Source organism: Clostridia bacterium (assembly GCA_026414765.1).
GTDB lineage: Bacteria > Bacillota > Clostridia > Acetivibrionales > DSM-27016 > SKW86.
The window spans coordinates 1-106,048 of sequence record JAOAIJ010000028.1 but is presented as its reverse complement, the minus strand read 5'-3'; the positions used below and the strand labels follow the sequence as shown (position 1 = coordinate 106,048).

103 protein-coding genes and 1 riboswitch are annotated in these 106,048 nt (G+C 39.0%); of the genes, 8 read left to right on the top strand and 95 right to left on the bottom strand.

The window, feature by feature from the left end:
• From N3I35_11965 to metG, 19 genes are all read right to left on the bottom strand, one after another.
• A partial coding sequence (locus N3I35_11965; protein ID MCX8130803.1) for a hypothetical protein occupies positions 1–1,417 on the bottom strand: 1,417 nt, incomplete at its 3' end.
• A 300-nt stretch (positions 1,418–1,717) separates the two neighbouring features.
• A complete protein-coding gene (dut, locus tag N3I35_11960; protein MCX8130802.1) occupies positions 1,718–2,221 on the bottom strand; it encodes a dUTP diphosphatase in 504 nt (167 codons plus the stop codon).
• Between the two features lie 62 nt (positions 2,222–2,283).
• On the bottom strand, positions 2,284–4,776 hold the full coding sequence (locus tag N3I35_11955; GenBank protein MCX8130801.1) for a U32 family peptidase: 2,493 nt from the start codon (positions 4,774–4,776) through the stop codon (positions 2,284–2,286).
• Positions 4,760–5,653, bottom strand: a complete 894-nt coding sequence (locus tag N3I35_11950) for an alkaline phosphatase family protein (GenBank protein MCX8130800.1) — start codon at positions 5,651–5,653, stop codon at positions 4,760–4,762. The genes N3I35_11955 and N3I35_11950 overlap by 17 nt, the downstream gene beginning before the upstream one ends.
• Positions 5,654–5,758: 105 nt before the next feature.
• Entirely contained in the window at positions 5,759–6,157 is a 399-nt protein-coding gene (locus N3I35_11945; GenBank protein MCX8130799.1) for a hypothetical protein, read from the bottom strand.
• Between the two features lie 114 nt (positions 6,158–6,271).
• Positions 6,272–6,691 carry a cell division protein ZapA gene (gene zapA, locus N3I35_11940; protein MCX8130798.1) on the bottom strand — a complete coding sequence of 140 codons (420 nt, stop codon included), beginning with the start codon at positions 6,689–6,691 and terminating at the stop codon, positions 6,272–6,274.
• A gap of 225 nt (positions 6,692–6,916) precedes the next feature.
• Positions 6,917–8,350: an SPFH domain-containing protein gene (locus N3I35_11935; protein ID MCX8130797.1), complete on the bottom strand. Its 1,434-nt coding sequence runs from the start codon at positions 8,348–8,350 to the stop codon at positions 6,917–6,919.
• A gap of 128 nt (positions 8,351–8,478) precedes the next feature.
• A complete protein-coding gene (locus N3I35_11930; GenBank protein MCX8130796.1) occupies positions 8,479–9,081 on the bottom strand; it encodes an NfeD family protein in 603 nt (200 codons plus the stop codon).
• 555 nt (positions 9,082–9,636) lie between these two features.
• Positions 9,637–10,215 (bottom strand): DUF1836 domain-containing protein, encoded by a 579-nt coding sequence (locus tag N3I35_11925; protein ID MCX8130795.1) that lies wholly within the window; start codon positions 10,213–10,215, stop codon positions 9,637–9,639.
• A gap of 130 nt (positions 10,216–10,345) precedes the next feature.
• The gene (locus tag N3I35_11920; protein ID MCX8130794.1) at positions 10,346–10,684 is read right to left on the bottom strand and encodes a DUF2007 domain-containing protein; all 339 of its coding nucleotides are present in this window, start codon (positions 10,682–10,684) and stop codon (positions 10,346–10,348) included.
• 122 nt (positions 10,685–10,806) lie between these two features.
• Entirely contained in the window at positions 10,807–12,174 is a 1,368-nt protein-coding gene (locus N3I35_11915; protein MCX8130793.1) for an ammonium transporter, read from the bottom strand.
• Positions 12,175–12,438: 264 nt separating this feature from the next.
• Positions 12,439–14,316, bottom strand: a complete 1,878-nt coding sequence (locus tag N3I35_11910) for a DUF5050 domain-containing protein (GenBank protein MCX8130792.1) — start codon at positions 14,314–14,316, stop codon at positions 12,439–12,441.
• 159 nt (positions 14,317–14,475) lie between these two features.
• Positions 14,476–15,849, bottom strand: coding sequence for a hypothetical protein (locus tag N3I35_11905; protein ID MCX8130791.1), 1,374 nt, complete (start codon positions 15,847–15,849; stop codon positions 14,476–14,478).
• A gap of 164 nt (positions 15,850–16,013) precedes the next feature.
• Complete coding sequence (gene rsmA / locus N3I35_11900; GenBank protein MCX8130790.1) at positions 16,014–16,880, bottom strand: 16S rRNA (adenine(1518)-N(6)/adenine(1519)-N(6))-dimethyltransferase RsmA; 867 nt, start codon at positions 16,878–16,880, stop codon at positions 16,014–16,016.
• Between the two features lie 299 nt (positions 16,881–17,179).
• Positions 17,180–18,238 (bottom strand): 3D domain-containing protein, encoded by a 1,059-nt coding sequence (locus N3I35_11895; protein ID MCX8130789.1) that lies wholly within the window; start codon positions 18,236–18,238, stop codon positions 17,180–17,182.
• Between the two features lie 298 nt (positions 18,239–18,536).
• A complete protein-coding gene (locus N3I35_11890; protein MCX8130788.1) occupies positions 18,537–18,932 on the bottom strand; it encodes a hypothetical protein in 396 nt (131 codons plus the stop codon).
• A 145-nt stretch (positions 18,933–19,077) separates the two neighbouring features.
• Complete coding sequence (locus N3I35_11885) at positions 19,078–19,782, bottom strand: hypothetical protein (protein ID MCX8130787.1); 705 nt, start codon at positions 19,780–19,782, stop codon at positions 19,078–19,080.
• Positions 19,783–19,867: 85 nt separating this feature from the next.
• Positions 19,868–20,635 (bottom strand): TatD family hydrolase, encoded by a 768-nt coding sequence (locus N3I35_11880; GenBank protein MCX8130786.1) that lies wholly within the window; start codon positions 20,633–20,635, stop codon positions 19,868–19,870.
• Positions 20,636–20,710: 75 nt separating this feature from the next.
• Positions 20,711–22,699 carry a methionine--tRNA ligase gene (gene metG / locus N3I35_11875; GenBank protein ID MCX8130785.1) on the bottom strand — a complete coding sequence of 663 codons (1,989 nt, stop codon included), beginning with the start codon at positions 22,697–22,699 and terminating at the stop codon, positions 20,711–20,713.
• Positions 22,700–23,025: 326 nt separating this feature from the next.
• Here metG and N3I35_11870 point away from each other — a divergent pair, with 326 nt between their 5' ends.
• Positions 23,026–24,096: a tetraprenyl-beta-curcumene synthase family protein gene (locus tag N3I35_11870; protein ID MCX8130784.1), complete on the top strand. Its 1,071-nt coding sequence runs from the start codon at positions 23,026–23,028 to the stop codon at positions 24,094–24,096.
• A 160-nt stretch (positions 24,097–24,256) separates the two neighbouring features.
• Here the strand turns inward: N3I35_11870 and N3I35_11865 are convergent, their stop codons facing one another.
• Genes N3I35_11865 through N3I35_11850 form a run of 4 tightly spaced genes read right to left on the bottom strand, consistent with a single transcriptional unit; the run spans position 24,257 to position 26,530 of the window.
• Positions 24,257–25,252 (bottom strand): polyprenyl synthetase family protein, encoded by a 996-nt coding sequence (locus N3I35_11865; GenBank protein ID MCX8130783.1) that lies wholly within the window; start codon positions 25,250–25,252, stop codon positions 24,257–24,259.
• Positions 25,228–25,413 (bottom strand): hypothetical protein, encoded by a 186-nt coding sequence (locus tag N3I35_11860; GenBank protein ID MCX8130782.1) that lies wholly within the window; start codon positions 25,411–25,413, stop codon positions 25,228–25,230. Before N3I35_11860 ends, N3I35_11865 begins: the two co-directional genes overlap by 25 nt.
• Positions 25,410–25,943, bottom strand: a complete 534-nt coding sequence (locus N3I35_11855; protein ID MCX8130781.1) for a spore maturation protein — start codon at positions 25,941–25,943, stop codon at positions 25,410–25,412. The genes N3I35_11860 and N3I35_11855 overlap by 4 nt, the downstream gene beginning before the upstream one ends.
• Entirely contained in the window at positions 25,934–26,530 is a 597-nt protein-coding gene (locus tag N3I35_11850; protein ID MCX8130780.1) for a nucleoside recognition protein, read from the bottom strand. Before N3I35_11850 ends, N3I35_11855 begins: the two co-directional genes overlap by 10 nt.
• A 536-nt stretch (positions 26,531–27,066) precedes the next feature.
• Between N3I35_11850 and N3I35_11845 the strand changes: the two genes are divergently transcribed.
• On the top strand, positions 27,067–27,306 hold the full coding sequence (locus tag N3I35_11845; protein MCX8130779.1) for an AbrB/MazE/SpoVT family DNA-binding domain-containing protein: 240 nt from the start codon (positions 27,067–27,069) through the stop codon (positions 27,304–27,306).
• 91 nt (positions 27,307–27,397) lie between these two features.
• Here the strand turns inward: N3I35_11845 and rsmI are convergent, their stop codons facing one another.
• The 10 genes from rsmI to N3I35_11795 all read right to left on the bottom strand — a co-directional run bounded on the left by rsmI (position 27,398) and on the right by N3I35_11795 (position 36,418).
• Positions 27,398–28,267, bottom strand: coding sequence for a 16S rRNA (cytidine(1402)-2'-O)-methyltransferase (rsmI, locus tag N3I35_11840; GenBank protein ID MCX8130778.1), 870 nt, complete (start codon positions 28,265–28,267; stop codon positions 27,398–27,400).
• 51 nt (positions 28,268–28,318) lie between these two features.
• Positions 28,319–29,071, bottom strand: a complete 753-nt coding sequence (locus N3I35_11835) for a tRNA1(Val) (adenine(37)-N6)-methyltransferase (protein MCX8130777.1) — start codon at positions 29,069–29,071, stop codon at positions 28,319–28,321.
• An 87-nt stretch (positions 29,072–29,158) separates the two neighbouring features.
• Entirely contained in the window at positions 29,159–29,329 is a 171-nt protein-coding gene (locus N3I35_11830; GenBank protein MCX8130776.1) for a 4Fe-4S binding protein, read from the bottom strand.
• Positions 29,330–29,499: 170 nt separating this feature from the next.
• On the bottom strand, positions 29,500–30,369 hold the full coding sequence (locus N3I35_11825) for a stage 0 sporulation family protein (GenBank protein ID MCX8130775.1): 870 nt from the start codon (positions 30,367–30,369) through the stop codon (positions 29,500–29,502).
• Between the two features lie 210 nt (positions 30,370–30,579).
• Positions 30,580–31,557, bottom strand: coding sequence for a DNA polymerase III subunit delta' (locus N3I35_11820; protein ID MCX8130774.1), 978 nt, complete (start codon positions 31,555–31,557; stop codon positions 30,580–30,582).
• Between the two features lie 119 nt (positions 31,558–31,676).
• Positions 31,677–32,129 carry a YaaR family protein gene (locus N3I35_11815; protein ID MCX8130773.1) on the bottom strand — a complete coding sequence of 151 codons (453 nt, stop codon included), beginning with the start codon at positions 32,127–32,129 and terminating at the stop codon, positions 31,677–31,679.
• Between the two features lie 16 nt (positions 32,130–32,145).
• Positions 32,146–32,475, bottom strand: a complete 330-nt coding sequence (locus tag N3I35_11810) for a cyclic-di-AMP receptor (GenBank protein MCX8130772.1) — start codon at positions 32,473–32,475, stop codon at positions 32,146–32,148.
• 28 nt (positions 32,476–32,503) lie between these two features.
• Positions 32,504–33,130 (bottom strand): dTMP kinase, encoded by a 627-nt coding sequence (tmk, locus tag N3I35_11805; GenBank protein MCX8130771.1) that lies wholly within the window; start codon positions 33,128–33,130, stop codon positions 32,504–32,506.
• Between the two features lie 22 nt (positions 33,131–33,152).
• The gene (locus N3I35_11800) at positions 33,153–34,571 is read right to left on the bottom strand and encodes an aminotransferase class I/II-fold pyridoxal phosphate-dependent enzyme (protein ID MCX8130770.1); all 1,419 of its coding nucleotides are present in this window, start codon (positions 34,569–34,571) and stop codon (positions 33,153–33,155) included.
• A 158-nt stretch (positions 34,572–34,729) separates the two neighbouring features.
• Complete coding sequence (locus N3I35_11795; protein MCX8130769.1) at positions 34,730–36,418, bottom strand: methyl-accepting chemotaxis protein; 1,689 nt, start codon at positions 36,416–36,418, stop codon at positions 34,730–34,732.
• Between the two features lie 251 nt (positions 36,419–36,669).
• Between N3I35_11795 and N3I35_11790 the strand changes: the two genes are divergently transcribed.
• The gene (locus N3I35_11790) at positions 36,670–37,350 is read left to right on the top strand and encodes an HAD hydrolase-like protein (protein MCX8130768.1); all 681 of its coding nucleotides are present in this window, start codon (positions 36,670–36,672) and stop codon (positions 37,348–37,350) included.
• 68 nt (positions 37,351–37,418) lie between these two features.
• Here the strand turns inward: N3I35_11790 and N3I35_11785 are convergent, their stop codons facing one another.
• The 11 genes from N3I35_11785 to N3I35_11735 all read right to left on the bottom strand — a co-directional run bounded on the left by N3I35_11785 (position 37,419) and on the right by N3I35_11735 (position 47,014).
• Positions 37,419–38,591: an NAD-dependent malic enzyme gene (locus N3I35_11785; GenBank protein MCX8130767.1), complete on the bottom strand. Its 1,173-nt coding sequence runs from the start codon at positions 38,589–38,591 to the stop codon at positions 37,419–37,421.
• A 214-nt stretch (positions 38,592–38,805) separates the two neighbouring features.
• The gene (locus N3I35_11780) at positions 38,806–39,573 is read right to left on the bottom strand and encodes a type III pantothenate kinase (protein ID MCX8130766.1); all 768 of its coding nucleotides are present in this window, start codon (positions 39,571–39,573) and stop codon (positions 38,806–38,808) included.
• A gap of 229 nt (positions 39,574–39,802) precedes the next feature.
• The gene (locus N3I35_11775) at positions 39,803–40,177 is read right to left on the bottom strand and encodes a hypothetical protein (GenBank protein ID MCX8130765.1); all 375 of its coding nucleotides are present in this window, start codon (positions 40,175–40,177) and stop codon (positions 39,803–39,805) included.
• A gap of 183 nt (positions 40,178–40,360) precedes the next feature.
• Entirely contained in the window at positions 40,361–41,149 is a 789-nt protein-coding gene (locus tag N3I35_11770) for an amidohydrolase family protein (protein ID MCX8130764.1), read from the bottom strand.
• Positions 41,150–41,192: 43 nt separating this feature from the next.
• On the bottom strand, positions 41,193–42,218 hold the full coding sequence (locus N3I35_11765; GenBank protein MCX8130763.1) for a biotin--[acetyl-CoA-carboxylase] ligase: 1,026 nt from the start codon (positions 42,216–42,218) through the stop codon (positions 41,193–41,195).
• Between the two features lie 21 nt (positions 42,219–42,239).
• The gene (locus N3I35_11760) at positions 42,240–42,866 is read right to left on the bottom strand and encodes a hypothetical protein (GenBank protein MCX8130762.1); all 627 of its coding nucleotides are present in this window, start codon (positions 42,864–42,866) and stop codon (positions 42,240–42,242) included.
• A 367-nt stretch (positions 42,867–43,233) separates the two neighbouring features.
• Positions 43,234–43,734: a 2-amino-4-hydroxy-6-hydroxymethyldihydropteridine diphosphokinase gene (gene folK / locus N3I35_11755; GenBank protein ID MCX8130761.1), complete on the bottom strand. Its 501-nt coding sequence runs from the start codon at positions 43,732–43,734 to the stop codon at positions 43,234–43,236.
• Positions 43,724–44,092: a dihydroneopterin aldolase gene (gene folB, locus N3I35_11750; protein MCX8130760.1), complete on the bottom strand. Its 369-nt coding sequence runs from the start codon at positions 44,090–44,092 to the stop codon at positions 43,724–43,726. Before folB ends, folK begins: the two co-directional genes overlap by 11 nt.
• An 83-nt stretch (positions 44,093–44,175) precedes the next feature.
• A complete protein-coding gene (folP, locus tag N3I35_11745; protein MCX8130759.1) occupies positions 44,176–45,357 on the bottom strand; it encodes a dihydropteroate synthase in 1,182 nt (393 codons plus the stop codon).
• Between the two features lie 52 nt (positions 45,358–45,409).
• A complete protein-coding gene (locus tag N3I35_11740) occupies positions 45,410–45,886 on the bottom strand; it encodes a YfcE family phosphodiesterase (protein ID MCX8130758.1) in 477 nt (158 codons plus the stop codon).
• 27 nt (positions 45,887–45,913) lie between these two features.
• Positions 45,914–47,014, bottom strand: a complete 1,101-nt coding sequence (locus tag N3I35_11735; GenBank protein ID MCX8130757.1) for an iron-containing alcohol dehydrogenase family protein — start codon at positions 47,012–47,014, stop codon at positions 45,914–45,916.
• A 186-nt stretch (positions 47,015–47,200) separates the two neighbouring features.
• Here N3I35_11735 and N3I35_11730 point away from each other — a divergent pair, with 186 nt between their 5' ends.
• Positions 47,201–48,721, top strand: coding sequence for a Ppx/GppA family phosphatase (locus N3I35_11730; GenBank protein ID MCX8130756.1), 1,521 nt, complete (start codon positions 47,201–47,203; stop codon positions 48,719–48,721).
• A 47-nt stretch (positions 48,722–48,768) separates the two neighbouring features.
• Complete coding sequence (gene lepB / locus N3I35_11725; GenBank protein ID MCX8130755.1) at positions 48,769–49,335, top strand: signal peptidase I; 567 nt, start codon at positions 48,769–48,771, stop codon at positions 49,333–49,335.
• Between the two features lie 43 nt (positions 49,336–49,378).
• On the opposite strand, the gene N3I35_11720 is transcribed toward lepB, so the two are convergent.
• Entirely contained in the window at positions 49,379–49,645 is a 267-nt protein-coding gene (locus N3I35_11720) for a hypothetical protein (protein ID MCX8130754.1), read from the bottom strand.
• A gap of 200 nt (positions 49,646–49,845) precedes the next feature.
• Between N3I35_11720 and N3I35_11715 the strand changes: the two genes are divergently transcribed.
• A complete protein-coding gene (locus tag N3I35_11715) occupies positions 49,846–50,211 on the top strand; it encodes a hypothetical protein (GenBank protein ID MCX8130753.1) in 366 nt (121 codons plus the stop codon).
• Between the two features lie 23 nt (positions 50,212–50,234).
• Here N3I35_11715 and folE read toward each other — a convergent pair whose 3' ends face one another.
• The 6 genes from folE to iadA all read right to left on the bottom strand — a co-directional run bounded on the left by folE (position 50,235) and on the right by iadA (position 56,560).
• Complete coding sequence (folE, locus tag N3I35_11710) at positions 50,235–50,798, bottom strand: GTP cyclohydrolase I FolE (GenBank protein ID MCX8130752.1); 564 nt, start codon at positions 50,796–50,798, stop codon at positions 50,235–50,237.
• A gap of 170 nt (positions 50,799–50,968) precedes the next feature.
• Positions 50,969–53,632, bottom strand: a complete 2,664-nt coding sequence (gene cphA / locus N3I35_11705; protein MCX8130751.1) for a cyanophycin synthetase — start codon at positions 53,630–53,632, stop codon at positions 50,969–50,971.
• A gap of 98 nt (positions 53,633–53,730) precedes the next feature.
• Complete coding sequence (locus tag N3I35_11700; GenBank protein ID MCX8130750.1) at positions 53,731–54,546, bottom strand: cyanophycinase; 816 nt, start codon at positions 54,544–54,546, stop codon at positions 53,731–53,733.
• A 248-nt stretch (positions 54,547–54,794) separates the two neighbouring features.
• Positions 54,795–55,067, bottom strand: a complete 273-nt coding sequence (locus tag N3I35_11695) for a hypothetical protein (GenBank protein ID MCX8130749.1) — start codon at positions 55,065–55,067, stop codon at positions 54,795–54,797.
• Positions 55,068–55,200: 133 nt separating this feature from the next.
• Positions 55,201–55,377, bottom strand: a complete 177-nt coding sequence (locus N3I35_11690; protein ID MCX8130748.1) for a hypothetical protein — start codon at positions 55,375–55,377, stop codon at positions 55,201–55,203.
• A 25-nt stretch (positions 55,378–55,402) separates the two neighbouring features.
• Complete coding sequence (iadA, locus tag N3I35_11685; protein MCX8130747.1) at positions 55,403–56,560, bottom strand: beta-aspartyl-peptidase; 1,158 nt, start codon at positions 56,558–56,560, stop codon at positions 55,403–55,405.
• A gap of 522 nt (positions 56,561–57,082) precedes the next feature.
• Between iadA and N3I35_11680 the strand changes: the two genes are divergently transcribed.
• The gene (locus N3I35_11680; protein ID MCX8130746.1) at positions 57,083–57,721 is read left to right on the top strand and encodes a LexA family transcriptional regulator; all 639 of its coding nucleotides are present in this window, start codon (positions 57,083–57,085) and stop codon (positions 57,719–57,721) included.
• Positions 57,722–57,747: 26 nt separating this feature from the next.
• Here the strand turns inward: N3I35_11680 and N3I35_11675 are convergent, their stop codons facing one another.
• From N3I35_11675 to N3I35_11565, 23 genes are all read right to left on the bottom strand, one after another.
• Positions 57,748–58,614, bottom strand: a complete 867-nt coding sequence (locus N3I35_11675) for a response regulator (GenBank protein ID MCX8130745.1) — start codon at positions 58,612–58,614, stop codon at positions 57,748–57,750.
• Positions 58,615–59,381: 767 nt separating this feature from the next.
• Complete coding sequence (locus N3I35_11670) at positions 59,382–60,371, bottom strand: hypothetical protein (GenBank protein MCX8130744.1); 990 nt, start codon at positions 60,369–60,371, stop codon at positions 59,382–59,384.
• A 253-nt stretch (positions 60,372–60,624) separates the two neighbouring features.
• Positions 60,625–61,152, bottom strand: a complete 528-nt coding sequence (locus N3I35_11665) for a hypothetical protein (GenBank protein MCX8130743.1) — start codon at positions 61,150–61,152, stop codon at positions 60,625–60,627.
• A gap of 395 nt (positions 61,153–61,547) precedes the next feature.
• Complete coding sequence (locus N3I35_11660; GenBank protein ID MCX8130742.1) at positions 61,548–63,146, bottom strand: peptide ABC transporter substrate-binding protein; 1,599 nt, start codon at positions 63,144–63,146, stop codon at positions 61,548–61,550.
• Positions 63,147–63,234: 88 nt separating this feature from the next.
• Complete coding sequence (locus N3I35_11655; protein MCX8130741.1) at positions 63,235–64,215, bottom strand: ABC transporter ATP-binding protein; 981 nt, start codon at positions 64,213–64,215, stop codon at positions 63,235–63,237.
• Positions 64,202–65,194, bottom strand: coding sequence for an ABC transporter ATP-binding protein (locus tag N3I35_11650; protein MCX8130740.1), 993 nt, complete (start codon positions 65,192–65,194; stop codon positions 64,202–64,204). Before N3I35_11650 ends, N3I35_11655 begins: the two co-directional genes overlap by 14 nt.
• Before the next feature lie 15 nt (positions 65,195–65,209).
• On the bottom strand, positions 65,210–66,184 hold the full coding sequence (locus N3I35_11645; GenBank protein MCX8130739.1) for an ABC transporter permease: 975 nt from the start codon (positions 66,182–66,184) through the stop codon (positions 65,210–65,212).
• Between the two features lie 66 nt (positions 66,185–66,250).
• Positions 66,251–67,171: an ABC transporter permease gene (locus tag N3I35_11640; protein ID MCX8130738.1), complete on the bottom strand. Its 921-nt coding sequence runs from the start codon at positions 67,169–67,171 to the stop codon at positions 66,251–66,253.
• Between the two features lie 364 nt (positions 67,172–67,535).
• Complete coding sequence (gene leuB, locus N3I35_11635) at positions 67,536–68,618, bottom strand: 3-isopropylmalate dehydrogenase (GenBank protein ID MCX8130737.1); 1,083 nt, start codon at positions 68,616–68,618, stop codon at positions 67,536–67,538.
• 22 nt (positions 68,619–68,640) lie between these two features.
• Positions 68,641–69,135: a 3-isopropylmalate dehydratase small subunit gene (gene leuD, locus N3I35_11630; GenBank protein ID MCX8130736.1), complete on the bottom strand. Its 495-nt coding sequence runs from the start codon at positions 69,133–69,135 to the stop codon at positions 68,641–68,643.
• A gap of 15 nt (positions 69,136–69,150) precedes the next feature.
• Positions 69,151–70,410 carry a 3-isopropylmalate dehydratase large subunit gene (gene leuC / locus N3I35_11625; GenBank protein ID MCX8130735.1) on the bottom strand — a complete coding sequence of 420 codons (1,260 nt, stop codon included), beginning with the start codon at positions 70,408–70,410 and terminating at the stop codon, positions 69,151–69,153.
• Between the two features lie 350 nt (positions 70,411–70,760).
• On the bottom strand, positions 70,761–71,657 hold the full coding sequence (locus tag N3I35_11620) for an AraC family transcriptional regulator (protein MCX8130734.1): 897 nt from the start codon (positions 71,655–71,657) through the stop codon (positions 70,761–70,763).
• A gap of 135 nt (positions 71,658–71,792) precedes the next feature.
• Positions 71,793–72,575: an alpha/beta hydrolase gene (locus tag N3I35_11615; GenBank protein MCX8130733.1), complete on the bottom strand. Its 783-nt coding sequence runs from the start codon at positions 72,573–72,575 to the stop codon at positions 71,793–71,795.
• Positions 72,576–72,629: 54 nt separating this feature from the next.
• Positions 72,630–73,424, bottom strand: a complete 795-nt coding sequence (locus tag N3I35_11610) for a hypothetical protein (protein ID MCX8130732.1) — start codon at positions 73,422–73,424, stop codon at positions 72,630–72,632.
• Positions 73,425–73,436: 12 nt separating this feature from the next.
• Positions 73,437–73,901, bottom strand: coding sequence for a hypothetical protein (locus tag N3I35_11605; GenBank protein MCX8130731.1), 465 nt, complete (start codon positions 73,899–73,901; stop codon positions 73,437–73,439).
• 40 nt (positions 73,902–73,941) lie between these two features.
• Positions 73,942–74,325, bottom strand: coding sequence for a hypothetical protein (locus N3I35_11600; protein MCX8130730.1), 384 nt, complete (start codon positions 74,323–74,325; stop codon positions 73,942–73,944).
• A 16-nt stretch (positions 74,326–74,341) separates the two neighbouring features.
• Positions 74,342–74,824, bottom strand: a complete 483-nt coding sequence (locus N3I35_11595) for a hypothetical protein (protein ID MCX8130729.1) — start codon at positions 74,822–74,824, stop codon at positions 74,342–74,344.
• 11 nt (positions 74,825–74,835) lie between these two features.
• Positions 74,836–75,960, bottom strand: coding sequence for a hypothetical protein (locus N3I35_11590; GenBank protein MCX8130728.1), 1,125 nt, complete (start codon positions 75,958–75,960; stop codon positions 74,836–74,838).
• A 12-nt stretch (positions 75,961–75,972) separates the two neighbouring features.
• Positions 75,973–76,992: a hypothetical protein gene (locus N3I35_11585; GenBank protein MCX8130727.1), complete on the bottom strand. Its 1,020-nt coding sequence runs from the start codon at positions 76,990–76,992 to the stop codon at positions 75,973–75,975.
• Complete coding sequence (locus N3I35_11580; protein MCX8130726.1) at positions 76,979–78,637, bottom strand: CpaF/VirB11 family protein; 1,659 nt, start codon at positions 78,635–78,637, stop codon at positions 76,979–76,981. The genes N3I35_11585 and N3I35_11580 overlap by 14 nt, the downstream gene beginning before the upstream one ends.
• A gap of 11 nt (positions 78,638–78,648) precedes the next feature.
• A complete protein-coding gene (locus N3I35_11575; protein ID MCX8130725.1) occupies positions 78,649–79,467 on the bottom strand; it encodes a hypothetical protein in 819 nt (272 codons plus the stop codon).
• Complete coding sequence (locus tag N3I35_11570) at positions 79,464–80,282, bottom strand: hypothetical protein (GenBank protein MCX8130724.1); 819 nt, start codon at positions 80,280–80,282, stop codon at positions 79,464–79,466. Before N3I35_11570 ends, N3I35_11575 begins: the two co-directional genes overlap by 4 nt.
• Positions 80,272–81,939, bottom strand: coding sequence for a serine/threonine-protein kinase (locus tag N3I35_11565; GenBank protein ID MCX8130723.1), 1,668 nt, complete (start codon positions 81,937–81,939; stop codon positions 80,272–80,274). Before N3I35_11565 ends, N3I35_11570 begins: the two co-directional genes overlap by 11 nt.
• Before the next feature lie 1,558 nt (positions 81,940–83,497).
• Between N3I35_11565 and N3I35_11560 the strand changes: the two genes are divergently transcribed.
• Entirely contained in the window at positions 83,498–84,175 is a 678-nt protein-coding gene (locus tag N3I35_11560; GenBank protein MCX8130722.1) for a hypothetical protein, read from the top strand.
• A gap of 97 nt (positions 84,176–84,272) precedes the next feature.
• Here N3I35_11560 and N3I35_11555 read toward each other — a convergent pair whose 3' ends face one another.
• The 21 genes from N3I35_11555 to N3I35_11455 all read right to left on the bottom strand — a co-directional run.
• Positions 84,273–85,160 (bottom strand): radical SAM protein, encoded by an 888-nt coding sequence (locus N3I35_11555; protein ID MCX8130721.1) that lies wholly within the window; start codon positions 85,158–85,160, stop codon positions 84,273–84,275.
• 320 nt (positions 85,161–85,480) lie between these two features.
• Positions 85,481–86,419: a magnesium transporter CorA family protein gene (locus N3I35_11550; GenBank protein ID MCX8130720.1), complete on the bottom strand. Its 939-nt coding sequence runs from the start codon at positions 86,417–86,419 to the stop codon at positions 85,481–85,483.
• Positions 86,420–86,554: 135 nt separating this feature from the next.
• Positions 86,555–86,721: riboswitch (M-box (ykoK) riboswitch) on the bottom strand.
• Between the two features lie 344 nt (positions 86,722–87,065).
• Positions 87,066–87,548, bottom strand: coding sequence for a flagellar protein FlgN (locus tag N3I35_11545; GenBank protein ID MCX8130719.1), 483 nt, complete (start codon positions 87,546–87,548; stop codon positions 87,066–87,068).
• Between the two features lie 199 nt (positions 87,549–87,747).
• On the bottom strand, positions 87,748–88,152 hold the full coding sequence (fliS, locus tag N3I35_11540; GenBank protein MCX8130718.1) for a flagellar export chaperone FliS: 405 nt from the start codon (positions 88,150–88,152) through the stop codon (positions 87,748–87,750).
• Between the two features lie 34 nt (positions 88,153–88,186).
• On the bottom strand, positions 88,187–90,877 hold the full coding sequence (fliD, locus tag N3I35_11535) for a flagellar filament capping protein FliD (GenBank protein ID MCX8130717.1): 2,691 nt from the start codon (positions 90,875–90,877) through the stop codon (positions 88,187–88,189).
• A gap of 4 nt (positions 90,878–90,881) precedes the next feature.
• A complete protein-coding gene (locus N3I35_11530; GenBank protein ID MCX8130716.1) occupies positions 90,882–91,259 on the bottom strand; it encodes a flagellar protein FlaG in 378 nt (125 codons plus the stop codon).
• Positions 91,260–91,406: 147 nt separating this feature from the next.
• The gene (locus N3I35_11525; protein MCX8130715.1) at positions 91,407–92,525 is read right to left on the bottom strand and encodes a LegC family aminotransferase; all 1,119 of its coding nucleotides are present in this window, start codon (positions 92,523–92,525) and stop codon (positions 91,407–91,409) included.
• A gap of 19 nt (positions 92,526–92,544) precedes the next feature.
• Positions 92,545–93,537, bottom strand: coding sequence for an NAD-dependent 4,6-dehydratase LegB (locus N3I35_11520; protein MCX8130714.1), 993 nt, complete (start codon positions 93,535–93,537; stop codon positions 92,545–92,547).
• Positions 93,521–94,600 (bottom strand): nucleotidyltransferase family protein, encoded by a 1,080-nt coding sequence (locus tag N3I35_11515; GenBank protein ID MCX8130713.1) that lies wholly within the window; start codon positions 94,598–94,600, stop codon positions 93,521–93,523. The genes N3I35_11520 and N3I35_11515 overlap by 17 nt, the downstream gene beginning before the upstream one ends.
• A gap of 32 nt (positions 94,601–94,632) precedes the next feature.
• The gene (locus tag N3I35_11510) at positions 94,633–95,286 is read right to left on the bottom strand and encodes an acetyltransferase (GenBank protein MCX8130712.1); all 654 of its coding nucleotides are present in this window, start codon (positions 95,284–95,286) and stop codon (positions 94,633–94,635) included.
• A gap of 19 nt (positions 95,287–95,305) precedes the next feature.
• Entirely contained in the window at positions 95,306–96,475 is a 1,170-nt protein-coding gene (gene neuC, locus N3I35_11505) for a UDP-N-acetylglucosamine 2-epimerase (protein MCX8130711.1), read from the bottom strand.
• 32 nt (positions 96,476–96,507) lie between these two features.
• Positions 96,508–96,888 (bottom strand): hypothetical protein, encoded by a 381-nt coding sequence (locus N3I35_11500; protein ID MCX8130710.1) that lies wholly within the window; start codon positions 96,886–96,888, stop codon positions 96,508–96,510.
• Positions 96,889–96,907: 19 nt separating this feature from the next.
• Positions 96,908–97,945 carry an N-acetylneuraminate synthase gene (gene neuB / locus N3I35_11495; protein MCX8130709.1) on the bottom strand — a complete coding sequence of 346 codons (1,038 nt, stop codon included), beginning with the start codon at positions 97,943–97,945 and terminating at the stop codon, positions 96,908–96,910.
• A 29-nt stretch (positions 97,946–97,974) separates the two neighbouring features.
• Positions 97,975–99,435, bottom strand: coding sequence for a B12-binding domain-containing radical SAM protein (locus tag N3I35_11490; protein ID MCX8130708.1), 1,461 nt, complete (start codon positions 99,433–99,435; stop codon positions 97,975–97,977).
• A gap of 28 nt (positions 99,436–99,463) precedes the next feature.
• Positions 99,464–100,258, bottom strand: coding sequence for an oxidoreductase (locus tag N3I35_11485; protein MCX8130707.1), 795 nt, complete (start codon positions 100,256–100,258; stop codon positions 99,464–99,466).
• A gap of 11 nt (positions 100,259–100,269) precedes the next feature.
• Positions 100,270–101,571, bottom strand: a complete 1,302-nt coding sequence (locus N3I35_11480; protein ID MCX8130706.1) for a glutamate-1-semialdehyde 2,1-aminomutase — start codon at positions 101,569–101,571, stop codon at positions 100,270–100,272.
• 3 nt (positions 101,572–101,574) lie between these two features.
• Complete coding sequence (locus N3I35_11475) at positions 101,575–102,333, bottom strand: hypothetical protein (protein MCX8130705.1); 759 nt, start codon at positions 102,331–102,333, stop codon at positions 101,575–101,577.
• Positions 102,334–102,412: 79 nt separating this feature from the next.
• Entirely contained in the window at positions 102,413–103,423 is a 1,011-nt protein-coding gene (locus tag N3I35_11470) for a Gfo/Idh/MocA family oxidoreductase (protein MCX8130704.1), read from the bottom strand.
• A gap of 14 nt (positions 103,424–103,437) precedes the next feature.
• Complete coding sequence (locus N3I35_11465) at positions 103,438–103,791, bottom strand: hypothetical protein (GenBank protein ID MCX8130703.1); 354 nt, start codon at positions 103,789–103,791, stop codon at positions 103,438–103,440.
• Positions 103,775–105,673, bottom strand: coding sequence for a DUF115 domain-containing protein (locus N3I35_11460; GenBank protein ID MCX8130702.1), 1,899 nt, complete (start codon positions 105,671–105,673; stop codon positions 103,775–103,777). Before N3I35_11460 ends, N3I35_11465 begins: the two co-directional genes overlap by 17 nt.
• A gap of 188 nt (positions 105,674–105,861) precedes the next feature.
• The coding region (locus tag N3I35_11455; GenBank protein MCX8130701.1) for a flagellin at positions 105,862–106,048 on the bottom strand (187 nt) is incomplete at its 5' end.

Genomic DNA, 106,048 nt, shown 5'->3' with positions numbered 1-106,048 from the left:
CCGCAGTATCCATATCAGAGTTTTTTGCATGTTTAACATATACGAAGTAAGTCTGATTTGCTGTAAGCACAGCACTCATCCGGAAGTTAGTGTTTGCAGCCGAAGCATTATCGCCTGTGCACAGCCAGGTATTGCTGCCTGTCCCTGTTACATAACTATAGGTATCCGTAGTCCCGGTACTCTCAAAGGTATAGGTTCCGGACGCTGCAGGTATGAACCTGAATACATCGGTGTCACAGGCATAGTCTATTATGCCGGATATCTCATTATTCAGGGAGATTTCAGAAGCATTATTGGCATCATTCCTGAAATCATCGGGTACTTGGCTAATCTTAATGCCGTAAGCACCTGTCATAGTATTCTGCGCATGATTTGATTTTATGTAATATGTCTCGCCCGCGTATAAATAACTGTTCAGATAGAAGTTTTGTCCCAGCCCAGCGTTATCATTGCTGCAAAGAACGCTTTTTGCGTAATTAAACAGAGCGCCAATCATATCTGATGTTCCTGTACTCTGTATCGTATAAGTTCCGCTGGCTGAAGGTATAAATTTTATGTAGTCTGTATCCCCTGCACTTTCGATACTGCACGCAATTTCAGTTCCTATCTCTACCTGTTTTGCAGTAGTGTAATCATTTCCGTGATCATCCGGAATAGCATATACCTTTAACCCATACGGCCCCGTACCTGCAGTATCCATATCCATGCTGTTTTTATGATTTACATATACATAGTAGGCCTGGTTTGCAGTAAGTGTAGCACTCATCAGGAAGTTGGTGTTTGCAGCCGAAATATTGTCGCCTGTACACAGCCGGGTATTGCTGCCCGCCCTGGCTACATAGCCGTAAGTATCTGTAGTTCCGGTACTTTCAAAGCTATACGCTCCCGACACTGGAGGTATGAACCTGAATACGTCGGTATCACAGGCATATTCGATAGCTCCCTGCAGCTCACAGTTAACTTCAATAGGGCTGGCATATGAATCATTATTACCGTAATCATCTGACACCCTTGATACTATTACACTATAGCTGCCTGTTCCAGTTCCCGAATAATGATTAACTTTTATATAGTATGTTACATTGGCAGCTAACGGACAGGCAATATAAAAGTTGTTTCCCGTACCGGAGTTGTCATCTAAAGCAAGTGTCTTTTCAAGATTGTCATACAAAAAACCTCTGACATTTGTCGTCCCCTTACTCTGTATGATGTACATACCGGCAGCTGCCGGAGTAACCTTGATAAAATCCGTATCCCCCGCAATCTCTATATTACCTTGAACTTCGTTGTCAACCTGAATTTCAACTGCAGATGCAAAGCTGTTTCCATAATCGTCTGTTTCCGCAAAAGAAATATTCGACGGAAATAGCGAAAATGCAAGTATAAATGATAGCGCAGCCGATAAATACCTCCTCATTTCACCCTCCCAAATAGTCTTATTTTCCCCAAATTATTGTAATTAATGGTATACTATGACATTGTAACACCTGTATGCATTTGTTACAACTTCCATTTATGTAGAATTTTGTATTATTTGTAACTTAATAAAAATAAACGTACAAAACCTGCATTACCACCTCTTCCGGGTATACTCTTGTGCTAAATCTTTTCGCACAAAAAAAGCTTTCATCCTTATTACAGGATGAAAGCTTTACTTTCACAAAGCCTCCTATACCGGCATGCCAGCATAGGCGTTCCTTCTTTCCACCTTCCTACACTATCTTGTCCCCGTAGATCCAAACCCACCACCACGGTCATTTCCTATATCCCGCACCGAGTCTACCACCGTAAACTTCATCTTAGGAACTACCTGCAGTACTATTTGTGCAACCCTGTCACCTTTCTTTATTTTATACGTACCCCGTTTATTCCCCTTCTCATCTATGGATATCATTTCCTCAGAGCTGCTGTTCAGAACCTCTGAAGTATTCGACATTATGATTCCCAGTTCATCCCTGTACCCACTGTCTATTGTTCCGGGAGAATTTGTAATCCTTAAAGGTGTCTTGAGGGATATTCCACTCCTGGGGCGGACCTGAATCTCATATCCATCAGGTATTGCCAGCTTTATTCCTGTAGGTATGATAACAGTCTCTCCTGGTTTTATGTAAACATCTTCTGCTGCACAGACATCCATTCCTGCATCCCCCGGCTTAGCATAAGAGGGTAGTACAGCACCTTCCCTGCATATTTCTATAAACACCTCGACATTATTATCCATTCGAATCCCTCCATTATTTTACGATACAAAGTGAAATAAACCTTATGTCAAATACCGTATTTTTATACCCCCCTGAAAAAGTGCCCTTTTGTAAAACCTTTTTCTTTTATTGTGCGAATCAGGGAACTGTATCTTTCAGCAGCAGATATTCCATGGGATAACACATCCCTGTGCATCCGTATAATCTCGTATATGTCATCAGGTTGCTCATCCGTAAAATTCAGCCTTATGGAATCCACCCCTGATTTACTGATTTTGTCAAGACTATCCGGTACAAACAATACATTCGAATTAAGTATTACGCTTCTGCAGTCTATTCTATCACATAGTACGGGAAATTCCATACCCATCCTGTCCCTCAATCTGTAAACACCATTTCTGCAAGCAGCACTGCACCCGGCGTTTTTACCAAAGCCTCCGGCTATACTGCCTACAGGGCAGTACTCACTTGTCATAAGAGGGATTCTTCCGTATACAATAGCCTCCTTCCGGAAATTGTCTTTTGCTTCCAAATCCTTTATTTGCCCAAGATTCAGCTCAGGAGACAACACTGCGCCCTCCAGGCCCAGCTTATTCAGCTCGTCTATTGAAACAGAGTTAAATATATTTAGCGAGTAGTCACCCATGACCTTTATATCAAGGTTATTTCTCATATATTCAATAATACCGGGATTTCCTGCCAGTATTCCGTCAACTCCATGCTTTATTATCTCCGGTAAATTGTTTTCAATCAGTTTGTCATAGTTTCCTCTTGTTATGGAAGGAAGCCATAAATATACTTCACAGCCGCTGCTTTTTATCGCTCCAGTTATTTCCTTTACTTTTTTGTCGAGCATCCATGCAAAAGGTATATAAAGCCTGTCTGCTCCCAAATTGCCTATATCCAGCCGTTCGTTCATATTGCTGAAGTGTAGGGAAATTTTAACACCTTCTGTTTTTTTTCGACCATTTCCCGGGAAATGTGATATTTTCTTTTGGCTATTATTCGCATATGAACCAATATTTCTTAAGTATCGGTTTGCTCTCCTTGCTTCCATCTCCTCCAGAGCCTTCCGCCTTATATCATTGATTTCGCTGATTGGAAGAGATAAATTCTTCTCAAGGTTCACTTCAATCTTTGTAAACCTGAAAGGTGATGCTCCCGTTTTTCCGAGTTGCTCTATGACTCTTTCCTCTGTGAGCGGTTTACTTATTGCATCTTCAGCAATTCTCTCCCCTTTGACTGTAACCGTATTTCCTCTCTCATCACTCACTATGAGTGCAGCAGGCTGTCCTTTAACGACTGAAAGATATGCTTCCAAATTGGTTTTAATAAAATACTTCCCAGAAAAGCTCTCTCTTGCCATAGTGTTAAGATTTTTATCCGATGTCTTATAAACCTTGTTTCCCTTTGTGATCCTGCCTTTCAAATCACCTATTACCGCTATTTCACCCTTTGCTGCAGCTGTTTTGTTTATGTTGTTTATTTTTATCTCACTAACCACTGTCCCGGGACTTTCATTTTCCCCATTCCATACCTCTATCCCGTCTCCCAGGGATATTTCTTCATTTAGTCTGACTTTTACAGTCTTCTTTTCCTTATCGTAGAAAAGCACCTCTCCCAGGTATATCCCCCAGTTCTTCGGCTTTTCAAAACACATCATATCAATCCCGGTCTTTCCTCCAAGGTACCCACCTGAAAGCCCTCCCCTGTTAAAGACCTGTGCCAGAGTTTTTTCATCCTCCTGACTGACCTTCATATTCCCACCGTTATTGATTGCTCCATCTATGTATTTCCTATAAATTCTGACAACTGTGGCAACATATTCGGGGTTTTTCATTCTGCCCTCTATTTTTAATGATTTTACTCCCGCATCTATAATTCTTTTCAGTTCATGTACGGAGCATATATCCTTAGGGCTTAGCAAGTATTTCCCCTTAACTTCAAGGTAATTTCCATCCTTATTCAGTTCATACGGCAGCCTGCAAGGCTGTGCACACTTGCCTCTGTTGCCGCTCCTCCCTCCTATGATGCTGCTCATTAAGCATTGTCCCGAGTAGCTTATGCATAAAGCCCCATGAATAAATGTCTCAATTTCGAGATTTGTGTTGGCCGATATATAGGAAATTTCATCCAGAGAAAGCTCCCTTGCAAGAACTATTCTGCTGAACCCCATTTTTTCGAGCAGCCTGACCCCTTGCAGATTATAAATTGTCATCTGTGTACTGGCATGTAGAGGAAGGTCAGGAATAGCCTCTCTTAATAAAGCTGCTGCTCCGATATCCTGAACAATAACCCCATCAATTCCCATAAGGTATGCCATGGTAATGAATTCCAACGCCTGTGGAAGTTCGCTGTCGGACATAAGCGTATTTAAAGCCAGGTATACGTTTACATCTCTTATATGTGCATATTCTACTGCTTTCTTTAGTTGTTCGTTATCAAAATTTCCCGCAAACTGTCTTGCATTAAACAGCTTGCCTCCGAGATAAACCGCATCCGCACCATTTTCTACCGCCGCTACAAATGCATCCCATTCCCCGGCCGGTGCAAGCAGCTCAACTTTTTTGTCCATTATTACTCTCCTTGAATATCTCAATTACTGCAGGCATTATATCCGTCAGTGATTCAATTTTCAACATAGCTTTATCAGGTATATTGCCCATGATAATTGTTGGTACTCTGTTATATGTATGTGTTTTTACACTTATATCCTCAATATTCCCGTGATCGCTCGTAATAATTATTATATCCTCTTTGAGATCAACGAGCTTAAGAAGTCCCCCTAAAAAATTATCCAGAAGCTCTATTTCAGCAACAGCAAGCGGCATATCCATCAAGTGTCCTATAATATCCGTCATAAAATGCTCGTACAGTGTAAAATCATAACCCCTGCTAATACCAAACAGGCGCTCAGCAGCTTCTACAGGTGTAATCAGATCGACATCATACCCGCTCTCCTTAATAATTTTCCCTGTTATATCATGATATACTCCCTTGCCCTCTTTATAATCATTTACCGTTCTGAAGCCCAGTGTGCTTGACAGCGTCATAACCGAAGTGACAGAGGGACGGTATCTGCGTTCCCTGTCATCAATCATTTTCTTCAGATATTCTTCACGGTACACGTTGGAATTAGTAACCTTTACACCCATTTTCAGAAGCTCCTTAAACAGGTTGTTTTCATATATGATTTTTTTAAGAGTTTCCGTGGGCTGTCCATGCAAATGCCTTCCAAGTATCCTCGAGGCATTTACACCGGTAAAAATAGCAGTCTGCCCAGTAGCACTCTGCGGCAGCCCCTCCACACCCAAAGTAGCATCTGTTGGTATAACCAGATGATTCCTGAAAATATAGTCAAGATTTGGAGTGCTGGCTGCAAAGACAGGATTTTTGCTGCTGTCTCTGTCTCCAATCCCAAAACCGTCAATAAATAAAAATATCATCCTCATGGCTGAATACTCCTTTAGGCAGACGAAATACAGAAACGGTTCTGCTGTGTGGCTTTAAGCCCAGACAACAAAACCGTCCCCCTGTATTGAACGTACTTTTTAGCCCTACTTAATACTTTCTCTTTTTTTATCATTAATCAGTACCTTCCCGGCCATACTGACAAAGTCCACCGTTTTTTTCAGTTTCCCGAAGAATCCTGACTTTATACTGTTTGCCGCTGCCGCGGTCATTTCTACAGTCTCACTAATACTGTTTATTGCGTTACCCACAGTTTCCAGTTCATTCTTAGCAGTAGAGGTCGCGTCTACAAGGTTTTTCGAAATTACCGGCATATCCTTTAAGGTTGCATCAATATTGTCTTTATTGTCCTTCAACAGCTTTTTTATTATCTTCACACTGTCATTAAGATTTTTTATAAGTACTACCAGATATGTACATACAACTACCATACACACGATTGCCAGTATAGTAAGAAAATCTCCTATAGTCATCATATCTTTCATATCCTTCATCCCCTGTTCACATTATATTAGGTTAATTAATAAGTTGCTACATCTGTATACAGCTCATAATATATGCCTGACTTTTTCAATCTGTGTATACTATGCCTTAAGTAATCAGAATTCTTCCTCTTCCTGCTGTGCTCTATATTTCCCTGCCTTTCTTACCTCATTCAGTTCAGCCTCTCTCTTTGCCAGTTCAAGCTGCAAACTGGTAACCTTGCTGTTAATTGAGGAATTTTCACTGACAAGGCTTCTGTTATCCTCCCGCAGCCTTTCAAGCTCCTCACTTGCTTTTTTCAGCTCTTTCTTAAGGTATCCCTCGTTTTCATGCGCTTTGAAGTAATCATCCGCAACATTTATTGCAGTGAGTACAGCTGCCATTGAGGTACTGAGTTTGCTGTTTATTCTCATTATTTCATTCATCTTTTTGTCTATGTATAAACCAACTTTCTGAATATACTCATCAGACTCTGAACCGACAAGTGTATATTCCTTTCCGGCAATCCTTATATCCACTTTGTTCTTTTCAGCCAAACAAACCAGCTCCTTCACCGCACATAAATGCGCACATACATCGTTCATAGCCTCTACTACTCTGCATTGCATTTCACTTCAATAACTGCATTTTATACATTTCTATTATAGACAATACTATTACAATATAATGATACCATATTATACTATATTTCGGCAAAAAAAACATATATTTTCCTATATACAAAAAAAGGCCACATGTGAGAGTGGCCCGATTTTTTGGTATTATTCAACATCTACCTTTGTAGTCTTTTCTTTATTTACTCCGGCGTAATTCTTGATTATGTCTGTCAGGTCTATCCCGGTTAGGCTTTTTACTGTCTCCGGCAACTGTGCCACTACACTTGTAATATCTTTTGTAAGCTTTGATGCGCCGGAATCCCCTATCATAACTATCTTTTCGGTTTTTGCAAGAGGCTGTGCAACAGCTGCCGCTATATCAGGAAGCTTCTCGATAACCATCTGAACCATAGCTGCATCATTAAACTGTTTGTATGCTTCAGCCTTCTTTGCCATAGCCGCTGCCTCAGCTTCACCCTTTGCCTTTATGATTTCGGCCTCTGCAAGACCCGCTGCTCTTATTGCTTCAGCTTTTGCAAGTCCTTCTGCCTTAATCGCATAAGATTGACCTTCTGCTTCTTTTGATCTTCTTACTCTATCGGCTTCAGCCTGCACCTCCGTCTTAAATCTCTCTGCTTCAGCAGGCTTCCTTACTATAGCTTCCAGTTCCTTTTCCTTCCTGAGAGCTTCTTGTTCTTGAAGTTCAATTTCCTTCTGTTTCTTTACTATTTCGACCTGCATAGCCTCTTTTTGAACTTCCTGCTCTATAACATACTTCTTCTTGTCATAGGATAAATCAGACTCAGCTTTTCTTTCATTAATGGCTGCCTGATAATCAGCAACCTTCATTTCCTTATCCCTGTTAGCTTCAGCTACTTTTGTCTCAGCCAGGAATTTGGCTGTCTGACCTGCCTGCATTGCTTCAGCGCTTTTTATATCTGCATCTCTTTTAGCTTCAGCCTGGCCTATAACCGCATCTCTCTGAACTCTTGCAATCTGCGCCTTACCAAGACTTTCAAGGTAACCGTTCTTATCTGCAATTTCCCTGATCGTAAAGGATATGATCTTCAGTCCCATGTTTGCCAGATCACCGGCTGCCAGTTCCTGTACCTTCTGTGCAAAAGCATCCCTGTTCTGGTTGATTTCTTCCACTGTAAGATTACCTACTATTGAGCGGAGATGACCTTCCAAAGTCTGTGTAGCTATCCTTTTTATTTCTTCCTCTTTAAGGCTCAGGAACTGTTCTGCTGCCGTAGCTATAGACTCCTGACTGGAATCTATCTTAACCTGTGCAATACCGTCAACAGTTACCTGTACTCCCTGTGAAGTATAGGCGCTTGAATTCACATCCAAAGGCATAATTCTCAGGGATATGGTTTTCGCAACTTCCAGAACCGGCCATACAAAAGTAGCTCCTCCTCTGACTATCCTGAAGCCTACAACCTGGCCGTTAGCCATTTTCTTCTTTCTACCGGAGACGATCAACGCCTCATCGGGTCCAACCTTTACATACCTGCTTACAAATACCGATATCATTATAAACAGGATTGCTACTGCACCTCCAGCAATTAAAAAAGTTGCTATTAATGGTGTGTTCATTCAACTTCCCCCTCCATATTGTTGTTTTTTATTTTTCTGCACAACATCAGATGAAATTATTTATTCCTTTACGTTACCGGATGAATCTTGCTCACAGGATATTCAAACAGCAATAAAATTCTTATGTCTTAACTACTTTCACTATTACGCTCACTATCTTTAATGCCTGTATTCTTATTGTACTGCAAATCCAGATCATCTATTGCCATTTTACGTGTTACCATTGCCACGTTTTCATCTACCCTGATTACTATTACCTTCTCTCCTCTGTTTATCTCTTCTCCATATGGATTTCTTGCAGGCAAACTGTATCTTTCTCCATTAATAAAGCATACAACCTCCCCAAGCCCCTTTTGCGGAACAGGAGTAAGCACTTCTGCCTCAACCCCTGACAGATCGTTTTTTGAAAATGTAGAATCAGACTGAGAACCATACATAAACCTTACTACGCAGAAAAACAATATTGCACCTACTACTCCTGCCAAACCCAATGCCAGCAGAGAGCTGACCAGATTCCCCATCTGAAAACCGATTTTAGCAATAAGCCCGGCTGCCCCAAATGTAGTAATGGCACTCGCAATTACCAACGGATTAAAGGGCGACGGCATATCTCCATGGTTTATATTCCCATGATCTATATTCCCATGGTCATATCCATGACTTCCCAACACCAGGGATAAAATGGAGTAAATCGCTCCAAAAGTGAGGCAGCCAATATATACATAAAGCAAACTATCCACCTCCGATACATAATCACACCAGGCAGCCTATGGAAATATATGCAACAGGATACCTTCGATATAAGTATAATATATCATATAATACTTACTGCTTGTAGCTTCTGATTCAAAACATAAAATATGTAGCCTGGTATTATAACTTTCAAGTACTTGTCAAATAGAAAAACTGACATTTCCTAACCTCTTTCCTTTTACGGTATACCGCTGTCCTTATTATGCATAGTCTACTGATTTACATATCCATAACCACCTTTCTCAAAAATAATTGAATTGCATCGTAGCATGATAGTGTGTGACTCCATTGTATGTATTTCGCTGCTCTGTTATATACTATATACCTCAACTGAGGTTTATGCAATACTAAAAGGCATCCCCAAACATTGCTCCTTCACAGCCATTAGTATTTTATTCATGTTATCGCCTTTTTCCTTTAATTATCTCCAAATATCTCCTCAACTCGCTGCCAAAAAACACAAAAGGCCTGTATCTTGAAGCGATAGCCCTTGACACAGCCAGCTTGCTAATTTACAGGCCCTTTACTGATATTTATTTTTTTATATGTTCAACAATTATTTCATTTATGAGATCCCTCATCGCAATGGTCTCTGCCATAACAGTCAGCGCTATCATAAATGCTGTGGCAGTATTCTTCTCCCCATCTTTAACACCATCTTCACTGACAAGATCCTCAATCTTGTCAAAAAGCTGAGGCAGGGATTCCTTCCACTTACCCAAGGATTCCTTTCTCATGGTCAGGTAGTTTTTATAAACATCAGTTGTCTTAATAATATCGTCTTCAAAGATTTCAGGGTTGTTTCTTATAGGCTCGAGTACCATCCTTATCTCTTCAAGTGAATAAATAGCCTTAAGATTGTCGATAAGTGTCAGAAGAATCAAATGGTTTTTTGTGTAATACCTTTTATCAATTGGAGGAGGGAGAACTCCAACCCTCACATAGTTCTGTATCATGGTTTTTGTAAAATTCCTTCCCTGTCTGTCAAAAAACTTAACTACTTGTGAAATTGTAAGTTCATCGCTCAGAGTCACTATTTTTACCTGATCATCCTTATTTATTATGTCATCAGCCAGTTTAAGCAGAGAATCCTTATTAATATCTTTAGCCATGCAAACCACCTCTATATTTAGTGTATTTTTTGTCTATATAACAACGTGCATCACTCTATTATATATTAATAGTATATTTATTGAATAAACGTGTCAATAGCAAAAAAGCAGGAACATATCGTGCATAGCTTTAATCCACATCCCCTGTGAGCTCGTCCGCAGACTTTGCATCCAGCAGTTGGACTGCTTCTTCAAACCTGTCTTCGGGGACAAAAACCTCTATCCCTGCGAGAGGGACTCCCATTATGATCTGAAGATATCCATCCATTCCTTTTACCTTTTGAACTACTGGAATATTCCCCATTTCCAGTACATCTTTGATAATCTCAAACTCAATATTGTTTTTTACAGTGGTTAGATATTTCCACTCTTCCGCAGGCTTATCTTTTGTTCTATTTTCAGGCTTGCATACCGGGCAGCTTTTTTTATTACCGTCATATTCAGTTTTACAGTCTGGACATACTACCATTGTTTTTTCCTCCTGACAAAAAATGCACACTATATATATATTATACCATAAATGTGCACAATATACCAAAAGCAGGAAAATCAGATTCTGATTCTCCTGCTTCAAAAATAACAACTGCCTGTTTATACTGTTTCTTCGAGCTTCATACCCATCTGTGACCTTGATCCGCCCTCAAAAATATCTTCATTTATATCTTCCAATACAATACTGTCATCAATGGCAGTTTGTGCGTACGCCCTGAGCCCATGCTCACTTATATCCATACCCTCTGTTTCATCCTCAGCACTTACCCTTATACCGGATATGGCTTTCAACAGCTTAAACAACCCAAATGTAGCAGCGAAAGCCCATAAAGAAACTACTACAAGCCCTGCTGCCTGAACTCCCAACAGGTGAAAACCGCCTCCAAAGAACAACCCACTCTCTTTTATAGCCGGATTAACGGATTGCGATGCGAAAAGTCCTACTGCAATAACACCAAATGATCCGCATACTCCATGGACAGCAATTGCTCCCACCGGGTCGTCAGCATGCTTTTTATCAATAAGCTCTATAGCCATTACTACCAGCACACCTGCTACTGCACCTATTATAGCCGCACTGTAAAGGTTTACATAGGCGCAACCCGCTGTAATTGCCACCAAACCAGCCAAAGCGCCGTTTATAGTCATACTCGCATCTACCTTGCCATACCTCACCTGGGTAAATAATGCACTTATCAAGCCCCCAGCCGCAGCCGCAAGGTTTGTAGCAACCACCACATGAGATATGCTCGCGCCCTCTCCAAATGCATTCAGCGCGCTTCCGGGGTTAAAGCCAAACCAGCCGAACCAGAGTATAAAGGCACCAAGTGCGGCTAAAGGAATGCTGTGTCCCTGTATTACATTAGCGCTTCCGTCTTTTTTATATTTTCCTATCCTCGGTCCGAGAACCAGAACTGCAGCGAGTGATGCCCATCCGCCTACTGAATGTACTGCTGCGGAACCTGCAAAATCAAGCATCCCCATCTTGGCAAACAAACCGTCAGGATTCCATACCATATGTCCCGCAACTGGATAGATAACCGCTGTAGCCAGAAAGCTGAACACCATATAAGGCAAAAATTTCATCCTTTCAGCGACTGCTCCGGATACTATCGTAGCTACTGCCACAGCAAAAGCCGCCTGGAACATCCAATATACCTCAACAGATAATCCGAATTGTTTCAAAAACGGCAGGTTACTCATATCTCCACTCATAAAAAAGCCTGTAGTCCCGATTATGCCGAACTTATCCAGACCGTACATTACACCAAAACCAAGAATCCAGTATCCCAGCAGTCCCGAACAACAATCAATAAATACCTTCATAATAATGTTCAAAGAATTTTTAGCTCTTATAAAGCCTGCCTCCAGCATCGCAAAACCGGCTTCCATGAAAAAAACAAGTGCTGCACATAATAGCACCCAAACTGTATTTATTCCTTGTGCAAGTGTTACATTATCCAACATGATCCTATCACCTTTCTGAAAATGTAGTTTACTGTTCTTTCAACGCCATTGTTTCAAGAAAAATGAAAAAAGACATAAAAAGCCTTGTACACAAATTTTTGCGTACAAGGCATCATTACCAGGTTATACAACTATGTAAAAAATACTCCGTCGGAATTACTACACTGCCGGCAAAAAGCAATCTCTGGTTTTTGCACATATACATTATAAGGCAAAACCAGAAAAAATGCAACCTGCTTAAAGGTAAACTGCAAATCATAATACTTAAGGATGTATTCCAGACTCTTCAGCACCAGAACCATCAGTATTCATTTTATAAATATTATCTTCTATACTGTAGAAAATCCAGTCTTTATTTACAAACAGAATTTCTTCTATGCTGTCATTAGAAACCACCTGTTGACCTGAGCCGTCCTTTTTAGCTCTGTACAATATCCCTCTGCTGCTGCCGTCATAAGAGGAATAGTAAAAATTCATACGATAATATATCCATTCTCCTTCCACATACAAATCGCCACACCTGTTCTTGATCACTTGTGTTTTTGAAGAGCCATCTGTTTTAACCTTGTATATTTTACCATCTGAGCAGCTATTAAAATATATCCAGCTCCCATCTACATCCAAATAGCGGAACAAGCCTTTTGCCAATGACTGTACCTTCGATTTCCCGTCCGCCTTCACCTTATATAACTCATCGCTGCCTCCAAGCTGCTTAGTTCCGCTGATATAGATCCATCCTCCATATGTGATTACCTCATCCAAATATTTGAATCCGGCAATATCCTGTAAGCCGGTTTTCGACATATCCTGCTTTTTTGTACCATCAGTCTTCAGTTTATATACCTTACCCTGCTCAATGAAGTATACCCATCCTCCATCTATACAAAATATTCTGAATTCATTGCTGGTTTCATATATGGCCTTTTTATTCCTGCCGTCAACAGTAATGCTGAAAATCTTATGCCCTTTAGGATCATTGGGCCTACTGGAATCAAAGCTTCCGGAAAGAGTACCCGTTTCCTCATTATATATAAGCGGCCTTAAGTTAACATTATCACTGTAGTAAACATACCCGTTTTCATACCAGACAGGGTCGTACAGGTTCCGCTCCAGGGTACATGTCTCGTTTACTCCCGTACCATCAGGGTTCATATTTAATATTTCACCCGGTTGTACTATGTAAACCTTCCCATTGTATGAATACATCCTGCTTACAGAATTGCCGTCCAACAGTTTTTCACGTCTCGTTCCATCCTTCTTAACCTTATATATATTATTGGAATAGTTTAAAAAATATAGTTGGTTATCGGCAAAATTGATAAACATAACATTTTTACTGTATTTATTGTCTATCTTCTGCTTCTCTGTTCCATCAGTCCTGATTTTATGTATTTGTCCGTTACGCGTATAAAATATGGTGTCTCCGACTACATTTATATATCTCGCATCATCTTTAGAAAGCTGCTTGGCTTGGGTTCCGTCAGTCTTGATTTTGTACAATGCATCGCTGCTGTAGTAGATCCATCCGTCTTCAACGTTTAAATTCATTATGAAATCTCTTGATTCGCGAATCCTCTGTATTTTCGAGTTGCTCAAGGATGTCTTGCCTACATAGCATTCCGAGTCCACATAATACATAAACCCATCCTTAACACATAAATTATTAAAACGTCCGTCCAGGTATTTCTGCCTTTTACCTCCATCAGTTTTCATTTTGTATATATTCGCTGTATCAGAATCATTGACATAGAAAATCCAGTCATTCACTACATTTACATCTGAACTTTTATCACTATTGAGCTTCTGCCTGCCGGTTCCGTTGGTTTTTATCCTGTAAATATTCCTTTCCGGCAGCTTGCAATAATATACCCATTCCCCCAAAACACTAATACTGCAGCTTGGATCTGAATTTACTTTTACTGCATTCTTGCTTCCCTTCCTATACTTATAAATAGTCTCTTTATCAAGCATGTTTACGAAGTATACCCATCCGCCGCTTTCTGCAGCAAGTCCTTTATTGGATATGTTCCCTGTGGTATTTCCATACTTTGTGCTATCCGCCTTATCAACTGCATAAGATTCAGGAGCCGCTGAAACAGCTATCAATACAATTGAAATCAGGATAGGAATCAATCTTTTCATTCGTTTATCTCCTCACCTGTAGATAAGTAATTTTGTCCATCTAAGAACCCTAATATAGATTTCTATTATATCAGCAATATCAGTCTGCAATCAATAAAATCTCAATAAACAGCTGACCTCGCAATCATTGTCAGACAGGAGGTCAGCTATAATAATGTTTCAGTTAAACCCCAGAAAATTTCCTGTTTCCGGGTCTATATACACAAGCCAATACCCAAAAGCTCCATATCTTGGGCGGTTTCCCTCAACCTGTACCCACCTGCACATATCTCCAAAAGGCTTGTCGTCTATTCCATGGGCCCCCGGAATGCCGCATACTATATACTCTCTTTTTCTCATTCTATCAGAATATATACCAACTATCAGATATCTGTACTTATAATGTGACATCATGACAGAAGGATTGAAAAACAGGGGGGTTTTTATATTACACTGAAAAAAGATATTATTTAGTTGAACAGGGCTGTTTACTTTCCACCACTTGTAGTCCTTTCTATTACTTCCAAACGGATCATTTACCTCAAAATTCATGTCCAGGCTTTTTTTAAACTTTTCCATACCCGGTACATCTGTTTTGTTACCTATTGTCCTATCCTTCAGCATAACCCCTTCAGTTATGTTCTTTATATTGCAGTTAATACACGCCTCCGGTATATTTCCGTTTATTTGTGGATTGCAATATGAATTGTTTCTATAAGCACATAGTTCAGGACTGCCGGCAGATCTCTCCTGCATCATATCACTATTGCCGGATATGGGACTATACGGTACATCAGCCTTCCCCTCATCTGTTTTGCTGTCAAGATTTTGGTTATCTTCTTCATCAGGTATACTCTCCCCGGTAGGATTATCATCTGTAATCTCATTTTCGCTTTCTGCCGGACGCTCTTCATATATTTCTGATACACTTTCGTGTTTTACAGAAAGAATACTTTCCTCAGTATTGACCTCTTCTCCCAAACCCTCCTCATAATTGCTTTCAGGAATAGGGTTAATGTCAATATCCTTACACTCTATCTCTGTACTATATTCGTTGGCCACTTCTTGCCTCTTTGCAATAATTGCACCTTTTTCCATGGTATTATCCTGTTTGTTTAAAAGGACTTCCTTCAACTTATTCCTCCATGGTATTTTTTTATCTTTATAAGCAGCAAGAGGACATATTATATTCCAACCTGTTCTGTTTTTATTTTCAACTACCACGGCTGCAATATTGAATTCTTCGATATCTATTCCCGAATCCGCTACATTCCGGGGGTTAAAATCCCACTGAACCTCACTCCTGTTTTTATGCAAGGTAAGTACGTCGATACATACAGGGAAAAACGTTTTTTCATCACATTTTAAGATATACATTTTATAGCATGACCCTTCATCATTTTCCTTTAGGTTCTGGATTGAAACATTCAGCTTTCCTTTTCCATCCCGGGATTCAATCTTTACATAGCCAGAAGGAGTACTGTTATTCCCATACCCGATATCCTCCTGAGCAAATATAAGGAAACTTCTGTAATACTTGTTCTTCGCTTCCATAAAACACCTATTGAGTGCATATAATTCCTGTTAATATTTATATGTTGATTACATGCAAAAAAAAACCATCCGCCAAAAAGCAGGACAGTTTTTATTTCGTATAGCAGATTATACTAGCAGCATTCGGTTACGGAGGAAAATCTCCGCCACCGCACCCCATCATTTTATTTCTCCCTTTTTGGCAGCAGTTCATTTGCAAGCTGCGCAAACTGTGCTATAGATAAGGTTTCCCCGCGTTGATTTTCGCCAATACCTATATTCTCAAGTATTTTCTTTATTTCTTCTTTATCCCGGATGAAATATCCGGAATTGCTCAATGCATTTACAAGTGTTTTTCTCCTCTGTCCAAAGGAAGCTTTTATTGTCTTGAAAAAAATATCTTTATCCCGCACTTCTACGGAAGGGGTTTTCAATATATTAAGCCTTATTACTGTAGAATCCACCTCCGGCTGTGGAATAAAGCAGTGCGGCGGCACGTCAAATACCTTCTCCGGTTTTGAATAATACTGTACAGCTACCGATAAAGCGCCATAATCCTTACCCCCGGGAGAAGCTGCCATCCTCTGTGCTACCTCTTTCTGTACCATGAATACCATACAGTCTATTCCGGGATTTTCCTCCAACAATTTCATAATTATCGGTGTAGTAATATAATACGGAAGGTTAGCAACCACCCTCACAGTTAACGGTTTAAAATCTTCTTCCGATACATCCAGGATATCCTTTCCAAAATCCACTTTCAGCACATCTTCATTTATAATCCTTAGATTTGCAAATTCCTTAAGTGTCTCACTCAGAACAGGAATCAGGTACTTGTCTATCTCAACCGCGACCACTTTGCCCGCCTTTTTGCAGAGTTCCCTGGTCATACTGCCTGCACCGGGACCTATCTCTATAACAAGATCGTCTTTTCCGACTCCGGCTGCGTCCACAATATTTTCAACAATTCTGTCGTCATTCAGAAAATTCTGCCCCAATGACTTAGTCAACCTGATATTATATTTTTTTATGATTTCCTTTGTATTACTCACTTTAGTAGCCCTTCCCTCAAGTACACCTTAATATTAACCTTTATATATAGGCTTCCCCTTAACAAACCATTTAAGTATAAAACAACTCTTATTATATCATTATAATTTACCATGTCCACAAAAGGCAAATCAAGGGTTAGTATACCTATCCTAAAATAAAGGCCGGAGGTCATTAACTCCGGCCAATTTCAGTCCCTTATTTAATTTACTCCGTATTAGCCATCCAAGGCTTATAACAAAAGTATGTTGAACTTATAATAAATAAAATTAACAATTTTATTTACCAGCTCTTTTTATTATCATTCAGTAAGTATGTAGACCTTGACTTTTCTTACACCCCACCGGTCAACGGTACCTGAATCATCGAAATACAAGTCTATTTTGTTTCCTTTTATCGCGCTTCCTATGTCCGCTGCTACTGCAAAGCCATAGTCTGGTGTATTTCCGACTCCTTCAATATAAACTTTAGTACCTAAAGGTATTACTTTCGGGTCTACAGCTATAATACCCCTTTTCGCCCTTACACCGGTATAGGTTATGCCGAATCCCGGGTCACCCGGGTGCTTGCCTGTATCGGCAAACGATGCAGTATAGGCTGTTGCCCTCATATTAATCTCTTTTTTATACCTTACGACATCACCTCTGGATGTTTTGAAATTCATAATAGTGCCAAATTCCACTATCTGATTAATGGGTGCCATTATTATACTGTCTTTTAACAGTTCTTTTAAAACTTCTTTCCCATCCTCAAACACTACTCTGAATTTCTTCTCGCGTATTCCTTCCTTACCGTCTTTAACGACCACCTGTTTTCCCTTATCAAGGTGATTGTTTTCCCTGCTCAGGGTTTTATACGCAATTGCCGTCTTCTCGCTTATCAGTTCTTCTCTTACTCTTACTACCTTGACTTTCATATCTTTCGATACTAAATCGCCAAAGCTTGCCCCTACAAGCCTATCCATATCAGTCAGCTTTAAAGGGCTGTTTACCAGGGCATCCTTTACTGTATCCCTGTAAGTCATTATCTTATGCTCCTGACCATCTACAGTAACGAATATTGGTATAGCTCTTTTTATGTATATTTCATTTTTTCTTATCTTCTGTAGCTTAGCACCAAGCGGTAAACTTATGAAGTCGTCAGAACTCAGTCTGGTTCCATTCTGCTCTAAAACTTCACCTACGGTATTCTTCATTGTTTTCAATATAACGGTTTTGCCGTTGTCATTAATAACTACTTCCTTTTTTAGATTTTGAAAAACCCCAACACCAACAGTAATAGAGAATACAATTGCTACTGCTACAACTATAAACTCCTTTAATGAAAAATACCTTTTAATATTTTTCGCAAGTGGTATCACGAATTAAACCTCCTGTTTAAAATATTATAAGGGACTGTGACTATTTTATGCGAAACTGGAAACTTTGTCAAATTAATTGCCATAATACTCCCCTGTATACAATTATTAACTGGAAAACAGTATATTATACGCATAAATATAAAAAATATACATAAAATTTTGTTGATAAAAATTATAGGCAGATAGCTATAATTACTAGCTACCCGCCTGTAACAAAAACATTAAGTATATGTCACGCTTACTAATCCTTTTACCATCCTGCTTGCCGGTTTCAAAACAGCGTGCTGCTGAAAGTATGTCAGTATTGCATTCCCATCGTGTTGCTACCCATATAAGGATTCATCATATATGGGTTAGCTGCATATGGATTTGCAGTCATTGGATTCATGCCTGCCACACCCTGATTATACAACATAGGACACTGCATATTCATAAGATAAGGACAGCACATCGTAGGTCCCTGGCCTATATAAGGCATTTGCTGCATTTGCGGTATCGGTGCCATAGGCGGTATTTGACTCATAGACGGCATTTGTGTCATAGGCTGCATTTGTGTCATAGGCTGCATTTGTGGGATCTGTGGCATCTGTGGCATCTGCGGCATTTGTGCCATCTGCTCCATAGGATTCATATGGTTCATGTTCATCTCTGCCCCCATTTCCATAGTTTCCTTTGTCTTTTTCTCTTCTTTCATAAAAATACCTCCGGTACAAAATTACTGTCATAACGGATCTCATGCATGAAACCGCATAAGATTCATACCCCATTATCAGTATATGACCCGGAGATAAATGTGTGATAATACTATTATGTAACTCTATTAAGCTTTAAGCCCGATTCTATTTTGCAGCAGAAAAAATATCCGCGATAATCCATCCACCTTTTTCCTTGTCATAGATTACAGAAAAGACTTTTTCATTTATGCCATCTGTAAATATTGTTCCACTCGCATCTTCATTTTTTTTGACATCCAGTACGGCAATAAACGTAATACCTTCTCTTTCACTTTCTGCTTCTTCGTCCTCGAGCTTCACTGATTTGATTTTTATTGACTTTATTGCCTTCTTATAGTTGTCGCTGTATTCATTCAAGCCTATAACCTCGCCACTATTCTTATAATGCCGGTATTCAAGCTTGTACGCAGTTTCGTACTGTCCCCTGTCAATACTTTCTACCCACTTTTTTATCACTGCTTCCAAAGGCTTCATATCAACCTGCTCTTTGAAAACACTGATTATTGCATCTTTACTCTCAATCAACTGCCTGCTCTTCAAATAATCCTGCTGCATTTCATCATTCTTTTTCTGCAATTCATTGTAATTATTTTCCAGAACTTTAACCTTGCTGTTCAAATCCCTGTTCGCGTATTCAAGGTTCTTTATATCTCTACCTAAAGCATCTATTGTAGCATCTTTGTTATCATTTTTTACTTCCAGGGTTTTTATGCTTTTTGTGTTTTGTTCCTTATCCCATAAAAGATAATTAAAAGCAACAAAAACGGTCATAAGCATTGCACATACAAGTATAAGTACAAGTTTTTTCACAAATCTACCCCCTAAAAGAGCCATTGATAATAGTAAGCATTCTATAAACAGGTTTTTCACCTGTAGAGTATATGAAGCAATGAACCTATTTAATTATAAACAGCCTTTTTGCATTCTCAGTCGTTGTATTTGCTACCTCTTCATAACTGATGCCCTTAATCTCAGCCACTTTTTCTGCAACAAGTTTCAGATAACCTGAATCATTCCTTCTACCTCTGTAAGGTTCAGGTGTCATATAAGGACAATCCGTTTCTATAAGCAGCATCTCTAATGGGATGTATCTAACAACTTCAACAGCCTTTCTCGCATTCTTGAAAGTAACCGCTCCCCCGACAGAAATATAGAAATTATTATCCAGCAGCACCTTTGCCATTTCTACACTGCCAGAATAACAGTGAAAGACCCCTCCTACAGCTTTCGCATTTTCACTCACTACAATATCCACAGTATCTTCATGTGCATCTCTATCATGCACTATTACCGGAAGGTTAAGATTTTTTGCCATATCGATCTGCTTTGCAAACCAATGCTTTTGTATCTCTCTCGGAGCTGTATCATAGTAGTAATCAAGCCCTATCTCTCCTATAGCAACTACTTTGGGATTTGAAGAAAAATCAGCCAGAGTCACAAGAGTATTATCATTTATCTCACCTGCATTATGGGGGTGAATACCTACGGCTGCATATACATGTTCAAACTCTTGCGCTAAAGATATACTCTCTACTGCTGATGCAATATTTGAAGAGGCATTAAGTATATATGACACTCCGCTTTCAAATACTCTGTTTATAATTTCATATCTATCCTGACTGAATCTTTCATCATCATAATGAGCGTGTGAATCAAAAAGCATGTCCATCTCCTTTGTAACATAAACAAATCTGATGCTTTTTTTATTATATATCATTGTTGCTTAATCAACAATCAATTATCTTACCTGTGATCCAGTTCCTATATTTTTATCTATCGTCGCCAGCACAAGGTCCTTGTCGTCCGATGCCGCAAGGATCATCCCTTGAGATTCTATACCCCTTAATTTGACGGGTTTAAGGTTTGCAACCATTAATATACTTTTACCGATCAGCTCCTTAGGTTCATAATATCTGGCAATACCCGACACTACCTGTCTGATTTCACTCCCCATTTCCAGTTTAAGTTTCAGTAGCTTATCCGCTCCCTCTATTTTTTCTGCATCCAGTACTTTTGCTACCCGCAAATCAATTTTTGCAAAATCCTCGATTGAAATAAGTTCTTTTTCCTTCTCTGCATCATTCCGCTTTCCAGGCTTTTCCTGATTCTTAGCTTCTTTGGAAGGCTGCTGGTCTATCTTCTCTGTTTCTTTGACCCCTGCCATTTTTTCGAGCTCTTCCATCTCTTTTTTCAAATCAATTCTAGGGAAAATTACCTCACCCTTCTGTACGGTAACCCCCGAAGGGTATACCCCCCAAGTTTTTGAAGCATCCCATTCTGTCAGCTTACCGGGTTGTATTCCCAACTGCTGCCATATCTTTTCCGGGGTTTCTGGCATAAAGGGTTGTATCAGTATTGAAACTATTCTTATACTCTCCGCCAGATTATACATTACTTCAGCCAATCTGGACCTGTTTGATTCATCTTTTGCCAAAGCCCAAGGCATTGTTTCATCAATATATTTATTTGTTCTGGACACTGCTTTCCATATCTCTGCCAGAGCAGAACTGAATTGAAGCTTATCCATCAGTTCCTCAACCTTATCAGGCGCTTCCATAACAATTTTCTTCAACTCTTCATCAAAATCTCCCGCTGCTCTTTCCTCCGGTATAGCCCCTGTAAAATACTTGTCTATCATGGCTACAGTCCTGCTTACAAGGTTTCCGAGATCATTTGCTAAATCAGAGTTTATTCTGTTTATCAACGCTTCATTTGAGAATATTCCATCGGAACCAAAGGGTACTTCCCTCAGCAGATAATACCTTATTGCATCCAACCCATACTTTTCAACAAGTATTGCAGGATCAACCACGTTGCCCTTTGATTTAGACATCTTGCCACCTTCCAGCAGCAGCCAGCCATGTCCGAAGATCTGCTTCGGCAGAGGCTCTCCAAGTGCCATTAGCATAGCAGGCCATATTATGGTATGGAAACGAACAATCTCTTTCCCAACAAGATGCACATCAGCCGGCCAATACCTCTTATAATCTTCATCTTTTTCAGACATATACCCCAGAGCTGTTATATAATTTGAGAGTGCATCAATCCATACATAAACAACATGCTTATTATCAAAACTTACAGGTACGCCCCAGTTGAAGGTAGTTCTGGAAACGGCCAAATCCTCCAGTCCAGGCCTTAAGAAATTGTTCAGCATTTCGTTCTGTCTTGATACGGGCTGAATAAAATCGGGGTTTTCTTCTATATGCTTTATTAGTTTATCCTGATACTTTGAAAGTCTGAAAAAGTAGCTTTCTTCCTTCGTCAATTCAACTTCTCTGCCGCAGTCGGGACATTTACCTTCTGCAAGCTGGGTTTTAGTCCAGAAGGATTCGCATGGAGTACAATACCAGCCCTCATACTCACTTTTATAAATATCCCCCTGATCATACAGCTTTTTGAATATTTTTTGTACCGTTTCTTCATGCTGCTTATCTGTAGTTCTTATAAAACGGTCATTAGTTATTTTCATTAACTTCCATAAATCTGTTATTCCTGCAACGATTTCATCTACATATTGTTTCGGTGTCACACCCTTAGCTTCAGCCTTCCTCTGTATTTTCTGACCATGCTCGTCAGTACCAGTAAGAAACATTACGTCATAACCCTTCAGTCTCTTATACCTGGAAATTGCATCAGCGGCAACGGTTGTATACGAGTGTCCGATATGTAATTTATCACTTGGGTAGTAAATAGGTGTTGTAATATAAAATGTTTTTTTGTCCATTTAGACTGCCTCCTCAAGAATTCAATCAAAAATTGGCATTATAGCTGCCAATACTCATTTCTGTTTTCCTGTACTCATTTTTACAAGCCGGGGGTGGGAAGTCAGATATTAAAGTTATTTTATACTTTACAAAATAAACTTATGCGGGCAATTGGGTGTTATTCCCACACTCCTGCTTCCCACCTCTATCTTCTAGTAATACTATACATATTTACAGCTGCTTTTTCAAGAAAATTATAGTATAAGGTCTGAGTCAATAAATAAATGGTAAAAATAAATATCATATCCACCAGCCAATAAATAATCATTATGCTCATAGGGAGGTTTTGAAAATAGAAGTCCGGTATGAAAGTGGTATAAAACTTGTACTAAAATATATAAAAGATGTGTTTCCGGAAGTCGACAGGGAAATTGATCATTGGATTAATATGTGCGCCAGCAGCGATAATGACCTGATTCTTAGCAGTCAGGCACAAGCAAGTATACTACATAAGAAATTCCATGCACAAGGGGGCTGCATATATTCTCTATATCCTAACACTGACCTGAAAAAGGCAGTAAAATTCATAGTATCATTACAAACTATAAGCGATTATCTTGATAATCTATGTGACAGGGCCGGAGTTTACGATGAATCCGCTTTTCTTCAACTCCATCTCTCCATGCTTGATGCTGTAGATCCTGACCGTGAACCGAGTGATTATTACAAATACTACCCATACAAGCACGACAATAATTATCTTGCTTCACTGGTGAAATCCTGCAGAGCACAGCTGTCGGAGTTGCCGTCATATGGCACCGTAAGGGATTCTGTTATCAGGTATATCCGGCAATACTCTGAAATGCAGTCTTACAAACATATTTCAAAAGACAAGAGAGAAGACAGACTAAAGGAATGGGCAAGTCAGTATATTGATACATATACCGATATATCATGCTGGGAATTTTCTGCTGCTGCAGGATCAACGCTAGGTGTCTTCGTACTATATGCCGTAGCTTCCGACCCCCTTCTTACAGCAGATGCTGTTCAGATGATCAATGAAGTTTATTTCCCCTGGATTTGCGGTTTGCATATACTGCTGGATTATTATATCGATTCTCATGAAGACATTAAGACAGGAGATCTAAATTTCACGTATTATTATGAAAATCTGAAACAATGTGAAGAACGTATCAGCTTTTTTATAGACCGCTCACTTGATGGCTGCAGATACCTGCCTTACCCGGAGTTCCATATTACAGTAGTAAAAGGGCTTCTTTCCATGTATCTGTCCGATCCGAAAGCCTCAACGGGTCTTAACAAATTAACCAGCAGAAGATTACTAAAAAAGGGTGAAGAAAATACAAAATTTTATTATGCTCTATGTAAAATTCTCAGAACATTCAAAAAATTATAGGTTATTTTGTGACTATTTGTAATTTTTTGTACAAAAGCTTTTTATTTATTTATTACCTTTTTACATTGATTTATATTCAAAACATATGATATTCTTAAAGTGTTCATACGTTTTCCTCCTTGGTATATAATCGCTTTTTGCCAAGGAGTCTTTTTTTGCTTTAATTGATTCTTTCCCCCAGCACATCAGCAAGATTATTAAGGAAATCTGTATGCTCGTTTCCTGGGATACACCTGATACAGTATTTTGCCTTGTTTATGTGAGCTTCAGCAACTTTAAAGCATTCTTTTATACAGCCAGTCCTATTTAGCTCAAAACAAATTTCATTTATTTCCTTATCCGTTATTTTTTTATTCCTCATTAATTGACTGATCCACATTCTATATTTGTTATCACGCTGTAGGAATATCATGGGCATTGTAATTATGCCCTGACGCAAATCTTCTCCTTTAGGCTTCCCCATGATGTTTTCATCTCCGCAGAAATCAAGGATATCATCTATTATCTGAAAAGCAAGGCCTATGTTTAAGCCATACTCTCCTATTATTTTGCTGCCGGAACTGTCAGTTCCGGCAACTGAAGCCCCTGACCTGCAGCAACATTCCAGAAAAATCGCTGTTTTCTTGGAAATACGCTCATAGTAGGATTTCATACTCACATTACTATTAAATCTGTCACCTGCCTGGAGGATTTCTCCCTGGCACATGCTTTCTATAGCCCTTACCATATAATCCATACTCCGCATCAGCCGGTTACTGGAAAGTATTCCAAAAGCTTTAGCAAACAAATAATCACCACACAATACTGCATAGTGATTTCCCCACACCTGATTTATAGAAGGCTTATTGCGCCTTAAAGGAGACTCATCGATGATGTCGTCGTGAACGAGTGAGGCCATATGAATCAATTCAGCCGCTGCTGCTGCGTAAATAAGCTCATCACTCTGTTGTGAAAAAGCCAGTCCGCTTCTCAACACAAGAAGAGGCCTTATCCTTTTACCTCCTGCCTTCATGATGTGATGGCACATTTCCCTTATAGGTCCTTTACTATCTGACAATATACTAAAAAGTTCTCTTTCTACTATTTCAATATATTCAATACTCTCTGTATCAAACCTTGAACCTTCCAAACTTAAAGCATGGTTTTGCTGTAACATAGACAAACCTTTTCTCCTCCAATGATTATGCAGCAAAAGGGTTGGTCGTACCCTCCACCACATAGTTTCTTGATAACATTTACGCAAATAGTATGTCCATGTCCATTCCAGTTTATAACAAGCATTTTCCCAATTGCCGCAAACATATTTATATCTTTCATTTTCCGAAGACCATCGTGCATATCCATACTGATGCAAGCACACTCGCCGCATCCGCCATTAATGCCGCTGCCAATGTGTATCTTATATTCTTGATCCCTACTGAGCCAAAATACACTGCAAGTGTATAAAATATCGTTTCAGTCGATCCCATCATGGTAGAAACCAATCTTCCGATAAAGGAATCAGGCCCATTTGTCTTTATAATATCGGACACCAAGGCAAGGGATGCGCTTCCTGATATAGGCCTCAGCAAAGCAAGGGGCAATGCTTGGGATGGAATCCCCAGCATTTTGGTTATGGGGCTGACCGCATGTATTAACAAGTCCAAAGCTCCTGAGGCTCTAAATACTCCAATTGCCACCATCAAACCTACCAGCGGCGGAATAATTCTTATAACAGTTGTTATTCCTTCCTTAGCTCCGTCGACAAATACATCATATACCTTGATTTCTCTATACATACCCAGTGAAAGTATTACAAGAAATATGGTAGCGATCGCATAATCAGAAAGTATTTTTACTATCTGCATATCCCGTCTCTCCTGCTAGCCGATGAAAATATTTTTGCTGCAATAATTCCTACAGTCATTGCACATGCTGATGCAATCCACACAGTTCCTATGATTTCTGAGGCATTTGCAGAATTGTACTGGTGGCGGATAGCAATCACAGTAGCAGGCACTAGTTGGACAGCAGAGGTATTTAGGACCAGGAACATACACATGGCATTGGAAGCTGTATCTTTGTTCGGATTAATTTTCTGAAGTTCACTCATTGCTTTTAGCCCTAGAGGGGTAGCCGCATTTCCCAGACCAAGAAAATTTGCTACAAGATTCATTACTACAGAGCCTAGTGCAGGATGCTTGCAAGGAATCCCCGGAAATAGAAAAGCCATAGCAGGACGTACTATTTTTGATATGTACTGAATCAATCCGCTTTTCTCAGCTATACTCATTAACCCGGTCCATAAGCACATTATACCCAGCAATCCGACACAAAGCTCCACGGCATTTTTTGCAGACCCCATTGCAGCCTGTGTAACAGCATCAATTCTTCCGTTAAAAATACCTACTGTAAATCCAATTAAAATCATTCCGACCCATATATAGTTGAGCATAAATACCCCCAACAGCAAAATTTTCTATTTTCGTTTCATTCCGTTTTACAGCACAACTGCTGTCTAATCCCGCCTTTAGACCGGCGCTGATCATCATACGTTGTCTTTAACTCTCTATATTTATATGAGTATGACCTATTCGTTATCATAAAATTTTATATATCTTAAAAACTTGCATTATTTTTTTATTTAAATTTATCCATTTATTCCTAAACGCATGTTTATATTTTTGGAGGAAATTGTCGAATGTTGTCGAAAAACATAAGTGCTTTTTCCAGTTAATATATGGAAATTTTTCAATCTTTTCCTTTGATATCGGACCTCCCTATTCTTGCTACAGTTTATACTTGCATCCCACACATCTCTCTTTTCGGCCATTTGGGACTATTACAAATCATTATACACAGCTAAACATAATAAATATTAATAACAATTTCTTGAATTTTTAAAAAATAATTATTGACGATTATTGGAATTTATGGTACTATGAATTCAATAAAGTTTGTCGAATATTGTATTTTTTAGGAGGAAAACATATGAAATCTACCGGTATAGTAAGAAAAGTTGATGAATTGGGAAGAGTAGTTCTCCCTATAGAATTGAGAAGAACTTTGGATATTGCTGAGAAGGATGCTTTAGAAATTTATGTCGATGGAGCAACAATTATCCTTAAGAAATATGAGCCAGCTTGTATATTCTGCGGAGATGCAAAAGATGTAACAGTATATAAAGGAAAAAACATCTGCCCTAATTGCATGAAAGAATTAAAGAAATAAATGTTTCTACATAAAAAAAGGATTTGATTTATCAAATCCTTTTTTTATGCTATTAATTATTTATACCTGGGTAGCAGTAAGTACAACTTATTTACAAAAGGCTATTGTAAACATCGCGCTTACTTAGTCCCCTGTCAGCAGCTACCTTCTTTAACGCATCTTTTTTATCCATTCCCTGTGACATGTACATGTCCAAGTGCTCCTGCAAACTCATATCTTCCCATTTTGCTCTCCTGCCTTCCAAAAGGATACTTTCATCAACACCCTCAATAATTAACACAAATTCACCTTTGGGAGGTTCGTCGGTATACTTGTTAATTGCTTCAGAAAGACTGCATCTGATTATTTCCTCAAATCTTTTTGTCAACTCTCTTGCAAGTGCGATCCTCCGGTCGCCCAGCTCATCAAACAAATCCTTTAGAGTATATATCAGTTTATGAGGAGCTTCATACAATATTATTGTTCTTGTCTCTCCCTTAAGACTGCTGATCCTTTCTTTCCTTGCCCTTTTATTTACGGGAATAAATCCTTCAAAAACAAACCTGCCGGCCGGCAGTCCGGATATCACAAGTCCGGTAACAGCTGCAACAGGCCCCGGAATCATAGTAGCAATTATTCCATTTTCTATGGCCAGCTTCACAAGATCCTCTCCGGGATCAGATATTCCAGGAGTACCGGCATCTGATACCAGCGCAATTTTTTTCCCTTCCAGCAATTGCCCAATCAGAAAATTTCCTTTTTCTATTTTGTTATGCTCATAGTAGCTGACCAAAGGCTTCTTTATTTCAAAGTGATTAAGCAGTTTTATTGTCTGCCTGGTATCTTCTGCCGCTATAATATCCACTTCCTTCAAGACCCTCAAAGCTCTTAATGTAATATCTTCAAGATTCCCTATAGGAGTTGCCACCAGATAAAGAGTGCCTTTCACTCCTTTTGAATCATTATTGTCTATCATTCCCATTATATTCCTCCTGCTTTCTGCCCGCCTATACTATAACTTATAGCCTTTTCCCTATTTACTCCTGCTATATATCTCATTTATCTCTTCCGAGTATTTTCCGTTTTCGTCATATACATATAAGGGCTCCATCATCCTAAGCTGTGGCTTGCCTCCCCTTGTACCCTTTATCAGAAGTATGTTGGCTTTTTTATACGGTGACGGATGGACAAACCTGATAAATTTAGGCTCTATCCCAAACTGCCTCATCAGGCAAATAATATCGACCAGCCTGTCCGGCCTGTGTACCATGGCAAACTGCCCACCAGGAACAAGCAGCTTGCTGCTTACCCTGATCACATCTTCAAGTGTGCACATTATCTCATGTCTCGAAATTGCTTTGGAATCCGCGGGGTTTACCAGTCCGCCTCCCCGGTTCATATATGGCGGGTTAGTAACGACAACATTATATTTTGATGCCCCAAAGTATTCCAGACTGTCCCGCAAATCACCGCAAACTATTTTAACTCTATTCTGGAGCTGATTTATGTCTACGCTCCTGCCGGCCATTTCAGCCATCTCCTGTTGAATCTCCAATCCCGTAACAGATGCTGCTTCCGTCTTCCCCGCAACCAGTATGGAAATAATTCCGGTTCCAGAGCCCAGGTCTATCACATTATCACCTTTTTTGACATCAACAAAATTAGCCAGTAATACTGCGTCAACCCCAAAGCAAAACCCATCAGCTTTTTGGATTAGTTTTAAGCCTTTATATTGCAGATCATCAATTCTTTCATTCCTCTGTAATTCTATATCCAAAGTAAACACCAACCATATTTATTCTATCTTAAGCTATATCACGCAAACAAAAGGGTCAAGTAGGATTAATCCTACCTGACCCCTCAATGTATAAAATTACTTCTGTTGTGGAGCATCAACCGGACAAACATTTGCACAAGCTCCGCAGTCTATGCATGCATTTTCATCAATAACATATACGCTGTCACCCGCAGAAATACATGATACAGGGCACTCAGGTTCACAAGCGCCACAGCTGATACAAGCATCAGTTATAAAGTATGCCATTTTAAGAACACCTCCTTAATTGAATACCTATTAAAGATATATTGCTTATATTTCCAAGCTAATCGATACAGTATCTGTTTATTATGATAAATCAGTGTATACAAAATACTGTACAAGTCAACGTTTTTATTTTACCACCAAAAGTTGCGAAAGAAAACAATTTTTTAAAATTAATCTTCCAATTGTTTCAAAACTTCAATATCAATGTCAGCGTCTTCATCGTGGGAAACATCTTTAATTACCTTTATCTCATCAGATTTATACAATTTAAGGTCAGTCTCATTTCCCTTATCAAGCTTAACTTTCACTATTTCTTTCAGTAAGCTTACTGCCATTATTGTCCCCTGTCCCTCAGGCGTATCGACTATAGCCCCTACCTTCGGCACTCTCCCAAGAGCCTCTTCATATGCATCCTGTTCATATTTCAGGCAGCACATCAATCTACCGCATGTTCCGGAAATCTTGGTTGGGTTTAAAGAAAGCCCCTGTTCTTTCGCCATCTTTATTGATACAGGCTGAAACTCTCCAAGGAAGGATTTGCAACAAAGGACTCTTCCACAGACCCCTATACCACCCATCATTTTAGATTCATCTCTGACACCTATCTGCCTGAGTTCTATCCTGGTCTTGAAAACAGCAGCAAGATCCTTTACAAGCTCCCTGAAGTCAACCCTTCCATCTGCTGTAAAATAGAATAAAACCTTGTTATTATCAAATGTATACTCTACATCTATGAGCTTCATGTTAAGATTGTGGTCTTTTATTTTCTGAAGGCAAACATTAAATGCTTCCTTCTCCTTTTTATCATTTTCAGCAGCATGCTGCCTGTCTTCATTTGTTGCTACTCTGATAACTTTTTTCAAAGGAGCCACTATCTCTTCATCGGGAACTTCCCTGTTTGGTACAACAACAAGTCCGAATTCAATACCTCTGGCAGTTTCAACTATAGCGTTTGAGTTTAATTCAATTTCCAAGTCACCGGGATCAAAATAATATATTTTTCCCGCCTTCTTGAATCTTACTCCTACTACCTTAACCATTAACCATATTCCTCCCAAGACTTCATATAGACATCAACCCTAAGCATAAAGTGCCCTTGCATGTGAAGAGTTTTTAGTATGATAACCCTTTAGTATATTGGCTATCCGAATTTTGTATTTGGTTGTCTATATGAAAGCTAAATATCTATATTCCTTATATATCTGCATAACCTGTCCGGTGTTGGCTCAGCTTTAAAGGTATAAACATTCCTAAAGCAATTTCATAAGCATTACTTCGACAGAAAGCTGATAGTTTACATTCTGTTTTATTTGCTTCCTTGCAGTCTCTATTTCCTGTACATTCCGGGCAAGCTTTTGCTCGGTGAATCCGGACACATTACTTAATATCATATCCTTTTTGTCAGAATTAATCAATATGTTTTCTTTTCCGGTCTTCTTCACCACCAGAAAATCCCTGTATAGCATACCCATTATATCAAGTATGGTATCTATGCTTCCTTTATTTGTTTCAAAAAAATCATAGATTTCGAAAATATGCACCAGTTTTCCTTCTCTGGCCATTTTCAATACAATTTCTACAGTTTTTTCCCTGAGTTCCCGGAACTCATCAGATCCAGCCAATTCTAAGGCAGACCCGATAACCCCGTCAGCATAAGAAGCAATAAAATCTACTCCTTTATTATATCCATACTTTCTTATTAAGACATCTTTAACCTCTTCAAAGGAGTTCTTCCTGAAACTGAATCTTAGGGTTCTCGACCGGATTGTCTCCATCAGTGCATTATAGTTTGATGTAGTAAGGATGATAACTGCATAGTGCGGAGGCTCCTCAAGTATTTTAAGCAGGCAATTCTGGGCCTGCACCGTCATGTTCTCGGCATTCGAAATCAGGTATACCTTTTTGTTTGAATAAAGCGGCCTGATGATTACATCACTCTGCATTTTTCTTATATCATCTACACCAATATTTGAATCATCCATTCCGATAGCATAAAAATCAGGGTTTGATCTGTTTTCATACATCCTGCAGGCCATGCAGTCTCCACAGCTCCCATCCGGCCCCGGGTCCCTGCACAAAAGCATACCGGCAAAAATCCCTGCTACAGTCCTTTTGCCAATTCCCCTGGATCCACTGAATACATAAGCATGTCCAACCCTGTCATTTTTTATTAGGCTTGTCAAAGCATTTAAAACCTCTTTTTGCCCTACTATATTTTTAAAATCCACTTTACACCTCATATTTACCTTAGATATGTGATTACCCTTATAACGACTGCTATTTTTTGCCTTGCCGGAACAAATAATGTTTCTTAACTTATCATATAAAAAAACACCGGACTTGACAATCACATTGTCAAGTCCAGTATCAAACCTCTTATATCATCAAGCCTCTGCAAAATCCTTATATGATCCTTTTCCTCTTTGAGAACATCCTCGGTCAACTGCTCCAGCTCGGTGTTGATTTTCTTTACCGAGGCATAAACCTTATACCTCCCTCTTCTATCCAGAAAGCTTTCCTTTGAAAACTTAAGAGAGCTGTTCATAGCCTCGTCCAGAAACTCCGAAATAAGGTTTTTATATATTTTCAGTTCTCTTATATCTACTTTCTTTCCGAGCTTCTGACCCTGTTCCACAATCTTGGAGGCAAGCTGGCGTATCTTCTCCTCCTGGTTTTGGCTTTCAACACGCTTCAGCTGCCCGTGGAATGCAGCCTCCTTTATGTCGGAAACCCTTCTGTCATCCTTACCTGCCGTTCCAAGTACATTAGAAGATTTACCAAGATTTTCACTTACCTTCATGAATTCACATCCTATATTATACTTTTTCAAACCTTTCTACATCAGTTACAAATATCGTAGCTCCGCCGACAACTACCTCAACAGGGTACGGCATGAACATACCGTTTATACCATTTGTTGATAAAGATGAGTTAAAAACCTGTTTACGGCTTTTTGACTTCTTTTCGATTATTCCTATGACCTCATCAACCCTTTCTTTTTCAACACCCACCAGAAGAGTCATGTTGCCGGAACGTAGAAATCCGCCGCTTGAACACAGCTTGGTTACACTAAAACCGTTTTTGTTTAATTCATCCATTACCTTGTGGCCATCCTCATCATGAACTATTGCAAAAACAAGTTTCATACATACCCCCACCTTTCTTATATTCTCGTTACTTCTTCAGAAGTTTATCCAACCACTGCCTGATGTCAGAGGATATATCTTCCACACTCCTATTGCTCTCAATGGGTTTTATCCTATCAGGATATAAAGATGCCAGCTTTTTGTAACCCGAATATACCCGTACATGGAATTCCATCTTCTCCTTCTCTATCCTATCAGCTCCAGTGCTGGCAATTCTCCTCCCAAGAGCAATCTCGGGCCTGATATCCATAAAAAACGTTATATCTGGTATTACACTGTTTAGTGCAGCCCTGTTTACATCTTCAATAATCTTAAAATCTATGCCCCTGCCAAACCCCTGATAAACGTAACTTGAATCTACAAACCTGTCACAAATGACAATCTTCCCGCTTTCCAGCGAAGGCTTTATCAGTTCCGATACCAATTGAGCCCTAGCAGCAGCATAAAGAAGCATCTCTGCTACTTCACCCATCTCAACGTTGTCAGGATCCAATATTAGTGACCGTACCTTTTCACCTATTTTTGTACCGCCAGGCTCTCTCGTTAAGACAACTTCAAAACCATTCCCTTTCAGGTAGTCTTCCATAAGTTTGATCTGCGTAGATTTTCCTGAACCGTCGGTACCCTCTACAGTTATAAATAAACCCCTGCACATATAAAATTTCTCCTCATATTAATTATACCACATTTATCTCATGATTTTCCCCAAGTCCGTTTACTATTCCACCCCTGTTGATTATATTATATATATATTCAACTGTTTCCTGTAAAAGTATTTCCCCGGGACAAACAACCGGTATCCCGGGAGGATATGGGGTGACAGTTGCTGAACTGACCCTACCGACAGCATCCTCAAGCCTTAGTTTCACAACTTTTTTATTTACAGCCTCTTTTAAGCTGACTTCCTTCCGGGGAATATTTAGTATATTTATTCTTTTATCGGCCAAAGTGCCTGTATACTTAAATCTATCAGCGATGCTGCACAACGAGTCATACAGCCTGTCATAAAATTCCTGCCTGTCTGCGACAGCCGCAATACACACTATGTTATACAAGTCTGACATTTCAACCTGTATATTGTTATTAAGCCTTAGTATTTTTTCTATTTCGTATCCTGAACATCCTGTTTTTTCTACATTGATTACTATTCGGGTAATGTCCGTGCATCCATGCTCCGGTCTTTTTGCGCTGAATACACGAAAAGGAAGGTTTTCGTTTGCAGATATATCCTGAACAAAACTATTTACCATCCCAAGCAGCCGGTCCATAAGTGTTTTGCCATGATACTGCATAATAGCCCGTGTCATATCAAGAGATGCCATAATAACATAAGATGGGCTTGTCGTCTGAAGCAGCCTCAAGTAGAATCTCAGCCTTTCCGTATCTACCCTTTGTGATTTCAAGTGCAGATACGCTCCCTGGGTAAAAGCCATAAGCGTCTTGTGAGCACTTTGGACACAAATATCGGCTCCCGCATCCAAAGCAGAAACGGGAAGCCGGGAATCAAACCTTAAGTGTGAGCCGTGAGCTTCATCCACAGCCAGAACTTTCCCGTATGAATGTACAATCTCAGCTATTTCTTCCAGGTCTGAACATAGTCCGTAGTAATTTGGCCTGGTAACAAGAACGCCCACCGCGTCGGGATTGTTTTCAAGGGCTTGTTTGACTTCAGACGGCAACAAAACAGTGGGTATCCCAAAATCCATATCAAATTGGGGTTTTATGTAGACGGGCTCTGCACCCGCAAGTATAAGCCCGTTAATTACAGATTTGTGACAATCCCTCGATACGATGAGCTTGTCCCCAGGTTCGCAGATAGACATAATAATCGCATGTATTCCACATGTAGACCCATTAACCAGAAAAAAGGTATGGTCTGACCCAAAAACCTCAGCAGCAATCTCCTGAGCTTCTGCTATGACAGATTCAGGATAATGGAGATTGTCTGTCCCGGGTATTTCCGTCAAATCCATCCTTACAATATCTTTTAAGAATTCTTCCGGCAGTCCTATCCCCAGCTTATGCCCGGGCATATGAAAAGGTACAGGGTTTCCGGAAAAATATTTTTTTATAGCATCATATATCGGAACGTTCAATCTATGCCTCCAAATACTTGTTCTTCCCATTCTGAAACAAGGTGTCAATTCTAATTCCAGTATACTTCATTAAATAAACAAACGGAAGCGGGATAAAGTATTTAGGGTAATTTTCTTCTTCTACCCCAAGTATCTATCCTGCTTCCGCTCTACATAATTTATACTTTAAACTTCATAACACTCTCTTTCAATTTTTCCGCCATATCAGCCAGATCACTGACAGATTCCAATATATGTTGTATAACCGCTGTCTGCTCTTCCGTTGAAGCAGCAACTTCTTCAGTCCCAGCAGCAGTTTGCTGTGAAACGCTGGCAACAGAACTGATCTCAGATTCTACATGTTCGGCATCACCGCCCAGAGCTTCTGTAGCAATGGAAACAGCACTGACTTTGTCCATAATAGCAGTAAACACTGCAGAGATAGATTCAAACGCTGCTACAGTCGCTGACAAAGCTTCCTCCTGCCCGTTTACTGCATTACCAACCTTACCGATTTCTGAAGTTGCATGGTTTACACCTTCCTGCATATCCTTAATTAGTTCTCCGATTTTTTTCACAGATTCTTTGGATTGCTCTGCCAGCCTCCTGATCTCTTCTGCAACTACAGCAAATCCCTTACCCTGTTCACCTGCTCTTGCAGCCTCTATAGCTGCATTTAAAGCCAGCAGGTTTGTCTGCTCTGCTATTGCTCTTGTAACTCCCAGTATTTGTCCGATTTCTTCCGACTTACTTGACAGAGTGCTTACTGCATTATTTATACTAAAAGCAAGCTGCCTGCTTTCATTCATCTTGCTTTGCTGATACTGAACAGACCTGTCTCCTGAGTCAAGAGTCTCTTTCGCTCTTTCTACAAGCACTCTGGATTCATTCATCTGTACAGAAACATTTCTGAGTCCTGAAACTATATTCTGTATGTGGCTGTTTGCCTCTTCTGTAGAAGCAGCTTGCTCAGTAACCCCTCTTGCCTGATCCGATATAGCTATGGCAATCTGTTCGGACACTTTGCCTACTTCCATCAGCGACTCTTTCATTTCGCGTGAAGAGTTATTTACAGTTATGCTTGTATTTTTCGTTTTTCCTATCAAAGACCTCATTCCGTCAATCATTTTGTTTATATTTGATGCAATTTCTCCAATCTCATCTTTGGATTTCACATCAGCTTTTACAGTTAGATCACCCTGAGATACTTCATCTAATACTGTTACAATTTTTTTGACATTCTTAATAATTATTCCTGTAAACAGCATCAATATAATAACACCTAAAATCACTGCAATAATATTTGTTAATCCTATAGCAACAAGTATATCGTTAATCTGCTTATCTACATAGCTTTTATCGACACCCACAAACCACATACCGATTACCTTTTCGGTAGAATCTCTTAAGGGTATGTATTGAACAATACAGTCCTTCCCGTCGACTTTAGCCTCTCCCGTATAAGGTTGACCCTTTTTCAATACGGTGTCTATAACTTTTTCCACTGCTTTTGTTCCGGTTGCCCTGCCTTTATTATTCCCCGGTACACTGGTAGAAATCCTTGTATCTCCACAAAACAGTGTAGCATAAGCTCCTGACTGTTTTTTCACTTCGTCTACAATTGAGAAATCATCATTTAGGAGTTTTCCACCCTTATACAGCTGGCCATCCTTAGCACTCCAGTCTCCTTTGTATTTCTCGTTTAAAAGGCTGTATCCGAGATTCAAATCCGACTCAAGCTTATCAAACATACTTTTCTTTGTTGTAGAAATCACTTTCATATCCGTTATGAAGTAAACCGCAGCTCCAAAAACTAAAAGAATACCAATAAATACACATAAGAACTTAGCCCTGATTTTCATATTCATATGACTTCTCCTTCGTAAAGTAATACTTTGTATATTATTACATAATTTTGGTTGCTTGGATATAAAAACTATACAACATAAATATTATTCTATAAATTTAGACAAATTCCTCTTTTAAAATGAATTTTTATTCGTAGTTTTTTAGTCAACTGAGCTTAGTTGAAAACATATCTATGATGGAAATATGCTTCACCTTCATATATAATTATCGGTAGAAGATTGATTTCACATTACGGGTAAGGAGTATATAAATGTATAAAAATACAAAGTTATTGATATGGGATATAGACGGCACTCTTATCCAGGGACGCGGTATTGGCCGGATAGCTATGGACAAAGCTTTTTTTGAGCTTTATGGGATAGACAGCGGATTTAAAGGTATTGAAATGGCTGGGAGGCTTGATGCTGCTATAGTCGGTGATGCGTTCAAATTACATGGCATTTCAGACTCAGACCAGAATATTTTCTTTTCAACCTACTGCAGGCATCTTGAATATGAGGTAGCTAGGTTGCCAGGGACAATTGCTGCGCCAGGCATAATAAGACTTCTGGAATTACTCCTAAATGAGAAAAATTTTTTCAGTATACTGGGGACAGGCAATATTGAAAAAGGTGCAAGAATAAAGCTTGAAAAGGAAAAGATGAACAGATTTTTCCCAACAGGAGGATTTGGCGGCAGTAGGCTGGAACGTTGGCAAATAATTCAGGAAGCAATCCATAACGCCCAGGATTATTTTGACATGGAATACATTCCGGAAAACATTTATGTCATAGGTGATACACCTAAAGATATTGAGTGCGGGAAGAAGCTGGACATAAAAAGTATAGCGGTAGCCACAGGTATGTATTCTGTTCAGGAACTTCAAGCATATGAACCAAGTTATGTTTTTGAGGATTTTACCGATACGGAAAGTTTCCTGAAGATATTTTAGAAAAAATACACCCTATATATCTAGATATATAGGGTGTATTTGATATCTGTCCGTCTATTTTTTGTATACTATATTCTTGCAACACCTGTATCTCTTGCTGCCTTAGCAACTGCTTCTGCAACTGCCTTACCTACTCTAGGATCAAAAGGAGCAGGAATTACGTAATCAGGCTTTAATTCTGCTTCACTTACAAGAGATGCTATAGCTTTCGCTGCAGCTATCTTCATTTCATCATTGATATCGCTTGCTCTTACGTCAAGAGCTCCTCTGAATATACCTGGGAATGCAAGTACATTGTTAACCTGATTCGGGAAGTCCGAACGTCCAGTTCCAACAACAGCAGCTCCGGCTTCAAGTGCTTCCTCAGGCATAATCTCAGGTGTAGGATTAGCCATAGCAAATATTATCGGATCTTTTGCCATTGACTGAACCATTTCTTTTGTAACCATCTTTGCTGCTGATAAACCGATAAATACGTCAGCTCCGGCAATTACATCCTTCAGTGAACCTTTTTTCTTCTGAAGATTTGATATTTTAGCCATTTCTTCCTTCACAGGGTTAAGATTGTCTCTTCCTTCATAGATAGCGCCCTTAGTATCACAAAGAATAACTTTCTTCAAACCCATTGCCATAAGCAATTTTGTAACAGCTATTGCTGATGCACCAGCGCCATTTACTACGATCTCAACTTCACTGATATCCTTCTTAACGATCTTGAGTGCATTGAGCATACCTGCGACTGTTACTATTGCTGTACCGTGCTGGTCATCATGGAAAATAGGAATATCACATTCCTCTTTCAGTCTCTTTTCAATTTCGAAACACCTTGGAGCTGAAATATCTTCCAGGTTTACTCCACCAAAGCTTCCAGCAAGAAGCTTAACAGTTTTTACAATTTCATCTACATCCTTTGATCTTATGCAGAGAGGGAATGCATCTACATTACCGAAGGTCTTGAAAAGAACGCATTTCCCTTCCATAACAGGCATACCTGCTTCAGGTCCTATATCGCCAAGACCTAAAACCGCTGTTCCGTCAGTAACAACAGCAACGAGGTTCCATCTTCTTGTATAAGTATATGATAAGTTTACATCCTTCTGAATTTCGAGACATGGCTCTGCAACTCCTGGAGAATACGCAATTGACAAATCATACTTATTAGCTACCGGAACTGTGCTTATAACTTCGATTTTACCCTTCCACTCAGCATGTGCTTTAAGTGCTTCTTCTTGAATACCCATAAATATTGACCTCCTATATTTCTGTGAGCGCTACTGTATTTTGAGTGCCTTCTCACAAGTATTTGAATTTGTATACTATGTATTAAGTTTGTTAAAAAAAATACAATCTATATTATAACATATGGATTCTGGAATTCAAGCTAAAATTTTTGTAGAATAATCAAAAATCGGAGCACTATTATAGTATATGTCTATGTACCCCAAATTACTTGTACTATCTGTTTTTCTCATATATTATCCTTAATCCCTCAAGAGTCAGGAACCCATTGATTTCACTAATGGTAGATGATTCCGTTGCTATAAGCCTTGCCAGGCCCCCAGTTGCTATAACCTTTATATTCTCTTCCTTCATTTCCTTCTTCATTCTGTCTACTATATAATCCACTTGTCCTACATGTCCAAAAATAATACCTGACTTAAGGTTTGCTATAGTATTCTTTCCAATAACACTCTCTGGTTTCGAAAGTTCGATTTTCGGCAGCTTTGAAGCCTTTTGGAACAGTGCTTCCGCTGCTATCTTTACGCCAGGGCAAATAACCCCGCCGAGATACTCTCCTCTTGCTGATATTGCTTCAAACTTTGTTGCGGTTCCAAAGTCCACCACAATCGCTGGCCCACCATACAATTCGAGAGCTGCCACAGCGTTCACTATTCTGTCAGCCCCTACTTCTTTGGGGTTCTCATACTTTATATTGATCCCCGTTTTCAAACCTGGACCTACAACTATCGGATCAAGGTTGAAATACTTTTTTATAGCGTGCTCAAGTGAATACATAATGGGGGGAACTACTGATGCAATTATGACAGCCTCTACACCACGCACATCAAGCCTCTCATTGTTAAAAAGGCTTACAATGAACATACCGAACTCGTCTGAAGTTTTCTCCTTATCCGTACCCAGCCTCCAGTGATACAGGAGCTTTTTCCCTTCATAGACCCCCAAAACTATATTTGTATTACCCACATCCATAACTAAAATCATTTTTGTCTCCATTTCTGCTACGGCTAAATGAATTATCCCATAGAAGATCAAGGGTTTCTATGAAAACAGTTATGGGATAAAAATCATTTAGTTGCCCATGCCGCTTATTTTTATCGTCTGAAAAACAGACATAAGGGCAAGTCTTTTAAAATCTTCAGTTTCTTTCAGACTTATATCCTCCAAGTGTCACCCGTACAGCCTTTAAAGAGGATATATCCCTCCATCTGCTTTACAGCCCCAACCTCATACTTTTTATTTCCTTTATCTCGAGTTCGATTTCCTTTTCTATCCTTGCTATATCTGCTTTTATGTCGTCAATTGTTTCCATGGCCTTTACCCTGTTATTATATCTGGGCGCAGAATTCTGATATGAGTGATTCTGTCTGGATGAGCCTTCCCGCTGGTATCCTCTGGATTGCCCCCCCTCCCTGTTGTAGCCGCCTTCCCTGGCAGGAGCGTTATCTCTTGTTTGTGTATTTTCTCTCCCTGAGGAGTTTTCTCTTGAAGAATTGTTTTCCCTGTTTTGGTATTGATTGTTCTTTTGCCCATAATTCGGATTGCCATTATGGTTGTTTCTCTTTTGGAACTCATGTCCCTTTTGCATTGAACTTCCCCCTCTATTACCTGGAATATATATGTTCTGTTACTTTAATCCTATTTATCGAAATATTCATAGTTTTCTCTACGGAAAGTCACCAGTATTAATTTTGCTCTTAAAAAAGCAATTTGTCAATCTTATTTTCCTGGAAGCCAAGTCCTGTCAATACTTCTATACACTTATAACCGGTTATATTCCCAACAGTGCTTTGGCATTCCCCCCCAGGATCATGTTTTCCAGCTCTTCACCCAGCTTCAGTTCTTTAATCTTTCCTATTTCCTCGTTCTGATCGCACCATGGCGAATCAGTTGCAAAAAGTATTCTTTCCTGATTATGATTTCTTATGATGCGTTTTATTTGTTCATCATCAGTCTGCCCTATACTATAGGAAGTGTCCAGATACAGATTTTCCCCGACAAGGTATCTTTCAACATCGTCCCAGCAGGAGTATCCGCCCATATGGGCTGCTACGATTTTCCCTTCCGGAAAAGCATCTACAACTCTCAAAAGCCTGTCCGGCGTACAGTGACATGGTAAAGGAAGTCCAATATCGATTCCTGCATGAAAGACCAGAACTAAGCCAAGTCCGAGAGCATACTCGTATATGCAAAACATCCTGTCCTCATCAACATAAAACGATTGGTAATCAGGGTGAAACTTGATTCCCTTGAGTCCCAGTTCCGAAATTCTTCTTAATTCATACTTCCACTCTTTGTAGTCAGGATGTATACTCCCAAAGCTCACAATTCCCCCACCATTTACATTTGAAGCCCAGGTATTTATCTTTTCCGTCTGCTCCGGATTTGTAGCGATGGAGAGTACTACTGAACAATCTATTTTGCTCCGTTCCATGGATTTTTTTATATCTTCAAGCTTACCCGTAAGTCTTGCAGGAATACCTGCACGTTCTGCCAGTACAGGTATAGCCTTATCAGCCACATTATCAGGAAAACAATGAACATGAAAGTCAACTATCATCTTGCAATTCTCCTCTGTTCTTATCTTATCATTTCTCTGATCCCTATGCGTACCCCAGCAAGCCTCTGACTGAAACCTCCCCGGAGATAACCTCGCGCCTCATACCGTCATCACAATCAATGACCAGCTTGCCGTCATCCGTAATATCTATGGCAGTACCGGTGAATTCACTACCTCTGAATGTAACCCTTACTCTTTTCCCGAGAGTTATGGAATACTTTTTCCATAACCTTATAATGTCTGCTAATGCCTTATTATAAGTATGTATACTGTTAATCCCGAAGTATATTCTTTCAAGCTCAACCAATACCTTCTTAATAATTTCACTCCTCTTAAAAACTCTACAATCTTTTTGACCGGAATTAACCTTCAAAGAAGTTGCCAATCCACGGAGATTATCTCCAAAATCTTCAACTTCATGGTTAACATTAATACCTATGCCCAGTACTACATAATTTACCCGTTCCATCTCGGCATTTATTTCAGTAAGTATTCCACAGACCTTTTTCCCATCTATCAGTATATCGTTAGGCCACTTAATCCCGGCCTTCAGCCCGCAAACAGCACGTAAGGCTTCAACAACAGCTACCGATGCTGCAAGTGTAATAATCTGTACATCCTCAGGCAGTATCGAGGGTCTGAATACTACAGACATCCATATACCTTTCCCTCCGGCAGAATCCCATTCCCTTCCGAGCCTGCCTCTTCCGGCTGTCTGAATATCCGCTACAACTAAAGTTCCGTCAGTACATCCTTCCCCTGCCAGCCTCTTTGCATAAGTATTAGTAGAGTCAATAACATCAAAATATACTGTTTCCTTACCTAGCAGCTTTGTTTCCATACCGTACGCAATTTCGTAAGCATTCAGGACATCCGGATACTCAATAAGGCTGTACCCCTTCCTGGAGGAAGATTCTATTCCATACCCTGTATCCTTTAGCTCCTTGATATGCTTCCATATGGCAGTCCTGGATACTCCGATGGTTTCACTCAGTGCTTCTCCTGAAACATAGCCGGGTGTATTCCTTTTCAGCTCGTGGAGTATCAGCTTGTTTATATCATGATTCATCTGTATGCCCCTTCGTTATAATCAATAAGCTCTCAAATCAGGTATTTTTATCGTATACACCTTTCCTGCTTTCACATCCGTAAAAGCTGCCAGTCCTTTTTCCTTGTCCTCTACTCTGGTAAACACTCCCTCTTCAGACAGTTTGCTGTAAAAACAGTATAGCATCGTGTCATTAAAATCAATATTTTCTTCCTTATAGCCTTCAATAATATTATTAACATAAAGTTCTTCAGAGTTATTATATAAAATCGGAGAATCCAAATGCCTGTCCAACGCACTAATCTGTCCCGGTATCACTGTACAAGTCACCAGGCATTCCGGCATCCTGTAAGTACCAAATACATAATTTTCAGCAGGAATTACAGATTTTTCATATACTTTCATAATATCTGCTGAGTTCGTACCAATTTCATACAGTGAATTATCCGCAACAAAACAATAGCTTGGCGACAGTTCAAGCTTAATACACTTTAGTCCGGCAGACCTGAATTTCTCCAGATCATCTCTGGGGTTAAGCAAGGCAGAGATGCATTTTTTGATCTCCCCATTTACAACAACCTCCTTGTCAAACCATTTAGAAAGCTTCAAGCCACATTCTACAGCGTTTCCGGCTTCTTCCACAGGTATGTAATAGTAGACCTCTATCATCGGATTCCTCCTATAAAACAAACTCCAGTATTACCGTCTTCATGCAACACGAGTATCATATTCCTGCAAAAACCCGTATACATGAAACAGTTCAATTGAATCTGAAAGTAATCTAATATATTATATCACAACAAAACTGCATATTAAAAACATCTAATTACCGATGGGCGCATATTTTTCCTTCAACACAGGCATCGGAATAACCTGGGCCATACTAAAAATGCACCCAATGCAGATAGATTATTGTTAATAATGCAACTATATTTACCTGGCATGTCACATAATTTAATATATGTCCACTTATTATGTTATTTCACTTCAGTTTTATTGATTTATCTTCCATACAAATAGGTAAACAGTGTCGAATTTATATTTCAAAAGGATATGCCTTAAATAGTTTAACTCCGTCCCTGTCACTGCATTTACTCAGCAATATATCAATTTCTTCACAGCCGATGCTTTCCTTCTGATACACATCTCTGAGCGGTACAAGCACAAAGGCTCTCTGCAGCATCCTGGGATGTGGTACCACCAATTGAGGAGTGTTTATTTGCAGTCCTTCATAAATCAGAATGTCTATATCGATAGTCCTTGGCCCCCAAAGTATTTCCCTTGTCCTTTTCAACTTTTTTTCTATACACTGAATTTTCTCTAGCAAGTCTGACGGCGCAAATCCAGTTTGAATTTTTATAACCATATTCAAAAACAAGTTCTGATCTGCATACCCTACAGGCTCTGTCTCATAAATCTGTGATACGCTAACTATGCGGGTGTTTTCAAGTTCTGATATGTAATGTACCGCATTAATAATGTTTTTCTCCCTGTCTCCTACATTCGCTCCAAGGCCGAGATAAGCTTTATAAATCATTTCTGCCTCTTCTCAATTCGACTTCTGCCCAATCCAGCTCCCCGTCAATCGGAGCTTCAGGCTTTCTTACCCGGACTACGATCTCGCTTATCATCTTAAATTCTGTCGCTATTTCCCGGGAAATCCTGTCGGCCAGACACTCTATAAGTCGAAATTTATTTTTTTGAGTTATATTTTTTATAATATTATAGACGACCGAATAATCCACAGTCTTTTCCAGATCATCTTCCCTGCCGGCTTCCCTCAGATCGCAAATCATTTCCACATCTATATAAAAATACTGTCCATTTGTCTGCTCCTCGGGAAGCACACCGTGGTATGAGTAAAATTTCATATTCTTCAAAGTTATTCTATCCACTGGTTCACCTATCCTTTTATAACAAACCTGTTAATGTACTGTTCTTTACAACCGCAAATTATACTCAGCCAGCTCTCAACCGCCTATGCTCTTACCATAGCATCAGTCATACGTGCTACACGGGTCATTTCCTTGACATCATGCACCCGTATTATGTCTACTCCGTTTGATATTCCTACTGTTATTGTAGCAGCTGTCCCCTCAAGCCTTTCATTTACAGGCAAATCCAGGATATTGCCTATCATTGATTTTCTTGAAGTTCCAAGGAGTACGGGAAGCTCTAAAGAGTTTAGTTCTTTCAGTCTTCTCATTACTTCCAGGTTATGTTCCAGAGTTTTTCCGAACCCTATACCCGGATCTACCGCCATGCTTTCACGCGCAATACCCGCTTTCTCCGCTATTTCTATACTCCGTCTGAGAAACTTTACTATATCACCCATGAGATCTGAGTATTCCCTGTTATCCTTGTTATGCATCATTACTACTCCTGCCCCGTACTTGGAGACAACTTCTGCAATATCCGGATCTTTTTGCAGCCCCCATACATCATTAATAATATGAGCTCCTGCCTGCAATGCTTTTTCCGCTACCAAAGCCTTGGATGTATCTACAGATACGGGAACCTTGATTTCCCTGATCAGTCTCTCAACTACCGGTACTACACGGTTAATCTCCTCAAATGCATCAACAGGCTCATAGCCGGGTCTTGTCGATTCTCCTCCCACATCTATTATGTCAGCCCCTTCTTCCACCATTTCTCTGGCTCTTCTTACGGCTATCTCCAAATTATTGTATTTTCCACCATCAGAAAAGGAATCGGGAGTTATGTTCAAAATTCCCATTACATATGTCTTCTCACCTATCGGAAGTTTATATTTTCCACACTCAAAAAACTCAGGTTTGCCTTTATCTACTGATTTCAAAAGCCTCTGTATCTCCTGGGCAATTTCTTTAAGCACTCCCGGCTGCATTCCCAGCTTATATATCAGTTTGTTATACTGGCTGTACGTACCCATTATGAGTATGTCTGATTTCTCTACCTTACAGCTTACTACACCTTTATTTACTGCCGCATCTCCACCCTTGCCAAGCATTTCCTGCTTTATGATATTTGCAGCAAAAGGACTGATGTTCTCCAGTTTGATTGTGATATGGACAGCTTTTGATGAAAGCCATGGTATGGAGGCTGCGTCTACTCCTATTTTTCTTATCTCCTCCTTAGCCATATCCAAATCACTAATATATAAAACCCTGGCATTAATCATAAAGTCACCTCCAATTAATAAAAGTAAATTTAATGGATAGAACATATGCAAGTCAGAAATATATTATTTTACCGCTTACGCTGCCCCTGCTTACCGACAGCATACCATAGGAAAAAAACTTCTGCCGCCTTTTGTCAGTAGGTGATCCTGGATTGAAATACAGGACTCCTTCAATAACCTCATTCATAGGTATGTGACTGTGCCCAAAAACTATACAGTCCAGATCCTCCCCTTCAAAGGCTTTCCGGACTCTTCCGAGAGTAGTGCCCTTATCTCCGTACCCATGTATCACACCTATTTTGCAATCATCTACCTCTATAACCTTTTTCCTGTCAATTTTGACCCAGTCCTCTTCACTGTCGGTATTTCCCATGACATACTCCACCTTGGCTATATCCTCCAGCTCATATATAACATAATCTTTATTTATATCTCCTGCATGTATTATAAGGTCTGCCCCCTTTATGCCTTCCAGCAGAACCCTGGGCAGTGTCTTGCCTCTTCGCGGAATATGGGTATCAGAAACCACTGCTATGCTGACTATATGCTACTCCTCCTATCTCAGACTCTTTCTCATTATGCTTACCAAGTCTTCCTGCAAAACCTCTCTGGCATTGTAGGAGGTGCTTCTTTGCTTCATTGCAAGTGATGCATAAAGTTCAAGTTCTTCTTCACTTACATTGATCTTTCTGTTGATCAATGCCCTGATTACAGCCTCAAACTCATCAATATCTTTTATCCTTAGCAGCTTCAGTATATTTTCAATTTTTTCTTGCATAATTCCGTAATTATATCTTAAATATTCTGCCATAAGCATACCATTGGCTTCCCCATGGGGAATATCCCTGAAATATGTAAGTGAGTAACCCATCCCGTGAACTATTGTAGTACCGGTATGGGCGATTACCATTCCCGCCAGCATAGATGCATAGAGAAGTTTTTCCCTTGTATCGAAATCCAGACGGTTCTCTTTTATACTTGTCAGACAATCACCGAATACTTCTATGGAGGCTAATGCCAGCACATCGCTGATATGCATGCTCCTTTTGCTTAAATACCCCTCTACTGCGTGTGACAATGCATCAATAGCTGTATTTACTGCAACATTACCCGGAAGGCTTTCAGTATACCTGGCATCCAGGAAAGCTACCTTTGGAAACAGTTCTTCGTTTCCAAAACTCATTTTTGTCTGCATATCTTTTCTGGTAAGAATTGAATAAGGCGTTACCTCACTACCTGTCCCTGCAGTAGTCGGTATTGCTATAATGGGAATAGGTTTTTTCTTAAATGTACTTTTGAATAATTCAAGGGGTTTTATATCATTGACAGCCAATACTGCAATGGCTTTAGCTGCATCCAGCGGGGACCCTCCTCCTATCCCTACAACAAAATCCGCACCGAATTCATAAGCAGCTTCTCCCCCCTCTTTTACGTTTTCAAGTGTGGGGTTGTTTTGAACTCCGTCATATATCTTATGCTCTATGCCTGCTTCATCCAGCACTTTAATAACGTCATTCAGAGCCCCACTGCTCACTGCCGACGTTTTCCCGGTTACGACCAGAGCCCTGTTCCCATATTCTTCAAAAACCGATTTGTTCTCACTTACACAATTTTCCCCCTGGAAAACCTTTGTCGGAACAAAAAATTTAAAGTTCATTTTATCCTCCACATCTTTGCAAATCTATATGTAAATATTATCTTCCATTTTTTATTATAATATATAGTTAAGTAACTCTAAAGCTATAATTATTTTTGTTGCTTAAGTATTGTTCAAAGTATTAAAATTAAAATAATACTCAATAAATATTTTTTCCTCAAAATAAACTTAAAGTGTGGGATCAGTTTGAATAAGAAAATTGGGATTATAGATCTTGGATCAAATTCTGTAAGGCTTGTAATATTTGAGGTAACCCAAAACGGAGCCTTCAAACTCATAGATGATATCAGTGATACTATCCGTCTCAGTGAAAACATGATTGATGGAAAATACTTGAATGATTTTGCCATGCGCCGGGCTTTAAAAACAATAAAATTATTCAGAAAACTCTGCCTTTCGCACAATATCCCTCTTAAGTCCATAATTGCAGTGGCCACTGCAGCAATGAGAAAGGCGGAAAACAGGGAACAGTTCATAAAACAGCTGTATAACGCTACCGGCCTGAGCTTCCGAGTCCTTTCAGGGGAGGAAGAGGCCCTATACGTATATAAAGCTGTAGTGAGCTCTATTGATGTGGATAGCGGAATAATCGTAGATATTGGCGGAGGCAGTACAGAAATAATAAAATTCAACCGGGGCACCCTTAAAAACTACACAAGCATTCCTATAGGTGCTGTAGTTGCTACAGAGACTTATCTCGAAAAAGATCTTATACGGCCGGAAAGCCTGAAACTACTGGAGGAAAGACTGGAATCCATATTAGGCGGGTATGATTGGCTGACAGAAGGTGATGATCATATTCTCATAGGCCTGGGCGGTACAATCAGAAACATGTCCAAAATACACAGGAGGCGCTGCGGTTACCCTCTTGACATCGCTCATAACTATTCAATTGATATAGGGGATTTCAACGAAATATTTGACCAGTTGAAATCATTGAATTTGGAAGCAAGAAAGAGTATTGACGGTATGTCTTCAGACAGGGCTGATATAATAGTAGGTGGACTTGCTATTTTGAAATCCATTATAAGACTTGCAGGTATAAAGGAACTTCTTGTAAGCGGAAGCGGATTACGTGAAGGGATTATGTATGAGCATATCCTCACCGCCTACAGGAACAGGACTTTTGATAGCGTACTGGATTTCAGCCTAAACAATTATATGGATATATTCAATGTACAGAGGGCTCATGCCGATCATGTCTGTTATCTGTCATTAGAATTGTATGACCGCCTGAAACCTCTGCATGGGCTGGGTGCCGCTGAACGGAAGATGCTAAAAGCAGCAGCACTGCTGCACGACACAGGTATTTCCATCAGTTACTATGACCACTGTCAGCACTCTTATTACCTTATTCTGAACTCGAGGCTAAACGGTCTTACACATAGAGAAACTGTGCTTATTGCTACCATAGCCGCTTCCCACGGAAAGGATAAACTAAAGAAAAATATATATAAGAGCTATGAGAAAATTCTTCTCCCGGGAGATACAAAGTTGATCCTTAAGCTGTCTGCCATCCTGAGGCTTGCAGAGTGTCTCGACCGGAGCGAAACAGGAGTTGTAAAAGCAATTGACTGTCAAGCCAGTGGTGATATCATAAGACTGAAAACACTATGTGAAGGAGATGCTGAACTTGAAATAAACCTGGCAAATGAGAATTCGCAGGTTTTTAAAAAACTGTTCAAAAAACAACTCGTAGTGTTATAAACATAATTGTGCTAAGACCAAAATCAATGAGGAGGAGAAGAGTATTTATGCGCATACTCAGGGAAATTCTCGGGTGGATTTGTACATTAATAATCGCAGTTGCAATTGCAGTAATAATCAATCTATTTATCTTCCAGCCTCACGAAGTTATCGGAAGTTCCATGGAACCCACTCTTGAAAGCGGAAATATAGGCATAATGTCAAAAGTTCAGCACACATTGAAAGAAGTACCCTCCTACAATGATATTGTAGTCATAGACAGCAGAGTAGAACACAAACATACCCTTAAAGATGACCTGATTGATTCACTTAAATCCAATATTATTTCCAGGAAAATCTTCAAACAGGAAAATCACATATACTGGATCAAAAGAGTAATAGGCAAACCAGGCGATGTTTTGGAGTTTAGGGATGGAAAAGTCTACAGGAATAATATTGAGCTGAATGAAACTTACATTAAGGAGCCTATGGAAACAAGTGCATACCAAAAGGTCTTTATACCGGAAAAGCATGTATTTGTGATGGGTGACAACAGGAATAACAGCATGGACAGCAGAGTGATAGGGAGTATTCCTCTTGAAAACGTGATCGGAAAGTTAGTTTTCAGTTTTTAAATATTCAAGCCCCCGGACCGGAATCCAGGGGCTTTTATTTTTCTTATATCATGCCTGTATTCAATTTGTTACGAATAATCCTTTCCTTGCTTTCGATGGGTACATTACCTTTTTTTAAGGTTTGTGCAGCCAGGTCGAAAGCCTTGTTAATTACAGTTTCACTCATTTTGAATTCCCGGCCTGCCATTTCCATCACAGCCTTATCATGTTTGGGGCTATAATGCCCGTCCTTCTTTTCAAGCTTTTTATACTGTTTCTGGCAGAACTCGTATATTTCCATACATTTTTTTGCATCCAACAAACTACACACCCTCTTTCAGTAAATTATGATAACTATATTTTATCAGCTTATTCTAAAAAAAATATGTAGAATTTGTAAACAGAAGCTTAATTTTTGATTACAGATCTGTAAAAATGTAATTGGACTCATCAATATAAAAAGCTTTATTTTTAGATGGATTTATTCTAAAATACTGTAATAAAGGATGCTTAACGGAGGAGTTGCAGAATATGGGGTTCAAAAAAGTTACCAGAAAATATAGCAGCGAAATAGGTAAAAGAAGAGCAGAACTGGCATGTGAAGATTTGCTTAATACAAATGAGGATAACGAGGATTTGAAACATATTGAGATCATTCTAGGAGAAAATGAGGTAATTCTGACTTCAAGCAAAGAATCTTATGAGGCACTCGGCAAAAAGTATCCCGTATTCAATATTTGTAGAGAAAACTGTACTTTCAGTAGATCTAAGGGATGTAAAAACTTTGTTACATATAAGATCAACAATGATGAACAGATAAATAGGATGCTCAGGGTTAAGAGAAACTTTTATAAAATCAAACTCATCTGGAATTATGTATTCATTAACTATATCTGAAAGCCCTCTGAGTAATACAGTATTTACCTCCCGTTGATCAAAGACATTACTTCCGCTCTTGTCCTTGCATCAGTTTTAATAATACCTCTAAGTGCTGAAGTTACAGTTTTTGATCCGGGTTTTTTAATCCCCCGCATTGTCATGCAAAGATGTTCTGCTTCTACAACAACAGCTACTCCCAAAGGCTCCATTGTCTCCATGACAACATCAGCTATCTGGCTGCTTAATCGCTCCTGAAGCTGAGGCTTCTTTGATATGGTGTCCACTATCCTGGCAAGCTTGCTTAATCCCATGACTTTACCCCTTTTGGGCAGGTAAACTACATGGGCTACACCTACAAAAGGTAATAGATGATGTTCACAAACAGAATACAAAGGTATATCCTTTACCAATACCATCTCTTCATGGTTTTCTTCCTGAAATATCTTTACTTCATCTCTGGGATCTTTATGCAATCCAGCAAATATTTCTTCGTACATTCTTGCAACTCTGTCAGGTGTTTCCAGAAGTCCTTCCCTGTCGGGGTCATCCCCTATTGCTATAAGTATTTCGCGTACAGCAGCTTTTACCCTATCTTTATCTATCACAAGATCAACCTCTTTCTATATATCTAATAAGCTCTTAAGCTTTTTTGAAGGTATTAATTTACTATAACATAAATAATGTTACCTTAACAGCAGCTAAAAAGCCATATATAGTTAATCATATATGGCTCACTAAAATAAAATTAATCTCTTGCTACAGGTGATATATATACTCAACTATCAACTGTCAGTTCCCTAACTGTTCCCGTTTCCTCAATCAATATATCCGGCTTTATATCACTGTTCTCCAGTTCTTTTATAAACCTGGTTACTACCCCATAGGCAGGCTCATACTCTTCGTACAGCATAGTGATCAGATCGCCGGGCTGCGCATCAAGAATAGCAGTTTCCAGAGCTTTTTCCTCCGATGGTATTATTATTATGTTCTCCTTCTTAAGCCCGCTTTTTATAACCGATTCATAGAGCAATCCCGCTATTTCCCCAGGCTTTCTGCCTCTCAGATCCCTGTCCTCTTTTATATATATTTTATCAAATACTTTCCCGCACAGTTCGCCTATTTCCTTCACATTCCTGTCAATTCTGTCTCCGGGTACGCCAATAACACCAACAAGCCTGTTAGCTTCCATTTTTTTTAAAAACCTTGTGACTTGCGCGTACCCGCCGGGATTATGCCCATAATCGAGCATAACTTTGAAATCGCCTAAATTAAACATACTGAATCTTCCCGGGTTAGTTTCAAATGATGCCATCCCCTGGGCAATCACCTCAAGCGGAACACCAATACAGTACAAAGCTGCAACTGACGCAAGCACATTCTCTATATTACACTCCAATACCCCTCCAAAAGTGATAGGTATCTCTTTAGCATTCATCAGAATCTTTTTTACGCTGCCGTCGTATATACATATATCATTCCCTTCAAGGAATGCAGCTCGTCCACTTTTGCTTAAGTGTGCTTTAACAAGTGGATTATCGGGAGTTTTGGAGAACAGCATGACGTTACATGATACTCTCTTCAAAAGATATACCGTCATCTCATCCTCTGCGTTTAATACCGCATATCCATCGGGTTTTATTGACTCCACCACCAATGCTTTTACGAAAGCAAGTTCCTCCAGGGTATTTATACCATCCAGCCCCAGATGATCATCCCCAATGTTTGTAACCACTCCTGCATCTGCCAAATCGTATCCAAGGCCCCTTTTCAGTATGCCTCCCCTGGCTGTTTCAAACACAGCAGCTTCAACATCCCTATTGGTCAAGACAAACTTTGTGCTTACAGGCCCCGTATTATCCCCTTTCAAAATGCATTTACCGTCAATAAAAATGCCGCTTGTGGAAGTCATACCAACTGTCTTACCCATCAGCCCCAAGGTATGTCCGATAAGTCTTGTCGTAGTAGTTTTCCCATTTGTCCCCGTTACAGATATAATAGGCAAGCTGTATGGCTGTCCCTCAGGAAACATCATTTCTATAATATCTGCTGCCACATTTCTGGGCTTTCCCTCCGATGGATACAGATGCATTCTCAATCCAGGTGCTGCATTTAGCTCGATTATGCAACCGTTATTCTCACTTATGGGTTTGGAAATATCCTCTGTTGTAATATCTACCCCGGCTATATCCAGTCCGATGGCCTTTACTGCTCTTATTGCGATTTCCCGGTTAAGTGGGTGTATGTCATCTGTACAGTCTCTTGCAGTTCCGCCGGTGCTTAAGTTGCCGTTATCACGAAGCCTTACGATCTGTCCTGCTTCAGGAATACTGTCGTGGGACAGTCCATAGCGTTTTAGCACTTGCATAGCTACACTATCAAGCTTTATCTTTGTTAATGGCTTTTCATGGTCATCTCCCCGGAGTGGATTGGTGTTTTCCTTATCAACAAGATGTTCTATAGTGTGTATTCCATCGCCTACTATAAATGGAGGCCTTCTTTCAGATACTGCAACCACTTTGTTTCCTACGACAAGTACGCGGTAGTCCTTACCCTTGACATATTTTTCGACTATGACCATTTTACTGTGTTTTAAGGCTTCCCTATATGCTGTCCTTACCTGCATGCTGTCCCTGATATCCAGAGCAACTCCCTTACCCTGATTTGCGTTATATGGTTTTAAGACGACCGGATATCCGATCTCCTCAGCTATTGCTACTGCAGAATCTTCAGTATATGCCATATCTCCTTGTGGAACAGGTATTTTATTGTCTTCCAATATCTGCTTTGTCAGATATTTGCTACCTGCCGTATCAACGGATATGCAGCTAGGAAAGTCACTCAGCGATGCTTCTATTCTCCTTAGATATTTCCCATGTCCAAGCTGTAGTAAACTCTCACTCCCCATTCGCATTACCGGTATACCACGTTTTTTTGCTTCCGCATATATTGCTTGAGCACTCGGTCCAAGCTCAGTTTCCACTGCTATTTTCCGTAAATCTTCAAGTATATTTTGTATATTTATTTCCTGCCGCGATACCAGGCTTGACATGATTTTGACAGCAGCCCTGCAGCACTCAATTCCACATCTTTCGTTTACATACTGTACAACTATATAATATATATTAGGTTCATCCATAACCCTGGTTTTCCCATAACTTACTTCGTATCCCATTATTTTTTGCAGTTCCAGTATCAGATGTTCGGTTACATGACCAATATATGTTCCTTCTTCAAGTCTCTCAGCAAACCCTCCTTCATATCCCAGTGAGCAAAAATGCTTGTACAGACCTGGAAAAAGATTTAGCAAGCTTTCATTGAGGCCTTCTATTTCCCTGGTAGGCTTTTTATATAATTCTCCGATATCCAATACCATTTTTATAACAGGCTTGTGGCTAAAGGTATTTCTTCCTTTAAAGCTTTGTATATTATGGATTCGCACTATTCTTTCCTCCCAATTGATGAAGATACAAACTTAGTCTTCTTTTTCAAAAATCATTATTCATGTTTCCATAAAACCAATCAAAGAAACTTTTCTGATTAGCTCCTATTAAGTCTTAAAACTTCTCTGTCCTTCATATCAAAACCATATCCGTCAGGAAGGACATGCAGTGTAACATTAGTTATGGCTAATATCTCATCAGGCTTAAGTTCCGAAACATTTGAACTCTTTATTGTTTTCCCGTCAACCACAGTGACAGCATTTGTTCCGATAACTTCAAAATGAGCATCCGGATAAACTCTTATGGCTGTATCTTCATCTATCCCAATCCCTAACATATATGGGTTTTCTGCCACTCCGCACAATAATCTTCCAATCCTTCCTCTTTGATCAAAATGTTGGTCTATTATCGCCTCCTCAAGCATACCCAGGCCCGGTGCCATCTTTAAGGTGCATTTTCTTGCAGGATCATTACTGTTACCATCCACAATCATGTTGCTGCTCATCACTGAAGCCCCTGCACTTGTCCCTATTATAGCTACTCCATCTGTATAAACATCATGTAAGGCCTTATTTACTTTTGTTCCGCCTAATATACTTGTTATTCTTAACTGGTCTCCACCTGTAAAAAATATACCTGTAGCTTCCTTTATTTTCTCAACATTTTCATCCAGATTTGCATCTTCCCTTGAATTTATGTTCAATACACCAATCTGATTGACTCCCAGCCTCCCGAATACGTTCCTGTATTCATTTCCTACCTCATCGGGTTTTTCCGTAGCTGTGGTTAGTACTATAAGATTAGCAAGATTACCTCCAACAATGTCAACAACCTGCTTTAATATCTGGCTTTCACCGTATTTATCCTCAGCGCCGCCAATAATTATTAAGTTGCCCCTTACTTTATCACCCATAGCTGTCCTCCAAAAACTCTATTTTTCCATGTCGTCTTTTCTTGTCCATAATTCCATGCATCCAGTTCATCCTTCAAAATACAGTTTCTCCAACATACCTTGGATTTCGTTCTTACTTATTTTTTCAATATGACACTATTACATACAGTTTATTTTTTCCATGTATGCATGTATTATTCTTCCAATATAAGCTTGAAATAAAAAAAGCAAGGAACAAATACCCCTTGCTTATGCTACACTATCTATAATCATGAAAATCCAAGGAAATGCCTTGTATAATTCATAATCACTCCACTGAAAATCAATCCAATCCCCATCAGTATAATGCTTGTGACAATCAATGCAAGTCCAGCTTTCCCTCCCTTTTTAGTCGCCATTATGCCCATTATTACACCTAGTACGCCAAAAATAAAAGGGTATGCAAACAGGGATAACACAGCCGATATCCAGCCTATTGTCATAAATACCCCGGTACCCCTTCTTACAGCCACCCGGCTGCCATTATTGTTCATTCCATCCATAAAAGCCTCCTTGCAGTCTTACTGCACAAAGTTCAAGTTTGAAGTATGGTTTCATTCTTTTTCTATGCCCGGTCTTATTATTAGTAATTTCCAAAACGTATATACGAATAACTGCAACAAAGTTGAGCAGCTTCTAATCACCGTCTGCCCTGTTCCTGGTGCTTCTTCCAAAAAAACTGCTAAATACTTTGTAGGCGTAATAAGCTATACATAAGAGAAATATGAACGATAGCTTAAATGATATTACACTGCCCAATATACAGGTAAAATACTTTATACCGTTCCATACATATACTATAAAATCTGCCATACATAACTCCTACCATTCACATAAATTAGCCTCTGTTTTCATACTTTCCTCTTTTTATTACCTTTCCATCCTTAACACACAAATCTCCATTTCCAAGCATCAAGTCTATGTTTAGGCTGCTTTTATCAAGCACCAGTATATCCGCATCACTCCCGGCCTGGAGTATCCCCTTCTGAGGATACAGTTTCAAGACTTTTGCCACATTGGAAGTGACTGTTTTTAAAGCCTGGGTAATCTCGATCTTTTTATCAGTAATGCTTGTCTTAATATCATTAAATAATTGAACTACTTTTCCTACACCAGACCCACTCGTGCCATCTCCCGGTATACTACCGTTTCCGTCTGATGACACAGTGACCTTATCCATATTTATACCTTTACGAACCAGAATCTCAAGTGCTTCAGGTACACTTAAGCCTTGTCCCGATGCCTCGCCTGCCGTCAGATCAATATTACCTCCTGCTTCAGCATAGTTAATCGATTGCTCAAATAATGCCTTGTTTCTATTAAGGTGAGTAGGTACAAACATATCAATAGGGAAATCTGATTCTTCTACCAGCAAAAACAATTCTTTTAGACCTTCCTTGCCATCTCCCACATGCATATGCATTACTCCTGCCTTTGCCCCAAGCAACCCTCCTACCTTTGCCTCATAAGCAAGTCCCTTCAGCATTTCAAGACTCCGGTGGGAGGCCCTGTAATCCGCTATTGCAATCTCACCCACACCAATAACCTTATCTATCAGGGAAATATCTGATATTACCCTCCCAGTTAATGTTGCTGTTGGTACACCATAGCTTCCTGTATATATATATGTTGTAACCCCTTCTATTTCCAGTGCCCTTGCCTTTGCAAGCAGCCCTGCTATGTTTCTGGAGATATCATCTACTCCAAGTACACCCACAACAGTAGATACTCCAGCCTTTATTATCTCACCAAGCATAAGCTCCGGAATTCTGCTGGAAGGCCCCTGTTCCCCTCCTCCACCGGTAATATGCAAATGCTGGTCAATAAATCCGGGACATACTATCTTACCAGTGCAGTCAAACTTCTCAACGTCCCATAAATTATCAACAGGGATATTATCCTCAATTTTGCATATTGTTTTTCCTGCAATTAAAATATCCTTTTTACCGATAAATTCGGGAATATAACAATCCCCGCCTTTTAGCAATTTGAACACATATCCTCCTCATATTTCACTCTTTAAATACAAGTATTAACTGACCCTTAGATAGCAAGTGTTATCAGGTTTATAAGACAAACTACTTTTGTGCCCGTTATTGTATATTGTTCACAAAACATAAAGTAGGACTATAACCCATTATCAATAATATTATCCAATAATCATTTTTTAATTCTGTAGGAGGGATATGTGCAAATACCAATTTTATACTGTGGGCAGATTTTATGAACATTTGTTCATTTCTACATGGGGCGTACTTACATTTATGTAATTATCTAATTTGAAAAACATCTATATCTTTGATACACTATAACACATAATTATGTAAAGCAATTTCATTGCAAAATATCAAGACATGCGCCCATAATGAATCACCAATTTAATAATTCCACTTGTTTATGCATTTAGTTTCAATATTTACACAGTAAAAGATTTCTTTTAGATATACAAAAGATAGATTTGATTTTTCTCTTAAGATATTGAATATGTTTAACAATTATACTATAAAGGGTGGTCAAGGTGTCATTCGATTTCAATACACTTACCTCAAAGCAAAAGAAGGTTTATTCGGCTATAGAAGCCTTTATTAAGACTAAAGGTATCCCCCCCTCTGTAAGGGAAATCGGAGAAATGGTTGGGGAAAAAACGCCGGGAGCTGTTCAGGGTATACTTAACCGGTTGGAACAAAAGGGCGCAATTAAAAGAGAAGTAGGCATGGCGCGCTCCATACAACTGGTCTCAAATGAGTCCCAGTATTTGAAACCATTGTACATTCCCGAACTTAAAAAGGTCAATTCAAGAACTGCCGGCAATCTTTTCAGCATTTACAACATAGCCAAATATCACCCTGTTTCACCTGATATGGTGCTGTCAAGCGATGAGTGCTTTATTATCACCTGCAGTGATGAAAGCTTATACAATAGTGGGATAAAACTTGGTAATTCATTGATTATGAAAAAAACTTCAGATCTGGTTGATGGCGATATAGTACTTATTATCTATGAAAACCAGTCACTTCTCAGGTACTATAGTCCGGGCGAACAGCAGAATACGGTGTATCTCAAGGCTGATGACAATGCTTTAAGAAAAGAACAATTCAGCAAAGATGAAGTTATAGTTATTGGAAAACTGATAGGCAAATTTTCAAAACATCCGTAGATAAGCAAAGAGGGCATACGCCCTCTTTATTTATCTACGGATTCATTCGTATTTATAGTTTTAGCGGCGGTACTGAAATTACTTTCCAGTCTCTCAAGAAGCTTTCCTTTTATCTTGCCGTCATCCGGAAACGTCACGCTGGCTACTACGAGCTCATAGCCATTATTTCTTTGCCTGATCATTGAGTGAGAGGCAAATATTGCTTTAAGCTTTTTCTTAATAATCTCAGAACCACTCTTGTCTGCAAAAGGCAAAAGCAGAATGAGATTGTTTATTCCATAATGAAAGGATGTGTCAGTTTCTCTCAGTTTTGTTTTTATTACTCTATTTACCAGGCTTATAATCCCATCAACATTTTCCTGGTCTGCAGAGCCGGCAGCCAAAGGTACGATTGATGCCATAGTTACCGTCAAAGGATACCCACCCCTGCTCGCAGCTTTAATTTCCCTGTTAAACATCTCAGAAAAGTTATAAGTGACTATATCTTCGTCAATTTTTTTGCTCTTTGTTTTTTCAAAAGGCACTCCAAGTATTTTACAGATTTTTTTGAGGACGGTTTCCTCATCATAAGGTTTGGCTACATACTCTACCGCTCCAGATTCTATTGCTTTTATTATATACTTTTTATCAGTAAACTTGGATACAATAATTACAGGTATACTTTTATATGCTTCCTTGCTTTTAAGCCTCTTTATAGCTTCAAAATCCTTCATATCTATAGAGTTTATCGTCCATGCGACAGCATTAAAGATTGTCTTTTTTTCATGGAGGGTATTTATCATCTCTATTTCATCTTTTACATTGATGATACTTACATCAAGATTTCTCAGCATATTTGAAAGCTCTATTCTCGTTGTCCCAAACTCATCAACTGATAAAATGTTGTAACGCATCAGATCTGCATCCTTCCAATTTAAAGAATAACATTAGCAATGTAGTGCTCTCTATATGTGTCACTTAATATAAATTATATAACATATTACGCCTTAATCCAACAATATTTACTAAAATGTGTATTTGATGCTATGTGCTAATTCTGTACGATATACCAGTCATAAACAACTCATAACTCCATATACCCGGTTCTACATATGCAGTAGGTCATATCAAAAATCATTGGATATGCAGCTCAGTTCATATGCATTGTCTCTTAATAAAAAATAGCTATTCAAAATGTCGAATTTTTTTCATTGAATAATTTCAATTTTATGGTATATTTGGTTATGCATGCATTTAACTGTCTGTAATTAAGCGCGCACATTTATAGCTGACTTAGCTACGTTATTTCGGTAGCAGCGGTAGATAACAATGACTACTTAAACTCACTAGATACCAAGGTGAATAGTAAAAGAATGGCTAACGCATATAATGCAGTATCTAATTAGCAAATTGTATAATAAATAATAATAAGTTACTATAAACTTATACAAGGTAGATAAGTTATTCCAGTATACCCTATATAACCTTTTTTTACTATAATGAATATTTTGACATAAAATTAAGGAGAACTTCCAATAAATCTTAGAAAGGTCACTGTTCCTGCTTCAGACTACAGAGGCACTTTAAAAACATGCTAAAAGGCTGCTGTCATATTATGTTTATCAGCAGCCTGAGGACTTCTTGTCCTATAACTTTATATAATATACTACTAATATTTATTTTACTTATAATACTTAAGGTCTGTATCGTCATAAGGAGAGTAAGAAGCTGCATGATTCAAAAGAGGTCCCTCACCCCATTTTGATTGAATTTGAATTAATCCTTTATCATATGGGCGAGAAGAACTATATCCTTTTACGATCCCAGAATGATTACCGCTTGCATAATAGACTTTCTCATTAATTGCATTTGGCAAGATACCTTCATAACTATAACTTCCATCTGTCATATAAGCACTTGGATCATTCATCCAATATACATTCGATGTTGACTGGCTATACCAAGCATACGAATGACAATTGTAGCGATTATCAGAGTTCCTTACAAATGTAGCTAAAGGAAATTGGTTTTTAACTGCATTATCTATTGCAGTTAAATAATCACTGGACTTCTTAGCGCTCACAATAACCTCTACGGAAGTTCCTTTTGGAGTTGTGACTGTTGTTGTACCTAACGCAGAAAAAGAGGGGGCTTTAGTTGATAAACTTATTATTTTATCGATATCCTCTTTTTCCATTTTATTCACAAATTCATCTTGAGTTAGTATCACTTCAAGATATACTTTCCTTAACATAAGACTTTCATTTTGTGCACCTATACTTCTTTCAGAACCTAAGCTTTCACTCAAATTAGAATATACTTCCAAAAGTTTAGTCTGTGCATCGTCTTTTTTAAGTAGCTCTTGTAAACCGTTGAATCTTTTACACAAAGCATCATACCCTTGCTGACGGGTATTAAAAAGAAATATATCTACAAAAAGTGGATAGTCCATTACAGCTTTAGCTAATTCTTCTGTAGACATTTTCTTTAATACATCTTTAGGTATCTGACATGCCTCAACCATTTCAGCATGAGTTTTAAAATTCTTCCATACAGACATACCAGGTTTAACGGAATACTCAAATGATTTACTTGAATTATTAGCGTAAACGTTAATACAACTCATCATAAGCATGAGCGCAAGTAAATAGAATAGTAATTTTTTCTTCATAACATCATCTCCCAACTATTTTATATTATTACATACTATATCATGCATAATATGTAAATCGGTATATTTTCTTCCATACATTCGATTATTTCCCACAGTTGTTGAAAGAGTAACATCAGAAGATTCCAATGAAAATGGGAAGTACGATATTGTAGCCTTCTTTGATTACGGAAACATCAGAACAAAGATAACATATTTTGCGAAATCAACATCTATAAACATGTGAAATATAACTTTACAGCAATGTGTAAAATCAGTTTAATGAAATTATCTTCTTTTGTTTCAAGTAATCATATAATTTTTTATTAAATCTTACATCCTCTCTTCCTTCAATCTTATTCCAGTTTATTCTTATTCCATTTTCTATATCCTCAATATATGGAATATCAGGATAGTACGAAGAGAAAAAAGGTTGTTTAAAAGCTCCTTTATATATTTCTTCACCCTGTAAACTTAGCAAGAACCTCTCCTGATATTTTGCAGATAAAATCTTTGAGCCTCCAGAACTATATTTCTCATCTTTATTAGCTTTACCTTTTCCTATTACCTTTTCATTTAAGAATTTTTTGTCAAAAATAATTTTTTGTTGTCCCCAATCAAACTCACGTATATCATTCTCTGTAAAAAGCACGGTTTTTTCCGTAGAATCTTTCTTTAATAGATATACTACAAGCCCTTTTTCACTGAAACTATTTGCTACATTATTTTTATTAAATACTAAGACTACTATAGTACATAGGCAAAAGAGACTAATTAATATAATAATAAGTCTTTTCATCATTTAAAAGCCTCCTATCAAAAATGTTAATACATTATCACAGAGTACAGAATATTAGCTACAATGCCATAAAATAATATTCATTTACAATGGTTTAATATAGCTATTGTCAATATACATTATAGTATAGATAATTTGCAAAATTTGTTGAATTATATACACTTCCCACTATATCTAGTATCTGTAACACTTAGCGAATTTATAAATCTGCTACTGCCATATAATATTGCGGTATTTCCCTGGTATCGCCATATCCTTTAGAAGCCTTAGCCATTTCCATAAGTTAGACACAAAAAAACGAAAACCGGATATGGTATGATAAACCGGTCACTTAGTCAAGGAGAAAAAGTGGGGTCTATCATACCATATCCAGATACATTAGCTTCCGGCCTGACTATCTATTCAAAATAAGCATGCATCAACGACAGTCTTCCATTAACTGTAAGCACCACATCCTTCAATTCAGGGACTAAAGCTACAGGCTTCACATAGTAGAATATGGGTAGTATCGGCACATCCTCCAGTAAAAGCCTTTCCGCATCATGCATGGCTTTCATTCTTGCTTTCTGGTCGATTGTACTTTTTGCTTTCTTAATTAAGTCATCATATTGTGCACTGCTCCACTGTGTATTGTTGTTGCCGCTATTTGACAACCACAAATCCATAAATGTCATCGGGTCGTTATAATCCCCTACCCAACCGTCTCTTGACAATGTGAAGTCTTTATTCTGTCTCTTCTGCTGCAATACCTTCCATTCCATATTTGAGATTTTGATGTTTACGCCGAGGTTCTGTTTCAACTGCTCCTGGACAGCCTCAGCTATCTTTTTATGCCTTTCGTCAGTATTGTAAATCAGCTCTATTTCGGGAAAACCTTTGCCGTCGGCATAGCCTGCTTCCGCAAGTAGCTTCCTGGCTGCCTCAACATCCGCTTTTTCAGGCAGATATTTATAGTCAGCCTCTGATCTGAAGTCTTTTCCAGACGCTTCACCGTTTACTCCCGGCGGAACAAAGTTATCGGCCGCTTTTTCCCCTGCCCTTGTAACCTTGTCTACGATAGCTTTTCTGTCTATCGCCAGAGCAAAAGCCTTTCTTACCTTTACATTATCAAAAGGGGCCTTTTTTGTATTAAAGATATAATAATAAGTTGAAAGATCGGGAAACACCTTTACTTTACCGTCATTTATGAGCTTTTGTGTCTCCTCTGGAGGTACATGGTCATAAATATACTGGATGTCTCCTGATTCAAATGCATTAAGTGACGCTGCTCTTTCTTCTATCAGCTTGAATACTATTTTGCTTAATTTAACTTTACCTTTGTCATAGTAATTGTCATTCTTTTTTAGTGTGATTTCAGAGTTGTGGTCCCACTTCTCCAATACAAAAGGTCCATTGCCTATATAAGTTTCAGGCTTTTGCGTCCACTGGTCACCATGTTTTTCTATAATATCCTTTCTTACAGGATGCATGGTCGTGAAGTTTGTAATATCAATAAAGTATGCTGTTGGAGCTTCTAGCATAACTTCAAGAGTCTTGTCATCCAGTGCTTTTACACCTACATCCTCAGCCTTTGCCTTTCCTCCGTTGAAAGCCTCGCCATTTTTAATGACATAAAGCATATAGGCATACTCCGAAGCGGTTTTGGGATCAAGAGCCCTCTTCCACGCATATTCAAACTCCTGTGCCTTTACAGGCTTTCCGTCCGACCAACTCGCTTTCCTCAGATGAAAGGTATATTTTGTTCCATCAGCAGATATTTCCCACTTTTCTGCCATACCGGGTATTACCTTCCCATCCTTATCAAACCTGGTCAAGCCTTCAAAAACCTGGTCGATGTACATGCCTCCATCAATAGCATTATTGAGTGCAGGGTCCATATACCTTGGTTCCATACCTACATTGAGGCTCAATGTGTTATTTTCTTTTCCTCCACTGCACCCTGCTGCTGATGCAAGCAAAATGACTGAGATTAAAAGCGCAAGCAATTTTCTAGCCATTATTTTTCCTCCTATCCTAGCAATAAATATATAAACAGGTCTCCCTATTTATCCGGACTCAGGCATACAGGCGGCTCCAAAAAGTCCATCACGATGTGTACAGATAGCATGCACAAAAATGTCCCGGTGCTACCTCTTTGAAATCAGGCTCAGTCTCCTCACATTTCCTTTCTGCGTACCGGCATCTGGTTCTGAATCTGCAGCCTGAAGGAGGATTGATAGGGCTTGGGACATCGCCTTTAAGAATTATTCTTTGCCTTCTTCTGCTCGCTTCAGGATCAGCAACCGGTATCGATGATAGCAAGCCTTGCGTATAAGGGTGTACAGGCCTTTCATATAGCTCGGAACTGTCAGCCAGCTCTACAAGCTTGCCTAAATACATGACCCCTACCTTATTACTTATATGCTTAACCATAGACAAATCATGTGCGATAAAAAGATATGTCAATCCAAGGGAGCTCTGCAGGTCATCCATCATATTAACAATCTGTGCCTGGATAGAAACATCAAGTGCCGATATAGGCTCGTCACATACAATAAATTCAGGCTGTACAGCCAATGCCCGTGCTATACCCACTCTCTGCCTCTGACCCCCGCTGAATTCATGGGGATATCTGTTTGCATGCTCCTTACTTAGCCCAACCATCTCGAGAAGCGAATATATTTTGTCTTTTCTTGCAGTTCCCTTTTCCAAACTGTGGATGTCCATCGGTTCTCCGATTATATCCCCTACAGTCATTCTCGGATTCAGTGATGCATATGGGTCCTGAAATATCATCTGCATTTTCTTTCTGTACGGTTTCATGTTAACTTTTGTAATATCTTCATTATTGAATAAAATGCTACCGGAAGTAGGTTCATATAACCTTAAGAGTGTTCTTCCTACTGTAGTTTTACCGCATCCGCTTTCACCGACTAATCCCAGTGTCTCTCCTTTGGTAATAGAAAAGCTGATGCTGTCCACAGCTTTTACCAATGTACTTGCTTTTCGAAGAAAACCTTTCTTTACAGGAAAGAATTTTGTCAGATTTTTAATTTCAACCATAGCATTTTTATTATTGTTCATTATTTTCTCCCCCATCACCCACATAGAGAAGCCAGCATGCAGCCTCGTGAGATTCACTGATTTTTTTCAAATGAGGCTTTTTAATATCACATATCTGCATCGCCTTTGGACATCTTTCCGAAAAAGGGCATCCTGTAAGTGGATGAATCATATCCGGAGGCTGGCCTTCTATCGGGTTCAGTCTTTCCTTACCCATATTCAAGCGTGGAATACTTTTAAGCAGCCCCATTGTATAAGGATGCTTCGGGCTATAAAAAATTTCATCTGTTCTTCCCTGTTCTACAATATTTCCGCCATACATAACAATGACCCTGTCGCAAATATCTGCAACAAGTCCCAGGTCATGGGTTATAAGCAATATTGATGTATTAAGACGCTTTTTTAGTTCCTTCATCAGTTCTAAAATCTGTGCTTGTATCGTCACGTCAAGAGCTGTTGTGGGTTCGTCTGCGATAAGCAGCTTTGGCTCACAGGAGAGCGCCATGGCTATCATGGCCCGCTGCCTCATGCCTCCGCTGAATTCGTGAGGGTATTGATTCATTCTTTTTTCCGGGCTCGGTATTCCGACGAGCTTAAGCATATTTATGGCTTTCTCTCTTGCCTCTCCCTTTGATATCCTGTTATGCTTCAATATTGCTTCTACCAGTTGATTTCCTATAGTAAACAAGGGATTTAATGAAGTCATGGGATCCTGAAATATCATTCCTATTTCATTTCCCCTGATTTTTTGCATTGTTTCAGCATTCAGATTTGTAATATCCTTTCCGTCAAATAATATCTCCCCACCGGCTACCCTGCCATTATCTGCAAGCAGTTTCATAACTGAAAGCATTGCTACACTCTTACCACTCCCCGATTCTCCGACAATCCCCACCGCTTCCCCCTCAAAAATGCTGAGGGATATACTATTCAAGACTGATACTTCACCGGCATATGTTTTGAATACAGTTCTGAGGTTCTTAATTTCAAGCAGCTTTCTCATACTTTTCCACCTTCTCTATTTTCTCATCCTCGGGTCAAGTGCATCTCTTATTCCATCACCAAACAGATTAAATGCAAGTATTATAAGGCATATGGCGACTGACGGTGATACAAGCAAGTAGAAATAGGATCTGATACTGCCCGCCGCATCGGAGGCCAAACTCCCAAGACTAGCCATTGGAGCGTCAACGCCAAGACCTATAAAGCTTAAAAAGGCTTCAGTAAATATGGCACTGGGAATCTGAAGAGTAATAATTACAATTACCGACCCTATGCAATTGGGAATCAGATGTCTCAGCAATATTCTTAAATGCCCGGCACCTAAAGCACGTGCAGCTGTGACATATTCCTGCTCCTTCAGGCTTAAAACCTGTCCCCTTATGATTCTGGCCATTTCGAGCCAATACGTTAAGCCAAGAGCAATATATACGCTGATAAGCGCAGGACCTGCGGCCCTGAACATGGACAGGAATGGAAGACTAAAGATTTTTTCGCTGTATCCATCCATTATGACCATCAGAAGAATGACATAGAGGGTAAGCGGAATTACATAAAGAATATCTACAATCCTCATCATTATGCTATCCACTCTGCCACCAAAATAGCCGGCTATCCCACCGTATAATACACCGATCACAAGGTTTATAATGCTTGCAACTATACCGACGCTTAGGGATATTCTGGCACCGTACAATACCCTGACCAGCATATCCCTCCCCAAAGTATCAGTCCCTAAAGGATGCTCCGGGCAAGGCCTTAAGCCTTCCTGTTCCTTAAGCTGGTCAGAGTAGGAGTATGGTGAGAACATAGGTCCTGCTATGGAAATCAAAGTTATCAGAATTATCACACAAAGGCTGACCATAGCAACCCTGTTTTTTCTTAGACGTCTCCATACATCCTGCCAATACGTCAAGCTGGGCCGCACTATATTTGTACTTCTGTTTTGGTTTTTCCTGTTTGCAGGCTTAAATAGTTCTGCGGAAATATTCATTGATATACCTCCCGTATCTGCAACTTATTTCTTTCTCAGCTCGTAATCACCAATAGGCCATGCACGCTACCTGATCAGCTTTATTCTTGGATCTATAAACAGATAAATAATATCCACGATGAAGTTCATAATAATGAGGAATACAGCATAAAACACGGTAACTCCCATTATTACGGTATAATCCCTGTTTGAAATACTGTCTACAAAGTACCGGCCAAGTCCCGGGATATTAAAGATTCTTTCGATAATAAAGCTGCCAGTCAGAATACTTGCAGTAAGAGGTCCAAGATAGGTTACTACAGGAAGCAGGGCATTTTTTAGCGCATGTTTATATACAACCGTACTCTCGCTCAAGCCCTTAGCCCTTGCTGTTCTTATGAAATCCTGCTCCAAAGTCTCCACCATGCTTGAGCGTACAAGTCTCGCGATGAATGAAAGGGGAAAGAATGAAAGCGCAACAGCAGGAAGCACTGCATGCCATACTGATTTAAAACCTATTACAGGAAAAATTCCGAGCTTAACAGAGAGAAAATATTGAGACAGAGTTGCTACAACAAAACTTGGTATAGTAACTCCAAGGGTTGCCACTATCATACTTATATAGTCCTGCCATTTATCTTTATGCAAGGCAGATGCTATACCCAGAGGAATTCCTGCAAGCAGACATAAAAAGATTGATATAAGCCCCAGTTTTGCAGACACAGGGAAATGGTCACCGATAATTTTATTTACACTTCTACCTTGGGATATCATTGAATCTCCGAAGTCCAAATGTGCCAGATTATCCAGCATCTTGAGATACTGCCTGTATAAAGGCTGATCAAGCCCGTATTTAGCCTTGATGTTTCTTTCGATAGCCGCAGGCAGCTTCTTTTCACCGGTATAGATACTTCCAGGTATTTCATGCATAAGCATGAACGTAACTGTAACAACTATAAGCAGTGTGAGGATAGAGTATAAAAACCTCTTTAGTACATAAAACCCCAAGAAAAACACCCCTTCAGTAATTTTTTACAAGAGAATTTGCTAAATAAACTTACTGTGCCGGTTAAACTAACCTGTTGTACCAGTCGAACTACAGATTTCTTGTGTACATAATGTACAAACAAAACTTTGTTTACATAATTATTGGCATAAAGCATAACCGTTCTATGCTTGCTTATATTAATACTATTTTTAGTTAAAGACTTTTATGATAATGACCCGAAATCTTTTTATTTGCTTATAGAAAGAAGAAAGGAGTACATGCCAGTTCTGCATATACAATTGAACATTTCCGGATAAAAAAGAATGCACCGGATAGTTAACTATCCGGTGCATTCTTTTTTAAGAAATCCAATAATTTTGATCTTTAAGATTTAGCCAGTTCATCTCTTATTAACTGTCCCATCTCTTTTGTTCCTACAATTTTAGCTTCACCTGAAGAGATATCTCCTGTCCTGTAACCCTTATCCAGAACTCTTACAACTGCTGCCTCAATATCTTCAGCTATAGTATCAAGTCCAAAAGAGTATTTCATCATCATACCTACTGACAGGATTGTAGCTATAGGATTTGCCTTATTCTGCCCGGCAATGTCCGGTGCAGACCCATGTATCGGTTCATATAATCCAAGAGTTCCGTTCCCAAGGCTTGCTGAAGGCAGCATGCCAATGGAACCTGTAATCATGGAAGCTTCATCGGATAAAATATCACCGAACATATTTGTTGTAACTATTACATCAAATTGCATAGGGTTTCTTACCAGCTGCATTGCTGCATTGTCTACATACATATGGCTGAGCTCGACTTCCGGATATTCCTTAGCTACCTTCAGCACCACTTCCCGCCAGAGTCTCGAACTTTCCAGCACGTTTGCCTTATCCACGGAAGTAAGCTTTTTGCCTCTCTTCATAGCCGTCTCAAATGCAAGACGGGCAATTCTCTCTACCTCTAAAGTGCTATATGATTCTGTATCGTAGGCTGCTTCACCGTTCTTTTCGGTCTGCATTCTGCCTCTATCTCCAAAATACATTCCCCCGGTCAGTTCACGGACAACCATTATATCTATACCGTCCTTGACGATGTCACTCCTGAGTGGGGAAGCATCCTTCAGTGCCTTATAAATCACTGCAGGCCTCAGATTCGCAAATAGTCCCAAACCTGCACGGATAGCAAGCAATCCGGCCTCCGGTCTTATATTCCCCGGAAGTACATCCCACTTAAGTCCGCCTACCGCACCTAAAAGCACCGCATCACTTTTTTTACAGCTCTCAAGCGTTTTTTCCGGAAGAGGCACTCCATATTCATCTATGGCGCATCCCCCTATCTTTTGCTCTGTCAGTACAAATTCATGCCCGTACTTTTTGCTTACAGCGTCTATCAAACCTATGGCTTGTTCTATTACCTCCGGACCTATGCCATCTCCCGGAAGCACTGTTATATTAAACTTCATAATATCAATCTCCTCTAAAAACTCAACTCTTGATTGTCTTACTTATATAGCCGATAAGGCCGTCCGCATTCATTATTTCCTGCATAAACTCAGGGAAGGGAGCCGCAGTGTACTCTTTGCCCGTTGTTTTATTAAATATTTTTCCACTCTTAAAATCAATACTTACAGAATCACCATCTGCTATATCTTTAGCTGCTTCAGGACACTCCAGAATAGGCAGCCCTATATTTATAGCATTTCTGTAGAATATCCTTGCAAAAGTTTCAGCTATTATGCATGAAATACCTGAAGCTTTTATAGCGATAGGTGCATGCTCCCTTGACGAACCGCAACCGAAATTCTTGCCTGCAACCATTATATCCCCTTTGTTTGCCTTTTTTACAAACTCCTTGTCCAAATCTTCCATGCAGTGGCTTGCAAGCTCTGCAGGGTCTGATGTGTTCAAATATCTTGCAGGTATGATTACGTCAGTATCGACATTATTTGCATACTTTATCACTTTACCATTTGCTTGCATATATATATCCTCCTCTTATAACTCTTCCGGACCTGATATTTTGCCTGTAATAGCTGAAGCAGCGGCTACAGCCGGGCTTGCGAGGTAAACTTCACTCTCAGGATGTCCCATACGGCCTACAAAATTCCTGTTTGTAGTAGCTACAGCTCTCTCTCCTTTTGCAAGGATACCCATATGCCCGCCAAGACATGGTCCGCATGTCGGCGTACTTACTGCTGCTCCCGAATCAACGAAGATATCGAATAAACCTTCATTCATGGCCTGTTTCCAGATTTTCTGAGTTGCAGGTATTATTATACACCTTACGTCAGGATGCACCTTTCTACCTTTAAGAATTTCTGCAGATACCCTCAAGTCTTCTATTCTTCCGTTTGTGCAGGAACCAATAACAACCTGGTCTATCTTTACATCTCCCACATTATCTATTGTTCTTGCATTTTCGGGAAGATGAGGGAATGCTACCGTCAGCTTTACAGAACTGAGGTCTATTTCATATACCGCTGAATATTCAGCATCTTCATCTGCCTTATATACCTTGTATGGTTTAGTTGAATGCTCCTTCACATATTCAAGAGTTTTTTCATCAACTTCAAATACTCCATTCTTACCGCCTGCTTCAATTGCCATATTAGCCATTGCAAACCTGTCATCCATAGACAAGTATTGAAGCCCCTCCCCAGTAAATTCCATTGATTTGTACAATGCTCCGTCAACACCTATCATACCGATGATGTGTAATATCACATCCTTACCGCTTACCCATTTTGCAGGTTTACCTTTCAACACGAACTTTATTGCCTCAGGAACCTTGAACCACGCTTCACCTGTTGCCATTCCGGCAGCCATATCCGTACTGCCTATACCTGTTGAGAACGCTCCCAGAGCTCCGTAGGTACAAGTATGTGAATCTGCCCCGATTACTACATCTCCCGGTACAACTAAACCTTTTTCAGGAAGCAGTGCATGCTCAACTCCCATTTGTCCTACTTCAAAGAAATTCACTATACCCATCTCTTTAGCAAATTCCCTGATAAACTTAACCTGTTCTGCAGATTTGATATCCTTATTAGGTGTGAAATGATCCGGCACTATGGCAATCTTGTTTACATCAAAGACCTTACTGAGACCTATTTTCCTGAATTCTTTTACAGCAACAGGAGTTGTGATATCATTTCCCAGTACCATATCCAGTTTAGCTTTTATCAGCTGACCAGCCTGAACATTATCCAATCCTGCATGATCTGCAAGTATTTTCTGTGTCATTGTCATTCCCATAATAATTACCTCCTATATAATATGTGCACTAAATAGTACAGTTGTAGGCACTTGGCGATAGGTTATTAAAACATCGATTATCAATCCTCACCGTAAAATAACCCATTGCCCTTAGCCTATAACCCATAACCGGTAAAAAATTGTCTTTTCCCATCTTAAATGAAATTATAAACTTTCAGCATCCTTTATTCTTCCTGTTATTTGTTTTATTAAAAGGTGTTTTTTAATGTTTCTTGACATAAAAATCTTGCTTCTGGCATATTAACAGGGCAGATATCATATCTGCCCCTTAAACTTATGCTGACTATTCCTAATAATATACGAACCCTTTCTCTGCAAGCAGCATGTTCCTAATTTTCCTTCTCTCCTTGCTTCCTATACTGCAGAGGAGTATATCCCGAATATTTCTTGAATATTTCATTAAATCTCTGCTGATTGGAAAAACCCACATTAAGTGCAATATCGCTTATCTTCAAGTCTGTCTCCTTCAGGAGTTCCTTTGCTCTGCCCACCCTGACCTTCAACAGATAGTTGATTGGGCTTATGCCCATTTCCTCCTTGAATGCCCTGGTAAAATAGCTCGGACTCAGAAAAACAAATTTTGCAATATCACTTAAAGATATTTCACGTTCAAAATTATTATTTATAAATTTTGCAGAAATCTCTATAAGTTCTTTCAATTTGGGACTCTTGTATTTTATACTGCTTTCCCACTCCATCTTAAGCGCCCTCGATATGAAGATAAAAAGCTCCATTACAAGAAGGTAATTTAGAAATTCACTTCCTAAGTCAGAACCCTCACGCTCCTTTAAAATCCTGTTTAAGAGAGTGATTATCTCGTTCTTCTGGCTTACTTTTAATGAGATGAATGGGCCTGTTTCCTTCCCGCTTACAAAGTTAAGGAAGTCTTCCAGGGATGTCTCGGAAATCTCTCCCCCCACCTGATTGGTGAATTTGAAGTTTAGCACAATGAATTCACAACCTGCTTCAGACTTAACAATAAACTTATGAGGCTGGTTAGGTTTTATTATTATTATGTCATTTGGCCCTATATGAGCAGGTTTCCCCGCTATTTCAAACACAGCGTCGCCTTTTTTTATATATACCATTTCAAAAAAATCATGCATGTTTGGTTCCATAGACCAGCTCACATCATGGAATCTTTCTATTGATTTTACTATTACCGGTAAAAAACTGACAGAATTCATAATGCTTTCCCAGGCTTTTGGAATAACATTTTCACTCATGGGCCACACCACCTTAGCAGATATAGAATACTCTACACTAATTATATAGTTTTAAAAAAATATGTTCAACATAACTTGCCAACTTGTTTGTTTAAACTATGGGTAGAGCATATATTCTCATCTATTTACCTGTATCTATATGGTGCCCTCTTTGATAAATTTAAGAACATACTGGCTGAAAAGCTCTGATTTTTCACCATTCCAGCCATGTCCTACACCCGGAACAATTATCATTTGTGAATTTTTTACCAATCCCTTTATCAGCCTGCCGTATTTATGAAGCATCCATTCATACTGCCCGTACATAAGCAGTGTAGCCGCTTGTATCCTGCCCAGAGCCGGAGTAATTGAATATGACCCTAATATCTGGTCGTACTTTATGATTTCTTCCTTATCTACTTTTATAATATTTTTATGATAATAAAGAAGCTCGTCCTTTGATGCGCTCGGAAGCATTATTTTTACAGCTAAACCTCCGAATAATCTTGTCATCAGCATTCTCCCCACCAGATATGCAAAGTGTTTTCTAACAAAATTCAATATCCCATCCAGATCCGTAAATGCACCTGTAAGAATCAGTCTGCTAACCATATGAGGGTACTTTATGGCAAACTTCATAGCCACTGCAGCACCTATGGAAAGTCCTACGATATTTACTTTCTCATACCCAAGGTAGTCAACCAGACCCTTCAAATCATCTGCCAGCAACTCTGCTGTGTGGGTTATTGCAGGAGTTTTATCACTTCTGCCGCTCCCCCTCAAATCCAAGACAATCATCCTATAATACCTGGATATGAAATCCTTCTGATAATCCCATACACGGGAAGTTATCGCGACTCCATGTATGAATACTACCGGCTCGCCATTACCATAGGTGTCATAAAAAAGCTTAATTCCATTAACATTAGCAATAGGCAAAAAATTCCCTCCATAAGAACAATATAAGTGCACAACTTATGTTACGCACTTATATTATCTCCTGTTTTTCAGTTTTAGAGTATAGCCTGCTACATTATAATTTTTAAATTCATAACTCCTGTTATGTATAAAAACGCTTTCATCCTCTGCATATAGTACGAAAAAGGTTATTCCCTCCAGTATATTGAAATACCTGTACTCCAGCCTGTAAGTCATATCACTTTTATCAGGGTTTCTGATCTTTATAGCTAAACCTCTTTTTTTAGCTTCATCATAGGTGTTTTGCGAAATCACCTCATTGAGCCTGTTTATAATAATCTGTTCCTTTTCTTCTGGCATAATGCCGACATCAGGATGAGTTACAGGCAGTATTATCTTTTCTGAATTTTTATAAAATGATACATCATCAGTGACGGTATTTAACGCAACTATATCATTAATAGGTTGGCCCTTGTAGATATTGAAAAAAAATGGAGGGCTCCACCTATCGCTTCTGTCTGCAATAAAAAACCTGTCGCTATAAACTAAAACTTTCAGGCATATCCTTTCCTTCATTTGACTAAACTTAATGCCGTTATAGCAGTTTTTTTTGAGGATATCATAAAATTCCCGCAAAAGCCTGGCTTTGTCCAGCCTTATATCAGTACAGGCAGTTTGTTCATATCCTTCAGACAGACTTTCATAATTTTCAAAACTTTTTTTAAAAGAGTTACAGACTGCTCTTGCTGCCAGATTCAAGTCCTGTTTTACGGATTGTATTTCAACATGATTGTTATTTAGATGAGCAAGAGGTACAAATGCAAATATAATAAAAAGGATAATTAATACTGCAGCAATAATCTGCCCCATTTCACTTCACCCTCATTCCGTACCTACTGCATTATTGGAAATAATGGCAGTTTTAAGAGATTTTATGTTTGTATCAATCATCCTGTCAGGCCTATATCCTGCAATAGCAGCGTTTATCAGTCTCCCGAACAAACTCGGATCCTTATCCTCTAAAAAGATAGTCACCCTGTCACCTACCTTTAGCTTTCTATTCAGGACATATGAATTTTCAAAATTTATATCATATTCTCCGGGGCTGATTTGCTCCTCAAGCTTGAGCTTAATTCTATAATCGCCATATCTTCCCAGACTTTTCTCCAAAAAATCATATAAATCCGTTGTGAATTCACCTGAAGTAGCTACAGTTTCAGCTACGCTATAATTTACATCATTCACTTCCTCCTTTATGCCGGTATGTAAGAAATAGAAAATTATTACTGCTACCAAGAAAGTCATTATGAAAAGCGTGAACACTGTCCCTGCAATTTTCCCTGCCATAACACCCCACCTGCCTAAAAGGATATTCTTTATAAAAGCACTATCTGCTAAGACTTACTTTTGCAGCTTGTACAGCAGTCAGCTTCCCATCATCATTTATAATCTTGTCTGTTATCTTGTATAAAGAGCCGTCAATTACCGTGCTCAGATTGGTATCGGTTATGGATGTACTGCCTATCGTTACAGCAACATCCGACTGTACATAATTCTTAATAATATTTCCTGTCACGACATTTGGGTCTTCCAGAATTCTATTAATCTTATCCTGCTCTACCTGCGCCCTGTCTCCTACATCCTTTGCTCCTGCTACTTGTCCCAATACCGCATAAGCTACCAGGCCAAGGACCAGGATAATTCCTACTATCATGGCAATTATAGCCCCAATACCACCCTTTCTGCTCTTTGCTACCAGCATAAAATCCATCTGAATCATCCCCTCATCATTTTTTTACATAAGTAACCCTAACCAACTCAGTACCTCTATATTCATAAGCTGCCTCAAACGGAATCTCCCTGAATTCTCCCATTCCCGAACAGCCAAACGTCAGATAATCAGCTATATCAAAGGAGCATCCCCTGCTTTCATAGCTTACACTTTGATCCGGCCCCATCACAACACATACATCAACATTTTCTTCATCCGCATAGTACCTTACAACTGATACGACATCACTTCCACTTACTATATTTTTATTTATAGGAATAAGGGACTCCTGCTTAACCTTGGCAAGGACATTTGTTTTAGCCGCCGAATTCCCTATTATGTCCATATTTCCCCTGAATACATATATAGCCATAATAAGAAGCGTCAGTGCCATGACTGAAAGTATTATTTCAAATATGATGCCTGAGATCCCGCCACGCTGGCTTTTAAGCAGCCTTTCAATCCATTTCTTGTTTTTATGCTTTATTACCTTTTCCACCTTTTACCACCCTAAAACACCTGATTCATGTTGTAGGCTTCCAGCCAGGGTATTATCAGATAAATTATCAGTATGAAAATAAGTGCCATAAATCCGGTTATGCCTACGGCATGTATAAGTTCAGTCTGCTTTCTGATTTTTCTGGCCTGGGTACGCCTGTCCATCATAAATTCATTCTCAATATTTAAAACCGCCTGGTCAAAATCATAGTTGTTGGCTTGATCCAGTTTCTCATAAAAGAGCTTCATATCAATATCTTTTGTGTTTCTTATCAGGGAAGAGTATATATTTTTATTATCGATAGAGTTTTTCTTATTCATTTCCTCAATCTCTTTAATAACCTTTTTATGGTATTTGGCCTTGTCACCTAAAATTTTCAGGAGTCTGGAAAAATCTACAGGTTTAATGGAACCGTTAAGGATAATAAGCTTTTTCAAAAACCGGAGCTCCCTGCCGGCCTCATTTTCACAAAAGAAGTTGTATACAAGCAGGGTAAGCTCCAAGATACAGCTTACAAAGAAAGCTACCGCACCAAACAAAACCAAATTCCATTTCCTGCATTTATAGTAGTCATATATTCTGTAATATACCTTATTTGCTATAGTATCCCTCGGTTGCATCAATTCTGAAGTGTCTCCGGTAATAACTGCTTTTATCGAGTTCTCCACAATATCTTTTGGAGTTTTTTCCAGAGTGGAAAGGTCAGTTATCTTCAGTACTTGCCTGAAATATTCCATCTCCTGGCTAAAAGCCAATTTTTCGTCTATACAGGGTTCAGACTTATAAATCAGGTCACTATGATAATCAAACCTGTAAAGGATTTCATCTGTATACAACTTAATATTAGTCAGCTTTATAAGTATGAGGATAATCATGACCAGCATGAATATAATAAGCTTAAGTCTGATTATTCCTTCAACATCCCATCTGGTAAACCTGGCAAGGTGCATATATATGCTATACAGTTTTTGGCCCGCCCTGATAAAGAATGTATCCTTCAAATTACTTATAATACTATGTTTCAGTCCATATTTACTTCTAACCCTCTTATATTTTCTTCTGAAAGCAAAGCAGCTGAGTATAAGGAACAGTGCAATAGCAAAAGGAGGTATAAACAAAAACCTGCTAATAGTCATATACGTCCTCCTCTACGCAGTTCTCTCCATAAAAAGCAGTATACCCAGATAGAAAAAGAAAGCGAAAAAAAATAACAGTTTTATTTCTATACCAAGTGGACTGGCATAAAACTCCGCTGCTTTAGCCCCTAAAGCATTTTGGTTGAAGCCTTCAAGCCATTTCACCCCGGCCGGCAAAATAACAGCAAGCAGCATATATATTCTGGCAGTAAAACTTAAATCCTTTTGGTTTTCAATATCAGTCAGGATCTCTTCGGTAGTATTTTCAAACTGCCTTTTTATAGCAGCGTCGCCTCCCTTATAGTGTGCTTGGATTATCAAGTTCAGCAGGAGTGTCAGATATTCGTTTTTGTACGCATTTTCCAGCCTGCGGAAGGTTTCATCTATTTCTGCCATATTATTTTTTTTGAGTATATTATGTATCTTGTGCATTTCCCGTTTTACCGACTTGTCGAAATCCTCCATGGAAGCGCTTATTGCTTTGAGGATATTTCCAGAAGTAATATACCTGCTGTTAAGTATCTTATAAGTACCCGGAAGCTTCGAGGTAAACCTTAATCTGGCAATAAACGTAAAAATGATGAAGGCTATAATGACAAATGCAATTGACATAAGTATATAGGTCAGAGCGACATACCAAACTACATTTACTGTGGGAATGAATAAAAAAACTGACAGCAAGAGGAAAAGTATTGCCCCGGCAGATAACACCACTGCGTTTTCCTGGTTTTTTTCATAAGATAAGCTGTTCATCATGGATAATTTTATGGTAATATTATTTAATACTTTCATAACTGCATTTTTCCTGGATAGTACGTTTGTAATTCGTGTTATCAGATAGTTTTTACTCTTGAATACCGTTAGCCTCCTTTTTCTCCCCCTGTATTTTATAGTCCTTACGATCAGTGCTGTAATAATAATTAATGATGACAACAAAAGTATTAAAGAAAAAGCATCCATGCTGTCAAAATTATAAAATACCCCGCTAATCTCTTGCCCGATTTCCGACAAAAGTCCTTTAAGCCAATTCACTATTCTGTCCTCCTGCCTTTCCATTTATAAAGAAATCTCTAAAAGCTTCTATATCTTTTCTGTCAACATATTTAGCCAGCCTGTCGAAATAATCCCGGGAAGGTTCATTTACAGCATTCCATGTATCATCTCCATGTGAATACTGGATTATTACGTTATATCTGTACGGCTTTCCCGACAGGTATTTGAGTATTGCAAGCCGTGCCAGATCGATCAAACCTGATAATCTATCCTTAAAAGTCCCGCCGGACTGCGTCCCGACATTGTATTCGTGCCCTAAATATTCGATCTCAACTACACTTTCCACAACGATCCGGCCGCAATTAAGCTTTGCAAGATGTATAACCAGGTCAAGCCCTCTTGCAATATCGCTCTCTGCAACCTCAGCATTATTATACATGTCTGTCCGCATCATAAGATTTCTGATATTGGTCACTACTTCAAAGGGAGATAACGAGTGCATAGTAGCTCCGACACCGGAATTAAGCCTCAGACTAGCATTTATAAGCTCTGCAACTTCCCCAGGCTTTGTAATTTCACCTACATATATTACGTCCCTTGCTGCTTTAAGCATCTGTTCAAAGCACTCAGCTATAGTCCTTTTAGGGTTTTCTATTAGTGTATAGATGTTCTTCCAGGGATATTTTTTTCTTGATTGGAGTTCATTTTGTGTATCCAGAATCCCAATACCCCACTTGTCAGGCACTTTTTCCAGCATAGCGTTTAAAAATGTCGACTTCCCTAGTCCCATGTCGGAGCCTGTTATAAAATGCCTCCCTCTTCCCTGCTGATTCAATACCAGAAACCTGTATATCAGCTCGTCAATTGTCCTGTAAGTATCCCGCATTTCCTCAAGAGTAATTTTTTTCAGGTTAAAAATCCTTTCATTATAATAATAATCTTCCTCTGTCGGGGTTATATCATAGCCGGCTACAGTTATCCGGCTGGAATTGTTTTTTGCAGCAACCAGCGTAATATTGTGCTGGTCGTAATTAACCGGAGAGTTTTGAGTTGTTTTCTTTTGAATATTCTCTATTACACCTTTGTCAGAAAATTTGAGAAACTGGAGATGAATCTTGGATCCCTTATATACAATATAGATATAATCCTTATCAAGTACGCCTATTTCATTTATATTGTGATGCTGGAGGGTGTCGATCACATCCTGCCCGTATTCCCTGCCATATGTTAGAAGCGCTAGCAGTTTTATCTTTTTTGCCATATCAAAATGCTTTCTTATGATGTCTTTTTCAGCCCTGTATATTTCCAGTACCTGTTCTGCACTCATCCTTACCTGTATCTGGTATTTTTCTATTATTTCCGACAGATCATACACATCAAGCAACATTTCGAAAATTATACGGCTATGATTCCTCTCAATATCTTCAAAATCTATGTACTCTTTTATAGACTCATCGTCCAGCCGATATAATTGTTTCAGCAATATAGAGTACTGTCCGACAAGCCAATCCCTGGCTTGTTTTTCACCTAGGGCTGCCTGGTTTTTCAGTTGCGAGTACCTTCCGATTTCCTTTTCTGCTCCTATCCGGTCAAGCCGGTATACCTGCATATACCGGTCAACATCCTTAAGTATGTTGTCTACTTCCCTTGCCATCGCTGAAAAAGTATCATCATTCAGGAACATGTCTTTCCCCCTTATATAAAGTTAAATAACCTGGCCTTTTTATTGTTTGTCGATTTAAAAACCTTTTTTTGCGGCAGCGGCTTGATATCATACCCGGCAATATGCCGTATTATTGCATCAATTTGCTTCCTGTACGTATCAACACCTGTCGAATCATTCTGAATCAGATTCAAAACTGAATGGTCATTATATTCATTCAATACTTCTGCACTATATTCAAGAGGAAAAACAGGGCAGTTGAAGCCGTTTTCCTTCAAGTCGGCCTCCACATCCTGAAGTGTATATTGAATTTTTTTATTGGCATACACAGTCATATTTTTATTTAAAACAAATACGATCTTACTGGTATATTTTCTGTAAACAATATTATTTGCAGCCATGTTTATCACATTTTTCGACTGATTCAGGATGACAATTACTACATCTGAATGCTTGAAAAACAAATCTGAATTATTGTTATTTCCACTTATAGAATCTATGATAGTAGTTTTATACAGATCGGATGTGTATCTTACCAGGCTTTCAACCACGTCACCGTTCAGTTCAAGACAGTCGTTTGAAGCCATTATGTGCAGACCTCCCTTTACATTTTTTACACATGTATTAAATGTTTCGCTATTCAACATACCTGTATTATAAAGGCAAATAAACTCATCCAACCCCTTGGTTATCTCCGTATTGCTTAAAAAGTACTCAATATCCCTGCAATATTTATTTATATCTATCAGCATTACTTTCTCACCTAAAGTCAACTCTGAAAGCGCAGCAAGGTTAATTGCCGTGATTGTCTGTCCCAAGCCTTTCTTGGGGGCTGTTAATGTAATAATCATCTTGCTGATGTCACCCCGGTCTTACTTTTTATTTCAGAAAAATTCCGTTTATCTATAGCTGTTTTATAGTAAAAAGTTTTTTTTGAGGAAGTCTGATTTTCATCAATATAAAGGCGTGTTTCAAATTTACCCATCTGTTTGGCCAGCTCCAAATCACGGTATTGTTCCTCATCTACCGCAATTACTATCGTATAACTTAAATGCTGTCCTCTATATTGCATATCACCAGTATCCTCTGGCTCCTCCACTTTACTGCTTTTTGAATCAACTGGCTTCTTAGAGGAAATTAACCGCATAACTTTGACTTTAGGTAAGACAACATCATAATCCCCATTTCCATAGCTTACCATTATATCTACGATATTGCCCGTCTTTACTTCATCTGCTACTATACTTGACACCTCATACTCCTTAAGTCTCTGAAATTCTCCATACCACTTCTTCTCTGCCGACAGACTGTCCAGAATTATCTGTTCTCCAAACCTTAAATCCTCTTTGGCAATTTTACCTTTTATATTGAGAAGTTGAGTAGCAGCCCCTTTTACCACATACTTTTCAGGAACATCTACAAGCTTAATCCGTTCATTAATAATTTTATTAGTGATTTCAGTATATTTGTTAATCCCCTCGATGCTTGCTACAACCGCTACCTTAATCTTGGGCAACGAGTTATCGTCTATTTCCTTTCTTACTTGTATTTCAGTTTTTTTTGAGGCATATGGTATTTTATAGTTATTGTAGTAATATATCAGACCCGCAAATAACAGACATATTGCAGCTCCTGTCAAAAACACCCTTTGATTCTTAAAACGCATCTTTTCCTGTCTCCTTTAACCCAAAAAAAATGTCCAGTATCCGATTTTTGCATTTATCTCTTATAGGGTATATATCCTTTGCTATTTCTTGTATAGCTTTTTTGAAGTTCTGTGTAAACCTTGCACAGGTAAACCTGCTATGGTTTATACTTTCAATAGCTTGTACATAGTTTTCCATATCGAAGGGAACGGTGTAGTACCTGGGTCTTTCGTAATTAAAGGGATTTGCATACTCACGTTTTTCGCTGAAACTGTTTGAAACAATCGTATCAATAATGGCTTTTGCTTTTATCGAAGAATCAGTATACTTGTTTAGGATTAATCTTACCTTTGACAGGTTAATACCCTGTTTTGCCAAAAGGCTCAGATATCCGGAAGTGCATTCTATATTATACATATCCATATCCTTTACTATATATAATTGATCCAGGTATCTGATAATTTCAGTATCTGTTTCAAAATCCATATCAATCAGTACTATATCACTCTCGCCCCTTACTCTCTCCATCAGCTCCAGGTACCTCTCCCTGTCAATGGGGGCATATGCTCCAGATGTGTATACATTCCTGTATTTATCGGGCTTTAAAGGCTCCATGCTGCCATGAATGAGGCAAAGCCAGCTATTCTTACTGCGATCACACATTTCATTCGGCTCAGCAGTGTTTTCCCAGCCAAATATTTTGTACAGCTTACAGTTTTTTGTTAAGTCTATGATTGAAGTCTTTCTTCCAATAGACCCAAAAAGCTCTGATATGGCAATAGTAAGTAGTGTCGTACCTGAAGCCCTGTCACCGGCTAACCCTACTGTCTTTTTATAGTCTTCAGGCACTTTCACTGTATAAGGCAATTTTAGATCACTGCCATGTTGCGTTTTATTTATATAGATAATAGCCTCGATATCACTCAATACCTCTTTTACCGACTGATATCTTTCTTCGGGGTCATGCTTTATACATCTCGATATAATCCGTTCCATCTTATAAGACAGCTTTCCGCTATAGCTTTCCGCAGACTCTATCCCGCCAGACATGTACTCCGGATTATGTCCTGTGACTATATGTAGCAGGGTTATGCCCAAACTGTAAATATCAGTTGTTACATTGGTCTGTCCATAACCAAATTGTTCGGGTGCTGCATAACCTCTCGTTCCTATATATACCGTATCGTATTCACTGTCCTCTTTGTATTCCCTGGCAATACCAAAATCAATCAGCTTAACACTTCCATCACTGCACAATATGATGTTTGAAGGCTTCATATCTCTGTAAATAATTGGGTTAGGCCTGAACCCATGCAGATAAACCAGCACCTCACACAGCTGCTTTGCCCACACAAGAACAGTTTCTTCTGCAATACAACCAAAGCGGTCAAGCTCTTTGTCCAACGAATTCCCTTCTATATAATCTACTATGATATAAACAAATTCATCATCCTCAACAATGTCGAAAATTCTAGGAAGGGCAGGGTGATTAAGCTTTTTTAGTATATTAGGTTCGACGTGAAAGTCTACCTTTGAGCCTGACACTTTGCTTATTTCTTTTACTGCCCAAAGTGTGCCCAGTTTTATATTCTCTGCCAGATAAACAGTGCTCATCCCCCCCTTGCCGAGGGTATCTATTATTTTGTACTTTCCATCTACTAAAAAGCCCTTTTTCATTTATTCCCTTATATCCCATCTAAATACATTATTGTAATTTGTCCATATTTTATCATAAATGTTTATATTTATCTACATTTTTTTACAAATTTATTTGAAATTTTTCAATATAGTACAAAATCCGATATATTTGACAAAGAGTTGAGTGAAAGTCAGGGCGACTTGCTTCAAAAAAAATCATTCATTTCTTAAGTTAGTCTGAATGATATAATAAAAATATCAGGGAACAAAAAAAGAAGAAAAGGTTTTCAGAGAAGCATATCTTTTACCGTTGGAAATCTAAATATAGTAATATGGGAGTAGTGGAAGCTAGGAAATTAAACTTTCAAGGCAAAAACCATAGGCTAAAGTAGCTACAGTTTCAGCTACTCTATAATTTACATCATTTACTTCCTCCTTGATACTGGTATGTAATTTGATGATGCAGTACTAATAAGATTAGGGTTTGAAATCGACCCACGGGAACATAATTTGTGTAAATATTTAGGTATTTGTTAATGTAGTCAGCCTGTTATATAGATTTTTTTTTCTTCCGATTGGACATCTGCTTGATGAAATATACAAATAAATATAAGATAACATATGAAACAACAAAAGATAATATATATAAGTCCAGTCTTATATTCAAGTGTGAATTCAGCGAATGCCCCCAAGGATTTATAAACGTAGTAAAAAAAGGGTAACCCCTTTTAGGAACCTGAGATAACGTATGCTGTTCAATAAAAGGGTACGGCATACCAAATTTTAACACATTGAATTCTTCAAATGAAGTAACTTTAATAGGAACTATAAATGGACTAATTGACACTGTAATAAAAGTAATACATAATAAAGCTCTGATAAATCTTTTTTGTAACCCAAAGTCGTTTCGTAATGCTTTTATGAATACTATAACTATTATTATATAAAAAACGAAATTTATAATTGTAAGTACAAACTTTATAAACGACATTTATTCTCTTCCTTTCTACCTTTATGTGGCTTTAACTAAAGGTTCTTTCATTCCTGCCATAATAACAGAGTATTCTAGCATATAACCTTAACAGTTCGCTTCTCTAACGTCCCACGAGACAGATGTCCCTTTAATTTATAGGTTGAATGTAGTTTAAGTACTCCATACTCCCACTACAGAACAATCCTTCAATTGGAAAAATATTATTGGACTAAACTGTTAGCTTGGTGACTCTTATAATCTCACTTTTTATATTTATAGTTAATTTATTCCATATTACCACATGAACACATATAGTCAATCAAAAAGATTTTTAGAATTATTACATGTTTTTACAAAAACACCTTGAACAATTTGGTATAATTTCTATGTTCTGTATAGTATTTGAACATATTTACAAAAAATACCTTAATCAAATAAGTTTTTCTACACCTGTTTAATTAAGGTATTAAATACTCCATATAAAGTGAGCAGACCTTACTATAAACTTATAGCATAATGTTTTTAAGTCTTATTCAATATGGAGAATCAGTAGTTACATAAAATAATCATAAGGAGAGTATTATTTATGAAAAGAAAACTTTTAAGCTTGGTTTAGCAGTAGTAATGCTAGTTTCATGCAGCATTGTAACGTTTTCTCAAGACAAGGATTCATATTCAAAAGGTGATATTAACCGCGATACTTTAATTACCAAGGATAACATAAATAAAATTTTAAAGTATCTTGGGATAGATCCTAAAACTGCTAAAGTAGTAAAAGGATCATCAAATTATACCTCATCCGTAACAGTTGGACAAATTGAAGATGCTATCAATATGCTAAATCAACAACCAAAGGAAATAACAATAAACAGTGATAATATTGGTGGTGTTAGTGCAACAGAAGCTATATCTGACATAAGCAATAAAACAGTAGTTCAATCTGATATGAAGCTACAAGGTAACGTAAACCTAAGCTACAGGTTTTCTAATGGTACTAGCTACGCCCTGGTTCATAGCTGTACAGGTACTTATCTTAAGACTAGTACTAGCAAAATATGGTGGGATGCGGCTAACCCATGTGTAACAATCGACTGCTGGGACGCATTTACGAAATATAAAATTGAAAAACAAAATTCTCTGGAGCTTTCATATACATCAAGTACGATAACTGAAACATCTAATCTTAACATTGGTGGATATGTAGTTATAGGAATACCAGGAACACCGCTTTCTTATGATTGGAAACAATCTGAGTCTACTATAATTACAACCGTTAATTGGGGTACATCTTATATTCCATAAACAGTTTAGTTATTAATTACATAGATAATTTTGCTAGATAAAAAAAGTGCTGCCCGTAGTTTCCCAGGACAGCACTTCCACAATCTTAATATTCAGTTTATTCTTCTCCAATTACTCCCCTAAGATCAAACTCAGGTACATATTCTTCCTCAGCAGAACACCGTTCCTGGATATACCCGTTATCCAACCCGATTTTAATTGCGTGATTTACTACTTTTTCATATTCTTTTCTGGTTATTCTCCTGTTTATTTCATTATAGCTGTCAGCTTTATAAAAAGGTATGTATTGGCTCATCAGGCTGATCATGACGCTCTGCGGCAAATTCTCCTTTATCCAGTCAAGGATCCTTATAGATTCCTGCGCCAACCCAGGAAGTATGAGATGGCGGATAATGAGGCCACTTTTTATGATGCCATTTTTATCAAACACTGGATCCCCTACCTGCCGGTACATTTCAATTATGGCATCTGCAGCAACAGCAGAATAATCCGGCGCGCCAGAATATTTTAAAGATACATCCTTACTATAGTATTTAAAATCAGGCAGATAGACGTCTACCCAACCATCCATCATTTCTAAGCCCGCTCTTCCTTCATACCCGTTAGAATTATACACAACAGGTATATCAAGACCTTTTACCGCCTCAATACTGTTTCTTATTTGAAAAACAAAATGGCTGGGGTTAACAAGGTTTATATTATGCGCACCCTTTTTCATAAGTCTGATAAATATCTTACTTAATTCTTCTTCTGAAATCTCTTTTCCGAAATTCTGCTGACTTATAGGGAAGTTCTGGCAGTATACACACTTTAAATTACAGCCTGAGAAAAACACCGTCCCCGAACCATTTACTCCACTTATACAGGGCTCTTCCCACATATGTAAAAATGCTTTTGCTACTACGGGCCGTTCACCCATATTGCAAAAGCCTTTATTACTGCTTCTATCAGTATTACAGTGTCTGGGACAATAATTGCAAATCATACAGAGCCTCTCAAGTTTTTTATACTAAGGTATATGCCTAAAGTGTTGCTGTACATAAACGCACTCTTATCTATAATTTTTACTTTACATTATTTATAAATAAAAATATAATTAGAATAGCCTACATGTTAATAATAGCAGCATTATCTAGTCCGGGAGGAATATTATGAAAATCAGCGGTATTACCTATGTCCCGAGAAAATCCCATAAACTGCGTAATTTTTTATTAGTTCTGGTCGTATTACTTGCTGCAATATCGGCAGTTCTGATCTTTATTCCTGGCATCCGTACTACAGTATTAAACTTCTTTACAGACGTTATTAAAACATTTCCTTTTTTGAAAGAATAAATATAGCTACAGTAGATACAACAAGCGCAATAAGTGTTACAAAAAGAAATCCAAGCCCGTTATGCTGAAAAGGAACCGGTACATTCATACCAAAAAAGCTCGAAATCATTGTAGGTATAGCCATTACTATCGTCATAGACGCGAGAAATTTCATCACCATGTTTAAGTTATTGCTGATAACCGAAGCAAAGGTTCCCATCATGTTACTTAATATTGAACTATAAATATTAGCCATCTCAATTGCCTGCTTGTTTTCTATTATGACATCCTCAAGCAGATCCTGGTCTTCCTCGTACATCCTTATATGTTTTCCCCTAAGAAGCTTTTCCATCATCATCTCATTTGACTTAAGTGAAGTAGTGAAAAACACAAGGCTTTTCTCCAGCTCAAGAAGCTTGAATAACTCCTTGTTTCTCATGGATTTATGCAGGGATTTTTCAACATCGTCAGTTTTCTTGTCTATATGTCTCAGATATTTTAAATACTCCTTTGCAACAACAAAGAGTATCTGGAATGTAAACCTGGTTTTTTTGAATGTATAAAATTCCTTTATTCTCTTTTCCTTAAAATACTCAAGAATTATGTTCTTTTTCAGGCAGATGGTAATAATATAGTCTTCAACTATCAAGAGACCCATTGGTATAGTCTCATATTTGAGATTTTTTCCATCCTCATAAACATACGGAATATCAACTATTATAAGAGTCTGATTGTCTTCTATATCTATTCTGGGTTTTTCTTCTTCATCAAGAGGGTCCCTTAAAAAGTTCGGAAGTATATTAAGCTTTTCCTGTATATAATTCAATTCCTCTTCTGTCGGCGCAACAAGGTCTATCCAACAGCCTTTTTCGATTGAATCAATCCTAACATGTTCCTGGCCGTTTTCAGTGGTTTTGAATATCTCTATCATGACTCTCACTCTCCTTTGCTGACGAAAATTCATTAAATCTTATTTTAACCCAAGTTAAGTTTCTAAAATCAGTTTTCTGCACCAAATAAACTAAAAAAACTTCCAACGAGTGGAAGTTTTGCAAATCAAAATAAAACCGTTCTTCCCTCGTTGAGTTTTAGCACTATACAGCGTAGGTAATCCTAACCAGCTACATTAGGCAAAACCTTAATCCGGTAGTGCCTGTTGACCCATTGGCGTCTTTCGACGTTTCGGGGTAGCAGCATTTTTCTGTATAGGAGCCTCACCTAACAAAGACATCGGCAGCATGTGTTATTATCCCATAAAGATAACTTGTCATCCTGCAAAAATCATTATTCAATTTAGCACCTAACTACATTATTTATACAGTCATAATAATTATATTCCTAAAGGTTTTATGTGTCAACATAAAACCTTATACCCATATTCATATCATTTACATAAAAGAAAAACCGCCAGAACTTACGAAAAAATTACCCACAGCCAAAATAAACCAACAAAGGTTATTCACAGACTTATGCACATTATCCACAGTTTTTATATCCACATACCCCTTAATTGTGGATATAAAAGAAAGATGCAGGTAAAAACTGCATCTTTTATACATTTTAAGCCATAAACCGACTTATTTCTTTTTGTCAATAAAATATGAAGGTGGTTGCATAACCGGACTGGGATTATATGCCATATTGACTCTCTTTCCCTGGTTTATTTTTCTAATTTCATTTCCCAGTTCATCAAGAAGCTTTTTAGCCTTATTATTGTTTTGCTTATCAAGCTCTGTTATATCTTTTATCAGACCCATAACCGCTTTTATTGATTGCTGCAGTTCTTTTACACCCGGTATCCCGGGACTCTTTATTTCATCCAGGCTTTTTACTCCCAGTACCTGCTTTAACCGCTGGAAGTATACGCTAAACTCCTCATCCAGCTTGTCCACCTGCTCTATAAGGGTTTGTCTTGCAGCAATAATTTTATCCAATTGCTCAAGACCATCCTCATTTATGGTTTTGGACTGTTCAACTGTGAGCATGTACATATCCTGCATATATTTATGTTTCTTATGTGATATCTCTGTGAGTCTTTGAACGTACTGTTCAGGAGACATTTTAACCTCCATGTCCCCAATGTGCCAAATTAATTGTTCAACTAGGCACACAAAAAGTGTCGAAACACTTTCTTATGGGGTTAGTATAATTTATGCGCTTATCAGCGCATAGCTTTCCAGACTAAAGTCTTTCAAGCTATCCTCCTCTTGTTTATACGAGCTATTAATAACTAAGCTGTCATAGTCTTTACAGCAGCACCTATTTGGCTATCTGCTGAGGTCTTGCCTGCTGCTGCTTTGCTATCTTCATAGCCTGTGCCCAGGTGTCACGGAGCTCCTTTGCAAGCCCAAGTACTTCCTCAAGGATTGCCCTGTCTTTTTTCATGTTGGCATCTATCAGGCGGCGGTGCATGTAATCGTAAAGCAGCGCCAGATTTTTGGATATTTCATATTTCATATCCAGGGTTGCCTGAAATTCGATTATTATATCCTGTGCCCTTATTATGCCGTTATTTGCTTTGGCAATATCCTTTTCATCAACGGCAGCCTGAGCCTGCAGAATAAACTTTACCAGGCCGTTATACAGCATCAGCGTCAATTCTTCCGGCGTCGCAGTATATACTGAATTTTCTTTATACTGGTCATATGCTTTGTTTAGTGCCATCTTTATCCCTCCGGTAAGTTACATATATTTATTTTCACTGCCCTGCCTGAGCGGCAAACCATCCGCCTTGAGCATTCATTTGCGAGAGCATTCTTTCAAGATTGGAAAACTTAATATAATATTTATTTTCCTTATCAATAAGCCGGTCATTGATGTCGTCTATCTTTTTATTGTCCTGATCTATCTCTTTATAGAGCAAGCTTGTAAATTCCGAGATGTCTCCTATCATACCTGCCTTTTCCAATAAAGCACCCTTTTGCCCTTCATTGTTTCTCGTTGTCCTGATTGCATCCTGAATTATATCGTACAATCTTTGTGCCAGGCCTGATTCCTTATACCTCTCTGCCCTTTTTGCCTTGTCATTTAAAGCATCAGTATATGAAATTCCTGAGTCATCCTTTGTAAATAACTGGCTTACCTTATCGGGAGTTTTTGCGATTGCATCCCTCAGTTTCGTTTCATCAATTACCAGCTTACCCCTATCCTGATAGTAGCTGCTTGTAGTAATACCAATAGAAGCTAGTGTCTGGGGCAGTTTGGAACTTTCATCCGCCGAATCTGTGTATATGTTGTCATACAGTGCTTTACGCATGCTGTCCGCAACACTACTCAGTATGCTGTCCCCTCTAAGAAGGCCCGTCTTTGCTTTCTCCTCCCACTTTTTTATGTCGTCTTCCTTCATTGAGTCTCTTTGCTCATCTGTCAGGGGTTGGTATGCCCGTTCCCTTTTATCAGTAAGCTTCTTGTTTATTGTATCTACTACTTCATTGTATTTATTAACAAAGTTTTTTATTTTGGCAACCAGATCATCCGCATTTGCGTTGACATTAACAGTAACCTTAGTTAAAGCAGCATCAAATGATTTCAGACTGATTGAAAGTCCGCTTGCAGTGAAGTCATTTGTAGAACGTGTTACCAAAGTTCCATTATCCACTCCATCATTCGTGCTGTCGAGAGTGATGCTTGCATCTGTTCCCCTTACGGGTTCTCCACCCGTTTCCTGTGCTGTTGTCTTTATTCCTAATGCAGTAAAGAAATTATCTGCAGCATCGTCAGGATTATTAGTATTGTCTATTACTGAAGATGCACCTGTGGTTTTTGATTCCATTATAAACTTATCATTCAAGCTGTCGTACCGCAGCTTCACTCCGGCCTCACTATTGTTTATTTTCTCTATTACGCTGCCCAGAGTCTCAGATTTATCAACTGAAAAAGTAACAGTATTTATCCTGAATGTAAGCTTTGTATCAGTACCAAAGTTAAAAGGTGTAGCCAATCCTGCCTGGGCTGCATTCAGCGTTGATAAAGATTCCAGAGTCTCACCAAGGCCGATTCTGTTTATGCTATCCTGAGAGCTTGCGAATCCAAGTTCCTCCTTTAATCCTGCATCTCCATTTTCCAGCTTGATTTCACGGCCCGAGGTATTAGTGATATTAAGTTTGCCTCCGGAGATACTTACTGTAAAACCGGCAGCTCCCTGCGCACTCAATTGCTGTTGTATCTCCTGGCTTAGAGTTCTTCCATTGGCATCAGTGCTTGCATCACTGGTATAATTATATTGTAAATCTATAGTATATGTATTTTTTGTACTGGTAGCCGGGTTATAAGTAGAAATTTTAAAGCTTTTCCCTATATCGCTTACACTATAATCGATAGTCCCACTCAAAGGATTTATAACGCTGCTTCCAACCTTAGCCTTCGCTAACAGATCATTTGTGGTACCAGCCTTTATAGTTACCTTCCTCGAAGTATCTATTGAGATAAACTTAATTCTCTCAGGGTCATCCGGGTCTTTTACTGCCTGTAGATTAATGTCTAAACCGGCACCAACCAAAGCGGCATTTATGTTATTTAGAAGAGAATTCGTATCCGTTGCACCGCTTGCAACAGTAAGGTTGACTTCAGCTCCAGAGTCTATCTGTACGGTAAAGTTCCCTCCGCTGAAATCAGTTATGTCACTGCTGCTGGTAACGGAATTACCCTGTCCGCTGGCAAATCCCATAGATGCCACATAAGTGTTTGTACTGTCCGATACACTTACCGTGCTGCTTGAAGTAGCAGGCCTGAATGTCAGTGTATGTCCGGCATTATTACCTGTAACAGTAATTTTACCTTTGCCGAAGGCATCGTTTAAAAGCTTCTGAAGCCCATCGGTTGCAAGAGTCGGGTCAGCATTATTTGTTGCAAATGTTTGCTCACTATATGCAGAATAATCTTTATCCAGTATAATGGTCTTTCTTATACCATCAAGGGTTATCGTAAATTCTTTCCCCTGCCTCATGGCAGTCATATCAACCGTACCACTGCCTGTTATGCCGTTATAGCCCCTGCTTATACCCGTACTTCCATTCTTTATTGCATTTGTGGCCAGAGAGTTTACTACAATGCTATATGTGCCCGGAACCGCACCACTTCCTGCTGTCGCAGTAAGGATTTCCGGTTTTGATGAAGTTGCTCCTGTAGCCGTAAAAGCACCTTCAGACCTGAAGTTGGTACTCGGCTTCAATACATCAAAGTATTCATCCCTGAATCCCCGGAGAAGATTGGTAACCGATCTGTAATCATCTCTTTGCCATTCTTTTAGCTGTTTCTGCTGCTTAACCTTATCTACCTTTGCCCGCTCCACGCTCATAAGCTTCTGAACCATGCCCTCTACGTCCAGACCGGTAGACATGCCCGTCATTCTAAGTTTATTATTCAATATATTCGATATATTGCTGGCCATTCAATCACCTTCTCTCATCTACCATAATGCCTGCCATTTCCCACATTTTAGCTACCATATCAAGAATTTTTTCAGGTGGTATTTCTCTTATAACTTCATTAGAATCAGAGTCGATGACTTTAACCATTATTTCTTTTGTTTTCTCATGAATAGAAAATTCAAACTTCCTGTTTGCTCCGGATATGGCTTTATTAGCTTTCTCAATAGCTTCTATCACCACTTTCTCAGATATAGGTAACTCCTGCTTTTCCATATTTGTCAAGTGCAATTTATTGGTAACCTGTTCGGTATCTTTTGTATCTTTGGTATCAATATTTGTTTCCCTGATATCCTGTGTTTTTGAAATCACCACTCTGGAAGCATCCATGCCATCAATCTTCATAATATCCCTCCGTGCATATGTCATACTAAAAATACTTATGATTGTTTAAAATATATATCGGATAAAAAATGCCGGAGGTTTAGCATGAATATTGAATTTCTCAGATTTACCGCCCAAAAACCAGAAACATTTGTATACCGGCTGTTTTTATTTTTTTACTTTAACCAATGAGTCATAGATATAATCGATATCCTCTTTCTTCAAAGATACAGAGCTGGGCAGGTTTATCCCCTTCTCCGTTAGCTCTTCCGTAATATCCATATTCCCATATCTGTAATTGATATATGGTTTCATTTTATGTACAGCTTTAAAGAATGGCCTTGTTTCTACACCCTTCTCCATTAATTTTTTGATCAAGTCATCTCTGGTGATTCCAAAACTGTCATCTATAACTACAGAGTACAGCCAGTGGCAATTTCTTATGTTTTCCTTACCGGAGGAAAGTGTTATGCCGCTGATATTTTTAAGTAAGCCATCATAGTAAGCTGCATTGTTTTTCTTTATCTCAATATATTCATTAATTTTTTCTAGCTGAGCTACTCCCATAGCTGCAAGTAGGTTTGGCATCCTGTAATTATATCCTATTTCAGGATGGAAAAACGCCTTGTTTTCCTCAACAAGCTTTGCCTGGGTGCTAAGAAATTTAGCTGTATCTCCCAGCTTATCAGAGTTTGTTGCTAGCATCCCTCCTGCCCCTGTAGTTATAAGTTTGTTACCGTTAAAACTAAAGCAGCCGATGTCTCCTATAGTACCTGCTTTCATCCATTGCCCGCCTGAAGTTTTGTACTCGGAGCCCAGAGCCTCCGTTGCATCCTCTATAATAAAAAGGTTATACTTTTTAGCCAACTGTAACAAGGGCTCCATATCTACAAGATTTCCGTACAGATGTACCGGAAGAACAGCCTTTGTTTTTTCCGTAATAAGATTTTCAATCTTCCTTACATCCATTACAAAAGTATCCCTGCATACATCTACAAATACGGGTTCAGCGCCGGTATAAATGATAGGGTTCACTGACGCTATGAAAGTCATAGAAGGCACAATGACCTCATCCCCTGACCCTATCCCCAACACCTTGAGTGCAAGATGCAAAGCAGCCGTACCATTAACCGTTACAACTGTCTTTTTTGCTCCGGTATATTCACTAAACCGCTCTTCAAACAAGTCGACATACTTCCCGGCAGAAGAAACCCAATTAGTGTCAAGGCACTCCTTTATATACTTCCATTCATTTCCACATATTTCCGGAACGCTTAAAGGTATCATAACCTATTCCCCTTAGTCATCAAACATTATAAATGCCTGTTTTAAAATAATGCATATTATTCCTGATCCATTCGACGGTTTCCCTTAACCCCTCATCAAGTGTGTATTCAGGAAACCATCCCAGCACTTGCTTTGCCCTTTCATTGTTGCTCCACAGCCTGTTAACTTCACTTTTTCCAGGCCTTCTGCGCTCTTCCTCACACTCGATTGAAACCCTGGCATCTGTGATAGAAATTATTTTCTCAACTAAACCCCCGATAGAAATTTCACTGTTTGTCCCCAGGTTGATCACCTGACCGATGCTTTCATCAGATTCCGCCATTTTTATGAAACCTCTTGCAGTATCCTTTACAAAAGTAAAATCCCTCGTAGGCGACAAAGCGCCAAGCTTGATAGTCTCTTCACCCGATATTATCTGTGAGATGATTGTTGGGATTACCGCCCTTGCAGACTGTCTGGGTCCATATGTATTAAAGGGTCTTATTGTAGCTACAGGCAAATCATAAGCGCTGTAGTAGCTTTCAGCAATCTTATCTGCCCCGATTTTGCTTGCGGAATACGGGGATTGGCCCTGTAAGGGGTGTTTCTCATCTATGGGTACATACTGGGCAGAACCATACACCTCACTGGTTGATGTATGTATTACCTTTTGAATACCATGTACTCTGCATGCTTCAAGAACATTTAGCGTGCCTTCCACATTCGTCCTTACGTATGCCGCCGGTGACTGGTAGGAATAAGGAATGGCTATCAATGCTGCCAGGTGGAAAACTACTTCTTTTCCATTGATTATTTTATTCATATTGTCATATTCCCGTATATCACCTGTATATACCTGGATTTGACTTTTTATACTGCTGTCAAGAACCTCCAGCCAGCCCCAGTTGTTAAACGAATTGTACTGTACAAGAGCTGTAACACTGGCACCCATATTAACCAGCATTTCTGTCAGGTGGCTTCCAATAAACCCCTCCGAACCCGTAACCAGAACTCTTTTATTCTTTAGCTGCACTTATCTCACCTCTGAATTGATTGTCATAGTCCATATTTGCCTGATTATAGTCGTCTATCTGGCCTATATCCATCCAATATTCGGTGATGGGAAAGCTGCCGATTTTCTTCTTTTTCTCCAGATAGATATTTATCAATTGTGTTATGTCAAAATACTCATCCTCCGGTATGAATTCTATAGCATCGGGATTAAGGCAGTACATACCCCCGTTTATAAAGAAATTCATACACGGCTTTTCTTTCAGTTCTACCACATTCTCATCTGTAATGCTCACTACCCCATAGGGTATCTGCATATCGTATTTCTTCGTTCCAATGGTTATAATATTGTCGTTTCTTACATGGTACTTCATGAACTGTTCAAAATTAAGCCTTGTAAGAATGTCCCCGTTAATTACAAAGAAAGGCTTGTCCAGATACTGCTCCGCTAGTCTTATTGCCCCTGCAGTCCCCATGCGTTTCTTTTCACTGATGTATTTTATATTCACACCGAAATTTGAACCGTCCTGAAAATAGTTTTTTATTATTTCAGCTTTATAATTCAGACTCAGGATAATATTCGTATATCCATATGATTTCAGTTGTTCTATAATAGTCTCTATTATCGGTTTTGCGCCTACGGTAAGCATTGGTTTAGGTATATCCTTCGTTAAAGGATACAGCCTTGTTCCCAATCCGCCAGCCATAATCACAGCCCAGTTTTCTTTTGAGCTTTTCTGGTACAGGTCACTGACAAATACTATATCTATAACTCTCATATTGTCATCCAATACGGGTAATTGATTGATTGATTTTTGCTGATATATGGTTTGTACCAGAGTATTGGTAAATCCAGGAGTCAGAAATATAAAATGCTCATTCATGATGGATTTTATAGCCTCATCAAGATGTATGCCCTTCAGAATGGCTCTCCTTATATCCCCGTCCGTAATTGTCCCCAGCAGTCTTTCATTATGGTCGATAACCAGAGCGATTCCCTTGGCATTTTTTTCTATGACTTCCATGGTATTTTTCAATGTAGTATCAGGTTTTATAAACAATTTCTCTATATCAAGGTTTTTCACAACTGCTCCCCCTCGGCTCCGAATCGGGCATTTTACGGCTTCTCGATAGTATTTTGCCTGATAATCCGGGCAGGCACTCCCACACAAACTGAAAAGTCGGGGATATCTCCGGTTACAACTGCTCCGGCACCAACTATGCAGTGTTTTCCTATTTTTACATTTTGGATAACAGTAGCTCCAATTCCTATATGGGAGCCTTCTCCTGCTATTACACCTCCTGCAAGCTTTGCACCCGGTGATATGTGTACATGATCCTGAATTATGCAATCATGCTCGATAATGGAAGCGGTATTAATTATAGTATTATTGCCTAAAACCGAATCAGCGTGTATTATAGCGCCGTCCATGACAACGTTTCCCCTGCCTGTCCTGACTGATGGTGATACTATAGCACTTCTGCTTACAGAATTGACCATATCAAACCCGATACATGAAGCATACTCATACAGTTTCTTCCTTAACATACTGTTTCCTGTGCTCCCCACAGTAACTAATGCCCGGTTAACTCCATTGTTATATATATATCGTAACTTTTCGTCATTTCCTATAACACTTATTCCATGATACTGAGACCCGTGTTTGCTGTAATCACTATCCGTAATACCGGCAATCTCATAGAATTCTTTAATTATTTCAATTACTACCTTGCAGTGTCCCCCGGCACCTATAAGAATAATCTTTTCCATCGGTCCACCATCCTGCTTTCTAATACTTGTTGTAAAACTTCTTCTTCAGCAGATTTTTATCCCTGAAATCAAAAGACTTCAGTATATCAACTATTCTTTCAGCAGTTTTACCGTCTCCATAAGGATTTTTCATGCCGGAAACAGACTGAATAAAATCTTCTGACAATGCTTTTTTTATAGCATTTATGATCTCTCCCCTGGAGCATATGCAGTCTATCACGTTATTCGGTTTGAATCTTCCCTGCTGCCTGTCACCGATATTTACAACCGGCAGTTTAAAGGATGCACTTTCAATAATTCCGCTCGACGAGTTGCCTATCATGAATCTTGCATGCTCCATAGTGCTCAGATATGCTTTTTGCCCCAAATTTTTAATAATTTTGAATCTATCTGAATATTTTTCTGCATACTCATAGATTGTCTTATATACGGAAGTTCCTCCCACATCAGAGTTTGGCATTGTAACTATTGTAAAAACAGGGCTTGCAAGTAAAGCTTCTAGAACCTCCTTCACCTGCTGTGATGCAGAGTCATAATCATCAAGGGTTACGGGGTGATATGTCATAATTGCAGTCGGATTTTCGAAATCAGCACCGGTATACAGGGAAAGCTCCCTTTTATTCATCAGCTCAATATTCCTTACATTATCTATTCCCAAGGCTCCAACAGCAAAGACTCTGTCAGGGCTTTCACCCATCTGAATAATCCGTTGCCTGTATAAATCTATGGATGGGAAATGTATTAATGACATTTTTGTGACTGAATGGCGGATAACCTCATCTACAGCACCATAAGTAACTTCCCCTCCATGGATATGTGCGACCGGTACCCTGAAGATGGCCGCAGACATGCAAACGGGCCATAGTTCGTAGCGGTCACCGAGTACAATAATCAAGTCAGGTTTCTCAGCCGCAAGAATATCAGAAAAAGCTGAGAGTCCGGCAGCCATTGAATTACAAACATCCCTTCCAGTATCCCCTGTCATAGGCATTTCTACCATATGACCTATTACTATACCGTCATCCTGTAATTTTTGTATGGTATTCCCGTGGAGTTGGGAAAGGTGGTTTCCTGTAGCTGTAACAATTGTTTCAAAGCCCGTATCTTCATTAAGCTTGACAATCAAAGGGTAAAGGAGCCCGTAGTCTGCCCTCGAAACAGTAACTACCATGGTTCTGAGTCTTTTCATATGCAAATCTCCAAACGCATATATTGGGTATTTTAAGCAAAGAGCCTGTTTTCAACTAATTCATCCAGCTTTTTTTCCCAACTAAATATAACTGGTTTCAAGTCATCTGTCAGAAATCCACCCATCATAGTGGTGTCCTTAGTCTCCAAAGCGCTTTCCATCTTTGTTATGAGCAGAGTCATACCATCTTGTCCAATAATTACATTGCATGCCTCCTGCACATCCTTTGTAAGACTGAAGGCTTCTGCAAGCCACTCCAAACCCTCTTTCAAATCAGAGCACATTTGAAACGCCGAATCCTTATTGTCTTCTCTAAACTTATCACAAATGCTGTCTATACCCGGTATTACTCTCTTAATATAATCACGGGCACTTAACAAGGTTTCTTTCTTTAAGTCTAAATTTTCACACATTTATAAACACGCTCCCTTACTATAGTTCAATATCACTCCAGTTTATATTCTCTTCAGCTTGGATATCCCTTTTAGCCACCTTTCCGATCACATCATAAATATATTTTGGCTCTATGCCGCTAAACGGTCTCTTGATATCAAGGTCTGTCATTCCTATTTTATGCCCTTTAGGAATATTTCTTCCGGCAACGATAGATTTTCTTGCCAATGCCAGATTTTGAAGCTCTCCCTGTGTAGGCTTTTTGATCCCGTTGCCAAGAGCCTTCTCTATATTTCTTATGCCTTCAACCATCATTTTTAGCTCAACAGGGTTCAGTGACGCCTTATGATCAGGCCCTTCCATCGTCTTATCCAGAGTAAAATGCTTTTCAATAATACATGCTCCCAGTGCAGCAGCAGCCAGAGGCACTTCTATTCCAACGGTATGGTCAGAGTACCCTACAGGGATTTTGAAAGCCTCCTTCATAGTTTCCATTGCTTTCAGATTAACCTCAGGATAAGGTGTAGGGTAATTTGTAGTACAGTGCAGCAGCGCCAGATGTTTTACTCCCGCCTTCCTCATCCATAAGACCGCTTCTTCCGTTTCCTTAATATCTGCCATTCCCGTTGACAAAATTACGGGTTTACCCTTTGCTGCCACATACTGCAGCATTGGCATGTTAGTCAGGTCTCCTGAGCTGATTTTGAATATCCCTACCCCTAGTTCATCAAGCAAATCAACACTTTCAGAATCAAAGGGAGTAGACAAAAAGACAATCCCCTTATTTTTGCAATAACTAAACAGTTTTACGTGATCCTCATAGGTTAATTCCAGCCTCCTGAGCATCTGATACTGGGACTCGCTGCTTCCTGTAGCCTCTTTCTGATACTGTGCTTTTTCTGCACTTTTCGTTACTAGTTTATCGGCATGAAATGTCTGAAACTTTACCGCGTCCGCTCCGGCCGCAAAAGCAGCATTAATAAGCTCAATTGCCAGCCTCAGGTTGCCATTGTGATTTACTCCGGCCTCAGCGATTATAAAAGTCCCTTTTTTCAGAATCTCATCAAAAGATTTCATTTCATCCTCCGGTTGCTGTTTCTGCATTTTTATTTCCTGTCTCTATCTATATGTGCAATGTGCTTTGCTTCTTCCCTGGTATAAATTCTCGCTCCCCTAAATTTATCGATTTTTCCGGTGTAGAGATCACTGAAGTTCCGTATCAGATGTTCAGCAGCATCCATATCACCGCTTGTATTCCTGAAGTGATCAAGAATAAGCCCCCTGTTAACTTCCAGAAGCAGTTCATATACCCTGTCAATCGGCAAATCGGTAAAATTTACTGTTACGAGATCAGAATTCTTAAATTTATTAAAGAAATCTTCCGGGCCTCTTAACAAACCTTTTTCTATGGCATAGTAATAGAGATCGCAACCCGGATAGGCTGTTACAGGTCTGATGGTCCTGATCTGATCATAAGTATTGTATTTAGTGATAAATGCAGCATTATCCCTTAAGGTCTGCTCGTTATCGCCCGGCTCTCCCCATATACAATTAAGGCCTATTCCAAGTCCTACTTTGTTTGCGATCTCTGCAGCCTTCATATTCTCTTCTACCGTAGTATTTTTATTCATTATATCCAGAACCTTTTGTGAGGTTGATTCAAATCCTATGTTAACAAATACACATCCACATTCCTTTAATAAAGCCGCCATCTCTTCATTAAATATATCTACCCGGCAGTTTACGTCAAACTTGATCTTTAATCCGTTCTCATCCAGCAGCCTTTTAAATTCCATCATTCTCTTTCTGGATAATATGAACAACTCATCCTGGGTATTGAAGTAAGTAACACCATATCTTGTGTTAAGCAGTTTCATTTCCTCAATAAGGTTTTCTACACTCCTTACCCTGATGCCCTTCTCCATTCGGTAACAGAAGTTGCATCTGTTTGTACAGCCCCTGCTGGATATTATGGTTATAGCCCTTTCATCGTCCTTCATTGCAGCATTCTTAACCGATGTAGTATACCTGTCCATAGGGAATAAATGCCACGCAGGAAAAGGTATGCTGTCCAGATCCGTTACCGGATTCCTTCTTGGATTAATTGTTACGCTATCACCCTCCCTGAAAGCGATACCTTTAACCCTGGATAAGTCACCATTATTCAGTTTGCATTCCATAAGCTCTATGATAGTCTCTTCACATTCACCCATACCTACAATATCTGCACCCGTTGTCTTTAAGACATATTCAGGGATAGGGCTTGGACCATGACCGCCCAACTGCAACCAGGCACTTTTTTTATGCAGGTTTATAGTCTTGCATAAATCTATAACTGTTTCCTTAAAACGTGCTGCCAGAAAATTCAAACCTATCAGATCGAATTCTTTTTCATCCAGGTACGCAGCAAGCTGGTCATTAGTATAGTGGAATATATCCATACAATAGGTTTCTACCTCATGCCCTGCCTTCTCAAGGCAGGCAGCTATATACGCAGGCCCAAGCTGAAATACATTATCTTCCTGATATAAATCGTGAATAATTATAAGCGCCTTACCTTTTTTCACTGACTTTCCTCCCCAATATATAGTTGATTTACCATGCACTCCAACCGCCATCGATAACCAGATTTTGCCCTGTCACATAACTGGACATATCACTCAGAAGATAAATAACTCCCCCTACGATTTCTTCAGGCTTACCCATCCTTCCCATAGGTGTCCTGAGGCTATAGTTTTCTACAAATGGTTGAGGCTGGTTGTTGTGTATCCCCCCCGGTGAAATGCAGTTAACTCTGATTTCATATTTTGCGAGCCTGGTAGCAAGATACCGGGTAAAATTAACTATGCCACCCTTTATGACCGAATACTCCGCCGGCATAGTCATGCTTGTCCCTTCATAAATGCTAAAATCCGGGCCCAATATACCGTATATGGAACCCAGATTGACAATACTTCCTTTATTTTGAGTCATCATTACCTTTGAAACTTTGTGTATCACATTAAAATATCCGTTAAGATGCATATCTATGTTTTCCCGCCAGCTATGGAAATTCAGGTTCTCATAGGTGGTACCATAGGTTTTGTTTCTGGGATAAGCACTATTGACAAGACCATCCGTTTCTCCCAGCTTGTCCTTAATAACCTCAAGCATCCTGCCTACAGAATCTTCAGAAGTAATATCCAGCTTACATGGCAAAGCCTCAACTCCATATACACTTCTCAATTCTGCTGCAAATTCAGAAGCGTCTTCAAAATCAATATCTGCAACGGCTATATTCCCGCCAAACTCAGCAATACCTTTGCAGAATTCCTTCCCTAAAAGTCCGCAAGCCCCTGTTACTATTATATTTCTATCTCTAAGGCTGATTTTATCCGAATATTTGCTCAATTACACACCTCTCAGTTGAATTTTCTAAAGACAGGCTTAATAGGTCTTCCCTCCAGGTACTTGCCTATCCCCTCATCCAGTGCTTTTTTATATACTACAAGCGCCTTCCGCACAGCATCAAGGGTGATGTCCAATTCTTTCTGCGTATGTGAGTAGCTAAGGGCAATCCACGGCATAAGTACCTTATTCTTTATCATTTCCTGTGAAAATAAAGTTCTGAATTCCAGTGATGTTCCCCCGCTATTATCTTTACATATATAGTTCGGACTGGCAGCCGTTCCTTCAACATAGAATTTGTCCTCAATGCCAAGCTCTCTTGAAATACCATTCATTCCATTTGATAGCTTTGCACCGTATTCCCAGAGGTGCCCGACAACATTCAATTCCTTATAGGTACTGATTGTTTCCTTAAGCGCAGCCATACCGCACATTTCTGCACCATGCGTCGTGGATATCAGAAATACCCTTTCCCTGTCATGTGAAAGTCCACCAAGATTCATAAACTCCTTCTTCCCCAGTAATGCGGCTACAGAAAAACCATTTGCCATACCTTTTCCAAATGTACACATATCGGGCACAATACCGTAATAATGCTGGGCACCTTTTAAATCCCACCGGAAGCCCGTTATCATTTCATCCAGAATAAATACAGTTCCATTCTTTTTACATAAGTCTCTCAGCTTATGGAGAAAATCATACTGCGGCTCCACTGTAGTAGCCGGCTCCAGTATTACGCAGGAAATCTGATCCGGATACCGGGAAAACATCCTCTCAACAGAAGCTATATCATTAAAATCAAACTGTATTGTAAGATTTTTAGTGTCTTCGGGAACCCCCGAGGACATAAGGGTATCCCCAATAAACCAGTCATCGTATGAGAAAAACGGATGCTGCGCACATCTGGCAACGTATTTTCTTCCGGTATATGCCCTTGCAAGCTTTACTGCGGCAGATGTGACCGTGGAACCGTTCTTGCCGAACTTAACCATATCCATTTCATCAATAAGGCCTGCCATTTCCTCTGCAGCTTCAACCTCTGTTTTAGAAGCACGGGTAAGATTATTACCATCATAGATTGCATTAATTGCAGCCCGCGCGATCTTTTCATACCCGTATCCCACAGTTACAGCTCTTAGAGCCATACCATAGTCCAGAAACATATTGCCATCAACATCCCAGACATAGCATCCCTTGCCTTTTTCAAGTACAGGAGGAGCATTCAGCGGGTATTGGTCATCTCCCCTGCTGTAGGTATGAGCCCCGCCGGGAATATATTTATGAGCTTTTTCCTGGTAGATTTTATTCTGTGACATGATTTATCGACCTTCTTCCGCTTTTTTTGTATTATAATTCTCCCAGTATCTTTTGTCTACGTGGGAATTAATGGCCGCTACATCCGGATTAGCTTTCAGGTAGTCCAAAATCTCTTTATGGCTGATATGCTTTCCGTCTTTAAAGACATCTTCTATAATTTTTTTAAATACCGTGAGATCCTCATCATAATCGAGGCTAAGTCGTACATCCATCATATCTTCAGCAATAGGAGGGAATTCATATACTCTGAATGCCTCCTTGTTATTTATCAACTGTCCCCATCCTGTGTCCAGCTTCTTCCTTTTGAATCCTTCCATTATCCGGTCCAATACCTTTTTCCTGTACCCCATGGAATTGACTCCAAAGGGCAAATGTACTGATTTATACACATCGTATTCAGGCAGCTGTTGTGCCATCTCAATGTTTTTGACTATATAGGAAGGATCACAAAGGATATCGTCACCATCAACATTTACTATAAAATCAAATTTATATTTTTCCGCACATTCCCAGTGCCGTTTTACTATATTTTCGGGATCACCTTGAAATAAATCGGCACCATACTGCCTCGCAAGCTTCTCAAGACGTAAATCTTCAGGTAAGGTCGTAGTACAAATAATGAGTTTGCCATACCCCTCGGCTGCATGCTTAACTCTCTCGACAAGATATGAGATTATGGGCCTGCCTTTGACTTCAAGCAGTGCCTTTCCAGGCAGCCTTGTAGAGCCCGTCCTTACGGTGAAAAAAATTCCTGTCTTCACGTTTCAATCACTCCTAGCGGCGAAATTATTTTAACAGCCCACGTTGATAAAAATACATCGTTTTATGTTATAAGGCTGCTCAGTATGTTTGCACTCTACCTGCCTCATTTGCCTGTTCAATCCCGTAGAGATACTGCAGCAATTTATAATCTTCCTCAAGAGTATTTGGAAATTCGCTTTTCCCGGTAATTGCATCAATAAAGCTGCCTATTTCGTTTATATACATTTCTTCTATTATATTGGCGTTATAGCCGTTTTCCACACTTCCTTCAGGCTCATGGTAGTATTCCCACTGCCCGCTCGCAGCTAAATAAACCTCTACACTCTTTTTGTTCCAATCCCATTGTATCTGACCATCTAATCCGTTCAGTATCAATCTTCTGACGGCATACCGGGAAACAACGTCCACAAGCAGTGTACCTGTCAGACCGTTTTTGTATTTGATACAGGAGGCATAAACATCATCTATATCTATTCCCAGATTTACTGTCTTTTCATTAAAGCCACATATGGAAGAAATATCTCCAAAAATCCAGTTTAGCCAGGCAAGCTCAAAAGGCACTATTTCTCTGCAGCCGCCTGTTTCTTTCTTTGAAACATAAAAGTCTTTAATATCCTCCCAGGGATGCCAGTCAGGAAGGTATTGTCCTGAATGGTAAGTAAAATTGGATATTTTCCCTATTTTGCCCGATGTAACCATATCCTTTATTAAGCATATTGAAGGATGAAACCTAAGAGTACAGGAAGGACATATCCTGATAGCTTTATTGCTTTTGCTTTTTTCTATCAGTTCTTTCATTCCCTCGTCTACAACACTTGCTTCAATGAAACTGTGTATTCCTGCTTCGTAAGCCCTGCCGGCATATTCCATATGCTTGTCCGGCGGAACAGAAATGATGAAGGCAGTTATATTATTTATATCTTCTACTTTATCAATGGTTTGGTATGTCCTTACTCCGTATTTTTCTTCAGCCTCCTTGCACCTGTCTTGCCGCAGGTCAATGCCTATTATATCTTTTTGATTATTCGCCAGTAAATTCCTAATTCTGCGCTTACCCATGGAACCCAATCCAATAACTGCAAACTTCATAAGCAACGTCCTTTCTATGAGTTCACTTTTTCAAGCTGATCTGCGTATTCGTTCAAAGCAGAACTAAAATCAAAGAGAAGCAAGTCTACTACTGCCTGAGGGTTATTATGCTCAAAGGAGTCTATAACCTTCATCATAAGTTCATTGACTCTATCCAGATCAAAAGCTTTTGACTCAAATATATCCCTGTCAAACACACCCGAAAAAACTATTACCCTTTCCAGTAAGCTGTCTGTTCCAAGAAAAGTCTTTTTTGCATCCAGAAAATTTGCATTGTAGATTTTCTTAACAACTTCAAAGTAAACGTCATTCAGCTCCTGAATAGTTTCTATTATACTCTGTATATGATTTTTATCCGGTCTGTCCATAAACATCATCCCATTCTTTTAGTGATTTGAGCTCTTGCAGCGTTTTTTCGACAAGTTCCCTTATAATCCTTATTCTCATGTGTATTTCATTAAACTGCATCTCAAGACCCTGGTATAGGACCTTAAGCTTTTCAGCTACTTCTTTTTCTTCCTTTGCTTTTATCTCATATGCGTTTTTTATGTTATATATCATTTCAAAGGACTGAAGCCATATGAGATAGTTGTAGGCCATGTTTTTCTCCATCTTCTCGGTTATCTTGTTTATTTTACTTCTTAAGTCGGCAGCTTCAGAATTCCCATTTTCAAGACGCTTGAATATCCTCTGGAGAAGCTCAATCCTTGACTTTGACATCCTCTCAATCTTTTTGAACTCTGTCTGTGATGAATCAAGGAAATGCTTGACGTTTTTTTTGTTTTCCCTCTCTCTGCAAAGGCTTTGTGTATGTATATCCATAAGCCTTGCCTTGATATTCCTGTCCTCTTTGCAGTATCTGCGGATAGCCTCGCTGAAACTCATGTTTTCCGCCCCTTGTATGGGAAGTCCACCCTCTGTAGCATTAATAACTTTCAGACCAGTAGAGTGTGTTTCATTTGCCCTTATATAGTCCTCAAACCATTTGTGTATGGTGCTGAAAACCCTGTTAGTGAATACATCGTCTCCGAATATATCTTTCTTCTTTATAAAATCCGGACCATCCGACTTTAAAACCTCAGTTGTTATTTCCTTCCTGTCCCATACGCCTTCAGAATGCGTGACATTGCCTGTAAAGCACAGATCCTGTCCGATAAGTACTATAGGATTGCAGCCAAGCTTTGCGAGAAAATCCATAGCCACATTTGCACAGGACCCTCCGCTTCCGATTGTAGTGCTGGATATGGAGTTGACTTTTTCATAGTATTCTACACTCATCTCTGAGGATACTTTAAAATGGAGCTTTGGGCCCTTGTACTTTTCTATACAATCGAAGTGAACGTTCATTATGTGTGCAAACAGTATGGAGTTATCCTTTACTGCGTTATATTCATCACTCATGAGCTGTGATCCATCTACAGCCAGCATGATATGCGGTATTATCCCGCTTGCATCAAGAGCATTTATTGATGAGCCTGCGGATACAACCACTGCTTTGTCAAGTATATCCTTAAGCAGATGCATGTTTTTCTTCAAGGAAGGTCCTGAGGATACAACTATGCCGGGAACTCCTTTAAATTTTTCCTTAAAGTCGTCAAAACCTGACTCAAAAGGATAGTGCCTCAGGTTTTTAAATATATTTATCATCCAGGAATTGTTATATTTTATTAATGTTTTCAGATTTACGGAATACCTCATAAAAAAATCTACATATCCCTTTGTAATATATGTCCAATCTTCAGAGTATTCGGCAATGTAGGTAGGAAGACCTATAAAAGTAACCTTATATATTACAAAAGTAGTAAAAAGATGAATCAGACTGTCTACAATGCTTTGCCTGTCATCACTTAAAAGAAACATTACGTTTTTAGAATAAAGCTTCTCTAAATCCTGCACTTTCAGTAACTCACAGAATACATCAAAATTCGGCTCGTAAAAAATCTTGTTCTTTTCAGGAAAACTCTTGCACATCTCATTTATATGATGTCCCATGCCTATACCGAAAACAAAAATAGTATCATAATCTTCCTCATTAAGCATTATAGACATTATTTGCCCGTCTATGTCAGGACTATATATACTATGGGCAGGCTTGCCATTTAGCAAAATGTTATGATGACTCGCATTCCCTATATATTCTGCATTTACTTCATCCTTACAGTGTTTATCCAGAAGCTGTCTGTATCTTTTATATACTTGAGGCAGTTCCCTCTCTAAAAAATCAAGATTCTTTTGAATTAAGTTTTCCATAATCCACCCTTATATACTAAGTTATATATGAATTATCGGCATAACAGCCGATTTATATTATCATTATAAAATAAAAAATGACCAGCATATGCTGGTCATTTTTACCGGCCTAATATTTATGAATGTGACAAACAAATTATCCATTTATTTGCCTGGAATGAAAAACCTTAATAAGATTTTCCTTCAGATTACCTTAATAACTGGAGAACTCCCTGCGGAGCCTGGTTAGCCTGCGCCAGCATAGCTGTAGCAGCCTGGTTCAGGATGTTGTTCTTGGTGTACTTCATCATTTCCTGAGCCATATCTACGTCACGTATTCTGGACTCTGATGCCTGCAGGTTTTCTGCCGCAGTATCAAGGTTTGCTATAGTATGC

Excerpts from the sequence above, each read along its gene's own strand:
- dut (MCX8130802.1), bottom strand. The coding sequence starts at position 2,221 with ATGGATAATAATGTCGAGGTGTTTATAGAAATATGCAGGGAAGGTGCT.
- N3I35_11955 (MCX8130801.1), bottom strand. The coding sequence starts at position 4,776 with ATGGACAAAAAAGTTGAGCTGCTTGCACCGGCCGGGGAATGGGATGCA.
- N3I35_11950 (MCX8130800.1), bottom strand. The coding sequence starts at position 5,653 with ATGAGGATGATATTTTTATTTATTGACGGTTTTGGGATTGGAGACAGA.
- N3I35_11945 (MCX8130799.1), bottom strand. The coding sequence starts at position 6,157 with ATGAAAGATATGATGACTATAGGAGATTTTCTTACTATACTGGCAATC.
- N3I35_11935 (MCX8130797.1), bottom strand. The coding sequence starts at position 8,350 with ATGAACACACCATTAATAGCAACTTTTTTAATTGCTGGAGGTGCAGTA.
- N3I35_11925 (MCX8130795.1), bottom strand. The coding sequence starts at position 10,215 with ATGGCTAAAGATATTAATAAGGATTCTCTGCTTAAACTGGCTGATGAC.
- N3I35_11920 (MCX8130794.1), bottom strand. The coding sequence starts at position 10,684 with ATGGTAGTATGTCCAGACTGTAAAACTGAATATGACGGTAATAAAAAA.
- N3I35_11915 (MCX8130793.1), bottom strand. The coding sequence starts at position 12,174 with ATGTTGGATAATGTAACACTTGCACAAGGAATAAATACAGTTTGGGTG.
- N3I35_11910 (MCX8130792.1), bottom strand. The coding sequence starts at position 14,316 with ATGAAAAGATTGATTCCTATCCTGATTTCAATTGTATTGATAGCTGTT.
- N3I35_11905 (MCX8130791.1), bottom strand. The coding sequence starts at position 15,849 with ATGGAAGCGAAGAACAAGTATTACAGAAGTTTCCTTATATTTGCTCAG.
- N3I35_11890 (MCX8130788.1), bottom strand. The coding sequence starts at position 18,932 with ATGAAAGAAGAGAAAAAGACAAAGGAAACTATGGAAATGGGGGCAGAG.
- N3I35_11880 (MCX8130786.1), bottom strand. The coding sequence starts at position 20,635 with ATGCTTTTTGATTCACACGCTCATTATGATGATGAAAGATTCAGTCAG.
- metG (MCX8130785.1), bottom strand. The coding sequence starts at position 22,699 with ATGGACAAAAAAACATTTTATATTACAACACCTATTTACTACCCAAGT.
- N3I35_11865 (MCX8130783.1), bottom strand. The coding sequence starts at position 25,252 with ATGTTACAGCAAAACCATGCTTTAAGTTTGGAAGGTTCAAGGTTTGAT.
- N3I35_11860 (MCX8130782.1), bottom strand. The coding sequence starts at position 25,413 with ATGAAAGATATAAATATGTTTGCGGCAATTGGGAAAATGCTTGTTATA.
- N3I35_11855 (MCX8130781.1), bottom strand. The coding sequence starts at position 25,943 with ATGCAGATAGTAAAAATACTTTCTGATTATGCGATCGCTACCATATTT.
- N3I35_11850 (MCX8130780.1), bottom strand. The coding sequence starts at position 26,530 with ATGCTCAACTATATATGGGTCGGAATGATTTTAATTGGATTTACAGTA.
- N3I35_11845 (MCX8130779.1), top strand. The coding sequence starts at position 27,067 with ATGAAATCTACCGGTATAGTAAGAAAAGTTGATGAATTGGGAAGAGTA.
- rsmI (MCX8130778.1), bottom strand. The coding sequence starts at position 28,267 with ATGGGAATGATAGACAATAATGATTCAAAAGGAGTGAAAGGCACTCTT.
- N3I35_11830 (MCX8130776.1), bottom strand. The coding sequence starts at position 29,329 with ATGGCATACTTTATAACTGATGCTTGTATCAGCTGTGGCGCTTGTGAA.
- N3I35_11825 (MCX8130775.1), bottom strand. The coding sequence starts at position 30,369 with ATGGTTAAGGTAGTAGGAGTAAGATTCAAGAAGGCGGGAAAAATATAT.
- N3I35_11815 (MCX8130773.1), bottom strand. The coding sequence starts at position 32,129 with ATGAAGGTAAGTGAAAATCTTGGTAAATCTTCTAATGTACTTGGAACG.
- N3I35_11810 (MCX8130772.1), bottom strand. The coding sequence starts at position 32,475 with ATGAAACTTGTTTTTGCAATAGTTCATGATGAGGATGGCCACAAGGTA.
- tmk (MCX8130771.1), bottom strand. The coding sequence starts at position 33,130 with ATGTGCAGGGGTTTATTTATAACTGTAGAGGGTACCGACGGTTCAGGA.
- N3I35_11795 (MCX8130769.1), bottom strand. The coding sequence starts at position 36,418 with ATGAATATGAAAATCAGGGCTAAGTTCTTATGTGTATTTATTGGTATT.
- N3I35_11790 (MCX8130768.1), top strand. The coding sequence starts at position 36,670 with ATGTATAAAAATACAAAGTTATTGATATGGGATATAGACGGCACTCTT.
- N3I35_11785 (MCX8130767.1), bottom strand. The coding sequence starts at position 38,591 with ATGGGTATTCAAGAAGAAGCACTTAAAGCACATGCTGAGTGGAAGGGT.
- N3I35_11780 (MCX8130766.1), bottom strand. The coding sequence starts at position 39,573 with ATGATTTTAGTTATGGATGTGGGTAATACAAATATAGTTTTGGGGGTC.
- N3I35_11775 (MCX8130765.1), bottom strand. The coding sequence starts at position 40,177 with ATGCAAAAGGGACATGAGTTCCAAAAGAGAAACAACCATAATGGCAAT.
- N3I35_11770 (MCX8130764.1), bottom strand. The coding sequence starts at position 41,149 with ATGATAGTTGACTTTCATGTTCATTGTTTTCCTGATAATGTGGCTGAT.
- N3I35_11765 (MCX8130763.1), bottom strand. The coding sequence starts at position 42,218 with ATGAATCATGATATAAACAAGCTGATACTCCACGAGCTGAAAAGGAAT.
- N3I35_11760 (MCX8130762.1), bottom strand. The coding sequence starts at position 42,866 with ATGATAGAGGTCTACTATTACATACCTGTGGAAGAAGCCGGAAACGCT.
- folK (MCX8130761.1), bottom strand. The coding sequence starts at position 43,734 with ATGATTTATAAAGCTTATCTCGGCCTTGGAGCGAATGTAGGAGACAGG.
- folP (MCX8130759.1), bottom strand. The coding sequence starts at position 45,357 with ATGATTAATGCCAGGGTTTTATATATTAGTGATTTGGATATGGCTAAG.
- N3I35_11735 (MCX8130757.1), bottom strand. The coding sequence starts at position 47,014 with ATGAACTTTAAATTTTTTGTTCCGACAAAGGTTTTCCAGGGGGAAAAT.
- lepB (MCX8130755.1), top strand. The coding sequence starts at position 48,769 with ATGCGCATACTCAGGGAAATTCTCGGGTGGATTTGTACATTAATAATC.
- N3I35_11715 (MCX8130753.1), top strand. The coding sequence starts at position 49,846 with ATGGGGTTCAAAAAAGTTACCAGAAAATATAGCAGCGAAATAGGTAAA.
- N3I35_11700 (MCX8130750.1), bottom strand. The coding sequence starts at position 54,546 with ATGGGTGATAAAGTAAGGGGCAACTTAATAATTATTGGCGGCGCTGAG.
- N3I35_11695 (MCX8130749.1), bottom strand. The coding sequence starts at position 55,067 with ATGGATGGAATGAACAATAATGGCAGCCGGGTGGCTGTAAGAAGGGGT.
- N3I35_11690 (MCX8130748.1), bottom strand. The coding sequence starts at position 55,377 with ATGGCAGATTTTATAGTATATGTATGGAACGGTATAAAGTATTTTACC.
- N3I35_11675 (MCX8130745.1), bottom strand. The coding sequence starts at position 58,614 with ATGCGTTACAACATTTTATCAGTTGATGAGTTTGGGACAACGAGAATA.
- N3I35_11670 (MCX8130744.1), bottom strand. The coding sequence starts at position 60,371 with ATGAAGAAAAAATTACTATTCTATTTACTTGCGCTCATGCTTATGATG.
- N3I35_11665 (MCX8130743.1), bottom strand. The coding sequence starts at position 61,152 with ATGATGAAAAGACTTATTATTATATTAATTAGTCTCTTTTGCCTATGT.
- N3I35_11660 (MCX8130742.1), bottom strand. The coding sequence starts at position 63,146 with ATGGCTAGAAAATTGCTTGCGCTTTTAATCTCAGTCATTTTGCTTGCA.
- N3I35_11650 (MCX8130740.1), bottom strand. The coding sequence starts at position 65,194 with ATGAGAAAGCTGCTTGAAATTAAGAACCTCAGAACTGTATTCAAAACA.
- N3I35_11645 (MCX8130739.1), bottom strand. The coding sequence starts at position 66,184 with ATGAATATTTCCGCAGAACTATTTAAGCCTGCAAACAGGAAAAACCAA.
- leuB (MCX8130737.1), bottom strand. The coding sequence starts at position 68,618 with ATGAAGTTTAATATAACAGTGCTTCCGGGAGATGGCATAGGTCCGGAG.
- leuD (MCX8130736.1), bottom strand. The coding sequence starts at position 69,135 with ATGCAAGCAAATGGTAAAGTGATAAAGTATGCAAATAATGTCGATACT.
- leuC (MCX8130735.1), bottom strand. The coding sequence starts at position 70,410 with ATGGGAATGACAATGACACAGAAAATACTTGCAGATCATGCAGGATTG.
- N3I35_11620 (MCX8130734.1), bottom strand. The coding sequence starts at position 71,657 with ATGAGTGAAAATGTTATTCCAAAAGCCTGGGAAAGCATTATGAATTCT.
- N3I35_11610 (MCX8130732.1), bottom strand. The coding sequence starts at position 73,424 with ATGGGGCAGATTATTGCTGCAGTATTAATTATCCTTTTTATTATATTT.
- N3I35_11605 (MCX8130731.1), bottom strand. The coding sequence starts at position 73,901 with ATGGCAGGGAAAATTGCAGGGACAGTGTTCACGCTTTTCATAATGACT.
- N3I35_11600 (MCX8130730.1), bottom strand. The coding sequence starts at position 74,325 with ATGGATTTTATGCTGGTAGCAAAGAGCAGAAAGGGTGGTATTGGGGCT.
- N3I35_11590 (MCX8130728.1), bottom strand. The coding sequence starts at position 75,960 with ATGACTATTAGCAGGTTTTTGTTTATACCTCCTTTTGCTATTGCACTG.
- N3I35_11580 (MCX8130726.1), bottom strand. The coding sequence starts at position 78,637 with ATGTTCCTGAATGATGATACTTTTTCAGCGATGGCAAGGGAAGTAGAC.
- N3I35_11575 (MCX8130725.1), bottom strand. The coding sequence starts at position 79,467 with ATGATTATTACATTAACAGCCCCCAAGAAAGGCTTGGGACAGACAATC.
- N3I35_11570 (MCX8130724.1), bottom strand. The coding sequence starts at position 80,282 with ATGCGTTTTAAGAATCAAAGGGTGTTTTTGACAGGAGCTGCAATATGT.
- N3I35_11565 (MCX8130723.1), bottom strand. The coding sequence starts at position 81,939 with ATGAAAAAGGGCTTTTTAGTAGATGGAAAGTACAAAATAATAGATACC.
- N3I35_11560 (MCX8130722.1), top strand. The coding sequence starts at position 83,498 with ATGCTAGTTTCATGCAGCATTGTAACGTTTTCTCAAGACAAGGATTCA.
- N3I35_11555 (MCX8130721.1), bottom strand. The coding sequence starts at position 85,160 with ATGATTTGCAATTATTGTCCCAGACACTGTAATACTGATAGAAGCAGT.
- N3I35_11550 (MCX8130720.1), bottom strand. The coding sequence starts at position 86,419 with ATGATAGAGATATTCAAAACCACTGAAAACGGCCAGGAACATGTTAGG.
- N3I35_11545 (MCX8130719.1), bottom strand. The coding sequence starts at position 87,548 with ATGTCTCCTGAACAGTACGTTCAAAGACTCACAGAGATATCACATAAG.
- fliS (MCX8130718.1), bottom strand. The coding sequence starts at position 88,152 with ATGGCACTAAACAAAGCATATGACCAGTATAAAGAAAATTCAGTATAT.
- fliD (MCX8130717.1), bottom strand. The coding sequence starts at position 90,877 with ATGGCCAGCAATATATCGAATATATTGAATAATAAACTTAGAATGACG.
- N3I35_11530 (MCX8130716.1), bottom strand. The coding sequence starts at position 91,259 with ATGAAGATTGATGGCATGGATGCTTCCAGAGTGGTGATTTCAAAAACA.
- N3I35_11525 (MCX8130715.1), bottom strand. The coding sequence starts at position 92,525 with ATGATACCTTTAAGCGTTCCGGAAATATGTGGAAATGAATGGAAGTAT.
- N3I35_11510 (MCX8130712.1), bottom strand. The coding sequence starts at position 95,286 with ATGGAAAAGATTATTCTTATAGGTGCCGGGGGACACTGCAAGGTAGTA.
- neuC (MCX8130711.1), bottom strand. The coding sequence starts at position 96,475 with ATGAAAAGACTCAGAACCATGGTAGTTACTGTTTCGAGGGCAGACTAC.
- N3I35_11500 (MCX8130710.1), bottom strand. The coding sequence starts at position 96,888 with ATGTGTGAAAATTTAGACTTAAAGAAAGAAACCTTGTTAAGTGCCCGT.
- neuB (MCX8130709.1), bottom strand. The coding sequence starts at position 97,945 with ATGAAATCTTTTGATGAGATTCTGAAAAAAGGGACTTTTATAATCGCT.
- N3I35_11480 (MCX8130706.1), bottom strand. The coding sequence starts at position 101,571 with ATGTCACAGAATAAAATCTACCAGGAAAAAGCTCATAAATATATTCCC.
- N3I35_11470 (MCX8130704.1), bottom strand. The coding sequence starts at position 103,423 with ATGAAGTTTGCAGTTATTGGATTGGGTTCCATGGGTAAGCGCAGAATT.
- N3I35_11465 (MCX8130703.1), bottom strand. The coding sequence starts at position 103,791 with ATGGACAGACCGGATAAAAATCATATACAGAGTATAATAGAAACTATT.
- N3I35_11460 (MCX8130702.1), bottom strand. The coding sequence starts at position 105,673 with ATGGAAAACTTAATTCAAAAGAATCTTGATTTTTTAGAGAGGGAACTG.